The sequence below is a fragment of the Acinetobacter sp. RW6 genome (assembly GCF_041956835.1).
In the GTDB taxonomy this organism is placed as follows: Bacteria; Pseudomonadota; Gammaproteobacteria; order Pseudomonadales; family Moraxellaceae; genus Acinetobacter; species Acinetobacter calcoaceticus.
Window position 1 is genome coordinate 2,591,464 of the sequence record NZ_CP167121.1, and the last position, 115,343, is coordinate 2,706,806.

Consider the following 115,343-nt stretch of genomic DNA (forward strand, 5'->3'; position numbering starts at 1 on the left):
CACCATTTCAAATTAATCCTGAGCAGAGTTTTATTCCAAAAACCACATTAGAAATTATAAAAAAAATTATTGAATTAAATATTCCCGTTATTGCTGTAACAGGTCGTGATATAGATACAGCAGGCAAGCTGCTACACCCTATTGAAGTTCCTATCGCGGGCTTACATGGTTTAAATATTTATTTTGGTTCAGATAATTATATTCGACCAGATTTAAGCAGTATTAATTTCAAAAAATTAAAACAAGACATTATAAAATCTTGTGAAAAATATCCTGAACTATTAATTGAAGATAAAGGATATTCTATTGCTTTACATTATCGCAAAAATCCCAACTTAGAAAATCATGCATTTAATATAATGCAGAAAATTAAATCCTTTTACCCCCAATTAAAAATAAATAAGGGAAAATTTGTTGTTGAATTAATTCCTCACCAAGCTGATAAAGGTACAGCAATTCAAACTATATTAAATCATCTTAATTTAACCTCGGTATTACCTATTTTTATAGGAGATGATTTAACAGATGAATCTGGTTTTATTTGTATTAATCAGCAATCTAGCCTCACCATTAAAGTAGGTTCCGGTGAAACACATGCCAAATATAGATTAAAAGATATCAATGACGTCGCTAATTTTCTTTTTTTATTTCAAAACAGAATAAAAAACTTATATGTCAAAAATAGCCGGAATCAGAATGGAGAAAAAATATGTCTAAATTAATCGTATTATCGAACCGAATAAGTATGCCATCTGGTAAGGCTTCAGCAGGTGGCCTTGCTGTAGCTGTACAAGATGCATTGAATGATAGCAATGGTATTTGGTTGGGCTGGAATGGTCAGCAAATTACCGATAGCGAAGCGCCAGAATTTGAACAAGCCTATTCTCAGGGAATTGACTACATTACCTGCCCTCTCACTCATCAACAATACGCGCAATATTACTGTGGTTTTGCAAATAAAGTTCTGTGGCCAGCGATGCATGACCGAGAGGATCTTATTGAATATGATTCGCAAGAATATAATACCTATCAAAAGGTCAATCGATTATTCGCTGAAAAGTTAAAACAGCTGGCTCAGCCTGAAGATATCATCTGGATACATGATTATCATTTTTTTAGTGTAGCCCGTTACTGCCGTGAATTAGGCATGCAAAATAAAATTGGTTTCTTTCTGCATATTCCTTTTGCTAGCCTGAACATATGGCTCAAAATCCCCGTGGCCCGAGAATTAATTCAAGACTTGAGCCAATATGATGTGATTGGTTTACAAACCCAGATTGATCAAAATGCATGCATGCAAACATGTTTAAGTTTACTTGAAGCTCAGAAAATTCACCGTGACAGTATCAGCTACAAAAAACGTCAAATATTAATTAAATCGTACCCAATTGGCGTTCAGCCGGAGCTTATTCAAAAACATGCGCAACAAGATTTGCCAAGCCCTTGTGTGTTTAATTTTGAAGAAATACCTCGTCAAAAAACAATCATTGGGGTTGACCGAATTGATTATTCAAAAGGTTTACTTGAGCGTTTTAATGCATTTGCAACCTTCTTGGAAACTAATCCTGAATATCATGGCTTAGTCCGACATCTGCAAGTTGCAACACCGTCACGTACTGATATTGCAGTTTATCAACGTTTATACGAACGTTTTAAAACCAAGTTGGAATTGATTAATGAAGAGTTTGCGCATGAAGACTGGAGACCTGTAGATTGTTGCTATGATCCAGTTCAACACCATAATCTCATGCATATTTATCGTCACTCTGATATTTGCTGGATTAGTTCACTACGCGATGGTATGAACCTAGTCGCTAAAGAATATATTGCAGCTCAAGATCCGGAGAATCCTGGCGTACTAATTTTATCTAAATATGCGGGTGCTGCGGAGCAGATGTCTCAAGCCTTGATTGTTGATCCGCAAGATAGAGCGGCAATGATAGATACTTTAAAAATGGCTTTAGAGATGTCTAAAGCTGAGCGTATCAATCGTTATCAACAATTGATAGAGGGTTTATCAGCATCTGATCTTACTCATTGGAGAAACGATTTCTTAGATGATTTGGAAAAAACACCAACTTTACTAATGAAACCTCAGCGCTTATTACAAGACAATTATCAATCTATCTATCATGTTTTATAAATCTAAATAAAAGAACATCGAGAAATTAAATTTCTCGATGTTCTTTAGATTGTTTCTATTATTTATAAATTAATTCGCCTTTGCGAGTGTAAAGCGATTAAGTAAAGCAATAATAAATAGTAATACTGCTACACCTGTTAAAACTGTACTTAAACCAGTCCATTCACCAATTAAACCAATTAAAGCTGGTCCACTTAAGGAACCTGTATAAGCAATCGTTGATACTAAAGAAAGTGCCGCTGCTTTAGGCATATCGTTTTGTCGCCCTACGCGAGAAAACATCACTGGCACAATATTGGAACAGCCTAATCCTAAAAGTGCATAGCCTAATACAACCACTTGCCATACAGGTGCGGTCACAATAACAGCCATACCAATTGCTGCACCAATGGCACTATAAGTTACAACATTTTTTTCACCCCATTGCTTTAGCAAGATATGGCCCGTAAAACGCCCAGTCGTCATGCTCAGAGCAAAAAAGGTATAAGCAAGACCAGCAAAGGCTGGGTTAAGTTCATACTTACTTGTTAAATAAATACCACCCCAATCCATTGCAGCACCTTCTGATAAAAAGGCAATAAAACACATCATGCCAATAAGCAGAATAATGCCGTTAGGTCGATAGAGTTTTTTAGGTTTATCGGCTTCTTGATGTGGCTTTTCATCCTGTTCAAAAGACGTTAAACAAGGAGGAATAGCAACTGCACCAATGACGAGCAAAATCATTACAACAGACAAAGTACTCATTAATGGAGAAAGACCTACTGCCAATAATGCAGTTACCAGCATAGCCCCAGTTAAGCCGCCAAGGCTGCACATGCCATGGAAGCTAGACATGAGCGCTCGCAGGCTATGTTTTTCAACAACCACTGCCTGTAAATTGATAGCTACCCCAAGACAGCCTGCTGCCGACCCAAACACAAATAATGCTACAGCCATCATCACAATGCTGTTCCACATCGTTAGGCTAGGTAATAACACCATTAACAGCATCAAGGCCAATGCAATTAATGGCCGACATCCCCAACGCTTGACTAAAGCGCCAGTCGCAGGCATTGCAATCATTGAGCCAATACCCATACACAAGAGCAGCAAACCAAAATCGGCATGATTGAGGTTTAAACGCTGCTGGGCAAAAGGAATCAGTGGTGCCCAAGCTGCGGTCGCAAAACCTAAGCTAAAAAAGCTTAGTCGTGTTGCAAGACGCTGCGTGCTTAAGAGAGTAGCTGTATCTAAAACAGCAGGTTTGGTAAATAACATATTTCGCGAACTCACCATAAAATCATTGGCGATCCATACCAACCGATTTTCCATAGAAAAACCCTTGCCTCATGAAGTTTCTAGGCAAGGGTTTTGTTGGCGAAATTATATCCAATTTCATAAAAAAAACAGGAGGTGTGATACAATTTTTCTGACTTTTTTGTAACTACCAAAGCCTTATATACTAAGGCTTTGAATATATTAAATTTGAGAAAAATACTTTTTTATTTCTATTTTATTAAAGCTAAAAATCAGGCGATAAAAAACCCAGCATCAGCTGGGTTTTTTATTAAATTTGAGATTGAATATAGTTTTGTAAGCCAATCAACTCAATTAAACGTAATTGCTTTTCTAACCAGTAGGTATGGTCTTCTTCAGTATCAGATAATTGTTGACGTAACATATCACGGCTAATGTAATCGCCTTTCTCTTCACAGAGTTTGATACCTGTCGCTAATTTTTCACGAACATGATATTCAAGTGCTAAATCTGCTTTTAAACAAGATACAACGTCTGTACCGACATTAATGTCTTCACGGTGCATGTTTGGTTTAGCACCTAAAAACAATACACGGCGAATGATCGCATCAGCATGAGAAGCTTCTTCTTGCATCTCATGATCAATACGTTCATAAATTTTATTTAAACCCCAATCTTCGTACATACGAGAATGGATTAGATATTGATCACGGGCAGCCAATTCTCCGCCAATGAGCATATTTAAATAGTCTATGACTTCTGGATTGCCACGCATAATAAATCTCCTATCGTATGAGAACTATTATGGGCAATCTTAAAAATGATTGCAAAGCAAAAAATAGTTAAGTTTATGATTTTTATAAAATTAAAATGAGAAACATACGCATTTGCAGTTTAAGTTAATTAAATTTTCTCTGTAAAAAGAAACGCTTGTCCGATTTGTAAGCTCAGACAAGCGTTAAAATATGACATAAACCATCAATTTATAAATTTGTAACTAAAATCAATGGTTCTTATTTCGGTAGGTTTATTCGCTTAAGGTCTGCCCATAGCTCGCCATAAGTGATAAGAAATCAGTCTCATTCATAACGACAATACCAAGTTTTGCTGCTTTTTCTAATTTAGAACCTGCTTTTTCACCAGCAACAACACATTTGGTTTTACTTGACACACTACCGCTCACGCGCGCGCCTAATGCTTGTAGCATTTGAGTCGCCTGATCACGGGTCATTTGCTCTAATGTGCCTGTTAAAACCCAACTCTCGCCATTTAATGGCTGACGTGTTGGTGCAGTCGGCGCATCCCAATGAATTCCTGCTGCAATTAAACGATCTAGCACTTCAATGTTATGAGGCGCCAAGAAAAAGTCAGCAATCCATTCTGCGGTAATATCACCTACATCCGGTGTTTTCTTTAAAGCTTCAACATCGGCAGCTTTTAGGGCTTCTAAAGTTTGGAATGTATTCGCTAACATTCTGGCAGTAGTTTCACCTACCCCACGAACTCCTAAAGCATAAATAAAACGCGCAAGGGTTGTCTTTTTACTGGCTTCGATGGCATCAATCAGATTTTGTACCGACTTCTCGCCCATTTTCTCAATGCCAAGTAAAGTTTCTCGGTGCTCATGTAAATGATAGATATCGGCAACATCTTTAAGCAAATCGAGATGTAATAAAGACTCTACCCAACGATCGCCCAAACCTTCAATATCAAGAGCCTTACGTGACACGAAATGACGAATAGCTTCAATTCGCTGAGCAGCACAGTAAAGACCACCAGAACAACGTGCTAAGGCTTCCCCCTCTGGCATTACAACGGGTGAGGCACAAACAGGACAGCTTTCAGGTAAATGTACAATTTCAGCGTCAGGTGAACGGAACTCTGGCCAAACTTTTTCTACTTTAGGAATAACATCGCCAGTACGGTAAACACTAACCGTATCACCAACACGTACATCAAGACGATGGATTTCACCAATGTTGTGTAGAGTCACATTGGAAACCGTAACACCCCCCACAAATACAGGGTTTAAACGCGCTACAGGAGTTAATGTTCCAGTACGTCCCACTTGCCAATCAATCTGATCAACTGTAGTTAATGCAGCTTGTGCAGGGAATTTATAGGCAGTTGCCCAACGTGGCTCACGACTTAAGAAACCAAGTTGCTGTTGCTGTTTTAAGTCATCGACCTTTACGACCATCCCATCAATTTCAACTTGTAGATCTGGACGTTCTTGCTGAATTTGCTCATAGCGCTGCTGTACTTCTTGAATTGAATTACATAGATATTGACGTTCAGCAATTTCAAATCCAATTTTCGTTAGCCACTGTAGGCTATCATGCATCGTGGTTAAGCCATGATTTGGTTCGCACTGTGCAATGCCATATGCATAAAACGCTAAAGGTCTACCAGCAGCAATATTCGGATCGAGCTGTCTTAAACTACCAGCTGCTGCATTACGCGGGTTCGCAAACGTTTTATCGCCTTTTGCTTCCTGATCGGCATTGAGTTTTTCAAAGCCAGACTTTGGCATGAGCACTTCACCGCGTACTTCAAGCAGTCGTGGAATTTCAAAATGATCCGAATGCAACACTTTAGGCAAGTTACGAATAGTTTTAACGTTCTGTGTAATGTCTTCCCCGGTTTCTCCGTCACCACGTGTAACCCCACGGAGTAACACACCGTTTTCATACCAAAGCGAAATCGCAAGACCATCGAGTTTTAGTTCTACTTCATATTGTACTTTTTGATTGGGCAAACGCTCTTCGACACGGCGTGCAAATGCAAACAAGTCTTCCTGATTAAAAACATTCCCCAAAGAAAGCATAGGAACCACATGGGTCACACTTTGAAATTTAGAGAGTGCTTGTCCACCTACTTTTGTAGTTGGAGAATCTGATTGAATCTGTTCTGGATATTGCTCTTCTAAAGCTTTTAACTGGTGAAATAAATGATCATATTCACTGTCCGAGATTGTCGGCTGATCCATCACATAATATGCATGGTTATGCTTTGCAATCAGTTGAATAAGCTGACGCATCTGTTCGATCACGGAAGTTGTTGCCATTATGTTATTCACCATAAAAAAAGGGTGGAAATTTCTCCACCCTGAACTGCGACTAGATATGTTGCAATTATCGCAACGAATGTAAAAAATTAAAACTAGGCGGTCGCCTGTGCCGGACGATAATCAATCACATGATGACGCCAGTGCTCTTTTAACTGTGGTGTAAATTCAAGATTATTCTCATCATAAACTTTGCCATCAATTTCACGAGCAATTAAACCTGCAATACTCGCCATCATGTCAAAACCAGTTACAGCTTTACTGTTTGGAAGCGCAAGGAAAAATGCCAATCCTTGGACTTGTTCAGTAGATAAGGTTTCAAGATCAAACCCAGCTGGTCCATTGTCCGTCATACGCAATACTGAAAACATAAGTACGCTCGGCTCATCAGTATTTTCATAGCGATGGAAACACGACATTTCGCCATAACGTAAACCGTATTTCAGCAGCACTTTAAGTGCTTTATCGCCAGACAACGCGCGACGCGGGTTCGGATAGACATTTAAAGCAATAATCTGTTCAGCCATCGCTAATGCACTTTCATCATCATAGCGCTGCTGTTCATGTAAATGCACATCCAAAATATTACTCTCGCCTTCAAATTCAGCAATTTCGGCAGTTTCAATATTTGGATTCAAACTCAACTCAGGCTCAGCCTTTTCGCTTTCAGGTTCCAAGCTTTCTTCCGATTTGACAGAAACCGTATCAACCAACTCAACTGAACTATCTGTGTTAATAGTAGAGCTTTTTACAGTTTCTTCAGATTTAATTTCATCTGGAGACGTTTCAACAACTGGTTGAATTTGTTCGGCCGAAATTGATTTATTAGGTTCTACAGCCAAAGTTTCTGTTTGTTTTGTTTCACTGACTTGTGACGCCGCATTTAAAGTCGGTTCTACTCGCTCTGCGCTAGTCGCTGATACACCCTCAGCTTCAGCTTGCTCAAGCTGATCTCTCACATGCCTAGGTATAACTGGCTGATTACTATCAGGATTAATATGCAAATCACTGTCTAATGAGGGTTCAGCATGGTTTGACTTTTTTAAAATCATTTTTAAGCCAATTAGCATAATAATAATGGCGACAACGATGCCAATAATCGTATTGATTTCCATTCTATGACTCCGAAACTAACCCGTATTCTTTTGCCTGTTCTAAATCGACAGTGACTAATTTTGATGTACCCGGTTCAGGCATGGTCACACCCAACAAATCAGTTGCCATGGTCATCGCCAGCTTATTATGTGTAATGTAAATGAATTGTACATGTTCAGAAAGCTCTTTTACCAAATTACAATATCTCTGAACATTCGCATCATCAAGTGGTGCGTCCACTTCATCTAACACACAAAACGGTGCCGGATTCAATCTAAAAATCGCAAATACTAATGCTAAAGCTGTTAAAGCCTTTTCTCCACCGGAAAGTAATGCTAGAGAACTATTTTTCTTACCCGGTGGTCTTGCCATCAGTTTAACACCAGATTGCCAGTCATCTTCAAGACTTAAACTTGCTTCACCACCATTAAAGACCTTTGGAAACAGATTTTGCAACTCTTGATTAATCTGATCAAATGTTGTCATAAACAACTTACGGGTTTCCTGATCAATACTTTTCATCGCATCTTTTAGTTGAGTTACCGTATTTTCCAGATCTTGAATCTGGTGACTCAACTCATCAAACCGCTGGGAAACTTCTTCAAACTCTTGTGAAGCAGCAAGATTAACCGCACCGATTTTTTCAAACTGTTTTTGTACTTTTTCCAGTTTTTGCTGGTGCTCGGTTAAATCGATTTGTAAGCCCTTTTGGAGCTCGGCATTTAGCTCTTTAAGCTGTTCTTGGTAATGTTCACGATCTGACTTAGCTGCTTGCCATGCCAAACGTTTTGCTTCAAGTTGTTCTCTGAGCTGCTCATCTTTTTGTTGATATTGATGACGCTGATCTGTCAGGGTTTGTTGTTTTTCCTGCACACTATTTAATTCAAGCTGCCATTCATTCCAGTTCTTTTGCAACTTTTCAGTTTGAGCAAATTGTTGCTGAAATTCTGACTCAAGATTTGGCAACTCTAACTGAATAGGATCAACAAATTTTTTCGCCTGTTCCATTTGAGCATTAATTTGCTGATATTGGCTCTGCAAGAACGAAATATCTTTTTCAAGCAACTCGATCTGTTGAGTTGTTTGCGTGCTGTTACGACGTAAAATTTCACGTTCTTGTTGTTGCTGGTGCAGGGCTTGTTGTTGCTCTTCTAGCTGCTCGGTTAACTCCTCTACCCTAAATTGCAATGTTTTATAGTCAGGTAAAATGGTTTCAAGCTTGATTGCTAGCGCATGTAAATCAATCTCCAGATCATCTTTTTGCATTGCATCTTCTTCAAGCTGCATGTCTAACTGAGCTAACTGATCTTTTAATTGCTGTTTTTGCAGTAAAAATGCCTGTGCCGCAGTTTGCTGTTTAGCAATTTGCACATCAAGCTGTTGTAAGTCTTTTTGTTTTTGTTTAACAATTTGCTGTTTCTGTTGAACATCAGACTGCAACTGCGCTAGCCCATCTTTTTGCTGAACTAAAACTTGATCTAATGCTTGTAATTCGGGTTGCTGCTTTTCAAGAACTTGCTCAATTTCATCTAAACGAATGCGATGACTGAGGATCCCTTGTGCACTTTGACTCTCGTCATCATACATAAGAGCAATGACCCAATCCTGCCCAACATGATAACCATCTAAAGTCAAAATAGACTGACCATGTTGCAGTTGCTTTTGCTCATTTAAAGCATGGGCCAAATCTTGTGCAATCGCTACATTCGAAAAAATTGATAGCTTTGGAGATTCAATCCAGTCATTTAAACAAGCTAAGTTTTGCTTAAACTGATTTATTTGCTCTGAAGGTTTTAACTGACGGGAAACTCCTTCTTGAAAAGCTTGTTCAGCTTCCAGAATATGAGCTTGCAACCATTTTGCTAAAAACTTTTCAATAATCTGCGCATGCAGTTTTCCCTGCTCTGTTAATTGCAAAGCCTGCATTAAACGTAGAGTATCTTGATGTTGCTTTGGGCTTTGCTTAGCAACAAGCTGGCTTAAATTCTTCTGTTCAGATAACAAAACCTGTATTTCTGTTTTCAGGCTTTGCTGCTGATTTCTGCTTACCTGATGTTGCTGTTGAGATTGCTCTAAACGCTGTGAAAGCTGCTCAATTTCAGTCTCAAGTTTCGCAATTTCCCGACAAAGCTGCTGTTGCAATTGCTCAAGCTCACCCTGCTCATCTTCATGAACATGCGATTGAATCTGACTTGCTTGATGCTGCAACGTTTCTTTTTGTTGCTCAATTCTTAGAACATTTTTGCCTAACTGCTCAATTTGGGCAGACATTTGCATTTTTTGCTGTTGTTGTTTTTCAACCTGAGCTTTTACTTGTTCAAACTGTTGGTGTGCTTGTTTTTGCTGGGATTGTAAATCAGCAAAGTTTTGTTCAGCTTCCGTTGCAGTATGTTCAATTGCAGTTAAGGCTTCAGTTTGTTCATCTAACTGATTATTCAACGTTTCAAGTTGCAATTCAGAAAGTTGTAAACGTTCTTTAGTTTGGAATCTTTGCTGTTCTAACTGAACGAGAGTTGTACTGTTTTGCTGGTATAAACTCTGTTTTTGTTCCAGAGTCATTTTCAGTTCAGATAGTTTTTTTTCAGCTTGCTGCCATTCGTGTTGTAGTGGTGAAGATTGCTGAATGAGTCGCTGAAATAAAGCACTGGTTGCTTCCAAATCATGTTCAATTGTACTTAACTCAGAGCGAACCAATTTAAAAGTTTCGCCCAGTTCATTCATTTGAACTGTATATTCTTCTTGTAAGCGTACGCTTTTATCTGCCTGAAAAGATAAAATTTCAATCTTAAGCGTACGAATCTGACCTTCTAAAGTTTTATATTGAATTGCCGCTTCAGATTGACGTTTAAGCGTCTTAAGCTGCGATTTTAACTCTAGAGCAATATCTTCTAAACGTGAAAGGTTTTGCTCAGTATGCTCAAGATGTTGCAAAGTTTCTCGTCGACGAGCTTGATAGCGTGAAACACCTGCTGCCTCTTCAATAAAGATACGCATTTCTTCAGGCTTGGCATCAACCAGACGGTTAATCATGCCCTGTTCAATCACCGCATAAGAACGTGGCCCTAATCCTGTTCCCAAGAAAATATCGGTAATATCACGACGACGACAACGTGTGCCATTTAAGAAATATTCGGACTTGCCTTCACGGGTGACCTGACGACGAACAGCTAACTCATTATAAGCATTATAGGATCCACCTAACTTGCCATACGTATTATCAAAACGTAGCTCAACACTCGCCACACCAACTGGCTTACGTTTGGAGGTTCCTGTGAAAATAACATCTTGCATGCTACCACCACGCAGTTGACGAGCATTTGATTCACCCATCACCCAACGAATGGCATCAATTACATTTGATTTGCCACAACCATTTGGACCAACCACTGCTGTGCGGTTAGCCTTAAAATTTAAAGTTGTACTATCTGCAAAAGATTTAAAGCCGGAAAGTTTTAAACTGCTTAAACGCATAATGCCCTAACTAGCGGCGTGAGCGTCTTGCCCAGGCCAATTCAATCTGTTTCATTCGTGTCAGCGATTCCAACACAAGGTTACGTAAGTGTCGACAAAAATCTTCCATAAATAAAGCGGCTTGTTGTGATTTTCGGATCAAAATTGCATCAATCACGAGTTTAAATAATGCAAATGCTTCTTGTAGCTCCCGCTTAGATGTATTTAAGGTCAAAAAATAACTACGACGTAATGAAGGCAATAACTCTTTATAGAATTTCATTAGATAAGGATTTCCGACCATATCTTGCTGTTCAGCCAGATATTGGAAAACACCATCATAAAATTTCTCGATATCTCCTGCTTTTACATGCTCAAGAAGTTGTTCTAACAATAACTGTAATTGATCTGCTTCATGTGCCCGCCATGTTTCACTTATTCGCTGAACAATATGCCCCAATAACATCATGTTTGTGTCAAACAGTGCTTTAACCTGCTGTGCAGACATTTCTGAAACAATTGCCCCACGGCGTGGAAATATCTCAATTAAATGAGTACGCTCTAATAATAACAATGCTTCACGAACTGACCCTCGGCTCACGTCAAGCTCTTTAGCAATACGTAGTTCTTGAATACGTTCACCTTCAACCAGCTCGCCACTAATGATCTGTTCGCTAATATATTTGACAATTTGCTCAGAAAGACTTTCTGTCTCTTCGAGATTCATAAATCACCCGCTACTTTTTATATGCATTAATCCATGCTTTTCTTTCGCATCCTTGTTTTTAACTGATCCCATCGATTAAAAACTATGTCATTGTCTGACAATTTCATTGCATTTTAAGCCAACCCATTTTAAAACAACACCAAAATCGGATGAACAAAAGCCCCGAATGTTCTTATATTCTTGAATAAAAAAAGCTCGAATTTCTAAAAATTCAAGCTCTTACATCGTAGTTTTCTTAAGGTTAATATTTTATTCTCTAGTGCATAATGCCTTTATAAATAAAATAACTACCTACCACAACTAACAAACAGGCAAAGCATTTTTTTAACATTTGCGGTGACAATGCATGAGCGACTTTTGCTCCAAACTTGGCTGTAATAAAACTCATAACACTAATGCCGATAAAAGCATAGATGTGCACATAACCAATCGTGTTAGGTACAGAGATGTGTTCTTTAGCACCAAACCACATGAAGCCAATTGCACCCGCAATTGCAATAGGTAAACCACAAGCAGCAGAAGTTGCGACTGCTTTTTGCATAACGATGCCATGACGGTTTAAATACGGTACGGTTAGGCTTCCTCCCCCAATTCCAAAAATTGCAGAGGCAACACCAATTCCGCCACCTGCTATCACTTGCATAGATGCTGAAGGAAGCTGACGTGTTGGATCAACTACAACATGGGCACCTTTAAACATACGATAAGCCATGAAAACAGCAAAAATCCCTATAAGAAGTTGCAAATGTTGACCAGACATCAGATCAGCAATACCAGCACCCAAAAATGAACCAATAATGAGCCCGGGTGCTAAATTACGAAAAACTGGCCAAAGTACAGCTCCTTTTTTATGGTGAGCCGACACCGAACTAAAGGACGTTACAATAATGGTCGCAAGTGATGTTCCTACTGCAATATGCATGATTACCGCAGGGTCATAGTGTAACTGGGTAAAAACGACATAGAGGATTGGTACAATAATTAATCCACCACCAACCCCAAACAATCCGGCAGTAAAACCAGCAATTGCGCCAATGAGTAAATATATGATTAACTCCATAAATGTTTTACCACTCTGCTCATATTCAACATGGATTTAGAGACTCGCCAACTACAACAACTTTTAAGCGCAAAAAACCAGCTTCCAGAAGTGGTTTTATTAAAAGCAACCACAACTTCGACCAATGATGATATTCGTGAAATTGCCCAAAAAGGCATTACAACAGGCTTGGTTTGCAGTGCTCAACAAACTCAAGGGCGAGGTCAACATCAACGGCAATGGATTTCACCTGAAGGAAACATTTATTTAAGCACATTGGTGCAAACTCGAACACCCTTAGATGGTCGCTTAGCACTTGAAGTTGCTCTAAATATTTTGCAAATCCCGCAATTACAGCTTCTAAGCTTACAAGTAAAATGGCCAAATGATTTATATAGTGCGCAAGGTAAATGGGGTGGAATTTTAGTTGAACCCCTTTCGCAACATCAGGCTATAGTAGGTGTGGGCATTAATTTAAAAACGCCACCCGTAACCGACAGTGATCAGCCGATTACCTCTTTAGAAGATCTAGGTCTAGAGCAAAACAGCCGTCTTGAGTTAGTTTCAGAGCTGTATATCGCTATTCAAAATGCAGCTCGCTGGTTCGATCATGGCTGCTACAACTTAGCTGGCCGTTTTAATCATCATGCCGCATGGATTAATCAATTCGTGCAGTTTGAGCATAGCCAAGGACTAGTAGAAGGCCGTTTTGTTGGAATTTCCAATGATGGAGCCGTCATACTTGAAACTCCGGAACCTAAGCAGTTTTATCAAGGTCGCTTAAGACCACAGATCAATCAATAAACAGGTGTTTCTCCATGAAAAGTTTATGGCTCGATATCGGGAACACTCGTTTAAAATACTGGATTACTGAAAATCACAAAACTATTGAACATGCTGCAGAACTGCATTTGCAATCCCCTGCCGATCTACTACTTGGGTTAATTCAACACTTTAAACATCAAGGCCTACATCGAATTGGAGTGTCATCCGTCTTAGATGCCGAGAATAATCAACGTATTCAACAAATTCTAAAATGGCTTGAAATTCCAGTTGTTTTTGCAAAGGTTCATGCTGAATATGCTGAGTTAAAGTGTGGCTATGAGGTACCAAGCCAGCTCGGGATTGACCGTTGGTTACAAGTACTTGCTGTGGCTCAGGCTAATGAAAACTATTGTATTATTGGATGTGGAACAGCTTTAACGATTGATTTAACGCAAGGCAAACAACATTTAGGCGGTTACATTTTACCCAACCTGTATCTGCAACGCGATGCACTTATTCAAAATACAAAAGGCATTAAAATTCCTGACTCAGCTTTTGATAATCTAAACCCAGGCAACAACACCGTCGATGCTGTACATCATGGTATTTTATTAGGCCTTATTAGTACTATCGAAAATATTATGCAGCAATCTCCGAAAAAACTGCTCCTTACCGGTGGAGATGCACAACTATTTGCCAAGTTCTTGAAAAAATATGATCCAGTCGTAGAAACTGACCTTTTGCTCAAAGGATTACAACAATATATTGCTCATTATCCTAAAGACTAAAATGTAGGGCAAAATAAAAGGCGCTTGTTGCGCCTTTTATATTTTATGAGCTTATTTCTTTTGGTCGTTGTTGCCAAAGAGTGGTCCCATTCCGCCGCCACCGCCGCCGCCAAATTGTTTTTGCATATTGCCTAATGAACGCATCATTTTGCTCATACCAGATGGATTCGCAAACTTCTTCATCATTTTAGCCATTTGTGCTTGTTGCTTAATAAGTTTATTCACTTCAGCAACATCCATACCACAACCAGCTGCAATACGTTTTTTACGGCTTGGGTTCATCAAGTCTGGATTACGGCGCTCTTTAACAGTCATTGACTGGATAATAGCTTCCATTTTCTTGACCTGTTTTTCAGGATTTGCTTGCTCAATCGCTTGCTGAATTCCTGCACCGCTCATGCCAGGCAACTTATCTAAGAAGCCCATCATACCGCCCATATTTTTCATTTGCTCAAATTGCATCAGCATATCTTCAAAGTTGAAGCTGCCTCCTTTTTGCAATTTTTTAGCCATTTTTTCGGCTTTTTCTTTGTCGATTTTACGTTCAACTTCCTCGACTAAAGAAAGTACGTCACCCATGCCTAAAATACGTTGAGCAACACGATCTGGATGGAATGGTTCTAAAGCATCAAGCTTCTCACCCATACCCAAGAACTTGATTGGCTTACCCGTAATTGCACGCACAGAAAGCGCTGCACCACCACGTGCATCACCATCAGTTTTAGTGAGAATCACACCTGTAAGTGCCAATGCATCATTAAAGGCTTTAGCTGTGTTCGCAGCATCCTGACCTGTCATGGCATCAACCACAAACAAAGTTTCAGTTGGCTTAACAGCAGCATGTAATTCTTTAATTTCGTCCATCATGTCTGCATCGACATGTAAACGACCTGCGGTATCGACAATCAATACATCAGCAAATTGGATTTTTGCCTGTTCAATTGCACGATTAACGATATCAATTGGCTTTTCAGAAGCATCTGAAGGAATAAAACCAGCACCAACTTCGTTAGAGACAGTTTCTAACTGCTTAATCGCTGCTGGACGGTAAACGTCCGCAGAAACCGTCATTACTTTTTTCTTTTGACGCTCTTTTAAGAAACGTGCCAACTTAGCGGCAGTTGTCGTTTTACCAGCACCTTGTAAACCAGCAAGTAATACAACAACGGGAGGCTTAGCACTTAAATCAAGTGTTTCATTCGCCTCACCCATCATCTTGGTGAGTTCGTCATAGACAATTTTTACAAATGCCTGGCCTGGCGATAACTGAGTCATCACTTCCTGGCCCAATGCCTCTTCCTTAACTTTCGCGATAAATTCACGAGTTACAGGTAACGCGACATCGGCTTCAAGAAGTGCCATACGTACTTCACGTAAGGTATCTTTAATATTGTCTTCGGTCAGCTGCCCTGAGCCAGTAACATTTCTTAAACTCTGTGTGAGTCGTTCTGTTAAGGTATCAAACATTGCAAAATCCGCTTAAAATGGCTAGTTGCAAAAAAATCTTTCTCGAAATAGAAAATTTATGCATAGAATGCTATAGGATACTTTAGTTCGCAGCGAATTTATATCTTATATAGATGAATTAATCCTGAAAAAGGTTTGACATGATTAGCCTCCCCTTGGTTTACACAATTTTGGCACTCATTGCATATACCACTTCTTTCTGGTATCTGTTTATTCGTTTAATGTCAAAACGTGAACCAAACCCATGGTTATTTGCTGTTGTTGCAACTTTGGCACTCCTGTTGCACGGCACAGTTTTATGCCACGCCATGCTGACACCAACCGGAATTAACTACGATGTTTTTAATTTAGTATCTTTTACATCGTGGCTTATGCTGTTGTTAAGTTTAATTTTTAGTATTTTTCGCCCCATTGTACCGTTAAACTTGTTAGGCATTCCTGTAGCAGCTATTGGCCTAATTTTAGGTTTTGCATTCAGCCGACCAGATCAATTTATTGAGCAACACTCTTTAGGCCTTGATGTCCATATCATTCTGTCTTTATCTGCCTATGCAGTTTTACTGATGGCAACCATTCACGCTATTTTGCTGTGGTTCCAAAATCGTGAACTCAAAAAGAAACAAAAAAAACGCTTTTGGGTCAATTTACTCCCATCAATTCAGGCGATGGAGTCTTTGTTATTTGACCTCATCATTACTGGTTTTATTCTATTAACAATTGCACTCGCTTTTGGTTTTTTGACTATCGATAGCTTCTTTGCACAGCATCTCGCTCATAAAACCGTATTTAGTATTATTTCCTGGTTTATCTATGGATCATTATTGATTGGCCATTACAAACTCGGATGGCGAGGACAAAAGGCCATTCGTTTTACGTTAATCGGCTTTGTGCTTTTAGCTATTGGTTTTATTGGTAGTAAATTTGTGCTTGAAATGATTCTGGGTCTCTAAATTAATTAAAATTTCATCGATACTAGACAGCGTTATACATATCCCGTATAACGCTGTTTTCTTTTTGCTCAGGTGACACAGACTGTGAAACTCATACTCGCTCCAATGGAAGGTTTAACTGACCCGATCATGCGGGATACACTCACATCTGTTGGTCATTTCGACTGGTGTGTGACCGAGTTTATTCGAGTTACAGACAGCATTTTGCCAGACCATATTTACTATAGTTTTTGTCCAGAATTAAAAAATGACGGTAAAACGGCGGCTGGGACACCTGTCCATGTCCAGTTCTTAGGGAATAATCCAGATATGCTGGCAGCAAATGCAGCGAAAGTTGTTGAGCTTGGTGCGCCAGCAATCGACCTTAATTTCGGTTGTCCCGCAAAAACTGTAAACCGACACCGAGGCGGTTCAGTTCTTCTTGATGAACCTGATGTTGTACATATGCTGATTAAAGCGGTAAGAGATGCGGTACCTCCTCATATTCCTGTTTCAGCAAAAATGCGTTTAGGTTATCTAGATGAAAATCACACCATGGAAAATGCCCATGCTGTTGAAGATGCTGGTGCAAGTTGGTTGACAGTTCACGCTCGTACTAAAGCAGATGGTTATACGCCGCCTGCTTATTGGGAAAAAATTCTTCCCATTAAAGAAGCATTAAAAATTAATGTAATTGCCAACGGTGAAATCTGGACCAATGCTGATGCTAGAGCCTGTCAGCAACAATCTGGCTGTGAAGATTTAATGATTGGGCGTGGTGCTGTGACTACCCCAGACTTAACACAATGCATTCGTGAAAATATGAATGAGGCATTATTCAGTTGGGAACAACTGGTTGACCTACAAATTCGCTTTTTAAATGGTCAAGCAAAAACAGAAATTGGCATGGTTGGTCGTTATAAACAATGGTTAGGCATGATGACTAAAGCCTACCCACAAGCTAAAAACTTATGGGATCAAGTTAAGCGTATTAAAGCTTTGGATGAAATTGTTCAACAATTAGAACACACCAGATCAGAAAACATTTAACTCAATATAGTTATAAAAAGAGGGCGATTGTTTTTACAACCGCCCTCTTTCATATTTCAGGTTAAGTTATTATTTTTTCTAAAAGCCACTTACTTTCATTTTTAAGTCAGTCACTGACGCCCCAGTAATACCAAAACTCCCCATAGAACCGTTAGGCAAATTATTAAATGTCGTTGTACTTTGGGTTCCCATATTTCCTAAAGTGACATTGTTAAGTGAAGCATCGAACTTACTCGACACGCCGTTATTACCAAAAGTTAATCCAGTTGGATCAACACCTGCATAGAAACCATCAAGCACAAAACCTGTTGAGGTATTTGTGCCTGCAAATTTAAATCCAAATGTAGCACCCGTATTATCGGACACTAAAGTAATTGGACAACCCGCAGCAGCAGAACAAATAGATTGAATTGCCCCTCCAAATTTAACCATAACTGATTGAGCCGCATGACCAAGCTGGATATTTAAACGAGGTTTATTGGTTTGTACAAAGTTAATATCTAGATTCCCAGTAGAACGAATGATTTCTTTTACACCCGTATTTACTGTCGTTCCCGAACTAAAAATTGATTTTGGCGCATAACTCGTTAATGCATAATCGGATGGACTAGATAAAGATGCACTTGGGGCTAAATAAACTGAAAAAGGTAAAAGTCGAATACCGTTTACATCATTGCCCATAGACACAGCTAAATTTAAAAAAGGGTTTCCACCACCCGCATCAGTATCCATTACGATATTAAAAGAAGGATTACTAGATACCGCAGCTTTAATAAACTCTATGCCAGGAACTGGATTCGTAGAATTCCCTGCAATAACAAAGCCAGCCTTACTATTATACGAAGTTGAGGCTATACCGTTTGTATCAATCAGGGCGACTTGATTAAATTGAACTTTATCGGCTTGAATACCTAGTGTTAAGCCATTTTGGCCTGTCGTCGCTGCAAGACTTTGATCATCCAAAGGCTGCATTGCAAAAACACTTGAACTACTGGCAAGTAACAACCAGCACCCTATATTTTTATTCTTCATGTCGCTCTAATCCTTAAGAGACAAACGCTTATTATTTGTTCAGACTATCAGAATAATATTCAAGCATAAAGCAATTATCCCTATAACCCGACGAATGCAAATCCAATCACATTCAAAATAAATTTTTTATAAAAAGTGGCAATGACCGCCACTTTTTTGGTTAGTTAAAAGCACCATTTCTAGGCACAATACTAAAGCTACTATTTAAACGTCCACCAGTAATCGCAAGCTCACCTAAACGTGCACCTGCACCAGTTGATGGAGGATAGAAGTTAATATCTTTAACACGTAATGCACCGTCAATACTCTTATCTGGATTAAAATAAACCGCCGTATTTACGCCAACTTTACCTAAACCACTTGCACTGTCTTTACCAACAACTAAAGCAGTATTAAACGCAAGCTTTCCAGTAATATTATCAAAACCAATTGCAGAACCATCGATCGGATCACTAATTTGAACCGTATTTCCAGTTGCTGTGGCAGGCATGGTGAAATCGCCCAGTACAGTTAGAGCACTACCATCTGCAATTGAACTATTTGGCACGATCGATAAGTTAAGATCTCCGCCTAAACGCAGTTTTAGACCAAATAAGACATCATTATTTCTGGCAAAGTTATCAATTGGTGAGGTACATGAACCAGTAGCTGGACAAGTTTTATATTTTGCCCCAGGTAAATACCCTGCTGCAATTTCAGTTGATAAAGCAAGGAGCATCTCTTTTAAACTAACATTAAGACTGCCATTTTCTAAGCCAATGCTTCCATTGCCTTTGAGGAACATATCGATATTACGTAACCCCATGTAATAATCGGTAGGACTACCTGCATTATTGGCATTTGGAGAACCATCAATTAATAAAATTGAGGTTGTTTTGGTTCCAGTCGCATCACGTCCAGTAGTTCCAGCAGCAATACCAAAACCTAAACGAGATGTCGTTCCAGATGCAGCAACAACATTCTGAACAGGTTTACCATTGGCATCTTTTGTATAGTAATAGGCACTATTTGCAGGGGCATCTAAACCATATACAGCAGCATTAGCATTTAAGTTATAGAAAGGTAATGCCAAGCCCCACTGGTTGTTTGAACCATTGTCTGCAAACTGATTTGCAGGAGCGACATTCGCACTTGTTGTAAAGCGACCGCGTCTTGAAAATGCTTGAAACTCTGCTCCACGCATCGCAAGAATTAAGCTAAACGGATTAGTAACCGTATCACGGTGAATATTATGTTGATAATCAGCAGCTGTCGTTAAAGTACCACTACCTAAACGGATTCCATTTAAGGTTGCGTTGTTTGGCATTAATAAGGTTTTTGTATCTGCAAGATTTAGATAAATATTTCCGCTGTCGAAATAACCGCGTGTCGCTGAGTTAAGACCTGTTAGATTACCAAACTCAAAACCGTAAGCATTAAGACCCGCTCCACCAATTTCTAAAGTGGTTGCTTTGCCATCTGCACCTAGCATTGAATCATTATCTTTGGTGAACTCACCTTTCATACGAAAGGCAACGCCAGATTTACCTAAAATACTATTACTTGAACCTGTACCCGAAGCTGTATTTGCAGTCCCTAACGTGGTTGTATCCGCCGTACCATCTAACCCACGAAGTTGTAGATAACCGTTGACCATTCGGCCACTTGCACCTAAACGAATCAAGCCTTTCGCATTTTGTGGGCTATTATTTGCATCTAAAACATAAGGGTTAGATTTATCTACATTGGAACTAAGCATGACCTCAATATTTAGACCGGAATTGGTTACTTTTCCACTGCTGTCTACATATGTACCTGCGGTTAAACTGGAAGCCGAATCCGCTACGCGGTTAAAATCAACATAGCCATAGGTACTATTGGGAGTTTGCCCTACACTAGCAACGTTAGTTCCAGTATTTGTCTGTAAAACTACACCACGAGTCGGGTCTACAAACATGACCCCTTTACCAACAAAATTAAAGTTAAAGTTTCTTAAAATTAGCTGGTTTAACTGATTCCGAGCATCCAATTGCCCTAGATAAATATTGGCATTATTAATACCAAGCGTCATGCTAGATTGGCTATTTGGACTAAATAAACCATCTTGAGTAGTAATTGCCAAATTTAAAGGAGAAGTTGTTTGAATTGCTAATTGTCCTAAAGTTGGCGAACATGTAGCTGAACTATTACAAACTTTAACGCTATTTACCGTAATAAGAGAAGGGCTACTCTGCATAGAAAAATCTATGCCTGCTTTACCAGTGGTTGTATTACTCCCCACATCTAAACGGTAATTAGTACTTAAAGGCTGGCTAGATGCATTACTTTTTTGGACTTTTACACCACTTGCTTGAGCTCTTAATACCTGATCAGCACTTGTTGGTGTGCCTGCATGGTCATCCCAGTAAGCATTATCAATATTAATTTCATTAAACGTAGTTTGAATCGAGATCCCATCTTGTCCATTGACAGCACTCAAATCAGCATCTGTTAAAGCTTCTAAAGCATAAATTTGTCCACTCACTAACAACATGCTGGTTGTTAATGTATTTAAAATAAACTTTGAGCTGTGATTTTCTTTATTTTTTTTCATCACTTCAGTTCCTTTGAAATCTACATTAACCCTTAACAACGAGGATGGCTACCATCACAGCTAAAGACCATGACTTTTCCTTGAATAGCCAAGTTTCCGTTCATCATTAAGCCCATAAAACCAGTTTCACGCCCATAGTCATAGGCCGATGGAGTTGCTGTAGCAACTTGCTGTGCTGCACTATTAGCAGTCGCAGCATATGTCGGTTTTTTGAAATATGCATAATCATACATATTTGCACTCGACCCTTGGGCTGTAGTTGAACTCGTAAAGTTATCTTGTTCAATTGATAAAGCATTGAAACCAAAGTTACGAATTAAAATGGGCTGTGCTGCACTAAAACTAAGCTGAATGGCGGGCTTAATAATTTCAGTATTGTTTTTATCCAGATACTTTAAATCAGCACCATCTAAACCCATTTTTTGAATATTTAAAGTACCTTGTACGCCTTTAAATACTAGCCAAAGTTTATTACCACTATCACTATTTTCAGCCCAACCACTTGGCTTACTCGCATCTGCTTGTACAAAACGTTTGTTAATCGCCAAACCAATATGACAAAACTCTACGTTCTCACAGACACCGCCACTACCATTGTCAAATACACCGTTACTGGTCTGGTTTAAATTAAGCATTAAAGATAAATCAGCACCAGCTTGGCCATTAATTGCCTGCAAGGCATCATTATCTAAAGTTTGCAGCTCCGCATGAGTAACCGTTGCAAAAAGAGCGAGGATTAAGGTACTTAATTTTTTCATATCATTATCCTCCTCTTATAAGCCTTTAGTTGTCAGTTTCAGATGCTGGATTAATACACCATCAATGACAGCTGAACCCATGTTATTAGTAATGGCTGAGCTAATTTGTGCCCCAGATAATTTATAGGTGTTCAAATCTGCATTTGGCGTAGTCGTGTACCAACGTCCCCCCTCATAACGAGCATCGGGTAAAGGCGTACTAGTAGGCACAGTGTACTGAGCCCCATTCCCCGCATCGGCTAAGGTATAACCAGTATTATTTACTGTTGGATTATAATAAGAGGTACTGTCAATACTCGCCCAGTTAGCGCCTTGAGAATCAAATTTTAAACCTGAGCCCGCATTTCCAGTCCAACCCGTTGCTGTACGGTACTGCCATGTATCATAACAAGTACTTAAGTTCAAAAATCCGCAACTATAACTGCCTGCACGGCGCTCCTGATTTTGCAATTGGTAGAAGTTTTTAGTTTGCGTTATCGCCGCCACAGTGCCTGTAGGTAATTTACCAAAAGAAATACCAACCGCATCTTGTGTGCTGTTACCTTTAAATGCCTCTAAAGTATTATTCGTTGCATTATAAACTGTTGAACCAATTGAGATACTGCTGTGTGTTGCACTAGAACCTTGGTAAGTTTTACCACCTAATGTTACATTCGTACCACATTGGTAAATATTACAAGTTGAACCTAAATAACTCGTATCGGCACCACTATAATCTGTATAAATTTTCTTATAAATTTCTGGTTTATTCGGAATACGAGCAAGTTCTAAACTAAAGTTTTTACCATCTGAGCTTAAAACGAGTGGTTGATATAAAGACCCTAACACAAGGTTAATGTTTGGGTTATAGAGATATAAACCTTCATTCGCATCAAAAGTTGGAGCAAGCCCACCATTAATTGCAGGTGTTACCAAATTACCTTGGGTAGTTCCAGATTCACGCGTACTTAAACGTAAAACATTATTCATAGCGCTATCCGTTGGCGCGGTCCATGAACCCGTTGAAGTAACAGTCGTAGTCTGACTACGAACCCGATATAACCAATCCGCGCTTGGAGAGTTATTACTTGGTGCACCAGTATATTGGGTACTATAGCGATTTACCCACGGCCCTACCGAAGACGTTGGAGTATTTGAAGTAATTGTTGCTCTTAAATTAGAGGCATCACCACTGTTTAAACGAAAAACTCCTGCTAAACCCAAAGTATCGTTATAAAAAGGACTCATTCCACCAGCAGATGTTGCCCCCCCTAATGTTTGGAAAAGCTGTAAACGACTGCCATTTAAGCTAAAGTTATTCCAAACTCCTTGTAAACGAAGACGGTTTGCACGGCTTGTATCGGTACTGGTGCCAATCAAACCATTTGAGTCCCCATAATTAAATTGATCTGCTGCACCATTTATTTTATTTGGGTTACGCACAAAGATATCTGTCCATAAACCTAGTTTCAGCTTATAAGCGTCTATACCTGCAGAATCCTTTGTTCCGACCTCATATAAAGGAGCTTCTAAAGCTAAATAGGTTACTTGGCAAGTTGGATCAGTCGCACCACTACAATTTGTCGCACTAAAGTTCGGTACTGAGTTTTCTGTCGCAACTTTAAAGATCCACGGGTTGACAGCAGTACCCCAACTTGAGATTGCAGCAGCCGCTTCAGTAGAAGCAATACGGGTATTCGTATCATTATCAGATTTGGAAAGCGCTAAACCATAAAGAAAAATATCAGCTTTACCAACCGCACGATCACCCGAATCAATCGAGCCATTTTTATTGGTATCTGCAGCTGTCATACTTAAAGGACCGACAGGCACATAATTGATATAACCTGTATCTTTAGTACGATCGGTTAATATCTGACTTGAGGTTTCATTAGCACCTGCGCCACGAAATACCATATAAGCATTCTGTGGCAAGATCGCAATACCTTCACCAGTAGTTTCACTTAAACCCGCATCAGAAAGTTCTTCGAGTGCCAAACTAGATTGGCTTATACAAAGCCCTATTAAACTTGCCAAAACGGTTTTTTGAAACCTTACCGTATAATTAAGTGTAGTCATCTTGACCTTCCTGTTTTATACGATGCCGTGCACCATATTTATTTTTCTTTAACAATCCTTGATGCCAGGTGAATCTATCCTTTTCACCTTAGACAAAGAGGCACATCTAAAAGATATTGCCAACCTTTCCACATTTCTATTATGCGGAATATTTGCACAAATGCAAAAAAAAGCATGTAAAAAATTACTTTTCCGATGAATGCATACCATCAACTACAACGTTTTTTTAAGATTAACAGAACTTTAAGTTCCCATAGCAGTTAGGAGCAAAACTCTGGTTTTTTAAAACTAAATTCGTCAGATTCATAGGAACATACTGACCAGTTAAATCAATATTTCCTGTATTGATACTCCCCGCCAAACAAGAAATTGCTAAAAAGCCACAGTTGACTGCATTTTCATCTTTTCCTAAATACGCGCTCACTTTACCTAGAGCGGCTTTAACAACATCATCGGTAATCACTACCTGTGACTGCGGAGTTACATCACCAATATCAATCGGGTTCGAAAGTTCTAACCACCACCCCGCTTGAGAAACTGATTTCGCTCCTGTCCATTGTAAATTTTGCCCTTGCAAGGAAAGAGAGGCCGCCGTACCATTTAAATTGACTTTATGGAAATAGCCCAAATCTTCATTTACAGCAACATTTACACCTAAATTGTTAATCACACCTGTTAAATTCCCTGATAAAGGAATCGTTAAACCAAGATCGAGTTTCGCATCTGCTGAAATAGTTCCAGATAAATTAATACCACTTACATTAGCAGTACCTGTCAAATTTGCAGTAGTTATACGTTTGCCTGAGATGACTTGTGAAGGTAAAGTTAGACTACCAGATGCACTACTTAAACCTAGATCATAAGCTGTAGATTTAAAATTAGCCCAAACTAAACCATCAGAACTTCGTGCTCGGCCAGTAATTACTGTCCCCAAATTAGTTTGAGTTAAGCCAGAACCAGGAGAGCGAGCAAAAGTATTTACAGTTCCTCCAGTCGCTTGAGTTACCATATAACCACTAAAAGAGTTAATACCATTTTTTGTAGCAGTATTCTCTGACCCAAAAGTAAGTAAGCCTTGAATAGATTCAGCACTTAGTCTTACTCCAGCTACTTCGCGAGTCGATGCACTATTGGGGTTTTTAATCGCAAACTCAATAAACGGGTTGGTTAGTTTTGCGGAAGAGCTAGCACGACCATCGTTAGTATCTGAAAGACCACTTAGACTTAAGTTATCAATATCAATATCACATGCACCCGCACCATTAGCTCCGCCGCACCCAAGCTGCAATCTTTTAATGTTTGCGTTCAGCTCTAAATCAGCATCTAAGCCCAATTTATAAAAACCTACGTTACTGTTATTGTCACGTAGTTTTTCCAAATTTGCAGAATCCGTAGGCGCAATATAAGACATACTCATTAAAGCTTGGCCACGAGTTGCGGATAGTTCCGAATCTGACATAGGGACTAATGTAGAGGCAGCATACGCTGAAGAAAAGCATAAGCTTCCAAGCGCTATCGCTACATGAAGAGACGTAAACTGTCGCATGGCCGACCTCCGTATCCTTGGGGGCATAATCCTGTTTAATTTCTTTTTATTTGGCCTATCTGAATTTAGTAGATATCTAAGTAATTACTACTAAAAAGACAACCTATATCCAATACATTTACTTTTAAATTCTGTGATGCAGAACAAAAAAACAAATCAATTATTGATCATATTATATTATTTTTTACAAAAGGAAACTGTCATTTATCACTATTCCGATAAACGCACCTCATGTAAATTTTATTCATAAAATTGGGCCACCTAAGCGACCCATTATTTTAAAACTCTTCTTTATCTAAGAAAAATTATGTTTTAGGAAGTGTAACGCCTGTTTGACCTTGGTATTTACCACCACGGTCTTTATAAGATGTTTCACAGACTTCATCACTTTCAAAGAATAGCATTTGTGCTACACCTTCCCCTGCATAAATACGTGCAGGTAAATTAGTGGTGTTTGAAAATTCTAAAGTTACGTGACCTTCCCATTCAGGTTCTAACGGAGTCACATTCACAATGATACCGCAACGAGCATAAGTCGACTTGCCTAAGCATACTGTCAACACATTACGAGGAATACGGAAATATTCAATCGTACGCGCTAGAGCAAATGAGTTTGGCGGAATAATACAAACATCAGACTCAATATCGATAAAACTTTTGTCATCAAAATTCTTTGGGTCGACAATTGCAGAATGTACGTTAGTAAAAACCTTGAATTCACGAGCACAGCGTACATCATAACCATAGCTAGAGACCCCGTATGAGATCAACTTTTCACCATTTTCATCAAAACGGACTTGATTCTCTGCATAAGGTTCAATCATGCCGTGTTTTTCGCTCATCTCGCGAATCCAACGATCAGACTTAATAGCCATGTATTTTCTATCCAAAAGGTAATTTCATTGATTTCGACGTACTTTAACTTAAAAAAGCAATTATGAAAACAACGCAAAGCTACTCAAACAAATAAGAATAGCTCAGCGGTACCTTTAAAGGCTCAGTAAAGCAGAATAGCTAATAGGAATTGAAAAACTGACTAAAACGAGTGAAGCTGTTTTTTGTAAATTCGTCTGATTTAGCCATGCAACTTTCTTGGAAGCTAAAAGTGATCCCAAGAAAATCCAGAATAAGGCAATTGGCGTAATAAGCGCTAAGTAAGCCATCATATGAATCAAATAAATGTGAAAATCACTCCACGCAGCTACTGGAAAAATTGCTGAAGCAAAGAGCAAGGCTTTAGGATTCAATAAGGTTGCACAAAATAATTCACGAGTACGGATCGTAGGCTGATTTAATTCAATCTCCTGATTTGCCGTATGCCATAACTTAATGGCTAAGAAAATAATATAGCAAGCACTCAACAGCTTAAGAATAGGCGGTAGCAATGGCAATGTGGTTGACACTTTCCCAATCAGCATTCCCCATGCAGAAATAGAGATCACATAACCCAAAACTTCTGCTGGAATAAGTTTTACTGACTTCCGTAGTCCTACTTGCACGCCTGAAGAAGCGAGTAAAGTGTTAGTCGGACCAGGTGTAAGTAAAATTGTGGCTACTAAGCCAATAAAAAGCCATGAAATCATTGAATGACCTCATAATATAGTCATCTCAGATTAATAGATATCCTGTCACATGGCAAAAGCTAATTGTAAGACAAAATTTTTTAGATCACTTTTAATTTTTAAATAAAAATATTAAAAACATATACTTATAAAATTACCACAAAAAGTGATAAAGAAAACTTTACGGTCAGTTGTTATGCTTTTCAAATAATTTCGTACTTAAATAACATAAGTATTTTTATTTTAAGTCTATTTTTCCATCAAAAGCCTTTATAATAAAAAATATATAGTGATGGTAAGTTTAAATTTTAAGCTTTTAGTAAGTTTCAATTCATATATTGTTTCTGATTTTTTTATTTAGAGCACCGCGCTCTACTACCTTAATGATTATGGCAAAGCACTTTTTTCAATCTTGGCTTCCCTCACCCGAGAAAGTTTCAAATATGAAATTTCTAAGGATTTTTGGTAAAAAGACCCTGAATCCTGTGCTTTGGTATGTCAATCGAAAATCAATTACCCGAGCTGTTTTTGTCGGAACCTTTTTTGGTTTACTGCCTATCCCTTTTCACAGTGTATTTATTGTGATGGCAGTCTTACTATTTGAAGTAAATCTACCAATTAGCTTAATGCTGGCTTGGCTAAGTAATCCTCTTACTTTAGTTCCTATTCTATATATTGGGTTTTGGTTTGGTGCGCATATTTTTCATGTGCATATGATCAACAAAGAAATGCTGCTGGGTGTATTGCACCAAATTTCCCGCTGGATTACTCATTTCGGCCACGGACACATTGATTTTAGTCTTGCGAAAATTTTGATGACAGGTCTTGTTGTAGAAGCTTTCGTATTTGCTGTCATTTTATATCTATCTACAGAAATTTTCTGGCGTTGGATGGTTATTAAAAACTGGAAAAATAGACATCGCCATAAAAAGCAAGAAGAAGAAGTTTTATAAAGACTCCGATCTTCTTGCTTAGTTTTAAATGATTATTTTGGTAGTTTTGATTTCATATACTCTTCAGCCACATTGAGTACATACTCTTGGCAAGCCTCTCCTGTACCAGGGTCGTAAGCTCCATTATTCGTAATATTATTAGATAAGATTCGAATTCCTAGAAAAGGAACATTAAACTGGCTGGCAATTTGTGCAACAGATGCTGCTTCCATTTCCTCGACTGAAGTCCCATAGCGTTGATGGAAGAATTGAATACGATCAAGCTCATTATTCCAAACGTCTGCTGAGCCAATCGTTCCTTCGACCACTTCACCTTTGTCATAACGGACTTTATGTGCCGCCATTAATAACTCTTGGTCACCTTCAAATTTACGAATTGCGATAGGTTCTGGGTCAGACTCGTCTGTTGGCAAAACATCAAAAGCCTCAACCCATGTGAGTGAATTTGAACCACCACCAACTGGCTGCTTTGGTGTTCTAAATGCACCAATATTGGTTGCGTATTTTCCTAAGACAATATCGTAAACGTGTAGATCTGGGTCGTGCCCGCCTGATGTTCCCTGATTAATAATTGCAATCGGTTTATAACGTTCAATGGCTAAAGCAGTTGCCGCAGCCGAGTTACTCATACCCATACGGGTTTTAGAAATAATCATTGGATAACCATTATAGGTACCCTTCCAGAATGTCCACCCACCAATTTCTTCGACAACCTTATTCTCTAATTTTGAAGCCATTCTTTCCGACTCTACAGGCAAAGCACCCTGAATAATAATCGGCTGTAATTTCTGTTTTTGCTCCTGAACTGTAGGTGTTTGTGAAACAGAAGAGTCGTCATTATTGCATCCGACTAAAAATAAAGCGCTACATAAACTGATTACGCCAAAAGCACATTTAAATTGCATTTTTTTACCCTTTCTTTTTAAAAAGTGTAAAGTAGCAATCTATATGCCAATTTCAAGTTTAGCTTTGTTATTAAGATTCAGTAGTTTAATTTTTTATTTTAACCAGATAATAAAAAACCCGACTTGCAGTCGGGTTTAAATAAATCAGAAGATACGTTTGTCATCACGTGTACGTTGAGGAATTTTTTCAATCTGTTCCCACATCGCTTTAGCAATATCAATGTAACTATCAGCCGCATCATCCATTGCTACAACACTAGGTTTACCCTGATCAGCATGCTCACGGATTTGAGCATTTAGAGGCAAGCGGCCTAACAGTGGAATATGGTACTGTTCAGAGAGCTTATCACCACCGCCAATACCAAAAATTTGCTCCTCATGACCACAGTTAGAGCAAATATGGGTCGACATATTTTCAACGACGCCTAATACAGGAATTCCAACTTTATTAAATAATTCGATACCTTTAGTAGCATCTAATAAGGCAACATTTTGTGGCGTAGTCACAATGATTGAACCAGTAACTGGGATACGCTGTGCAAGCGTGAGTTGAATATCTCCAGTACCAGGTGGCATATCAATCATCAATACATCTAAATCAGGCCAAAGAGTTTGATTAAATAATTGCATTAAAGCACCCGTTGCCTTTGGCCCACGCCATGCAACAGGTGTGTTGTTATCACCAGTTAAATGTCCAATCGATAACACCGCCATGCCATAAGCATCTAAAGGCACAAAATTTTCACTTTCAATAAGAGGAGTTTTGCCAGCATTTCCCAGCATAGTCGGAATACTTGGGCCATAGATATCGGCATCCAACACTCCAACTTTAAGCCCCATTTTTTGCAAGGCAAGTGCTAAATTGACAGTAGTTGTCGATTTACCAACACCACCCTTACCTGACGAAACTAAAATAACATGCTTAATGCGAGGATGAAGTGGAACATCTCTTTGTTGCGGAGCTGCTTTTTGGATAGGTGGATTATTCGGATCTGGTTCTGCTTTAGGTGAAGCATCAAGCACAGGAGGTAAGTTCGAACTTTCTTGTGCAGGGCGCTTTTGCTGAACCACATGCAGGTTTAGTTCTTCAATACCACACTTTTCCAAAGCTCCAGCCAAATCATCATGAATTTGCTGCAAGTGCTCTTTTTCATCAGGAAATGTATTAATGGTGAGTTGTAATACTCGACCTTGAACTTGAAGCTGACTAATGCGCTCTTTTAAAGCATCTTTTGAATGCGGTAGTAAATAATTTTGGAGTACCGTTTGGATTTCATCTTCTTTCACTTCTTGTGCGGGTGAAAAAACAGACTTTAATGAAGAAAGCCAAGACATATTGTTTACTCCAAAAACAGATCATTACAGCTTAATGGAGATAGTGTAACAGTATTGATCCGCACTCGCTCACCTAAGGATGAAGAATTGCTAATTTTCAAGCTTCCATCTTTTAGGTAAGGAGTGCAGATTTTAGTTTAAATAAACTTATTCATCAGAATCATGGTGCTTCAATTTATTTAACTTATCTGTTGCTGTTTTCTTCAACTCATCAAATTTCGCCGTTGCTTGCGTTTTTAACTCATCAAATTTTGTTGCAGCCTCATCTTTTAACTCTACTGCTTTGGCTTTGGCATCATCAAGTTTATGACCTGCTTCCGTACGTAAATGATCGAACTTATCTTGCAAGGTATGCTGAGCATCCTCAAGTTTGCCTTTCAAATCATTTGCTTTATCTTCAACTGCCTCTTTACCAGCAGCTTGTTTATCTTTTACATTTTCCTTTAAATCATCCAAAGCTTTTTCACCTTGAACTTTTGCATCTGCCACTTTGGCCTTTAATTCATCTACTTTATCTTCAACAGCTTCTTTACCAGCCGCTTCTTTAGCTTTTACGTTTTCCTTTAAATCTTCCAAAGCTTTTTCACCTTGTACTTTTGCATCTGCCGCTTTTGCTTTTAACTCATCTAATTTATTTTCAGTAGTCATCGTTGTTATCCTCGTAGTTAATTAAAAAATTACCTGAATAAGTTATTAGTTATACATCGTTATGGCTTATTTTCTGACCGTAACTGCAATTTGAAACAAAGACAATACAGGAAGATTCAAATATTTTTTGATTTGTTTATCTGTTCTAAAGAGAAACGCTCTCTGACCGAAACCCATTTTTATAGAAACCTCTTGCACCAAGCCAAAGATTATTAATCTTTGCTTATCTCCCTGCATCAGTTAAAATCTTCCACCTTATAAATACGAATGAGAGAATGAAATCCGTGCGTAAAATTTTAGTCACTAATGCCCTCCCTTATGCTAATGGTCCAATTCATATGGGTCATTTACTCGGTTACATCCAGGCAGATATCTGGGTTCGTGCCATGCGAGCAATGGGTCATGATGTGACTTATGTATGTGCGGATGATGCTCACGGTACAGCAATTATGCTACGTGCCGAAGCAAATGGTATTAGCCCAGAAGAGCAAATTGCGAATGTTCAAAAAGAACACATCCGTGATTTTGACGGTTTTGGCGTACATTTCGATCATTACGATTCAACTCATAGCGATGCGAACAAAGCCCGCTCAACAGATATCTATATTAAAAACCGTGAAGCTGGAAATATTGCAGTTCGCCCTGTAACTCAATTATTTGACCCAGAAAAAGGCATGTTCTTGTCTGACCGTTTCATTAAAGGTACATGCCCAAAATGTAAGTCAGAAGACCAATACGGCGACTCATGTGAAGTTTGTGGTACGACCTATAATGCAACTGAACTACTTAACCCACGTTCAACTTTAAGTGGTGCAACGCCAGTTGAAAAATCTTCAGATCACTATTTCTTTAAACTACCGAACTTTGCTGAGTATTTACAGAAATGGACCCGTGATGAAGGTCGATTACCTGTTTCGATTGCAAACAAGCTAGATGAATGGTTTGAGTCGGGTTTAACCGATTGGGATATTTCGCGTGATGCACCTTATTTCGGTTTTGAAATTCCTGATGCACCAAATAAATACTTCTATGTTTGGGTAGATGCGCCAATTGGTTATATGTCGAGTTTTGAAAATTACATCAAAACTAAGCGCCCAGATTTAAGTTTTGATGATTTCTGGAAAAAAGACAGTCAAAATGATGTTTACCATTTCATTGGTAAAGATATTGTTTATTTCCATGCATTGTTCTGGCCTGCAATGTTGGATGGTGCAAACTATCGCACTCCAACAGGCTTATTTGTGAACGGTTTCTTGACTGTGAACGGACAAAAAATGTCTAAGTCTCGTGGTACTTTTATTAAAGCAGAGACTTATTTACAGCATTTAAATCCAGAATATTTACGTTACTACTTTGCATCTAAACTTTCAGATAAAGTTGAAGACTCTGATTTAAACCTTGATGATTTTATTCAAAAAGTAAATTCTGACTTAGTCGGTAAAGTCGTCAATATTGCTAGCCGTTGTGCTAAATTTATCAACAGTAACTTTAACAATACTTTATCTGCTGAATGTGCAGAATCTGAATTGGTACAAAGTTTTATTGATGCAGGTGATTCAATCGCTAGCGCATATGAAGCACGTGAATTCTCAATGGCTATTCGTGAAATTATGGCGCTTGCTGATCGTGCAAACCAATATATTGACGAGAAAAAGCCATGGGCACTTGCTAAACAAGAAGGTCAAGAACAACAAGTTCTTGATGTGTGCTCGGTTGGTATCAACTTGTTCCGTCAATTAGCTGTGTACTTAGCTCCAGTTCTTCCAACTTTGGCTGAGCAAGTTCAAGGTTTCTTAAAACTTGAGAGCTTCAATTTCGAGTCACGTAAACAAATTCTTGTAAGTCATGAGATTGCACAGTTCCAACCGCTTATGCAACGTGTTGATCCAAAAGCTGTTGCCGCAATGGTGGATGCATCTAAAGAGTCTTTAGGTACTCCTGCTCCAGAAGCAACTAAAGCAGCGGCGAAAAAGGACAAAGCAGCCGAGAAAAAAGCAGCTCCTGCTCCAGCAGTTGGTGAAGCTGAAATCATTGGGATTGAAGACTTCTTAAAGGTTGACTTACGCGTTGCTCAGGTCGTTGAAGCAGGTACTGTTGAAGGTTCAGATAAATTACTTCAACTTACTTTAGACGTTGGTGAAGCTGAAACACGTAACGTATTCAGTGGTATTCGTAGCCAATATGCACCAGAAGATTTAAAAGGTAAACTGGTCGTTATGGTTGCTAACCTTGCACCACGTAAAATGCGTTTTGGTATTTCAAACGGAATGGTACTTGCTGCTGGAAATGGTGAAGGTATTTTCATTATTTCACCAGATAGCGGTGCAAAACCAGGCGATAAAGTTTCTTAATCTGCCTTCATAAAAAAGCTTCCTAAATTGGAAGCTTTTTTTATTTTTAAAATTCGAGTTCTGAAAAAACATAAATAAGTGAATTTAAATTACGACCACGGCCACCCTTCACAAGGGTTATTAAATAAAACATGGATGTTTCCTAACTCCTCATTTGTTAAATAGCCATTCTTATTTTCATCTAAATAATGAAATAACTCTGTATGCTTGTTTTCGCCTTGAAAACGTTTGTCGGTGGGCCAGTTATAAGGATAAAAATCCTCAACACGTTGAAATTCTTTTAGGCTGTACATTCCATCATGATTTAAATCATATTTTCCCTGAAAAAGCTCCCAATCTAAAGATGCAGGTTCACATGCATTGACCATACTCAAAATACAGTAAGTCGCACATCCTGCAAGTAACTTAATAGTTGGATTGCTCATGATTATTCGCTTGGGTATCGGAAATTTTATAATCCTTTTCATGAACTGGAGTGCCAACAATACTCATGGTCCGCTCATTTGCTGGTGGTTGCTTACTCATCGTTCTCATCTCACATCCTGTAGTTAAGATGAGAAAAACTACAGAAATGCTCACCATTAGTTTTTTCATAACGTGATCCTCATTTCTTTTTGTTTTATTTATTAAGTTACCACTTTTTAAATGTTTAAGTGCTAAAAAAGATATTTCAATTTGTATATATTTTACGCAAAAAATAAAGCCAGACTATAAACAGCTGGCTTTGGATTTTTTAGATATTTTAATTAAAGACTTATCATTTGAAGAAAATTAGCTTTAAACCTAATACACTCACAATACTTCCAGCTACTCGGTCAACGCCAGTTTTTGCTTTTAAGTACATTGTTCTAGGCTTCTCTGAAGATAACAGCATTGCCACACATGAATACCATCCCGCATCGATCATAAAACAAATCACTGGTAATGCGACGTAGTAATAATTTGGGATTTCTTTTGGCAACAAAGCAGTAAATACACTCGCTAGCACGACTGCAATTTTTGGATTACTTAACTGAGTAATCAAACCATATCGATATGCCTGTTTATAGGTCATTTTTGATTTACCATCATTTTCCATGGCAATTGGTTCTTTGGCATGTTTAATAATTTTAAAAGCTAGCCAAAGTAAATAAAGCCCACCACCAATTTTTAAAATTAAATATGCAGAAGGTACAGCTAATAAAACCGCTTGTAATCCCATAACAGCTAATAAGCCAAACAGAGCCGCGCCTGTACCCGTTCCTAAAGCCGTAAACAAACCATGTTTACGTGATTTAGAAATTGAATTTTGTGCCACGTAAATAAAGCTTGGCCCAGGGCTTATTGCTCCAAGCATCAATGCCATCGCAATTGAAAAAAGAGGAATAAGGGACTCAAACATTATATTGACCTAGCATCACGCAATTGCGCGGTATTCTACCAGCTTTTTATGACGCATATAAAAATGCAGAAAATATAAATGATGAAAAGTGAATTTTCATGTTTTTACAATTTATCTCTTCACAACGGACAAAAATGTCCGTTAAATATATAACCTTTAAGACTCCCCAATCTATGACATGAGTAAACGTCAAAAAATTGCTGCCCATAATCGGGATGAATTACTCAATGCAGCCGAAGAATGTTTTCGTATTCATGGCATTAATGTCCCCTTACAAGTTGTGATTGACCACGCTGGTGTAGGACGAGCAACGTTCTATCGTAATTTTTGCGATCGCAAAGCTTTAATTAGCGCACTTTTAGAACGTGCGATTACACAGCTAGAGCAAAAAGCAGCTCACTTTCAACAATTCGAAGATGGTTTATTTCGTTTAATTGAAGGACATATTGGGCAACTTCCCAAGCTCGCAATTTTGCAAGATTTTTGGAGAGTAATTGATCGACAAGACCCAATTATGTTAAAAATCTATGAACGGCGAAATAATGCACTTAATCCACTGATTGAAAAAGCAATAGAACAAAAACTGTGCCGAGCTGATCTAACTGCCGATGACTATGCAATGGTTACTGCAATGTTAGGTTCTTCATTTCAAGGACATGAGCCAGAAGAACAGACTCGCTTAGCAAAACGAGCAATTGAATTACTATTTCATGGTATTCAAATACAAAAAATTCGAGGGATAGAATGAGTAAAACGCCTCGTTATTTAGAAACACCACCCGACTGGACACCAGAAGAGCAACCGACTCTACCTGGTTCACCAGCAGCTATTGCACACTCTGTACCTAAGCGGTTTATTTACTTTTTTATCGGTTTATTTATCGCTCTTTCGGCAAGCTTAAGCAATGGTTTTATTACGGCAAATTTACCTTTAATTCAAGGTGAATACGGTCTTACACCTTCCGAAGCTGCTTGGCTGCCTGCGGCCTATGTCATGGCAAATGTAAGCTCAAACCTGATTTTGTTTAAAGCCAGACAACAATATGGCCTGAGAGTATTTTCAGAAATAGGGCTCGTTATTTTTATTGCAGTTCTTGTTTTGCATATTTTTGTGCACACCTATGAAATGGCACTATTCGCTCGGGTTGTGGCTGGTTTAGCGGGTGCACCACTAAGCTCATTAGGTATGTATTACACCATGCAAGCCTTTAAAAAAGCAGACATGGCAAAAGGAATATATATCGCCTTCGGCTTTCAGCAACTTGGCGTACCCTTGGCTTGGATTATTTCTCCATTTCTTGTGAGTACAGACAGTTGGTCTGTTCTTTACACCTTTGAGCTCGGTTTAGCGCTTTGTTGTTTAGCCATGGTCGTTTCATTGAAATTACCACGTAGCTTAAGAATTTATGTTTTTGAGAAGCAAGATTTCTTCACCTTTGCTTTACTGGCCCCAGGTTTTGCATGTTTATGTATTGTGCTAACGCAAGGTCCAATTTTATGGTGGTTTAATAGCGAATGGCTTGCTTACGTATTAATGGCAGGTTTTAGCTTAGTTGTGCTCGGTTTACTCTACGAACACTATCGTGCCAATCCATTAATTATGACGCGTTGGCTAGGTGCCTCTTCAACTCTACGTTTCATTTTTGGTGCTTTTGCAATTCGACTTTTAATGTCTGAGCAAAGCTATGCTGCTGTTAACTTCCTAAAAACAATGGGAATGGGTCCTGACCAATTTGTTCCACTCTATGTTGTCATATTGGTGGGGATTTTAAGCGGAACACTTTTTAGTGCACTCACTTTTTCACGCGAACGAATTATCTTCCATTTACTTTTTGCAGAGTTTTTGATTCTGGTTGCATGTGGACTAGATTATCACTTAACTAGTGATGTTCGACCGGTGAACTTCTTTGCGAGTCAATTCTTAGTGGGTTTTGCTGGTGGTTTATTTATTGGGCCATTACTTCTCATTGGCTTTGCGCAAACACTGGCTAAAGGTCCCTCTTATGTAGTGACTTTCATCGTACTATTTTCTGCCACCCAAACTTTCGGTGGTCTTGTAGGGTCTTCTTTCTTCTCGACCTATCAACAGCACCGTACACAAAATTATCAGGCAGAGATCATTAAAGATTTAGAACAAGCAGACCCTCTAGTCGCTCAAAGGCTATCTACCTATCAACGCAGTGCATCAATCACCACTACTGACCCAGCATTACAAACAGCTCAATCCATGCGCTCACTTAATCAAGTGGTCACTCGTGAAGCCCAAGTGCGTGCCTACAATGATGTTATTGCTTTAAACGGTATTTTTGCCATCGCCCTACTCTTATGGGGTGGATTTAATATTGCACGTAGTAAATATCTACAACGCAGAGGAATTAGCCGTCCTTAACGGCTTTCGTATTTGATGAAATAGAAATTGAGATTGATATATGTCAGATGATCAAAACAAACCAGAACAAACACCTGCTCAGGCACCTGCCAACGAGCCAACACCTGCACCTGCACCTGCACCTGCACCTGCACCTGCGAGTAAACTCATTCCGACAAAACGCTCAACTTTATTATGGATGCTGGTTGTTCTTATTGTCGGTATTTTAGTGATTTTATGGGCATGGAGAATTGGACCTTTTGCAACGAGTGTTCAGCAAACTGACAATAGTTATGTCAAAGGTAAAACCACAATTTTATCTTCACAAATTAATGGCTACGTTAAAGATGTAGTAGTTAAAGACTTTGACCATGTTAAAAAGGGTCAAGTGCTCATGCATATTGATGCCACAACTTATGATCAAAAAGTAACGCAAGCAGCTTCTGGGGTTGAACAAGCTAAAAATACTTTAGCCAATCAAACTCAATCAATCGCTCAGAAACAAGCTGATATTGTGGCGGCACAAGCTAAAGTAGATCAGGCAAGAGCTCAATACGAACTCTCTTTAGCACAGCTTAGACGCTATCAACAGTTAGGAAATAGTGGTGCAGCCTCTAAGTCTGAGCAAGATAAAGCCGCGGCAGATGCAGAAAATAACCTTGCAGCCCTTAAACAGGCAGAAGCCAATGTATTAGTTGCAAATGAAGCGCTTAAAACAGCACAAGTCGCAGAAGCCGGCTTAGAAGCACAAGTTTCAAGTGCTAAAGCACAGTTAGACCAAGCACAAACCACTAAAGACTATAGTGTTATTGTTGCTCCGATGGATGGCCAACTTGGTGAAGTTAACCCTCGTGTTGGGCAATATGTCGCAGCAGGGTCGCAGTTACTCTACCTCATTCCACAACAAACTTGGGTAATTGCCAACTTTAAAGAAACCCAAATTGCCAATATGAGGATTGGTCAAAAGGCATGGTTTACAGTCGATGCGATGAAACACAAAAAATTTACAGGACATGTTGAGCAAATCTCACCTGCAGCGGGTTCAGAGTTCAGTGTATTAAAGCCAGACAATGCGACAGGAAACTTTACTAAAGTTGTTCAACGGATTGCTGTACGCATTACTATAGACCCAAATCAAGAAGGAATGGAACATTTACGTCCAGGTATGTCAGTAGTTACTTCTGTCGATACAAACTCGTAAACAGCTTTTTAAAGTTCTATTTAAAAAGTTACAATGTGATCAATCATTATTTTCTCAATTTCTAATGTTTGATCACATTGCTCAATCAGTTCCTTATCAACATATTCAACTTCCCTATCCGCTGCATCTCGACATTAAGCGGTTAGATCTAATTCACCCTCAAATCTCGGGGAATAAATTTTTCAAACTAAAATACAATCTACTTGCAGCAAAGCAACAAGAATTATCACGCGTTTTGACTTTTGGTGGAGCTTATTCAAATCACATTGCTGCAACTGCGTATGCAGCTCATCTTTTTGGCTTTAAAAGTATTGGAATTATTCGTGGTGAAGAGTTAGCTGGCAAACCTCTTAACCCTACTTTAGCAAAAGCTCAAAGTTTAGGAATGCATTTACATTTTGTCTCGCGCACTGAATATCGTTTGAAAGATGATGCAAACTATCTTCAACAATTACACAACCAATTTCCTGAAACTTGCATTATTCCTGAAGGCGGTTCTAATGAGCTAGCCGTACAAGGTTGTCAGGAAATTCTCAGCCAAAGTGATTTGCAAAATTATGATGTGATTTGCTGTGCAGTCGGAACTGGTGGGACTATTTCAGGGCTGATTGAACGAAGTGCACTACATCAAAAGGTTCTAGGATTTTCAGCATTAAAAGGTGACTTTCTACAACAAGATATTATGCAGTGGACTAAAAAACAGAATTGGTCACTGACAGATGCCTATTGTTGTGGTGGTTATGCTAAAACCTCACCTGAACTATTAGCATTTATCCAAAATTTTGAAGAGCAATACGCTGTACCCCTTGAACCGATCTATACGGGAAAAATGATGTTTGGTCTCTTTGACCTTCTCAAGAATAATTATTTCCCTGAAGGAACTCGCATTCTGGCAATTCATTCTGGTGGTTTACAGGCTGATATAAGAAACAAGCTAAGCTACTGATTCATTAATTTTTAGGAGATCTTGCTCCTCATACCGATAAATGTCTTTAGCACGAGCAAGTGTCGGCATGATAGTATATGCCCCTTTTTAATTTTCAAGATTAATCGAGAATCTCTTATGTCTAACAGTCATGTCGATGTCATTGTCTTAGGTGCAGGTGCTTCTGGACTCATGTTGGCTGCTCATGCTGCTAAACGCGGGCGCTCGGTTTTAATTTTAGAAAAAGCCAATAAAATTGGTAAAAAGATTTTAATGTCAGGTGGTGGTAAGTGTAACTTTACTAACCTATATGTAGAGCCTGATAACTATATTTCTCATAATCCGCACTTTGTTATTTCTGCCCTGTCACGTTATAGCAACTGGGACTTTATCGGTTTGGTCTGTGATTATAAAATTGCCTATGAAGAACGTAAACACGGGCAATTATTTACGCTAAACGGTGCTAAAGAAATTTTAGAAATGCTGGTGAGTGAGTGTAATAAAACTAAAAATGTGGATATCCAAACCCATTGCGAAGTTGGACAAATTATACCCTTGGAAAAAGGTGGATTTTCACTAAACACTAATCAAGGGCATTACACTTGTGATTCTTTAGTGATTGCTACTGGGGGCTTATCGATTCCAACATTAGGCGGTTCTGGTTTTGGCTATGAACTGGCACAAAAATTTGGACATCAGGTTTTCCCAACTCGTGCAGGTTTAGTTCCATTTACTTTTTCAGATCATATTAAAGACGTCACCACACGCTTAAGTGGTAACGCTTTGGATGTGACGTTAAGCAACTCAAAAAATAGCTTTACTGAAGCCTTATTATTTACCCACCGTGGCTTGAGTGGACCAAGTTCTTTACAGCTTTCGAACTATTGGAATTCAGGAGAAAGTTTTAAAATTGACTTTTTCCCAAGCCAAGATTTAGCGACTTATTTAAAAGATAAAAAGAAAACTCAGCCTAAAGTTTTATTACGTACTCTTCTTAATGAATTTACTGCCAAAAGTATCATCCAAGAGTTACAACAACTCATATGGTCAGAGCAGAGCGAAACAGCGATTGGTAATATCAGTGATGCACAGCTAGATCATATTGCCGAGCAGTTACATGGCTTCGCAGTTAAACCGTCTGGAACAGAAGGTTATCGTACCGCTGAAGTTACTTTAGGCGGAATAGATACAACAGAAGTATCTTCCAAGACTATGGAAAGTAAAAAGCAGAAAGGATTGTTTTTTGTTGGCGAAGTACTCGATGTCACTGGCCATTTAGGAGGTTATAACTTCCAGTGGGCGTGGTCTTCTGCCTATGCTGCTGCCCAATACGTATAAGCTAATTTGAGTTTTTCGAACTATTTGATGCGTTCTGTGAATCTTGCGGCTGAGAAGTAGTCTGTTTCGAGTTTTCTGGCTTACTAAATACAAACTTATAAGCACTCGCTAAAAAACCTACCGTAATTCCGGCAATGACAATTGGTGCTAAAAAACGACCTGGTTTCTTCATCGTATTTTCCTCACTTATTTGTTTTTATAACGGCCAAAAAAGAACGACCACTCAATATAGAGTGGTCGAACTTATCACAAAAATCAAAGATTTTTTGTACTGTTTATCTGAAATTCAGTTTAATTCCCTTAAATTTCATCATTTTCACCTGTAGAGCCAAACGGTTTATTCACTGGGGGTTGTGCTGGATTCACCTGTACAGAATCTGCTGGTTTTGCATCAGATGAAACTGTAGATGGTGTCGTTGGCGCAGATGTAGTTGTGGCTGGAGCCGCACTACTTGTGCTAGAAGGTGGCTGATAAAGAGGATTTGGTTGATTCGCTTCTTTTTTAGCTTTATCTAACAAATCAGTTAAAAGTCGTTCTGCTGGTTGGCGACCACCTAAGCCAAATGCAAGAGCGAAAGCAACTGCAACTGCACCTAGAGTCAAACCGAATGCAAGATTAACAATTGAATCTGCAATACCCATCGCTCTTAAACCAAGCGCAAGTACTAGACCAATAATTAAGACACGAACTAAGCTAGCTAACCAACGCGAGCTATTATATTCACCACGTTGCACCACGTTCGCCACAACATTTGCGAGCCAGAAGCCAATAACCAAAATAACAGCACCTAACAAAATGTTTGCACCGAAATGGATAAACATTGCGATTAGACCACTGATTTGGTCGAAACCAAGACGATCCGCAGCTTCAGAAACCGCAAATAGCATGGTAAAGAATACAATTAACCAGCCAACTGCATTAGAAACTTTGGTTTCACCTAAAAAGCGTTGTACATCTAATTTGGCAGGAATTTCATCAACACCAGTACCTGCAATTAACTCTGCAACCAAACGCCCAACAAAACGAGAAACAATATAAGCAACCAGTAGAATTAAACCAGCAGCAATAATATTTGGAATCGCCTGCAAGATTTCATTCAGCATTGCTGTTGCAGGTTGAGAAATTGTCTCAATACCTAAAGCTTCGAACGCTACAATCAATGTCGTAATAATAATGATGGCAAAAACAAACGAACCTAAAAATTTGCCTACATTAGAGCTTTTGAAAAGACCAATTTTTTCAGCTTGAGCCTGAACACCTAAGCTATTTACTAAACCTTCAACAATACCGCGTACAATTTTTGCCAAGATATAACCAACAAAAACGATAACGCCAGCGATAAAGATATTTGGTAAAAACGCTACGGCGTCATTTACCATATTTTGAACTGGAATCAGTAAGCCTGTTAATCCTAATATTGAAAGAACAATCGGAAGGAAAAGTAACAATACAAGCCAGTAAAGAATCTCACCAATATTTTGGCTAATACCGCCTACGCCCACTTCCGTACTGAGCTTATCGTCAAGCTGAGTTCTAGATAAAACATTGGTCACTCCTGCTCGCACCAGTCGAGCAACAATCCAACCAATAAAACCCACCACCACAGCAGCCACAATATTTGGAATGTAGACAAGTACCTGATTCACCATATTGCTGAATGGGCCACTCACTCCACTAATGTTAAGTACATTTAGAGCCGCAACAACAGCTAAGATTAAGATAAACCAGAATACGACCTTGGAAATTAAGCCTTCAATATTGGGGGCTCGACCAGTGGCTGAGGATAGTTTTGCATTGGTATTTACTTTTTGTAGTAGCTTTTTCACACCTGCTGCTACCAATAAAGCAATTATCCAACCAACTAATAAGATCACTATTGCAGCCAGAATAGGATGAAACTGATCCCAGTAATACATTGCATCAAATTGAGCGCCGCGAGGCCCATCAAAAAAATCATTCATATTGTTATGTCCTCAATTGTTCTGTTCTTTTCAGTGTTATCTCTAGGAAACACCATTCGTTGTAAAAAATGACGATGAATGTGGTCTATCTCACATTATGTTTTGAATATTTTCTAATCAACACACTTCTGCATAAATACAACAAATTGATGCAAAAGGTTGCAAAAAAGCCTTCAGGTTTACACCTAAAGGCTTGATATCAAGATAAACTGATTCGCTTATTACCCTATATAGGTCTTTAAATTCAAATCTGAACTACCCTTAATTACATGTGGTGTGGTCTCATTTTGAAAAGCTCCCTCTTGTTTAGGAGTCTGGTTGTGGTCAGCAACCATATAAACAATAAGCGCAAGAAGAAAAAGCCCAACAATAATTAAAATATAAACTGGCAATCTTCTTTTTTTCGCAGTTTCTTCAGGACTCGTCACATGAGGTGGTTTTGAAAAATCATGCATCTTCTTTCCCCTCTTCTATTATCATTAACTTTATATTCATCATAGCAATTTGCTTTGTTGCATTGTGTGAAAAAGCATTATGCGAAGGTGTCTGTGATTGCAAAACTCTACTTTTAAAATAATAAAAATAGTATAAAATTTGCACACATTAATTTAAGCAATTAAAAATAATTTCCAACTATTCACGAACTTCGTCTATGTCCCATTTGTAATACAATATGTTTTAGCGCTTACTTTTTAGAAAATAGGCTATAATAAGCCCCCATGTTTTAAAGCTACTCTATTTTATGATGTATCGTCAGCAAAACGTAACTCTTGATCTCGACACTGACGTCACACATCAATGTTATATCCACCAGACAAGAGACGAACATCTCATTGGTATTATTGAATTTAATAAACCAAGTTATGAACTCAAATGGGGTGATCTGGAATATTTTCGTCGTCGTACTGAAGAATTTTCAGTTATGCCATTTCCTGACTGCATTAACGCCATGATTGTTGATATTCGTAATATCAATATTTTTCTGGACAATGAAGTTCCGATTTTACCTTGGCGTTTACTTGAAGAAGACTGTCCTGTTCGCTTAGTTGTTCCGCAAGATCGTTTAGAACATTATGCAGGCCTTTTTGAACCTACTTGGCTTTCAAGCGATGTAGACAGTGCAATTTCCGAAATTCGTGAATTTATGGATATGTTTGTCCATTAATAAACATATCCATAAAAATAATTTTAAAGTTCTTTTAATTGTCGTTTGTTACCAGTAATTTTCTACTGCAATATTTCCCTCACCTCGACGATTCATCGTCAAACCACGGCGCTTTAAAGCCTCTTTCGTGTCATCTACCATTTCTGGGTTTCCACAAAGCATGACATGGCTTGTTGCAGGGCTCAGTTCTATACCAGCAACTTTTTCTAATTCACCGTTCTCAATCAAAACTGGTAAACGATCATGTAACTGTGCTGATGGATCACGAGTGATAATTGAAATAAATTTAAAACCGACGTGCCCTTCCCCAAAAGTTTCAGCAATCTCTTGAATACGATCGACATAAGCTAATTCAGCTGCGGTACGGACACTGTAGACCAAATTAATCTTTTGATATTTCGACCATGTATCGAAGTCTTGTAGCATCGATAAAAATGGAGCTAAGCCAGTACCTGTTGCCAATAACCATAAATCATGCGGTAAAGGCTGTTGATAGCGAGCTAAAGTAAGATAACCATATGGTATTTTTTCTAAATAAAGCTCATCTCCTACCTTCAAATGTTGAAGATTGGATGTAAATGCGCCATCAGGTACCACAATCGAGAAAAATTCTAGCGTTTCATCAAATGGAGAAGACACCACCGAATAGGCACGAACAACAAGTTCTTCTCCAACTTTCAGTCCAATACGTGCAAATTGCCCAGCAGTAAATTTAAAATGTGCAGGGCGGGTCATGGTGAAACTGAAAAGAGTTGGGGTCCAGCGGTGTACAGATAAAACTTTTTCTACGCTAAATTTTTCAATTGACATGATTTCAACGTGGCATGAAATAGTGCGCTCATGTTAGCATGACAGCCGAAATAATGAATACTTTTAAACGTTAAGGCTTTTAAACATGCGCATGACATTACGCCAGTTGGCTGTTTTTGTAGCAGTCGCTCAAGAAGGAACTGTCACCAAAGCCAGTGATGCGGTCAGACTGACGCAAAGTGCAGCAAGTATGGCTTTAGCCGATTTAGAGGATGGTCTTGGTGCCCCTCTATTTGATCGTTTAGGTAAACGACTACAACTCAATGATCTTGGTCGCTTTCTATTGCCACAAGCGCTAGAAATATTAGGTCGCTGTGAGGCTTTTGAGCAAGCTGCAAAAGGTGAGTTGCAAAGTATTGATTTACGTATTGGGGCAACTCTAACGATCAGTGATTACCTCATGCCAGATTTAATGGCGAACTTTCTACAGTCTCATCCTAAGGCGCACTTACAATTACAGGTGGGCAATACACGCCAAATGATTGAAGCGGTTAATCAGTTTCAACTTGATTTGGCATTAATTGAAGGCTCGTGTCACCTACCTCAACTTCAATGCATTCACTGGCGAGATGACGAGCTTGCTGTATGCTGCTCCCCTAATCACCCTCTAGCACGTTTAAATCGACCTTTAACAGCACATGATTTTTATCAAGTTGAATGGATTTTACGTGAAGAAGGTTCGGGAACTCGTGAAGTGTTTGATAATGCTATTTTGCAAGACCTACCAGACGCTAATATTCGTCTCACCCTAGGTCACAATGAAGCAATCTTGAAAATCGTTGCAGGTGGTTTAGGAATGTCTTGTATCTCTAAACTCGCTATTGAGCCTTTAATTGAAAAAGAACAATTAGTTATTTTAGAAACGCCATTCTGGCAACTTACTCGCCCACTTTACATGTTGGTACACCGTCAAAAATACCAAGGCCCTGGCCTAAAAGCATTCTTACAATTTTGTGAAGAGCAGGTCTAAGACCTGATCTTCTAGTGCCATCTTGAGTTGTTCTCAGATAACTCACCATTCTTTTCATTTTATTATTTATTACTTAAAACAATTAAGGGAAGTTAACACCTCCCTTAATTTTATATTACTTACTCGTTCCACAAACGATCAAAAATCTTCTTTCCTGGTCCTTAGCTAAACTCTGCACCAAGATAGCCTTCAAAATTGAGAACCCTACTAGCGTCGAAAATGTGATAACAACTCAGTCGTAATCGCTTTATTATGATCGGTGATTTGAGTTTTTTTGGTTTTAGACGGATTAGGATCGATACGTTCAATCTTTATAGCCTTAAATTTCCCCTGATTATCTACAGCGAGAAATTTCACTTTTTCATTTCTTTTCGGTTCCCCTTCTGATGCAGGAAAATCCGAAATATGAAAGAAAATATCTCCTTCAGCCGTTCCAATAAAACCAAATCCTTTGTCAGGATCATATTGTTTAACTTTTCCGGTATAAAACTCTTGCTTCATGATCTTTACCCTACTTTTTCAATACTGTCATTACAGCAGAAAATTAAAAAGAGACTTTCAATCCGCCCTCAAAACTTTACGGTTTGATTAAGTCTCTTTTTATCGTTATTTCAAAAATTAGTCTTTTTGGACACTACCAAAAATTTTATCGCCCGCATCACCTAAACCAGGAACAATATAGCCCTGTTCATTTAAGCCATTATCAATAGATGCTGTATAAATCTGTACATCTGGATGAGCGGCTTCAACTTTAGCAACACCTTCTGGGGCAGCAACTAATACCATAACACGTATATCTTTACAGCCACTTGCCTTTAACACATCAATAGCAGCAACTAATGAATTACCTGTTGCCAACATTGGATCGATAATCATTGCAAGACGATTAGCGACATCTGGAACTAGTTTTTTATAATAAGTACGAACTTCCAATGTTTCTTCATTACGTTCAAGACCTAAAACACTAACCTTTGCACTTGGAATCAGATTAAGTACACCATCTAGCATACCAATTCCTGCACGTAAAATCGGTACAATCGTTATTTTTTTACCAGCAATACGCTGAGTAGTAACAGTTCCGGCCCATCCATTAATTTCACAATCCACAACTGGTAAATCTTTTGTTGCTTCATACGTCAATAACATAGTCACTTCCTGAGCAAGCTCACGGAAATTCTTAGTACTGATGTCAGAACGACGTAACAAACCTAATTTATGACGAATAAGTGGGTGACGAATTTCTTGAATGGCCACAGATGTTACCTAAAAATATAAAAACGTATTTATTATAATCTTTTTTTAATGCCCAATAAAAAAAAGCCTCCAGATTTGGAGGCTTTTTTGTACACTAGGATTATTGTTGTTGTGAAAGCATGAAATGTAATGGAGATAAAATTTCTGCTTTTAATGCCAAATTAATCATTGGATCTGGGTAAACCCCCAAAATAATAACTAATGCAGCAGCAGCCAATACCATTAAACCACCTACTTTTTGACCCCAATGAGCATCTGCATCAATACGAGGAGTTTCTGGTGGTGTCATGTACATTACAACCATCACACGTAAGTAATAGTACAAACCAATACCACTACCCACAATAATCATTGCAGCCAAGAACCAGTGTTGAGTTGTTACAGCAGCCATTACCACTAAGAACTTACCAATGAAGCCCGCTGTTAATGGAATACCAGCCAAAGATAGCATCATGACTGTTAACGTTGCTGTAAGTACTGGACGACGCCAGAACAAACCACGGTAGTCTGCAAGGCTTTGTGCTTCATCTACGTTGTTATATGGGCTAGACATTAACGCTACCGCACCAAAAGCACCGATAGTTGTTAATACATAAGACACCACATATACAGTTACGCTACCCAAGCTCGCATAAGTCATGCTAATTAAAGCAATTAACAAATAACCAAAATGAGCAATAGATGAATAACCAAGAATACGTTTTAAGTTAACTTGACGAACAGCGAGTAAGTTACCAACTAAAATCGACAATACTGCAATGATTGTCAAAATAGTGACTAACGAGTCCACCATAATTGCGCCTGAAGCAAGCATATAGCGCACGAACAAACCAATTGTTGCAACTTTAGCAGCGGTCGCCAAGAAAGTTGCCATTGGCGCTGGTGCACCTGCATATACATCTGGTGTCCATTTATGGAATGGCGCAAGCGATAATTTAAATGCAACAGCAAAGATAATGAGTGCTAAACCTAATAACACCATTGGCTGTTTGATTGCACCAAATAACGCCTGTACAGAATCATAGAATGAAAGCGAACCAGTATATGCATAGATGTATGCCATACCCATCAACAGCATTGCAGAAGCTGTCGCTGAAAGTACAAGATATTTAATACCAGCTTCAAGTGAACTACTACGTTGATAGGTATAAGCAAGTAAGCCATATACAGGAATCGACATTAACTCAAGGCTAATGAAGAACGATGCATAGTGAGAACTTGCAACCATCAACATTGCACCTGCTACTGAAGCAAGTAACAAAAGATATAGTTCTTCGCGGTTATCTTTATAAGTTTCGATGTAAGCATGAGACAAAGTACAACAAGCCAATGCCGCAATCAAAATCATAAATTGATAGAACATGGTAAATGGATCAACCATAAACATGCCCATCACATTTGCCGGTACAAACTTACCGCCAAATACTGCAAATAAAATATAAAGTGCAGCGAGGTTTAGACCAACAACAGAAGTTGTTGCGATTAAATTATGATTACGCTTAATAGAAATTAACAGCATGACGACGATTGTTGTCAAAGCAACAATCATCACCGGAGCTAAAGGCATAAGCGTAGAGAGTGATACTGTGAAGTTCATGATTATTGGATCTCCACATGGTCAAGTTGAGTAGCTGTTTGCTGAACAGTTTCAACGACTTCTTGAACTGGCATATAACTATTGACCAACCACTGCATGCTTGAATGAGACATATCCAAGAATGTTTGTGGGTAGATACCAAGCCAAACGAGACCAATCGCACAAATCATCAAAATACCAACTTCACGAGCAGATAAGTCTTTTAGTGGACTAGTGTAGTGTTGCTTTTGTTCAGGGTTTGGTTCACCAAATAAAGCACGGTGAATCAAGATCAAGCCATATAAGCCTGCAAATACAAGGCTGATAGAAGCAAGAATCGTGAAGACAGGGTATTTATTAAATGAACCCATTAAGATCAGGAATTCACCAATAAAGTTACCCAAACCTGGCACGCCTACAAGAGCAGCTACGAAGAACATCAAGAAAAATGGCAAGTACTGAAGCTGGCCACGAAGACCACCCATTAAACGTAAATCACGTGTATGTAAACGTTCGTAGATCTGACCAGACATAATGAACAATGCAGCTGATGACAAACCATGTGCCAACATCATGATCATTAGACCTTGGAAGGTCAAAATGTTACCTGCGTAGATTGCAAGTAAAATAAAGCCCATGTGTGAAATCGACGTATACGCAAGTAAACGTTTCATGTCAGTTTGCTGGTAAGCACACCATGCGCCGTAGAAAATACCAATCAAACCGAAAATAATCGCAATATCTGCAAACTGAGCAGAAGCTGTCGGAAAGAATGGAATAACAAAACGAAGCAAGCCATAGGCAGCTGTTTTAATCAAGATACCCGCTAAGTCTACAGAACCTGCTGTAGGAGCTTGAGCATGCGCATCCGGCAACCAACCATGTAATGGGAATACTGGTAACTTCACGGCAAAACCAATGAAGAAACAGATCATGAAACCATAAGCTAGGTTCGCAGGTAAGTGGTTGGCTACAGCTAATAAATAGTTGTAATCGAAACCGATCATGCCTGTCATCATGTAGCCATAAACTACAAGACCAAGGATACCGATTAACATCACTAAACCAGCGATCTGCGTGTAAAGGAAGAACTTAGTAGCTGCGTAAACACGTGAACGACCGTTTGAACCTTTATGACCCCATAACGCAATCAGGAAGTAGATTGGTACAAGCATCATCTCCCAGAAGAAGAAGAACAAGAACAGGTCAATCGCTAAGAATACACCGATAACGCCACCTAGACTCCATAAGAGGTTTAAGTGGAAGAAACCAACGTTCTTTTGAATTTCGCCCCATGAACAACCAACAGCAAGTACACCAAGTAACGCTGTTAATAACACCATGAGTAAAGATAAGCCATCCACAGCAAGGTGAATGCCGATACCGAGTGATTGAATCCACGGTAAATAGAACTCAGCAGACCAAGTTGGGATTTTTGAACCCAACTCATAGCTATAAGTTCCACTTTGCCAAAGTGCAAGACCTAAGCCCAAAGTAATGAGCATACCAATTAAGGCAATCCAGCGTGGCAAAGTTTTGTCGAGCTTATCGACTAACCAACAAATAAAACCAGCAATGAACGGAACAAGAATCAGCGCGGGTAAAATTAAATTGTTTTCCATTTTATTTCCCCACTACCTGAATAACGATCAAGATCATCAATAACACCACTACACCGAGTGACATACTTGATGCGTATTCACGCAATGAACCGGTTTGACGTGAGCTTGTAAAACTATTTCCGCCTTTTACAAGTGCAGGAAGAACTAGCCACAAACTGTCAATCGGATCACGGCCAAAGATTTTGGCGAAGAATAAATAAGGTTTAACAAAAACGATGTCATACAATGCATCAAAACCAAAAGCAGTACGGCAAATATGTGCCAGACCTGCACCCAAACTTGTTTGAGCGAATGATTTCACTGCACCATAAGCAAATGTAAATAATGCTATACCAACAACTAGACCAACTAGCGCAATTCCTACTGCTAAATGCTCTGCCCCATGCATGCCTTCTACAAATTGTTCAGCCACATGGAATTCAGGAATTTTTGCAGTATTAAGAATACCAGCTACAGGTGCTTTTAATACGGCACCAACAAAAGTAGACAGTACAGCTAAAATACCCAATGGAGCCCAGTAAGTTGCACCTTTAATTTCATGGTAAGGCGTGTTTTCTTGACCAAAGAATACAACCCAGATTAAACGGAATGTATAAATTGAAGTCAGGAATGCACCTGCTACACCCACCCAATATAAGGTGTGGTATAAAGCAACTGATTGGCCTTGTACCCAAACTTCACCAAGAATCGCATCTTTAGAGAAGAAGCCAATGGTCAAGAATGGAATAGCTGCTAATGCACCGCCACCAATCGCGAAACAAGCAAATAGGAATTTGTTACGTTTGAACAAACCACCCATTTTGAAGATATTTTGCTCGTGGTGGTAAGCAAGAATCACCGCACCAGAAGACAAGAATAATAAAGCTTTGAAGAATGCGTGAGCCAACATGTGGAACAAGCCAGCTTGATAAGCTTCAGCACCTACAGCCATAAACATATAACCGAGCTGACTCATTGTTGAGTAAGCCAAGATACGTTTGATGTCTGTTTGAACCAGTGCAGCAAAACCTGCAACTAACAAAGTCACGGCACCTGTTACCGAAATGAATTGCATCACTTCAGGTGCAAGTTCAAATACGCTGAATAGACGGCAGCATAAATACACACCCGCCGTTACCATTGTTGCAGCGTGGATTAATGCAGAAACAGGTGTTGGACCTGCCATTGCATCTGCCAACCATGTTTGCAATGGAATTTGCGCAGATTTACCAGCAGCACCCAAGAACAACATTAATGCAGTCCAGATGGTAAGTGACGAACTCTTCGTCATTACTTCTGCTGCGTGTTCAACGATGTACTGAGTATTCAATGTACCAAATTGTTGGTAAAGCAAGAATAAAGCAATAAGCAAGAATACGTCACCTACACGGGTAACTGTAAATGCTTTGATCGCAGCCCAACCATTTGCAGGGTTTGCATAATAGAAACCGATAAGCAAATAAGAGCAAAGACCTACGCCTTCCCAACCTAAGAATAACAACGCTAAGTTGTCGCCCAATACAAGCACAAGCATGCTGGCAACAAATAGGTTGAAATAAGAGAAGAAGCGCGCATATCCCTCTTCACCACGCATGTACCATGATGCAAAGATGTGGATTAAGAAACCAACACCTGTAACCATGCCCATCATAAGTAAAGATAAGCCATCTAAATGTAAGCTAATGCCCGGTGCAAAACCGCCAACATTGAACCATGTCCACAGATTTTGAACAAAAACTTGCTGACCACTTGTGGTAAATGCCATTCCAGCAATCAATGCAAATAATGCAGATAAACCTACAGAACCCACACCAATAATTGCTGCAACATTTTCAGAGAGTTTGTCTCGTCCTGCCGCCAATAAAATAAAACCGATTAGCGGAAATAATACTGTTAGATATAAATAACTCATCCGCGCATCTCACTAGCAGCATCCACATCCAAATGATGGAAGCGATGATAGAACTGAAGGACAATCGCAAGACCGATACATGCCTCTGCTGCTGCAAGGGTCAAAATCAGAATGAACATAACTTGTCCATCTGGTTGTGCCCATACGCTACCCGCAAGAACAAATGCCAATGCAGCAGCATTCATCATGACCTCAAGGCTCATTAACATAAATAATAGGTTGCGTCGCACCATTACACCGTAAAAACCGAGTGCAAAAAGGATGGTTGCAACAATCAAACCATGTTCTAAAGGAATCTGGCCCATTATTCTTTTTCCTCTTCTGCACCTGGTTCACGTTTACCTAAGTGGTATGCTGCAACAAGGGCTGCTAGCAATAACATCGCGGCAACTTCAACCAATAGTAAATAGTGAGTAAAGAGTGCTTGACCAACTAATTTTGGTCCAATCACTTGTGCCCCAAGTGGTGCTGAAATCGTGGTGTATTCACCACCAAGCATCCAAACCAAAAGCAAGCCGAGTAAGAAACTCATGAGTGCTGGATATGCCCAAGCATCTGAAGAAAGCCATTTACGTTCTTGTTCTACAGTGTGTTGACCCAAATTTAGCATCATCACCACGAAGACAAACAGAACCATAATTGCTCCGGCATAAACAATGATTTCAAGAGCACCTGCAAAAGGCGCCCCCACGATCATGAAAATACCAGCAACAGCAAGCAATGAAACAATTAGACTAAGTAAAGCGTGTACAGGGTTCGTGTTAGTCACTACACGAACCGTAGAAACGATGGCCACGAGTGCCATCAAATAAAACGGCCACATCATGGTAATAGACTCCGTACATCGATTGGTGCACTTTCTTTTTGCGCCTGACCTTTCTCTTTACCGTTAATTGCCATACCAGCTACACGGTAGAAGTTGTAGTCTGGGTATTTACCCGGACCTGAAATGAGTAAGTTTTCTTTCTCATAAACCAAGTCTTGACGTACATATTCACCAAGTTCGAAATCTGGTGTCATCTGAATCGCAGTTGTTGGACAAGCTTCTTCACACATACCGCAGAAAATACAGCGTGAAAAGTTGATACGGAAAAATTCCGGATACCAACGTCCATCTTCTGTTTCTGCTTTTTGTAATGAGATACAGCCAACCGGACACGCAACCGCACATAGGTTACATGCCACACAACGCTCTTCCCCATCTGGGTCACGCGTCAACACAATACGACCACGAAAGCGTGGCGGCACAATCTGTTCAGCCGGTACTTCTGGATATAAAATCGTGTCACGTTTACGCGTTACATGGCTAAATACCATAAATAACGAACGTACAATCGATCCGAATCCAGCTAGAAATTTATACATTTTGTACTCCCTGCTGTCCTAGGCCTGATTCATCAGAATCACAGCACCAGTCACTAACAAGTTGACCAACGCCAATGGCAAACAAATTTTCCAACCAAAGTTCATGACTTGGTCATAACGTGGGCGCATTAAAGAACCACGAGCCAAAACAAACATCATTACAAAGAATGCTGTTTTAATCACAAACCAGAATACTGGCGGAACAAATGGAATTTCTAAATTGAATGGCGCTAACCAGCCACCGAAGAATAAAGTTACGATCAATGCAGAAATAAGTACCACGTTGACATATTCAGCAACGAAGAACATACCCCATTTCATACCACCATATTCAACATGGTAACCTTCAGCCAATTCTTGTTCTGCTTCGGGTTGGTCAAATGGATGACGGTGAGTTACCGCAACACCAGCAACCACAAAAATCAAGAAACCTAAGAATTGTGGAATGACGAACCAAACATCGCGTTGTGCTTCAACAATTTCACGAAGGTTAAATGAGCCTGCAATTGCAACCACACCCATCAATGAGATACCCAAGAACACTTCATAAGAAATGGTTTGAGCAGCTGAACGTAAACCACCAAGCAATGAGTATTTGTTATTTGAAGCCCAGCCACCAAACAATACTGCATAGACTGCAATACCAGCCATTGCCATAAAGAACAACAAACCGATACTCATGTCGGCAACACCCAGTGAAGGACTCACCGGGATAACCATGAATGAAAGAACCGCTGTTGCCATTGCAACAGCTGGTGCTAAACGGAATGTAAGCTTGTCAGCAAATTTTGGTGTCCAGTCTTCTTTGAACATGATCTTGAGCATGTCGGCAACGATCTGGAACATACCACCAGGACCAACACGGTTTGGACCATAACGGTCTTGCCACAAAGCAAGCAAACGACGTTCAATAAAAGACATCAACGCTGCAACTAAAACAACCACAAGCAAAATCACAACTGCTTGAACTACAGCATAGGCAATTGGCCAGTTCTCAGCCCAAAGTGGCGTTTGACGTATAATTTCTTGATTCATGAATTACACTCCTAAAGCCACTGAAACAGGCTCAGCTAGTGACACCATTGGTGCTAAACCAACTGGGTAACCAATATAACCTGTAGGTAAATATTCAATTACTTGTACAGGCAAGCTCACACTGGTTTCGCCTGCTTTTACTGTAATACGTTGACCTTCTTGAAGGTTCAAACGAGTTGCATCTTGTTCGCCCACTGCAAACATAGCTTCTGGAATACGAGTTTCCATTGCAGGTGTTTTGGTTGTGAATTCACCAGAACCAAAAATATGATGCATTGGCACTAAGCGGAAACTTTCAGGGTTTGCAACTACCGCTACAGGAGCTACATAGCTACGTGCAGGACGTTTTGCCAAGCGATCGAATAAACGAATACCTGAATCACCACCTTTTAAGTGACCACCCACTTCATCTTGGTATTTGTTCCAAGATTGTGGAGAATTCCAGCCCGGAGCCCATGCAAATGGTACTAATGATGATGCTTTTTGAGGACCAACATAACCTTCCATTGAGAATGTTAATGCTGAATCTAGATCCGTAGGCTGTTTAGGTTCATGAACCGATAACGGCGCACGCATTGCTGTACGACCTGAATAACGACGTGGTTCACGTGCAATTTTCAAACCATGTACACGGTAACCTGCATCAGGCGCCACATCTTGAATAGCTTCAAGTACTGGTACATTTTTTACGATGCTTTCAATCACATCATCAAGCAATGTCCAGTCTACGGCTTTACCTTTAATGCCAGTTTCAATGGCATGTAACCAACGCCATGATTCTTTAATTGCGTACTCAGGTTTGTAGTAACTTGGATCGTAAACTTGATAGAAACGCTGTGCACGACCTTCTTGGCTTACAACAGTACCGTCACCTTCGGCAAAACTTGCTGCTGAAAGTACAATATCAGCCTGTTTCACAGTTTCAGTTTCACTATGATCAAGCACAATTACTGTTTCAGCTTTATCAAGTGCAGCCTGCACTTGTACAGCAGGTAAGCGACGGAACAAGTCATTTTCAACAATAACAAGTGTGTCGTAGTCTTGAGCAAATGCTTGTTCAAGGCTTAAGCCACCAAACAATGCCAAGCCCATCGAGTTCACTTCAGGAACCACAAGACTTAAACCAGCTTTAGAACCTAAGTTCTGAGTCAACTCAGCCGCAGCTTCCATAATAGAAGCATCTTGCAAACTTGTACCCGCAATGATTAATGGCTTGTTTGCTGCTTTTAACGTATCAGCAATGGTTTGAGCAAATGCTTTTGCATCGTTATCTAAACCATTCACTGTTTCGCCTTTCACTGCCGCAGCTACTGCAAAACCTAAACGAGCAATGTCATTTGGAGAAGCAACAACTTCACCAGTTGCAACATCGGCAAGACGAGTTTGAGTTGCAGCCAAGATATAGATCGGAGATTTTGCTTCTTGACCAATACGTTGTACAGGCTCAGCTAACCAGTCTGGCGTACGTGTTTTTGCAGCCATTTCACGAGCTTTGTTTTTCGCAGCTTGACGCACTGACAAGGCCATACGTGGTGCAGTTTGAGTCAGGTCTTCACCTAAAATCAGAACAGCATCATAGCTTTCAATCTCACGCATGTTCGGGTTGTAAATACCCTCTGTTTGCATGATAGATGCAGCAAGTTCAACAAGGTTTTGCTCTTTTTGTGCAACACCAGTTGAGTAATTTGCCTGACCTACAAGCTCACGTAATGCATAGTTCGATTCCAAGCTTGCGCGCGGAGAACCGATACCCAAAACTTTTTTGCCTTGAAGCTTCGCAATCGTTTGATCTAAAGCTTGATCGACAGAAACAGTTGCAACAGTTTCACCGTTACGGAACTGAGGCTGACGTGGACGGTCTGCACGGTTTACATAACCTGTGCCAAAACGACCTTTGTCACAAAGGAAGTATTGGTTAACCGAACCATTGAAACGGTTTTCTACGCGACGGATTTCACCATAACGTTCACCCGGAGAAATGTTACAGCCAGAAGAACAGCCTTGACACACGCTTGGTGCATACTGCATGTCCCATTTACGGTTATAACGCTCTGAATGTGTTTTATCAGTGAATACACCTGTTGGACATACTTCAGTCAAGTTACCTGAGAATTCAGACTCTAAAGTACCTGATTCAGGACGACCGAAATACACACGAGATGCATTGGCATATACACCAAAGTCTGTACCGCCCGCATAGTCGTTGTAGTAACGAACACAACGGTAACAAGCAATACAGCGGTTCATTTCATGTGCAATGAATGAGCCGAGTTCTTGGTTGTAATGCGTACGCTTTGTAAAACGGTAGCGACGACGGTCATGACCAGTCATCACAGTCATATCTTGTAAATGACAGTGACCACCCTCTTCACAGACTGGACAGTCGTGCGGGTGATTCGTCATCAAAAATTCAACAATAGATGCACGGAAATCTGTTGCTTCTTTGTCTTCAATCGAGATATAGGTATTGTCAGATGCTGGTGTCATGCACGACATGACCAAACGACCACGCGTATCTTCTGGATTCGCATATTGCGTAACAGCACATTGACGGCAAGAACCAACCGAACCTAAGGATGGATGCCAACAAAAATATGGGATGTCGATGCCCAGACTCAAACATGCTTGTAGCAAGTTTTCCGAGCCGTTGACTTCATACGATTTTCCATCGACATGAATTGTAGCCATAAGTCGAATTCCTTAAGCTTGTTCTACGTTGCTGGTTTGCACGACAGGACGAGTCGTCACTTTCGCTTCAAACTCACCACGGAAATGTTTGAGTGCGCCCATAAGCGGCTCCATCGCACCTGGTGCGTGGGCACAGAAAGTTTTACCAATCCATAATTTACGAGTTAATTCTTGTAAATGATCGATATCTTCTTTCTTACCTTCGCCTACTTCAAGTGCTTTAAGCGCTTTAACAGCCCATGGCAAACCATCACGACATGGTGTACAGAAACCACATGATTCGCGCGCAAAGAACTCTTCTAAGTTACGAGTGAGCGATACCATACATTGAGTTTCGTCAACCACCATTAATAAACATGTTCCCAAACGAGAACCTGCTTTCATAATCGTGTCTGCATCCATTGGTAAATCAATGGTGTCAGCCGGTAAAAAGTCAGTTGAAGCACCGCCCGGTAACCATGCTTTAAGCTTTAAGCCCTCACGCATACCACCCGCATGATCTTCAATCACTTCACGTGCAGTTGTACCAAATGGCAACTCCCAAAGACCTGGGAATTTTACTTTACCTGATGCACCATAAATTTTAGTGCCAGGGTCTTTTGATTTACCTGCTGATAAACCGATATACCACTCTGGACCACGAAGCATAATTGCTGGCAAGTTGTTATAAGTTTCAACGTTGTTCACAATTGTTGGACGGCCCCATGCCCCTGCAACTTGCGGGAATGGCGGCTTGGTACGTGGGTTTGCACGACGGCCTTCGAGCGAGTTAATCAATGCAGTTTCTTCACCACAGATATAACGCCCTGCACCCGTATGTACATGCAGATCAAAATTCCAGCCAGAACCTAAAATGTTTTCGCCTAAATAACCTTTAGCACGAATTTGTTCTAATGCTTCATTTAAGTATTGAGCTGCCTCAATATATTCACCACGGATAAAGATATAACCTTGAGTTGCCTCTAAGGTATAACCCGCGATCAACATACCTTCGATCAATTGATGTGGAAGTTTTTCCATCAACAAACGGTCTTTAAAAGTACCCGGCTCCATTTCGTCGGCATTACAGATCAAATAACGTGGACCACCATCATTTGGTGCCATTAATGACCATTTAATACCCGCTGGGAAACCCGCACCACCACGACCTTTTACAGTTGCAGCTTTAATGACATCTAACACTTCAGCAGGTTTCATGCTTAATGCTTTTTTAAAGCCAGCATAACCTTCAAGTGCTTCGTAATCATCAGCACCACGAACTTCTTCACGTTTACTTAAACGCCAAGTGAGCGGATGAGTTTCTGGATTACCGTCGCCATAAATTGGTTTTGGTTCAGTATTCATACATACTTCTCCAATAACTGTTTAATTGATGTCACTTCGACTAAACCGTGAGTATCTTCATCAATCATTAAAGTTGGGCCTTTGTCGCAGTTGCCTAAACAGCAAATTGGAAGCAGTGTAAAACGACCATCTGGTGTCGTTTGACCATACTGAATTCCTAATTCGCGCTGGAATGCTTCAGCAAGTGTTTCTGCACCCATTAAGAAGCAAGCAATTGAGTCACAAAGCAAAATCACGTGACGACCTACCGGGTGGCGATAGATACGGTTGTAAAATGTTGCAACACCTTCCAAATCAGCAACACTCATCGACAATAACTGTGCGATGGCATTCATTTGAGCGTCATCTACCCAACCATTACGGCGTTGTACACACTTCAATGCATCCAAAGAGGCTGCACGAGGGTATGGATAGTGACCAATGTGATGTTCGATGTCGTGAATTTCTTCCGCAGTCAAAATCCCTTCAACATTCACACGTGGCTTTTTATCAGTCAAAATCATCATTATGTGTTACCTCTTAGCGATCCACGTCAGCCATAACCACGTCAATGGTCGCCAGATAAATGATTAAGTCAGATACCAAACTGCCGTTAATCACTGCAGGCATTTGCTGTAAGTGAGTAAACGTCGGTGTACGAATACGAGTACGATAACTCATCGTCGATTTATCTGAAGTCAAGTAATACGTACTTGCACCTTTAACCACTTCAGTCATAAATGATGACTCGCCCGCTGGCATGACAGGACCCCATGAAACGCTCAAGAAGTGCGTAATTAAGGTTTCAATATCTTGTAATGTCTTATCTTTCGGTGGTGGAACAGCCAATGGATGATCCGCTTTATATGGACCAGAAGGCATGTTATCCAAACACTGTTGAATAATTTTTAACGACTCAGTAATTTCACGGAAGTGAACGAGTACACGTGCATATGCATCGCCTTCATACTCAACTGGCACATCAAAATCGAAGTTTTCATAGCCACTGTATGGACGATATTTACGAACGTCAAAATCGATACCTGTCGCACGTAAACCAGTACCAGTTACACCCCATGCGAGTGCAGACTTGGCATCGTATTGTGCAACGTTACGCGTACGACCAATAAACACAGAGTTTTTCAATGCTGCTGTGTAATACTCGTTTAAGCGTTTAGGCATCCACTCTAGCAATTCTTTAACAAGTTTTTGCCAGTTATTTGGAAGATCGTGCGCTGTACCACCAATACGGAACCATGCTGGATGCATACGGTAACCCGTGATTGCTTCCACAATGTCGTAAACTTTTTGACGGTCTGCGAACATATAGAATACTGGTGTCATACCACCGGCATCCTGAATTGCCGTACCACAGAACAACAAGTGGTTATTAATACGGAACAATTCGTTCAACATGACACGAATGACTTGAGCACGTTCAGGAACTTTGATTCCTGCCATTTGCTCTACAGCCATCACATACGGCATGTTCTGAGCACAACCACCTAAGTAGTCGACACGGTCTGTATAAGGAATGAAAGAATGCCATGTTTGACGTTCAGCCATCTTTTCCACACCACGATGGTGATAACCGATATCAGGAACACAGTCCTTCACTTCTTCGCCATCTAACTGCAATACAACACGGAACGCACCATGTGCAGATGGATGGTTAGGACCCAAGTTCAAGAACATGAAGTCTTCGTCAGCGTTACCACGCTTAAGACCCCAATCTTCTGGCACAAAGCGTAAGTGCTCTTGTTCAAAGTCTTGTTTCGCTTTGTCTTGCATGTACGGCGTATATTCTGTCGCACGTGCTGAATATTCTTTACGTAACGGATGACCTTCCCAATACGTTGGCAACAAGATACGACGGAGCATTGGATGCCCTTCGAAATTGATACCGAACATATCGTAAGCTTCACGTTCATACCAGTTGGCATTTGGCCAGATATTGGTCGCTGTCGGAAGGTTAAGATCATTTTCGTTCAAGGCAACCTTGATACGAATGTCACTATTACGCTCAAGCGATAATAAATGATAGAACACAGTGAAGTCAGATGCTGGTAAACCATCACGATGAACACGTAAACGTTCATCCATCGCCGATAAGTCAAACAACATTACATACGGACGTTCCACTTTACGTAGGAACATAAGGACTTCTTGCACGCGTGCGCGCTCAACCCAGACTGTTGGAAACTCTTCAAAAGTCGCCTGCACGTAAAAGTTCTCACCAAATTTGGTTTTGAGTTCTTCTACGATTGCAAATGCTGGGCGTGAATCAACTGGTGTTGACTCTGGCATAGCAATGTCAGTTTCAGCCATTGGCTTGGCTTCCTATTTAATACAAATTCTGTCAATTTTCTCGATGAACATATCGGTTAGATATGTCAAAGCACCGTCAAAAAATTATTTAATCTCATCCATAGAGCGTAAGTTTTTAACGGCAATACGCTGCGCATTCTTACGGTCACGTTCTGGCATCATCTTTGGCTTATACACTGGCTGAAGATCATCACCGATCACGGCAGAAAGCGGGCGTCGCTCTAATTGAATCTGGTCTTGTAAAAGCATTAAAGCTTGAATTAATGCTTCAGGACGAGGTGGACAACCTGGGACGTACACGTCAACAGGAATAATTTTGTCTACACCCTGTACTACTGAATAGATGTCGTACATACCTCCAGAGTTTGCACAAGCACCCATCGAGATGACCCATTTAGGCTCTAACATCTGTTCATATAGACGCTGAATAACTGGTGCCATTTTTACAAAACAGGTCCCTGCAACAATCATCAAGTCAGCCTGACGAGGTGAAGCACGGATAACCTCTGCGCCGAAACGTGACAAGTCATGCACACCTGTTAAGGTTGTTGCATATTCTACGTAACAACATGAGGTACCAAAGTTAAATGGCCATAAGGAGTTTTTACGCCCCCAGTTTACTGCTGTATGCAAGACATCCTCTAAACGAGTCATGAATACGTTTTTATTCACTTCCTCTTCGAGTGGATCTGTCACGATTTGACGTTCTTGCAATGGGTATTGATCAGCATCCGGATTCGCGCGGGTCAGAGTATATTTCATCCCGACTTACTCCTTTTCAGATGACAATGCAGGTGTAGTTTTTGACTTAACACGACCTGATGATTGAGCTGGAATCTGGCCTGTAGGGTCAGTTACGAGCTCTTCAATAGAGTTAAAGCGTGTAATTTCAGCAATGTTCATTGTTGGTGAACCGATTTTAATCGCCTCACCTGCTGATTTACGGCGATCTGCTGGTGACCAACTTAAAGCACCTACAGAGAAGGCATAAACAAGCGCAATCAATAAATCAACGACAAAGATCACGACAGTGGTATATCCCAACCACCCTACTTCACGCACAGAAGTAGACCATGCATAGAGGTAAAGTGCCTCTAAGTCGAAGACAACAAAGAAAATTGCAACTAAATAGAACTTTGCAGACAGGCGAATGCGAGCGCCACCAGCACTCACGACACCCGATTCAAACTGCTCTTGCTTAGCACGCCCCCACGATTTCCCCCCGAGGAGTAAGGGAACTGTGAGCATAAAGACGCAAAGAAATGTAACGCCGATCACGAAGGCGATAATCGCCCAGTCGTATGGAGTAATGGCACTCATGCGGGGATAACTCCTGGCAGGCCTATTATTTAACAAAGAATGTATGTATTGGCCTTCAAATACACCAAACACAAAATTAATCCCGCCAATTGTACCTGATTTCTAATTTCGCATGCTAGTTGAAGCGTCTTAGTCTTTCGGATGATTTTCTAAACAAAACTATTCTTCTATGGGTTGTAAGGGGGGTTTCACCACGCATAATCGGTTTATTTAATAGTTTTTTTGTTTATGATGATTTTTTTCATTTTTTAATTTTAGAATAATTACACAGTTCATCGACCATTAAGTTTTTATAACTTACTTTTTTATAATATTAGGTTGTTTTTTATTGTATTCAACTTCTCCTCTGAATTATGATGATTGTTTAGTCATGCATAATATTTTATTACTCTTGGATAAGAGTGTTTATCATTAAGGGCAGCTGATGCCAGACTCACTTCGTGAATTTTCATTTCCTTCTTCTTTAAAATTTTTTCTCCTGTTTGGCTTCATTATTACAGTATGTTGTTTTATTGGCATCGCTTCTCGACCTCTGAGTTTTCTGGCGTTCTTTTGGCCGGCCAATTCTGTTTTGCTCGGTTTACTCATTCGCTTTCCAAACACACGTCGGCCAAGCACGTTTGTAGGTGCCTACATAGGTTATGTTATTGCTGACCTATTTCAGGGCACTCCTTTTGCTCTCACACTCGTTTTAACAACATCAAATTTTATTTATGTTGTTACCACCCTCGCACTTTATATTTTTTTTAATCAACATATTAAAGCAGCCTACCGAGGCTATTCCTACCTCTTTTTATTTGGTCTATGTGGGATAGGTAGCATAGCAGGCGCATTGTTTGCAGCAACTTTTGTACCTATGTTTAATACTAAATTTATGCTTGGTAATTTGTGGGATGAATTCGGTTACTGGTTCACTTCAGAACTGCAAAACGCTTTACTTCTTTTGCCGATCATATTAAACCTACCTCAATATAGTCAGGTAAAGCATTATTTTTCGAGAAATCGTGGTTTAGAAGCAATTGACCTTTTACCTTTCTTGGCTGTCATTATTTCTATTGGCGCTAGCTATTATGACTCTGGTCCTGGTTCATTACTTTACCCGATTGCCGCACTCATCTGGTGCGCTATTCGCTACAAACCCATTATTGTTGCACTCATTACGACCTTTACCAGTGCCTATATTATCTATCATGTCTCTGGACATTATCTTTTACTCTATCCGAACGAATATTTAAGCAATACCATTTCCATTCGTATTGGATTAATCATGATGACGATTGCACCTCTTACCGTCTCTAGCATTAGTGTTTTACATTCAGAGTTAATTCAAAAGCTTCAACATGCCATTGCGCATGACGAGCTAACCTCTAGCCTCACCCGACGCCAGTTTTTGCAGTCGGTCAGACTACTTCAAGAAAAGGTATACAAGGAAAATAAAACCTCAGCATTTTTCATGCTTGATGTAGACCATTTCAAACACGTTAATGACAACTACGGCCATCAAATAGGCGACCGCGCCCTACAGACTTGTGTCACCACTATTCAAAATATTTTGCATCCTCATGACTTATTGGGCCGCTTTGGCGGTGAAGAATTTGCAATTTTTATTGCAGATACCACCAAGGAGAGCGCCTTTGATCTTGCAGAGCAAATACGCATTAAAATTAGTCAGCAACCGATTTATATTTATGGGAAATTACCAATTTTCATTCAAGTGAGTATTGGCATAAGTTTATATTCCCCATCTTCTCATCGAGCGATTGAAAATTTATTTAAAGAAGCAGATGACGCTTTATATCAAGCAAAACGCCAAGGGCGTAATCGGGTCTTTATATCTTTATAGGTTTTCATTTAATCATCTAGTGTAATGAATTTTATACAATATCCTATATTTTGCCATGTATGCTAATAACAGATAATAAGGAGAAAAATGCATGACTCTAGAATATACGCATAAACCAAACTACTACTTGTTTGCGCAGTTACTTGTGCGACATATAGAAAGCTATATTCACAAACATCCAGATGCTAACAATGCAATTTTTGACTTGCGAGATGTCTATGAAATATTTAGGCAGGATTTTGCGTCAACCACAACAAACCTAGAAGGTATTTTGCATATTGCGGATGAATATAAAATAGAAACGCTTAATGGAGATCAACCTCTTATTCAAAAATACCAGATCGATGCAAAAAATAATTCATTACTGATCGACTTTAATTCTGATGCGTTGACCAGCTTAAGAAGCGGAAAACCTATTTTGGAACCGGATGCAACTCGATTATAAGCAATGCAATAAAAAAGCACCTTTATGAAGGTGCTTTTTTATTGGCTTTCAAAGGAGGTTGTTTAAAGCGTTTTGCAGGCCATGTCATGATAAAGCGAGCTCCACCTAAGGTAGGACTTTCATCTACTTTAATTTCACCACCGAACCAGTAAGCAATACGGCTGACAATTGACAACCCTAAACCATAGCCACCCGACGCACGAGTACGGCTGTCATCTAAACGAGCAAAGGCTTCAAATACTCTTTGACGATCTTGTTCCGGAATTCCTGCCCCATCATCTTCAACACAAACAAAGGCCATTCCATCGCTATGAACACCACCTGTAATTCGAACTTTGTTATCACAATAACGGACAGCGTTACCTACCAAGTTTTGAACAACCCGATGCAAATAACGACGCTCTGCATCTACTTTCAAATAAACAGGGGGAGCAACAAGTTCAATTTCTTTCTGCGTTTTTAAAGCTTCGGTTTCTACCGCAACCTGATCTAATACATCAAATAGAGCAATTTCAGCAAAATCTAATGAAGGTGTACCCTGCTCTAGTTTTGCATAAGTCATGATTTCATCAATTAAGGTATTGAGCGCTTCAATATCTTTATCAATCATGTCGACCTGATGCATACGATGGTTGTAATCGTCTTCTTCTGCCAACATTTCTGTACCAAAGCGTATACGGGCAACCGGCGTTCTAAGCTCATGAGATACCGCTCTCATCAACTCGCGCTGAGCCTCGATTAAACGCTGAATATGATCAGACATGTTGTTATAACTTGATGCCAAGTTTGCCATTTCATCACTTCCTTCAATAGGAACACGCAATGACAAATCACCAGACTTCATACGGTTTAACGCATAACGTACTTGGCGAATTTTACGTTCTAACGGCAAGATGAGACCGTAAACACCTAAACTCAGTAAGAATAGGCTAAATAAGGTAATTCCCGCTGAAAGCTGTAAAGGCATCCAGTTAAACATCGGAACTGGCCCAAGAACTAGAACTTGTGCAGGATGATTCGGTATTGGAGATACGATCGAAATGGTCGTGCCGCGCATTGTTGCACTATCTTTGTACAACATGACACTTTGGTCTTGGCGTAACCGACCAATTTGCTCGGAATCCAGATTAACATCTTGAATATTGTAGATATTAATCGGATATGAGAAATGTTTTTGAATCTTAGCAAGATATTCTTGTTCTTGCCCCGGATAAAACATTAGATAATCAAGTACAAAAATAGGGAGAGCCTTCATTTGGCGCTCACTAATTTTGTCTACTTTTATCGATAAATAGTGCTGAGGATCATCACGCAAACCAATAATAATATACGCAATACTATTACTGGCATCGTAACGGACAACAGACTTTTGAGCTTCGATCCGTTTTTTCTCGGTACGAGATAACTCAACCTTACTCGCATCAGTGTAATAAATTGGAAGTTCCAATAAATCTGATGCATCTGAAACCCAGTCTATTTTCTGTTGCTTCCCAGGTTGTCGAGCGACTCCCTCACTAATGACATAAGAAATACCATCAGTTAAAGATTCTCGGTATTCTTGTGCCCGTTGATAATTGATGATTTGTACAAGCAAATAACCAAAAACGGCAACCAAAACAACAAGAATTACCAGTCCCGCATATATTCGCAGGAATATGCTGTGTTTAAACACTCGACCAACCTTATAGGAAGTTTATGCAGATCTTATAACCCATTGGTTTCTTTAACGAACAAGTAACCTTTACTACGTACTGTTTTAATACGCTTTGGATTTTCAGGATCATCGCCAATTTTTGGACGAATACGTGAGATACGGACATCGATTGAACGGTCCTGACCATCGTATTCAATACCGCGTAAACGTTCGAAGATATCTTCACGCGATAAGATACGGCCAGCATTTGATGCAAGCAACCATAATAGGTCATATTCTGCGCTAGTGAAATCAACAAGCTCACCATGCAACGTTACTGAACGGCCGCCATTATCAATCACAAGGTCATCAAACTCGATACGTTGTGCAACCTCGTCTTCTACAGTTTTATCTGTACGACGTAATAACGCACGGATACGGGCTAAAAGTACGCGTGGCTGAACTGGTTTAGCGACATAGTCATCCGCTCCCATTTCAAGGCCAAGTACCTGATCCATATCTTCTGTACGTGCAGTCAACATAAGAATCGGTTGATGATAATGTGGACGAACTTCACGGCAAACGGTTAAGCCATCGGCACCCGGCAACATGACATCCAACACCACTAGGTCTGGTTGTTCACTAATAATACGACGAATTGCACGGTTACCATCAGTTTCTACACCAACTTCCAAGCCGTTGCGGATTAAATACTCTTGAGTTAATCGTGCTAAACGCTCGTCGTCTTCAACGATCAGAATCTTTGGTAACTTTTCTTCTTGGCTCATATCATTGCCCCTATAAATCTCATTACATGCATCTTAAAAATCTTGCAGATACATTCGTTTATCATTTGCAATATACACACGTTTACATTGTAAACAAGTAGGCGTTCACCAAACTGATACATGACAACCATGTTTTGTTGCATTTTATTAACCTTTGAATTTTCTCGTGTTTTTAACATTTAGTTATTGTTATTAAATTTCATATTCTATTCATATTTCCAATGTATGAATATTAAACAAATTATTTCTTTAACTACTTTAATTGTATTTAAGTGCTTGTTTTTTGAGTTATCCACAAAGTTATCTATAAGTGTTTTTTAATAGCTTTGCTATGCTATCTCCCATCAAATCATACAGATAAAAAATTACTAAAAAGTCAAGATTGATCTGCTATGAAAAATCCCGTATCTTGTGTTCAAAATAAACTTTAACTACTAAGTCTTGTGTTTATCCCTCAAACATCGTGGCATACTTTTTGCTCGGTTCAAACGGTCTATAAACATAACAAAAGTGACAATGGAGCTATGCTGGCATGAGCGTAATTACTTCGACTCCCGGTCAAATTCAGGTGATCAAACGCACTGGAGATGTTGCTGCATTTGATGCAGAGAAAATTTCTGTTGCGATTGGTAAAGCTTTTCTTGCTGTGGAAGGTCAACAGAGTTCGGATTCAAGCCGTATTCACGACCGTATTACCCAACTAACGGAAATGGTATTAAATACTTTCACTCGCCGTTTACCATCGGGCGGTACGATCCATATTGAAGAAATTCAAGATCAGGTTGAACTTGCTTTAATGCGTACCGGAGAACAGAAAGTTGCCCGCGCTTACGTAATTTACCGCGAACAACGTACGACTGCTCGTCAGCAAACGAACTCAAACCACCATCCTACGTTACAAGTGACCGATGCAAATGGTCAGCTTCAGCCACTTGATTTAAGTGCATTACAAGCAACTGTAGCTAAAGCAGCCGAAGGTTTGGAAGGTATTGACGTTCAGGCTATTGTCGATGAAACCGTTAAAAACTTATATAACGGCGTAAAAGAGACTGATATTGCCACTACGATGATGATGGCAACACGTACTCGTATTGAACAAGAACCAAACTATACTTACGTGACTGCACGTTTGCTTTCTAGTGAATTAGTGAGCACAGGTTTAGCATTCTTAGGCTTACCTACAGATACTCCTGAAAACACTGCACTCGAAGCCTTTTTGAAAAAAGGTGTAGAGCTTGATTTGCTTTCACCAGACTTGCTTGATTTCGATTTAGAGAAACTTGCAGCAGCAATTCAACCAGAACGCTCTAATCAGTTTACCTATTTAGGTTTACAGACTTTATTTGACCGTTACTTCATTCACTCAAACGGCGTTCGCTTCGAATTACCGCAATTATTCTTTATGCGTGTGTCGATGGGTCTTACGTTAAATGAGCAAAATAAAGAAGAACGTGCAATCGAGTTCTATAACTTATTGTCTAGCTTCGACTACATGGCGTCTACGCCTACCTTGTTTAACTCAGGTACATTACGTCCACAGCTTTCTAGTTGTTACTTAACAACGATTGGCGATGACCTTTATGACATTTATGGCGCAATGCGCGACAACGCAATGCTTTCTAAATGGGCTGGCGGTTTAGGTAATGACTGGACACCTGTACGCGCATTGAACTCTTACATTAAGGGTACAAACGGTAAGTCTCAGGGTGTTGTTCCATTCTTGAAAGTTGCGAACGATACAGCTGTTGCGGTAAACCAAGGTGGTAAGCGTAAAGGTGCAGTATGTGCATACTTAGAAACTTGGCACTTAGACATCGAAGAGTTTTTAGAACTTCGTAAAAACACTGGTGATGACCGTCGCCGTACACATGACATGAACACTGCGAACTGGGTTCCAGACTTGTTTATGCAACGTGTATTTGAAGATGGTGAATGGACATTATTTACGCCTTCTGAAACTCCAGACTTGCACGACTTAACTGGTGCTGAATTTGCTGAGCGTTATGCTTACTATGAGTCTGTAGCGAAAGAAACAAACATGCTACACAAGAAAATACGTGCTAAAGACTTATGGCGCAAAATGCTTTCTATGTTGTTCGAAACTGGTCACCCGTGGATTACATTCAAAGATGTATGTAACTTACGTTCGCCACAACAACATGTTGGTGTAGTTCACTCATCTAACTTATGTACTGAAATTACCTTGAATACAAATCAAGACGAAATTGCAGTATGTAACTTGGGCTCGATCAACCTTGTACAACACGTTCAAGGTGGTGTGTTAGACCGTGAGAAGCTAGCTCGCACAATTAAAACAGCAGTACGCATGCTCGATAACGTTATCGACATTAACTACTACGCTGTACCACAAGCGAAAAACTCGAACATGAAACACCGCCCTGTGGGTATGGGTATCATGGGCTTCCAAGATGCTCTATATGAAATGAACATCGCTTACGGTTCAGATGCTGCTATTGATTTTGCTGATGAATCAATGGAAGTGATTAGCTACTACGCAATTGAAACTTCAAGTAACTTGGCTGTTGAACGTGGTGCTTACTCAACATTCAAAGGTTCATTGTGGGATCAAGGTATCCTTCCAATCGACTCTTTAGAAATTGTTGCGAAATCTCGTCCAGAGCGTATGTTCGAAGTTGACCGTACTCAACGTTTAGACTGGGACACTTTACGTACCAAAGTTCAAAAAGACGGTATGCGTAACTCAAATGTGATGGCGATTGCTCCTACCGCAACCATCTCTAACATTTGTGGTGTTTCTCAATCAATTGAGCCAACATTCCAGAACTTATATGTGAAATCTAACTTGTCTGGTGAATTCACTGTCATTAACCCATACCTCGTTCGCGCATTAAAAGAACGTGGTCTTTGGGACACAGTGATGGTTAATGACTTGAAACACTTCGAAGGTTCAGTACAAAAAATTGCTCGTATTCCTGAAGAATTAAAAGCAATCTTTGCTACTGCGTTTGAAGTAGATACACGCTGGATCGTTGATGCTGCATCACGCCGTCAAAAATGGATCGATCAAGCTCAGTCGCTTAACCTTTACATTGCTGGTGCAAACGGTAAGAAACTTGACATCACTTATAAGATGGCATGGTTACGTGGTCTTAAGACGACTTATTACCTCCGAGCTTTAGGTGCAACTTCTGCTGAAAAATCTACAATCAACACAGGTGCTTTAAACGCAGTTAAACCTGCGACTGTTGAAGCGGCTCCGGTTGCTGCCCCTGTTGTAGAAGCGAAAAAGCCTGAAGCAGTTGAAGAAGATGGTTTTACCCAAGCAGCTCCAGTTCCAATGGCTTGTTCAATCGACAATCCTGATTGTGAAGCTTGCCAATAACATTCAATAAAATTGCTCTTTTTCACTAAAGAGCAATTTTACAAGAGGTAAAGATTATGCTTTCTCATCTCAGTCATAACTATATGCTTGGTGTTGGAGTTTTAATCTTTGCCTTTCTTTTCTTTTATATGCCACTGGTTTACGCATTTTTCACAATACGTAAGCAACAGCGTAAGCAAAATAAGTAGTAGAGACCAAAGGCCCAAAATTTGGTCATACCTCAATAAAACTTAATTTTGTTTACACATTAAAAGCGTATAGTAGGGACATCTTCGTTTAAGAGATGTCAAATATAGATATACACAACGAAGAGAGAACAAAAATGTCTATCCTTAGTTGGGACGATTTTGAAGATGATTCGCAAAAACCGGCTGCACCTGAACTCAAGTCTGCGCCCGTCAAATCGGAAAAAACGACTAATTCGCAGAATGTATCTTCTGCGGAGTCATCATCGCAGAGCTTGGCAACTTCACAATCCGCTGGAACCCATTCCGTGCGACCAACAGTTGCCTCCGATACGGTGGCTAGAGCCTCTGCAGCCTTAGAACATTTAGATGTTGCTCCTGGCCTTGAAGAGCTAGAAATGGGCGCGCAACGTGTTCAAGTTGATGACAAAGCCATGATTAACTGTCGTGCGGACTTGAACCAGCTTGTTCCATTTAAATATGAATGGGCTTGGCAGAAGTATCTTGACGGGTGTGCAAACCACTGGATGCCGCAAGAAGTAAACATGAACCTAGACATCGCGCTTTGGAAGTCTGAAAATGGCTTAACTGAAGATGAGCGTACGATTGTTATGCGTTCTTTAGGTTTCTTCTCGACTGCTGACTCTTTGGTTGCAAACAACTTGGTATTGGCAATTTACCGCCACATTACCAACCCTGAATGCCGTCAGTACATTTTGCGTCAAGCATTTGAAGAAGCAATTCACACTCATGCTTACCAATACTGTATCGAATCTTTAGGTATGGACGAAGGCGAAGTCTTCAACATGTACCGTGAAGTTCCATCTGTTGCGCGTAAAGCAGCGTGGGGATTGAAATATACTCAATCTTTAACAGATCCTAATTTCCACACAGGCACACCTGAAAATGACCAACGTTTACTTCGTAACTTGATCGCGTTCTACTGTGTTCTTGAAGGGATCTTCTTCTACTGTGGCTTTACTCAAATTTTGAGTATGGGTCGTCGTAACAAGATGAACGGTGTTGCTGAGCAATTCCAATACATCTTACGTGATGAATCTATGCACTTGAACTTTGGTATCGACATGATTAACCAAATCAAGATTGAGAACCCTCACCTTTGGAGTGCTGAGTTCCAACAAGAAGTGGTTCAAATGATTGTTGAAGGCACAATGCTTGAAATCGAATATGCGCGTGACACGATGCCACGTGGTGTATTGGGTATGAATGCAAGCATGATGGAAGAATATTTGAAATTCATCTGTAACCGCCGTTTATCTCAGTTAGGTTTACCAGAGCAATTTGCTGGTGTAACCAACCCATTTGCATGGATGTCTGAGATGATGGACTTACGTAAAGAGAAGAACTTCTTTGAAACGCGCGTAACTGACTACCAAACTGGTGGTGCGTTAAGCTGGTAAGTTTAAGCATCTGCCAAACAATAAAAACCGCTATTGATAGCGGTTTTTTTTATTTAAAGTATAATTCACTAGCTCAAACAGATCCGACATACAATACAGCTAAAATAAACTTTAAAAATCAATAATATAAATTACAACAATAAAAACCCAGAGTAGTTTTAACTAAACAAAAAATAAGCGTTTTTTTAATATTCAAAAACTAACAACCACAAATCCAAAACATATTATAGACAATAAGAGCTGGAGCATTTACAGGATAAATATCACTATCGAGAGATTTATATAGCCTATCCTTATACTTAATAGTTAGTAACTTTTCTTTTCGATCAACGACCAAACCAACTCTATAAATAAAGTAGAAGGAATCATTATTATTTATTCGTCTAAATACAAATTGTACTGCATCTTCTTTTTGAATTTTTGAATGATCAACCGCTATAAAACCATTACATACAGGACACTTCCATTTATCTAAATCAATACTCATATCTATACTTCAAGTTAACGCATCGTATAAATTAATCGCATAGTCAAGTAATATAACTTTCAATGAATTAAAGTTGGGCTACAAAATACACATAACAATATCAATAGAAAAATAAAAACATCAATATGAATTTAATTTTAAAATAAAAATATTATTTAATAACTATTAAATTAAAAATTAAAACACAATTTAATACATAAAAAATCACTAAAATAATCAAAAAATATTTTAATCAATTATTAATCACAATATAAAAACCCCATATTAACCTTTATAGTTATTTACTGGATTTTTCAAGTATTCTTTGTATTACAGTCCTTGATACAGCAAGATCTTTAGCTAAAGAATATACGCTAAATCCTTTTTTAAATTTATTAATAACTTCCTGTTTTTGTTCGTTTGTTAGTTTTTCGGGTCTACCTACTTTTTTAGATAATCTATGATTCTTTTGTGTAGATTGATCGAGCAAGAAAAGTTTTTCAAAACTAATGCAAATTTCTATAAAATGAATAAAATCATTTCTAATACTTTCTTTCAACTCACAATTAAAATATTCCAAAATAATCAATTTGATTTGTTTTTTTTCAATCAATATAATTGTAGATAATATTTCTTTAAAACTATTCCCTAAACAGTCAATTCCTTTAACAATTAAAAAATCATCCTCTTCTAAAGAATAATTAATCAAATTAAAAAATATAGTCCGTAAAGTTATAGACTTATCAACTGAAGCCAATTCCAGTACTACTCTACTATATGGAACTTTATGATTAAAAGTATTTAACAATGAAATAAAAGATTCTTTTTCTTTGTCTAATTCATCAATATTAGAATTAACCCGCATATAAGCATAAATACGCATGCTCCCCCCCTATCCCTTAGAGTCATGTGAAGTGTATTTCCAAAGTATGTTCAAATCGAAGAGTTTCTTTTAGATACTTTTAGAGCTTCACTTATTGTTTGTTATATAATTAATGTCTTAAATTTATAATTTTATACTAGTATAAATTTTCTTATATTACCACCATCCAAAACAATTAAAATATAATATAAAAAAATATTATATAAACACAAAAAACATTTGCCCGTTAAATCAATCATCAATTTCGGTCTTAAATATCAGTATTATAATCATCAACAAGAACTTAAATATCACTAGACATTAAATCAAATATCCACTTTAAATAAAACATTCAAAATATCATAAACACAGTGACAAAATATTTATAATAATAAACTCATTAATTTCTATAATATATTACCTAAAATTGTTTTAAAACTATGTTTTAAATTTACAATAAATTTAAACACACAATCAAAAATAAAATAAAATAAACATACAAATCATTAAAAATCAAATACCTACATCAAACATCTATAATCTTACAACTAACAACTTATTACTTTGTTATATTTTGTGCATTCAAATTAGTTCAAATAAAAAATAAAACTAGATTTTAATATCAAATTTATATTAAATTCAGGAGTAGCTTAAGTAATTAGTTAATTTAATATACAATATACTAAACCCAAAAAGCCAATAAAATTATTAGGTAACATGATTATGGAAGTTAATAAAAATTTGAAAAAAGTAATTATTTAACTATGTACTTAATTATTATGTTTTAAACACTGTATAGTACACTTTTGTGATTTAGTTCATGTTTTTTTTAAAAAAATAAGATGCTAATATTTGTTTTGTTTTTGTTTAATTTTGGTGTTTTAATATGCGTACATATGCCTATGTTAGAATAGAGCCTAATTTGCAATTTGAATTTTCTAGGTATATCTCTTTTTTTAGTGAGTATGGCTATAAAATCCAAAAGAATAGATTAGTAGTAGAAGAAGTATCTGTTGATAAATCTATTGCTTATAGAGATAAATTTCTTAATTTAATAAGTTACTCTTTAGAAGAAGGTGATATTTTAGTGATAAAAAGCATGGATTGCTTAGGAAATAGCTTTGAAGAAATTTTAGGAATAGTTGATAAAATTGATCAAAAAAAAATCCGGCTGATATGCCTAGATTACTCTAAAAATGAAATTAATGGTGACTTAAAAATTTTCTTTCTTCATTTTTTAAAGTTATCAGCTGAATTTGAGAAATTATTTAAGGCTGACAATAAAAAATTCAAGGATCACAAACCAACAAGAAAAGTTGGTCGTCCAGAAATATTAAATAATGAACAAAAAAATAGAGTAATTGAATTGTTTAAGAAAGGCTACAGCGTATATTCACTCGCTAAAGAATTTGCAGTTACAAGAACAGTAATTCAGAGAATTTTAAACAATGCATCGAAAAGTAATGCATTGTAATTATTAAATATTTTGGATTAAATGATCTATGACATACATATGGAATAATATAAAAAGGAAGAGTTATGAATCATATAGTATTAGTCCTCTAAATGAGCTTAATTAAATTTCAAGCAAAAAAATTAGATAAGCTATTGAAATATAATTTTATTTATTTATTTTTATGCTTGAAATTTAGATACTATTATCAAGAATGGATATAATTAATTCTATTTTAAGTTAGTTTTTCTTATAATTCTTTAAAATTAGTTTTATGTCTTTCATCATGATTACTCTACCTATAAAAACATAATTAGTTAACTCTCAAATAATTCAATAAAAATAATATTTATTATCAATAATTTAAAACACAACACTTTATGTAAAAATATAATTTATATAGATTTACTATTGATTATATTATATTTACATCGTAGAGTTGTTTTCCATGAAATAAAACGACTTAACTTTTAAGAAAAAGTTAATAGTGTAAATTTATTTCAAATATTTTCTTAATAAACTAACCATTTGAAATTTATAAATTTCAGCTTTTAACAAAAGCAACTTTATGCTTTTAAAGCATCTATTATGAAAATTTATTTATTTTAAAATATGATAATATTTAATATGAATGATATTTTTTGGAAGTCCTCAATAGGCTCAGCAACAGGTGATATTTATATTCCGAAAGGAATTGGACCCTTCCCAACTATTATTATTTTTGATACAGGGTTAATAAAAAGTACCAGAACTTATGCCACCTTCTATGCAGAGAAAATGAAAGAAATAGGTTTTTTTACTTTTCTAGTGACATTAAACTTAAACAAAATAAACAAGTATGAAAAAAATGAAATTGGCTTAGCTATAGAATATATTTCAAAACGAAAAGAAGTAAATGGTAATAAGATCTACTTAATAAAAATTGAAAAAAACAAAATAATAGATTCCAATATAAAATTATACAAAAATTATTTTCAGGCTATCGCTTCAATTAATTATTTTAATTTAAACAGCTAAATCTTTAAATAAAAATTATTTGAATGAATTATAATGAGACCAAGCGAGTAAGGCTTAGTCTCACTTTATCTGTTTAATTATCAAAAACCATGACTAACAGATGATTTAGAAACATAAATTGATTTTTTGGGGTTTGCATCTTCTACCCAGCATGACTTAGAAACATTAATCTCTTCACCACTTACTAAAATAATTTTTGTCTGTTTCAGATCACTAATAACATTACTGGCAGCATAATAATGATGTTTATCACAAATTACTGTCTTCTTATGATTACTTGCATATTGAGAGGCTTTATCTTCTGTAACCTCTCCTGTACCAAAGCTAGGGTGGTTTGATTTTTCTGATATTAAATACAATTTATGACTAGCAATAGTATTAATAGAAGCTGGTGAATAAACCGATTGATGACCATATGGCTGATTTACACAACCCGTCAAGATTAGTGTTAATGAAAATACGATTTGAAATAGAAGTAAATTCTTCATTAATTTTAATCCTCATGTTAAATATATAATCATCCATTTATATAAAATCCATCTTAAATTAAAATTTATAGAATTAGGATTATTAATAATAGATATATTATTACAGTAGGTTTAAGTTAAATTCAACTATGCGTTCTTAAATTACAATAAAAGAAACCAATATAATTTTAAATTCTTTATTAATTAAGAAGAGTCCACATCCTGTAAGGCTGTGGACTTAGTGAATATCACTTAAACCTGAAATATGAAGAAAGTTGTATAACAACATCCTCAAGATTATATTCACATGAGAATTATGCTTTATCAATTACAAATTAATTAAGTTCAAAATAAATTTCTACAGGATAAAAATTATCCTTATTTTACATACAATAAGCTCACTCATAACTTAAAAAATGTTTTAAAATTATGTTTTAAATACACTATTTTTTAAGTCACTTTTTTATCAAAAAGTACTATTTTTTTAAAATTTTGAATAACTATACTTCTATAAAAAATAAAAATTACAAGAATAAAACCTATTTCACAATATTATATCTAAAATTAATTAAATATAGGTGATTTATTATTTAAAGGTTTAATAAAATAAATTATAGGCACCAATAATTACAAAGTTAAAAAATCCTTCTCATCAGAATTTAGTTTTATCCCTGATTCTATGATTGTTTTTTTAAGACATTTAATGATTATTGCAGAGTTATAAAAATTATTATATCTATTTAATGGAAGTAATACATTTCGGTCACTTGCTACTAATGATAAATTTGATAAAAAATTTCTCATAAATATGTAGCCAGAGAAAGACTTATCTTTAAAAACTAAGCTACCATCAACATACGTACGCTTTATTATGCTATCTGGTAAATTCAATTGACTGTTATTCTTTTTAGACAAAAAAGCTAATCTATACCACAACTTATTGTAAGGTACTTGGTAAATATCATTTTGTAAACTGCTACTACTTGTTGGTAAAAGAACTCTCCCCTTTGTATCAATGTCATCTTTTCTTAATAATCTTTCTGACCAGTTTGCCATACCTTCAAGATACCAACTTGGTTTTAATGCACTATACCCATATTGATAAAGATGAAATATCTCATGGGCAACAACTGTCCAATAATTACCGGGAAAGTTTTTTAATCTACTATTTAATTTAATCAACAAAGCCTTGTTTCTTTTAGGCCCATCAAAACTGTATACATAGGGTTTATCATAGGCAATACCATTATAATTTAGACTAACTACATGAATATCAATATAATTTACTTCAGAATTATACCTAGGGCTATTGAGAGGATTAACAAAACCTAGATAGTCAAGTGCATCTATAGTTGCATTAGCTTGAATTGCAATGTTTTCTACATAATCTGGAATACTATTTTTATTAGCATCTGTCTGCTCTATCTCATTCAGAGTATAGACCACCCTAATTTTTCCAGATTTATAATATTTTTTCTCTTCTTTTATAGTCATATTTTCTTTGACTCCAGCTAGACATGCTAAGCTAAATGATGAGATCAAAAATAAGAAAATAATCTTTAAAGCATTATTTAAAAATAAGATTTTTCCATAGTTTAAAATTATTTTCATCATTGAATCTCCATACAGATTTAGCACAGTTTTTATGGAATAAACTTATTTTTTCTCTATTACTTAATAATTCTACCGTAGTATTAATAAATTTTTCCGTATCGTTATCCTCAATCAAATAACCATTATAGTCATTAATAATCATTTCACTCGGACCATAATCAATATCAAAAGAAATTACTGGGCAATTATTCTTCAAAGAATCTAATATAGCCATACAAAATCCTTCGGATCCGCTAGTAAACAACATGAGATCTGCATTTTTAAGTATTGAACTTACATCAGAAACGAATTCACGCAGCCGAACAATACCCTCTAGATTATTATTTTTTATAATTTTGTTTAAATTTTCTTTCTCAGGCCCGAAGCCATAAATATCTAAATTTGCTTTAGGAATTTTCTTATGAATTTCACTAAATAATTCAATAAGTAGATCTAAACGTTTTACTTTATCAAACCTTGCCAAACATACACATTGATATTTCTGTGGTGAAGTTAAACTATTTTCAAATGTTGTATTTTTATAAAAATGAGGGATAACTGTATAGTTAGAATAAGAACCAAATCTCTCGCTAAAATCTATTTTTTGTTTCTCCGTTAGAAAAATGAGATGATCTATTTTCTCTAAGTTTTCGATATAACTATTGTAGTGAGCATTAGGTTTTGAATCTTTTTCTCTAGCTTTTGAGTAATGTGCAGCATGAATAACCCCAATCACAGTAGAATTTTCTTTTTTATTCAATAGTATATTTTTTGCAAAAACTATAGCTCTATCAATAATATAAACCTTATGCTCATTCACATTTATTTTAGATAATGTATATTCAAACAATTCAATTTCTGAACTAAACTTTCGTGAAATTATACCCTCCTCTCCATACAGATATAGACTAACTATCTTTCCTTCCTTATTATAATTTCTTGATAGAACAAGATGATTGTTAATATCATAGAAGTCTTCTGTGATAACTAATCTATTACTATCTAAGACTTGTGATGAGCTCAAAACTCCCTTTTCATTAAATTTCAATCTTTTAACTATTTGGCCAGATTCAAAAATATTTATATGGCTTAAAAGTCCTTGCTTATTTTTAACATAATATTTACAGAGTTTATTTTTATCATCAAAGACCTTAATATTTCCTAAACTATCACTTTCAATATTTTTTTCTTCGATGCTAAATTTATAACTCTCTTCAGGTTCAAAATTAATTGAAAATTCATTTTTTTGATAAAAAGAGTATAAATTTAAAAAATTAATATTTTCATTTACTTCTAAATCTAACAAACCACTTAAATATAAATCCTTATAAAGTAGATTAACCATAGGGTTATAAGAAAGAGTACATATATTTACTTTAACTCCATTTCTACTAAATAAATCTGCTCTTTTAATTAGTGCAATTAATAGACCATTCTTTTCCTGCTTAATTGCAGGATAAAGCATATATATACCCTTTTCCTTTAACATTATAATTCTCTTATCTTAAATTGATAGGTAAAAAGTTATTCTTGAAGGGTGGTTTGGCATTTTCTTGTAACCATTCATAATAATCAACCTGAGCTTTTGCTACAGGGTAAGCCATAAATCCAATTCCAGGACCTGCATTGACCTCAAATATAGCAATGTTTCCTTCCTGATCAATGCCTAAATCTAAACCTAGCGAATCTAAGCGCCATGCATATTGCTTTTGGAAAGCGAGAGGAAATTTTTCGAAAATTTTCTTTATACTTTTATTAATTTTCTCAAATGAATTTGGATAATATTGTTCTAAAAACATTTTTTCACGCGTAGTGATTAATGCTCCTTGCATACCATTTGTAATATCAATATTTTTATTGATATTTACATAGGGAAAGAATTTTATTAATTTCCACTTACCCCCAGCCCCTCTACTAATTTGCATGCGAAAAACTGTATTAAGTGAATTGTTTGTAGAACTATTAAAATACTTACTGAGGGAATAACCTTTATTCTTAATATCTTTATCAAAAAAATGTCTAAGTTCATTTTTATTGAACTCATTTCTTTTATCCAACTGCTTTACAATATATTTTTTATCTAAGAATTCTACAGAAAAAATTCCTTTCCCCTGATTACTTGATAAGGGCTTTAATATCACTTTTTTATATTTTTGAACTGCATTCAAAAGATCATCAAATTCTTTACAGTCCTCAACACTTATCAAGAATTCATTGATATCTTCAATTTTTTTTAATTTTAGATCAACATTCTTTTTTGTTCCAATTCTATTTGATGTAAAAGGAATTTTTTCTGCTAGTTTTAGATATATTTCCTTATCCTCAGCCTTAACAGCTAGCCTATTTTGAATTACATGAGGAAAGTTAAATTCTTTTTCTAAAACTTTTCCATTTAGTATAGTCTTGCCTACTACCTTTTCAGTTTCAAAACATACATCTTTTGCTGTAAAAACATAAGCTTCATGACCTCGGCTTTGGGCAACAATAATGAAGATTTCTTCTACATCAGTTAAGTTCTTTGCTGGTTTTAAAATTCCAAATATAGACATTATATTACTCCAATTAAATCATTAATCATTTCTTGATCAATCAATCTACTGTGATCATCTTTTGAATACCCTAGACAAGCAATAAGATATTTATTGCGTATTTTTACTATCTGTACACTATTAAATACATTTGGAAAAAGAGTTCCTGTTTTAATAAATTTTTTCTCATTTGAATCAAAATCAATATTTATATAATTTTTATTCCGCTGAACAACGATACTTTGATGATTATAAAATAAGAAAGATTCTATTTTTTTATTCTTCAATATATTAAGAACTAATTTCAATAAATCATCAACAGTTGTATATTGTTTGTTTTTATATAAGCCATGTGAATTTACGATGTTTGTAAGTTTCATCCCAATTCTACTTATTACTTTTCTTGCATGTTCCTCATAAGAAACATTTGTTTTTTCTTCAATTAATTCCTTTAAGACTTCAGCACTCGTATTACTTGACTTAAATATCATATTCTTAAGCAAGTCATTAATTGTTATAAGATCATTTTCTAACAAGTTATAACCACTTCCAACTATTAAATTATTTTTTTTAATTCTTATAATTTCTCTTAAAGAAATATTTAAATCAAATACTAAAAATAATGTTAATAGCTTTACAACTGAGCCAGGTACAATTTTTATATTTGTATTCTTAGAATAAACTTCAATGCTATGCTCTTCATCAACAATAAAGATTGACAATGATTTAGCCGAAATTCTCTCAAGTTTTTTCATAATTGAATTAAATTCGATTAATCCTATTACTTTAGTATCTATGTTTGTAATAGTGTTCATACTTTACTCCACTATTAACTTTTCCAATTTCATTTTTTCTAAATTACTTTTTTTCAAATCAAATTCAATCAAAAACTGTTGAATATTCTCTATTTCTAGATTTTGAATATCTGAAAATCCATATTCCCACCATTTTGATTTTAATAACCGGTTAATAGTATCTTCATCAAATCTGTATTTTATAATTTTTGCAGGATTGCCACCGACAATTGCATAAGGAGGTACATCTTTTGTAACGACTGAATTTGCTGCAATTACAGCTCCATTTCCAATAGTTATAGTTGGTTTTAACAACGCTCTTGCCCCTATCCAAACATCATGTCCAATATCCAGTACTTTTAATTCAGGATTATTTGGTAACCTTCGTGCATTTTGATCCACCTTATTTATTTCTAAATATTTTTGATAAATTATAAAATTTCGATCATATGTTGTTGCTGATGTTGTAAGCCATTCATGAGGATGCCTTAAACCAAGTACTCTCACTCCTTCTGCTATTGAGCAATACCGACCCACTTTAGTCGTAATTGGCAATAGAGACCAACTATAAGAAAATGCACCCATACTCCAAATATTGTTACCGACTAAAAATGCAGAAAAAGGTTCAATTTCTACTTTTTCTAAAAAATTAATAAAATCTTCATCAAGAAATCTTGAGTTACCATTACGAGTAAAAAATATATTATTTTCACCCATAGTTTCTTTTAGCTCTATATATTGTCTTTTCATATGTCACTCAAAATAATTATAAAAAGCCACTAAACCAGACAAATTATGCTCTTGATCATCTATTCGTACTCTAAAACGATCATGTCTAACAAAGAATGCATTCTTAACTTTATCTGGCCTAGCCATATACATCGCTAATTCTGGATAAAAGAAACCGGTAGAACACTGAAATTCAACTCTATATTTAATTAATTCTTTTAACTCATCAAATTTAGCTTCATTAAACAAATCTAGATAATTATTATCTCGCATATATAAAACCATTTTATATGCTGACATCATCATTTCTAAAAATGTTGCATAAGCAGTTTTTCTATTTTTAATAAACTCCATGTGATTCAGATAGTTATTCATTCCAAATCTAAAATATTTTTCTTCAGGGCATATTTTTGTTAATTCATTTGTACAATAACTTAACCAATGATCATGATATTTATCATATTTTTTAACAATAAAATTATCAAACATTAATTTAACAGTATCTAGTAAATCTTTATTTTTATTAATCTGATATAAACGTAATAGACCTAAGGCAGCTTCACCATCATAATATACAATTCTAAATTTTTCTTTTACACTTAATGAAGGATAATTTAAAATATGACTAGTTTGTCCATGTTCATCAATCATATATTGTATCCCTTTTGCTAGCATTTCAGCATTTTTAAGATACTTATCATTACCAGTTATTTCTTGATATTTAGCAAGCATAAAAATTGCAGTTGCATTTGAACCTAATTTTATTTCTAAATCTTGCTCTCCATCAATCATAAATCCTTTTTCTTCTACAATTTTATAAAATTTCTGGAATGCATACTCCATAGATTTTTCAATTTTATCTAAATATTTTTTATTAAAATCTACTTCCAATGTTTCTAACAATGCATATAAAGATGTACAATGCCTGACTGTATTATAGCTTTTAATCTCCCTATCATAAGCAGGAAAATAACCATAAATAAAGCGACCATCATCCATAATTTGATTATACAAAAATTCGGCATTATTAATAATAAGCTCTTTAATCTCAGCTTTATTAATTTTCGAATTACATCTTATTCCATTTGCTACACCTACAGTCTGCAAATCAATAAACACCCCATTTTCATAAAAAGCAGCTATAGTGTCAAAAACCCACACTTTTTTTATATCATCTAATTCAAAATACTTAGTAATATTTTTATATTTTGCTTTTATCGCATCATTAAGATTCTTTTCATCAAAAAAATTAGGTTTATCAAATGAAATACCTTTTATAATAGCTTTACCATATATTTCTTGTTCTAAAAAACATATATGAAATTTTTCGTCAAAGCTAACACCCTTTCTATAATGATTATTATGCTCCTGATTTAAAACAGAAAAATCAACATCCTCCCAGCTCTCTTCACTGATATTATATGCAAAATCTATTTTAAAAAACTCAGGTACCCCCCTATTTTTAGAGTACAATTTATCTAAAAAAGAATATATTCTTTTTAATACGACATTAATATTTTCATCAAAAGTATTCCATACTTCACAGCGTTTTTTCTCATTTCCAACAGATAAGAAAATACATATATCTCTCTGACTTTCAGAATGGTTTTTTAATTGAATTAATAACCAATCTTTTAATTTTTTTTTGAATTCCTCAAATTTACTATAGGTATTAATTTCCATATTATCACTTTAAAAAATCTTTTAAGTTATTATAACATATCATATTTAATTTAAAAAATTATTTAGAAAAATAAAAAGAGGATCCGTAGATCCTCTTTTTTTAATTAATCAAATTAAAATAATATTTGACTATTTTGCAGTAGTTCATCAATCGTAGTATTAGTATTTTTAAGAGTTAAGATTTCTGTAGAATTATAAGATGTTCCACTTCCATCTCTATCTATACTAATTACTGTATCCGTACCTACTTGAGTAGCAGTTACATATTGACCAATATTTGTATTATTAACAGACTGACCTGATAATAAAGTACTTATATCGATTTTATCTCCTTCTGCTTTATTAAAATCACTCCAGGTATCTGAACCATTTCCACCTGTAGGATCTGTAGCATTAAGAAGCTTAAATATAACTGTATCTGCACCAGTACCAGTTGTATAAACATCATTTCCTGATGTACCAGAAATTAAATCATTTCCAGTACCCGTTTCATAATGTCTACCCAAATTAATTGTTAATGTAGCTACATTACTTTCATCACCATTCGCAGCTATAAGTTTATAATTGAAACTTGTAGTTTGACTTCCGTCTGCTGTGGCATTTGGAGTAAATGTATATGTACCGTTTGCAGCAATATTTAATGTTCCATTACTGTAAACTAAAGTTTGACCAGTAGCTTCAACAAATACACCCGCTGCATTTTCCACGAACAATTTAGTACCCACACCTCCTGTTACATCAGTACCATTACCACTATCACCAGTAATTATGTTACCTGTAGCTGGAGTAAATTCTCCAGAAGCAGTAAATGCATCATAATGCGTCACTGTTGGTTGAACTGAAGTTTGAACTGAAGTTGTATTAGTGCCATTAACAAGGAATGACTCATTACTTTCGGTACTTGTATAAACTACACGCCATTGTGTCGCCACACTACCCGCTGGTATCGAATAACTATTATCAATGATCGTAGCATTTGAACCACCAAGGAATGGATGGCTATAAGTTGTAGTTGGTGAAACATATACAGTTTGCCAGCTACCCCCTACCAATTTTTGTACGCTATAACCGAAGGTATCATTATTGGCGCCAGATGAATCAGTTGTAGTAACTTTGATAGATAAAACAGCTGAGGCATTTTTATCTACAGTAACAACATCTGAAGTATCTGTTCCAGGATTACGTGTATATGTATAACCACCAAATAAGCTACCAGTACGAGTAACCGAAGCCGTCATTGAACCAAGATCTGCCGATTTTGTTTCAACAAAGTTTTTGTAATCTACTTGAGCGCCATTGATATCATTAGTAGCAACTAAATCAACTGTACCATCCAAAGTAGGGTCAGCTGGCCAGTTAATGTCTACTTGAGAACTATCAATTCTGATATTGAGATTAGCTGTTGCTGTATTTCCATCAACATCTTGAATTGTATAAGTAAACGTATCAACTTTACCTACTGAGTTAGGAATTTCCGGATTTCTGATGTATTCATAATTCCCATCCTTATCAATATAGAGATCGCCATAGGCCCCTTCTATTTTTTGGAAACCATTATCAGATTGATTCACTGTTAATGTATTACCAGTCTCAGAAATTACTTGTGTAACGACTAATGGCTGACCTTCAGGATCGACATCCGCTACATCCCCCGGACCTTCAGGAACAATGACGTTACCACTTACAACAACCTCACCATAATCAGTTGCGACGCCACCTGATGGAATGGTTAAAGTTGGGAAGCCTAAACCTGTAAAGTTAAGCCCTTGGTCATTTGTCATGACAATGGCATATTTACCTTCAGGTAAGTCATTAATTGTGGTTCCACCTGTATAGAACCCTACAAGTGCTGCAAAAGCAGTTCCGGCATTTGGAATATGCTCATAAAGCTCATATTCTCCCGTATTCTCATTTAGGCGAAGAACATCCAGACCTAAACTCACAATACCCACACCAGCATATAAACCACTGATATTTACATTAAAGTCCTGCAATGTTCCTTGAGGAACTTCTACTTGCAACGCGTTGTTCGAAGCCCATGTCCAATCCAAAATCAAACCATCATAAGAAGGTAAAACTACAGACGTTTTAGACTGTGTAGGTACGGAACTTGTCGTCGGATCAATATTGGCATCGAGCGTTGCCAAATCATCATTCGCAACCAAGTCCGAGTCACTATCAGAGTCAGAGTCGCTGTCACTGTCAGAATCCGAGTCGCTGTCCGAATCCGAGTCGCTGTCAGAGTCAGAATCGCTGTCGCTATCAGAGTCCGAGTCACTGTCCGAATCAGAATCGCTGTCAGAGTCTGAATCGCTGTCGCTATCAGAGTCCGAGTCGCTGTCAGAGTCCGAATCGCTGTCGCTATCAGAGTCCGAGTCACTGTCAGAATCAGAGTCGCTGTCAGAGTCCGAATCGCTGTCGCTGTCAGAATCAGAGTCCGAGTCACTGTCAGAGTCCGAGTCCGAGTCACTGTCAGAATCCGAGTCACTGTCAGAGTCCGAATCGCTGTCAGAGTCCGAATCGCTGTCGCTGTCGCTGTCAGAGTCCGAATCGCTGTCAGAGTCCGAGTCACTGTCAGAATCCGAGTCGCTGTCGCTATCAGAGTCCGAGTCGCTGTCAGAGTCCGAGTCACTGTCAGAATCCGAGTCGCTGTCAGAGTCAGAGTCGCTGTCAGAGTCAGAATCACTGTCAGAATCCGAGTCACTGTCAGAATCCGAGTCGCTATCCGAATCAGAGTCACTGTCTGAATCCGAGTCGCTGTCGCTATCCGAATCGCTGTCAGAGTCCGAGTCACTATCAGAGTCCGAGTCAGAATCGCTGTCAGAGTCCGAGTCGCTGTCCGAATCAGAGTCGCTATCCGAATCAGAGTCACTGTCTGAATCCGAGTCGCTGTCGCTATCCGAATCAGAGTCGCTGTCAGAGTCCGAGTCGCTGTCCGAATCAGAGTCGCTGTCGCTATCCGAATCCGAGTCGCTGTCAGAGTCCGAGTCGCTGTCAGAGTCCGAGTCGCTGTCGCTATCAGAGTCAGAGTCGCTGTCAGAGTCACTATCCGAATCAGAATCGCTGTCGCTGTCAGAGTCCGAGTCACTGTCTGAATCAGAGTCGCTGTCAGAATCCGAGTCACTGTCAGAGTCCGAATCGCTGTCAGAATCAGAGTCGCTGTCGCTGTCAGAGTCCGAGTCGCTGTCAGAGTCCGAGTCGCTGTCAGAGTCCGAGTCGCTGTCGCTATCAGAGTCCGAGTCGCTGTCAGAGTCACTGTCAGAGTCTGAGTCACTGTCAGAATCAGAGTCGCTGTCAGAATCCGAATCAGAGTCTGAATCGCTGTCGCTGTCAGAGTCCGAATCGCTGTCCGAATCCGAGTCACTGTCAGAATCAGAGTCGCTGTCAGAATCCGAATCAGAGTCTGAATCGCTGTCGCTGTCAGAGTCCGAATCGCTGTCAGAGTCCGAATCGCTGTCAGAATCAGAGTCACTGTCAGAGTCCGAGTCACTGTCAGAGTCTGAATCGCTGTCAGAATCAGAGTCGCTGTCAGAGTCCGAATCGCTGTCAGAGTCTGAATCGCTGTCAGAATCAGAGTCGCTGTCAGAGTCCGAATCGCTGTCAGAATCAGAGTCACTGTCAGAGTCCGAGTCGCTGTCAGAGTCCGAGTCACTGTCAGAGTCCGAATCGCTGTCCGAATCAGAGTCACTGTCAGAGTCCGAGTCACTGTCAGAGTCCGAGTCACTGTCGCTATCAGAGTCTGAATCGCTGTCAGAGTCTGAATCGCTGTCAGAATCTGAATCGCTGTCAGAATCAGAGTCGCTGTCAGAGTCCGAATCGCTGTCAGAATCAGAGTCACTGTCAGAATCAGAGTCACTGTCAGAGTCAGAATCGCTGTCAGAGTCCGAGTCGCTGTCAGAGTCCGAATCGCTGTCAGAATCAGAGTCACTGTCAGAATCCGAGTCACTGTCAGAATCCGAGTCACTGTCAGAATCCGAGTCGCTGTCAGAGTCAGAATCGCTGTCGCTATCCGAGTCAGAATCGCTATCAGAGTCCGAGTCGCTGTCAGAGTCCGAATCGCTGTCGCTATCCGAGTCAGAATCGCTGTCAGAGTCAGAGTCGCTGTCGCTATCAGAGTCAGAGTCGCTGTCAGAGTCACTGTCAGAGTCTGAGTCACTGTCAGAATCAGAGTCGCTGTCAGAATCCGAATCAGAGTCTGAATCGCTGTCGCTGTCAGAGTCCGAATCGCTGTCGCTATCCGAATCGCTGTCGCTATCAGAGTCACTGTCAGAATCAGAGTCGCTGTCAGAATCCGAATCAGAGTCTGAATCGCTGTCGCTGTCAGAGTCCGAATCGCTGTCGCTATCCGAATCGCTGTCGCTATCAGAGTCACTGTCAGAATCAGAGTCGCTGTCAGAATCCGAATCAGAGTCTGAATCGCTGTCGCTGTCAGAGTCCGAATCGCTGTCAGAATCAGAGTCACTGTCAGAGTCCGAGTCGCTGTCAGAGTCCGAGTCGCTGTCAGAGTCCGAATCGCTGTCAGAGTCCGAATCGCTGTCAGAATCAGAGTCACTGTCAGAATCAGAGTCGCTGTCAGAGTCCGAATCGCTGTCAGAGTCTGAATCGCTATCAGAGTCAGAGTCGCTATCAGAGTCAGAGTCGCTGTCAGAGTCAGAGTCGCTGTCAGAGTCCGAATCGCTGTCCGAATCCGAGTCACTGTCAGAATCCGAGTCGCTGTCAGAGTCCGAATCGCTGTCAGAATCAGAGTCACTGTCAGAATCGCTGTCAGAGTCCGAATCGCTGTCAGAGTCCGAGTCGCTGTCAGAGTCAGAATCGCTGTCAGAGTCCGAATCACTGTCGCTGTCAGAGTCCGAGTCGCTATCAGAGTCAGAGTCGCTGTCAGAGTCAGAGTCGCTGTCAGAGTCAGAGTCGCTGTCAGAGTCTGAATCGCTGTCCGAATCCGAGTCACTGTCAGAATCAGAATCGCTGTCCGAATCAGAGTCACTGTCAGAGTCTGAATCGCTGTCCGAATCAGAATCAGAGTCGCTGTCAGAGTCCGAGTCACTGTCAGAGTCAGAGTCGCTGTCAGAGTCCGAGTCGCTGTCAGAGTCCGAATCGCTGTCGCTATCAGAGTCCGAATCGCTGTCAGAGTCCGAGTCGCTGTCAGAGTCCGAGTCGCTGTCGCTATCAGAGTCCGAATCGCTGTCAGAGTCCGAGTCGCTGTCAGAGTCCGAGTCGCTGTCAGAGTCCGAATCGCTGTCAGAGTCCGAGTCGCTGTCAGAGTCAGAGTCTGAGTCTGAGTCACTGTCAGAATCAGAGTCGCTGTCAGAGTCAGAATCGCTGTCGCTATCAGAGTCCGAGTCGCTGTCAGAATCAGAGTCGCTGTCAGAATCAGAGTCGCTGTCGCTATCCGAGTCACTGTCAGAATCAGAATCGCTGTCCGAATCAGAGTCACTGTCTGAATCGCTGTCACTGTCAGAGTCCGAGTCGCTATCAGAATCCGAGTCGCTATCAGAATCCGAATCGCTGTCAGAGTCCGAATCGCTGTCAGAGTCGCTGTCAGAATCAGAGTCGCTATCCGAGTCAGAATCGCTGTCCGAATCAGAGTCGCTGTCAGAGTCCGAATCGCTGTCAGAATCAGAGTCACTGTCAGAGTCCGAATCCGAGTCGCTGTCAGAATCAGAGTCACTGTCAGAGTCCGAATCCGAGTCGCTGTCAGAATCAGAGTCACTGTCAGAGTCCGAATCCGAGTCACTGTCAGAATCCGAGTCACTGTCAGAGTCCGAGTCGCTATCAGAATCAGAGTCACTGTCAGAATCCGAGTCACTGTCAGAGTCCGAGTCGCTATCAGAATCAGAGTCACTGTCAGAGTCCGAGTCGCTGTCAGAGTCCGAATCGCTGTCAGAGTCCGAATCGCTGTCAGAGTCGCTGTCAGAATCAGAGTCGCTATCCGAGTCAGAATCGCTGTCGCTATCCGAGTCACTGTCAGAGTCCGAATCGCTGTCAGAATCAGAGTCGCTGTCAGAGTCCGAATCAGAATCGCTGTCAGAGTCCGAGTCGCTCTCTAAGTTATTATTTTTATCACTGTCATGAGCCCACCACAAAATTCCTGCTGCGGTTAGCGGTACAGATAACCATGCCCATGGAGATGCAGCTCCATCATGATAAAGCAATGGTTCGATACTATCGATATAACTATAGGTGATATGATCTAATAATACCCCATTACTGTCAGTAAACTGTACCCACAGTAATTTATGATTATTATCTTCAAAAACTAAACTATTATCGGTTGAATAATTACTACCGTTAAAGAAATCAATTATTACTATTTGTTCACCATTTTTTAAAGTAATAATTGCATTTCTACCGTCTTGTCTAATTTCAGAAACATCATCTTTATTTACTTTTATTAAAATAACTGATGCTTCGGAAAGAGAGACTGTATCCTTTGCTGTAATTTCTAAGGTTTCATGACTCTCCTTAGAAATTACCCTTATCTCAGACATATTTCTTCCCCTTCGTAGGATTATTTAATTAAACCAATCCAATTTAGAGCTCTTAAATTTTATTAAATAAGAAGAGCCCAAATTAAGGAATAAATTAGATAAAGCAAAGGCCAACCTCAACGCATAAAGTAATTGTAAACATGAATTACATCACAAAAAAAGCAGCAGCAATCAGTTTATTTATTAACCAAATAAAACTTTAAAATAATAAATATTGTTTTTCAAAAACTTACTAACAAATAATAGTCAAAATATGCTTTTAATATTTTTATGTTTTAAAACATAAACAATAAAAACCACACATTTAAAACAAGATCTTATCTTTCTTAATATCTATATAGCTTTTAAATATTTAAAAACTATATAGATATAGATTTATTTCACCTTTCTCTTAAAGCTTCTTTGGCTTTATTGAATGGTTTAAGCAAGTAATCCAGTACTGTTTTTTCACCCGTACGAATATCTACAGTTGCCACCATACCCGGTGTAATTCCGAAAGCTTTACCTTCTTTATTATAAAGCTTGTCTGAATCGGTTCGAATATAAACACGATAATAGAACTGGTCTTGTTTAACTTCATCGCGAATCGTATCTGGTGAAATAACCGTGACCTTACCTTTTAAACCACCATAAATTGAGTAGTCATAGGCAGTAATCTTAACCAGTGCTTCTTGTCCCGGCCGAATAAACGCAATGTCACGCGGTAAAATACGCGCTTCAATGAGCAGCTGTTCATCAATCGGTACAATGGTCATCAACTTGCCATTTTGCGGAATAACGCCGCCATGGGTGGTGACTGCAATTTCTTTCACAACACCACGTACTGGTGCTTTAAACACTGCGCGATCTAAGCTGTCACTACGACCCAGTACGACTTGTTGCTGCGTTTCAATATCAGTATTGGCTTTAGATAACTCTTCACGAGCCTGCACAAAATACTGATTCTGCACATCATTCATTTTATTTTGCAGATCATTTGCTTCACGACGTAAACGTAAAACTTCAACCTCACTTGCCGCGCCTTTAGCAACTAACGGTTCGGTCATTGCCAGTTCTTGTTGGACCAGTTGCAAAGCCTGTCTAAAACCTGCAAGTGTTTGTTCGAGATTAGCTCTGCGGGACGCATATAATGCCGTTTCTTCATGTACAAGTTTTGGTTCTTTCAGCACAATTTCAGGAAAAGCTAATGGTGTGCCGTTCACCTCTGCACGTAAGCGTGCTGAAGTTGCCTGAGCGGAGATGAGTAAAGATCTTGATTCACCGACATTCGATGCCAAACGGGTGGGATCTAATTGCGCAAGAATTTCGCCTTTTTGAACAATATCGCCTTCTTGTACATTCAGCTTGGTTAAAATACCGCCCTCTAAAGACTGGATAACCTGCTCCTTAGACGACGGAACTACTTTACCTGTGCCTGTAGACACTTCTTCAAGTTTAAATACCCATGCCCAGATAAAGAAAATAACTAAACCAACCCCCACAATCCAGATTACTAAGCTGGCACGTGGTAACGGTGGTTCACTATAAGAGACATTCATTGAACGGGTGAGTTCTTGTTCTTGTTGTGGTTCGCTCATGAATTATCCCCTTGCACTTGTTTTTGTTGGGCTGTTGATTGATTAAGGACCTGATCTCTTGGACCATCCATCACGATTTTGCCGTCGTTAACGACAATAATACGGTCCACCAGTTCTAAAACAGCGCGGCGGTGAGTCGCAACCACCAAGGTCCGATGGGCCAGCCATCCTTTTAAATGATCAATCAATTGTTTCTCTGCCACATCATCAATCGCTGCTGTCGGTTCATCGAGTAATAAAATATTAGGTTGGCGAATCAATAGACGGGCCAATAACAAGGCTTGTTTCTGACCACCAGAGAAACCAACCCCACCTTCTAAAATCAGGTGATCGAGTCCTTCTTTTTTCTCTTGAACAAAAGGTAATGCACCCGTCACCACTAAAACCCGAAAAATATCTTCATCTGTTGCAAGCGGTGCACCCAAAGTGAGGTTCTCACGAATCGTACCGTAGAAAAGATGCGCATTCTGGTTGAGTAACCCCATATCACGACGTACATCAGATGGGTCAATTAAAGAAAGATCTAAGCCATCTAAATGCACTGAACCTTGAGTTGGAACTTGCATCCCTGATAAAAGCTGAAGCAATGTCGATTTACCAGCACCATTACGCCCCAGAATTGCAATTTTTTCACCAGCACGAATTTTTAAGTGACGAATTGCAAGGCTCGGACGTGGTTCATCTTCACTATATTGGAACAAGACATTTTTTAATTCATAGTCGCCATTTAAAGCAGCTTTGTGTACCAGATGCGACCGCTCCGGCTGATCGATCGGACGTTGCATAAGCTCATCTAAGCTTTGTTTTGCAACTTTCGCCTGCTGTAAACGCCCCAATACACCAGTAATATGACTAATCGGTGCCAACATTCGTGACGATAAAATTGAACAGGCTACTAACGCACCTGTAGTCATTTCACCATCCATCACCGCAAAACATCCCACCAAAACTACAAATGCGTAGGTCAAGCCTTGAATCTTTTGGGTCCATGCCATTAAAGTACCGACAATTTTACGTTGTTTCATACCGATATCGGCTGAAACTTCATTCATGTGGTTCCACTGGTTCTGAAAACGCGATTCGGCACGCAACAACTTGATATCTTCAATACCCTGCACCGCTTCAACCAGAATGGCATTACGGATTGAAGATTCTCTCATGCCTTCCTGTGCGAGTTGCGCTAGCTTCTTCTGCACCAGAATACCCGGCAAAATCATAAGCGGTACAACCAGCAACATCACCCAAAACAGCTTCCCACCAATAATGGCAAAAATAGTCAAGAACAGGAAAAAGAATGGAAAATCTGCCATCGCAGTAATGGTGGTAGAAGTCACCAGTTCACGAACACCTTCGAGCTCACGAATCTGCGAAATAAAACTACCGGTAGACTTTGAACGATCTTTATTTTTGATTCTTAAGGCATGACCAAATACACGGTCAGAGACAAGTAAATCTGCTCGTTTACCAATAATGTCAGATAGATAAACTCGAGACACACGTAAGATAAACTCAAAAATAGCAGCAATAAGCACACCACCTGCCAGCACCCATAAGGTTGGAACAGACTGTGAAGGCACAACGCGGTCATAGACTTGCATTGAGAAAACAATGGTTGCCAGTGCCAAAATATTGGCAATGAGTGAGGCAAACATGATATCAACGTAGCGCTTCCAGTCTCTTAGAACAATTGACCAGAACCAGCTTGCTTCATAGGGTTTGATATATTCATCAATACGCGCGTCGGGAATAGAGCTTTCAGGACGCAGGATATAGACATTCTTAATGGTATTTTTTAAGACATCTAGGCTTAAATTCTGAGAAAGTCCCTGATCCCCACTAAACTGGATACTGACATTACCTTGGGTATCGGCTTTATCAACAACACCGACCTGTCCGTCATGAAACTCGACCAGAACAGGTAGCCGCCACGGATTAAGTAAATCTAGTGAAAAAGGTACCTTACGTAGGTTTAGCCCAACCTGACGTGTCATTAACTGTAAAACATCATCAAGGTTTTGATTCTGGTTCCAGTCAAGTTGTAAACGGATTCTTTCTTCTGAAGGCTCAATTCGATAATGTTTAGCAATCGTTAAGACCGCCTGTAACCAGGGCTGGTAATTTATTTTTGTCATCATGGTTGTACTTCGAACCCCTGAATTGAAATATTATTTAAGCCATAGGCTTGGCGCGAACGTCCTGTTGCCGAAATGTACTGAACAATACTGTTGTAGATGTCATAACGTGCAGATTCGAGTTCTGAATTGGCACTATGAATGGCCTGCTCTGCATTCAATAAATCGACCAATGAGCGTGTACCAAGTTTGTACTGCTCTTGATAAAGTTCACGTGTACGAACCGTAGTGGCTTGACGATTGGTCAGCACCTGCATTTGGCGTTGTTTATTTTCAATTTGCTCACGGCTAGTTCTGATCTGATCGAGAACATCCATATAGACTGAATTGACCTGAGATTTAGCTGCTTCTTCTGCATAGCTTGCCATTTTGACCTGAGAAGAAACTGCCCCACCTTGATAAAACTGACTGGTGGCTTCAAGCATGACCGAGCTATATAAGCCGTCATCTTTATCATTGTTTGGATTTCTGCCGTTAATGGCCTGACTTAAGGAACCTTTGACGGACAAGGTTGGATAACGTGTTAAACGAGTCTGTTCTTTTTGTGCTTTAGCCACTTCAACCCCAGCTTGAGCCGCGATCATTTTTGGAATGGTATTAAACTCAGGCTCATTATAGAGACCAGACTGCTTTACCAAATCATCAGGAATGACCCATGCCTTATTAAAAACATCTACTCCGATCAGAGTTCTTAAATGTTGCTGGTACTGGCGTAATAAAGATTGTTGAGCAATGAGTGTCGACTGTGCAGATTCTAAATATGTTTGTGCCTGAACTGGGTCAGCCTGACTGCTAATACCGGCATTTGCACGTAAATTGGCAATTTCCTGAATACGCTGAATCCCAGCAATTTGCTGCTCGGCAATTTTATTTAATTGAAGGTAGCGCTGAATATTGACAATCGACTGAGCCACATCGAGTGCAATATCATCAATGCTGACCAGTACATTGGCCTGCTCGACTTGTACTTTGGCTTGCTGAACCGATACACCTGATTTGACTTTGCCAAAATCAAAAAGCATTTGAGTCGCAGATAATGTGAGTAACTGTCTTCCCCGCTCACCACTACTCAAATCGCCTGTGGTAATACCACCTGAAAGCTGTGGATAATAGCCGGCCTTGGCATAATCAATACCCGCATTTTGACCAGCTAAAGTGGAAATGGCTTGAGAAATATTAGGATTTCGTTGAACTGCATATTGAATCGCATCAATTAAACTGACTTGATTATTCCACATGGCAGTAGAGGTCGGTAAATAGCTTCCATCATTTCCTAGCCGTTGAAATTGGCTCTGATCAAACCCTAAATTGCTTAATTTTTGGAAATCGACAGATCGGTAGCTTTCATCGGGCGTGGGTTTAAAGAGTTGAGAAACTTTTTTTGTTAAGCTTTTTCCCGAGTTAACAGACGCGGTCTCTGCCTTTGTAATTGATATTGATACACTAGAAGCAATACAAAAATATAAAAAAAACTTCGTACCTGATTTGATTATAAGTTGGAAATCATTGTGGGAAAAAGGCAATTTACTCATTAGAAGATCTAATCTCTTGAAATATTGTAAAACAATCCAAAACTCAGTAAAAAATTATCAAAAATATTAAATTCCATACTTTAAATAAATAATTTTCAGAATAATTTTCTTTGCAAAAAAATAAAGTAAAAAATGATTAGTTTTCAGCACTAGCAATTAAATATTTAATTTTCTTATAATTTAAATTATAAAATTAAGTTTTAAACATACATATTTAAAACCAATTAAATACCTACAAAAAAACTATAAAACTCAAAAATTAGAATAAATAATTCTCATAAAAAAAACCTACCTCTTGGGGAAGCGGCAGGCTATAAACTTTTAAATATGTACATTCAAAAATATATTATTTATTTAAATTCATCAATAATGATTAATTTAAAATAAAATTAAAACATATGATTAAAAACATATAAAATTAATAAAATATTTTCTATTTATTTTAGGGCACAACACATGTGCTTTAAAAAAATTGCCAATAGAAGCCCTTTTTACATTTACAACTTTATAAAAATATATGATCTTTATGTGAGATCCCAATAACCCAATACAGCTTTTTCAACTCGCTGCTGTAAAGAAAAGAACTTCTTTTAAACTAGCAAGATGTCATAACTTCTTAAATATAATCAATCTTTTCCCGAGTACAAAACTGAGCCAACTAAAACCGCTTGTCCTGCAATGCTGACATGTAATATTGAATCTGTTTTCTCAACTGTCACTAAAACCCGCCCCGGTTTTTGTATTGCGAGGCCTTGATACCCCCAATAGCTAACTTTCTGGTCACATTCGATTAAATCGTGATGAACAAGGTATGCTCCCGCTGGACCATTTGCATTACCCGTTACAGGATCTTCATTAATACCGATTGCAGGTGCGAACATTCGACCATATGTAATAGGTTCTTGCTTACTACCTTCCAAGACAAATGGGAAAAAACCATTGCAACCTATTTCAGCGCTAATAGCTTTCAATTTTTCATTGTTCGGAATTAATCCATCAAGCTTACTTCTGCTCAGCATTGGCACCATCACCTTGGAATGCCCCGTCGTAACCACTTGTATTGGTAAGTCAGCAAAATCACTTTCAATCACACCCAGTGCGCTTGCAAGTTCACTCCGTTGACTCACACTAAAAGGTGGTAAAAACTCTACGCGACCTTGAGTCATTTTCACCAATAATTCTTCAGGACTTCCAAATATTGAAACGGGTAAATGACCTGCCCCCGTTTTTGCGATTAATGGATAGTCTGATTGGTGGCCTGTAGTTGCACGTAAAAAATGAGTAGCAATCGTCGCATGTCCACAGATCGGGACTTCATTTGTAGGCGTAAAATATCGAACATGTATGTCATGGCTTTGATCTTTAGCTGACAAAACAAAGGCTGTTTCTGAATACCCTGCGAATGCAGCAATATCTTGCATCTCTTGAGTTGTAAGATGGTCCGCATCTAGAACAACCCCCGCTCGATTTCCTGTATTTGGTTGGGTGGTAAATGCATCAACCACATAAATATTAGTCATGGCGCAACTCCTTTGTTATTAACATTGTGATCTCAGAAATAGCTCCCGCCATAACCAGAAAATCTTATTTAATTGCAGCGACACATATCACAGCTCTAAAAGGTTTATAGTCGCCTCATATCATGAGTTTTTGAGTCACTGTAGTGGTTGTTTGAATTGTATAAATCTAAACATCAGGGATACTATAGTTTTTATTGCAAACGCATTTTTTAAATATGGAAAGGTATGAACTGGGACGATACTAAAATTTTGTTAGCTATAGGGCGAACTGGCGGGTTGAGCCGCAGTGCAAAATTGCTTGGTATTAGTGTTTCTACCGTACATCGCAGAGCCGCTGAACTGGAGAAAAGTCTCAATGCGATTCTTTTTTCTCGAGATAGTGATGGCTATACACTCACCCACGTTGGAAAACATTTTTTTTCTTTGGCTGAAAAAGCAGAAGAGCATTTAATAGCGATGGAACGCTACAACGATCAAGGACAGCAATCATTGTTCCGCATTGCTTTACCTGAGTTAATTGGGCAACAGTTGCTTCAGTCAAAGCTAACGGCATTACAACTAAAGCATCCAGATTTACAATTAGAAATCTCAACGAGTGTCGTTCCTGTTGATTTTTCTCGACGGGAAGCTGACATTATTCTTCGACTTGTTCGACCTGAAAGTGGGCGTTACATTATTCGGCGACTTGGCCAACTGGAGTACGGACTTTATGGTAGTAAGGATTATCTCGCCAGTTTCACAGAGCATGCTGAAACGGCTAATGATTTACTGAATCATCGTATAATCGGTTGGGACAGAAGCCTTCAATATACGTTCTTAGCCCAATGGATGCGTGAACTCATCCAAGATGCAGCCCCTGCTTTGTCTTTTGATAACATGCACTCGCAACTACGAGCAGTCATTGAAAGACAAGGAGTTACAGCCCTGCCTTGTTTTGTTGCAAAGGCTTCGGGTTTAGTGCCAATACTACCTGAGCAAACTTTAAAACAAGATGTGTGGTTAATGCGTCATTTAGATACTAAGAATAGTGACTATTCAACATTGATTAGTGAGACGATTGAAAAAGAACTACAAGAATATCTGTTGTAATAAAAATTAGCTTTTATTCTAATCTTTAAGTCAAATCCAAATAACCAAATACAGCCTTTTCAACGCGCTGTTGTAAATGATTTAAATCACTTTCCCCTGCTATGCCTGCCGCGTTGATCATCCCTTTACTTAAAGCAATCACATCTTGTGCGGCTGTCTGTGCATGTGAAATGCCAGAACGAATAAACAGATCAGAAATTATAGTTTCAAGCTCGTGTTGAAGTTCACTTTCCTCAATATCTTTTCCAATGAGTTCAGAAGCAAACTCTAGTGTTCGCGCTAATTGTGGACGGCTCAATTGATGTTGCACAGCAGCTTGTATGATGAGTTTTAGTTTTTCTTTTAAATCTGTGGCGTCAGTTTGCTGTATGGCTTCAACAATACGATTTGAAAAATCAACCCGCTCACGCCGAATTAATTCGACAATTAGGGCATCTTTAGATGGAAAGTATTGATATAGGCTACCAATACTTACACCAGCAAGTTCAGCCACGGCATTTGTGTTAAATCCAGCAAAGCCTAATGACTCTAAAATGCGAGCAGCCGCCTCTAAAATAGCTTCAAATGTAGCAACTGAGCGGGCTTGACGCGGGCGTTTGCGTGGGTCTGGAAGTGTTTCTGACATGGGCCGAAATGCGAGTATGTAATGTGAGCAATCACTCATATACTGACTGAGTCATATTGATATGACAAGTAAATGCAGTCTTTTCAGTTGAACTACAACTCGGCCCAGTTATGGAGTGGTTATGTCTAGAACCTATACTTTTTTTATTCATTTAAGAGCATTGCCTGCTTGGTTGGCTTTAGCCCGTGAAAAGCGAGCTGAGTTTAGTACACAAAAGCTTGAACCTATTTTTGAGAAGTACCCAACTGTAAAAGTTCGTTGGTATGACGTTGAAGCGTTTAGCACTAAAGCGAGTGATATTGCTGTGTTTGAGACGGCATCTTTGCAAGATTATTATTTTGTGATTGATGCGATTCGAGACTCTGAGTTTTGTACAGTTCCCTACTTTGAGTTTGTAGAGATTATTCCTGCAATTGAAGATGGGTATATGGAGTATGGGAGTTCTTTATAAAAATTGCGGAAGACCTTTTAGCTTTGCACAGATGCTAACCTTGTTATGAATTTTAAATTCTCTAACAAATTTCTGAAACACCAATAACTAACTACTAAACTAGTGGTGCGTTATACCTGACAAGCTTAAGCATATATTATTTCAACACATGTACTGTAAAAGAGTTGCCAATTGCAGCTTTTTTCTATTTGTTTTAAGAGTTAATTCTAAGCCGCATTTTATATATAAATTAAATTCTTTTTTAGACTATAAAATAGCTTTAAGAAAGTGTTTATTTTTTGATATATTAAGACTTAATAAATTCATACTTATAAATTTATATAAGAGGTATTACATGGTTAATGATTGTGTGTTTTGTAGGGAACTAAATGGTAGTCGTGACACAAATTTCGCCGAACGATATCCAGAAATTAAAAGTAGAGTTATTTTCGAAACAGAATCACTGGCTGCATTCCCCTGCATTGGGCAACTAGTTTGTGGACATTTCCTTATCGTACCCAAGAGTCATGATTGCACGTTAGCACAAACACAGAAAAGACTAAGCAATTTCAATCAAGAGTTATCTCTTATTCTTAGAGAAGTACATTTAATATTAGGATTTGAATTAAATGATAGCCTGATTTTCGAGCATGGAGCATTAGGGCCTAGTGATGGCAGTTGTGGTATTTACCATGCACATCTCCATGTTTTACCATCAACTAGCAAAATTGCTGCTTGCAAACTCTATAATTTTCAGAATAAAGATCCTATAAAAAATCTTGAATCTTTATTAAAAAATATACCTGTTGATAAACCATATATTTTTGCTGGAAATATGAAAGAGGGTTTCTATCATTCACAGCTAGAAGAAGCATTGGCTAGCCAGACCCTTAGAAAAGCTATTGCTAATCAAATTAATAATAGTCAATGGGATTGGCGAAATGCTAATCGGGAAGAATACATGCTTTCGACTCTTAAGCAGGTAGGCTTAGTATGAATACTTTAGTTAATCCCTCCTCTACGCCTTCTATTAATTTTGAATTTAGATTCGACCGTAATCCTGAATTACATTCTGAAAAAGCTAATATTAGAACCTCTTTAGTACAAAGCTTAATTGATACTCAGTTTAGTAGGTATCAAACACCAGTTGAGAAAATAGATTTATATCCTGTGGCACGTGCAGGAAAAAGTGGAAGTGAGGTTTTTTATTTAGATATCTATTTAGAATCAACTAGCCAACCCAAAAGCTTTATAGCTAAATTTCAGGATATCTACCAAACAAATTTTGAAAAAGATTGTGCTCAAATAGCAGAATTTGGATCTTTATGTCCAACAGTAATGTGCACAGAAAATAGAGATAAAGATTTAGGCCTAATCGTATATGCCTTAGCTAAAATAAAAAACCATCAGGAATTCCGAGGATTCTTTTTGGATGAAGATAATGATTCTGAGTTATGTGCTTTAGCTATTAAATCAGTACTTCAAGAAATTAATTTACATGAGAATACAGCTATAAATCTTCATAACTTTGTAGATGATTTTAGCAACTATATTAATCGTAGACACCAACCAATTGGAAAAATGCAATCCATTATTTCCTCAAGTCCAAGCTATCTTCCACTCGCTCAGATAGCTGAACGTATTTATTTAGCTTATCAAAAAATACAAAGTGATTTTAATTTCGAGTTTATCCCCTGCCTAGTCCATGGTGACTTACATGCTCGTAATCTCATGCTCAATGCTAAAAGGCCAGATCAAACTGAATTAATTGATTTTGGCTGGACCCATTATGGTCATCCTGCTAAAGATTTTGTTCTTCTTGAAATAACATTAAGGTATATGTTGCTCTCCGAATTACTCTTGGCCACTAAGAAGCGTCAAAGAAATGATCCATTTCATATACCTTTAAAAATTGTTGATAAACTTGAATTTTTCTTAAGTAAAAACTGTTTTACTTTACCAAGTTATGACGAATTAATTAAAGATATTGATGAACAGAACCTTCTTCATGAATACCAATTGAATGCCATTAAACGCGTCTATCTATGTTTAATCGAAATTCGCAAAGAGGCTGGAAGAGTTTTAATAGAATTTGTTAGTAAAAATAATTCAAAATATTCAGCGGAACAAAACTATTTTGCTAGTTTATTTTTAGTTACATTAGGGCTAAGTGAGTTTCCAGAAATGGAATATATATGGACACTAATTGGCTTAGATAAGATGGGAGCAGCAATATGGCAATATCATTAACTGTTTCAGACTTGGGTGAAATTCAATTATTGAAAGAAATATTTATTCCTGATGTTACTTCGCATACAGATGAAGTAAATGATGATTGCGCTCATTTTCAAGCTAATGGAAACATGCTTTGGTCAATTGATCCTTGCCCCACACCTATGGCCAATTGGTTTGGTAAGGCAACACCAGAAGTATGGGGTTGCTATACAGCTATTATAAACTTATCAGATATAGCAGCTTCTGGTGGAACACCAGTAGGTATGTTGGTGTCTTTAGAAATTCCTGATAATACTCCTGTTGAATTTCTTAAAAGATATCAAAAAGGATTGATGTCTGCCTTAGAAAAAGCAGATGCAAAATTACTAGGAGGTAATCTCAAAAGTACTGTCAAATTTGGAGCAACAGGTACTATTATCGGTAAAACTACTAAAAGACAAGTTACCCGAAAAATAGATCAAAAAGATTGTACGATCTATTTAGTTGGCAAATCTGGTCGTTTTTGGTCCTCTGTAATTGGAAATCATCTTGGGTGGGATAATCTCTCTATAACATTACAAGATGAGTTAAACGAAGCTCTATGTTTCCCCACTCCACAGACAAAAGCTGGACAAGTAATTGGTTCATTGGATTTTGATGTTGCATGTATGGACTGTTCTGATGGTGCAGCAAATGCTCTGTTCCAGCTTGCTCATTTAAACAATCTAGATATAACCGTTCATAACAATATCGAATGGGATCTTAATCCTCAAGTTAGAGAACTTGTATTAAATAAAAATATTAATTTAGATAATATTTTCTATAGTTTTGGTGATTGGCAGTTGACTTGTGTAGTGCCAAATGAAAATAGTGTGATATTTGAAAGTAAGCTCAATGATTTTGTTCTTACAAAAATAGGTCATACTCAATCAGGTATAGGTAAAGTTAAAACTGAAGATGGACGTGTTCTTAATAATAAGAGTCTTAATCAGAACTTTTCTGGTGGATATAACTCAATTAATACGATAGAGGATATGATTAGTAAATTTATGGATATACCAATATTTATTGATGATCATCTGAACTAGCTCACCGAATTCAAATTAAAGTTTAATATTGGCCTCACCTCTTTAATTTTAAGTGTATTAATAAAGTAGAGTCTAAAGACTCTACTTTATTTCAAATAATCCCATCAAAGCTTTCTAAATATTGATACTCTCTTGAGCCTTTTAAAAATGAAGCTTTTAAATTCTCAAAAGCTACTCCCTTAATCTTATCATTCATTTTTTTGATAACATCTTTTAATAAAAACTCATTTTTATACATAGTTTCATTTAAAAAATCCGCAACCTCTTTATATTTAAGCCATAATTCTTGATGAGCTTTACTTACTAAGCTATCAGCATCTATTTCTATTTTTCGTTGTAATCCACAATATATAAGCCAATTATTTAGAATATCTTGTGGATCTAATGTAGGATTAGACTCTAATAATTTACCTATTAGACTCAACAAAACTTCTACTGATAAGTTAGCTATATCTACAGAGTTAAACATATTTATAAATAGACTTATTTTATCGCTAAAGCTTTCTCTTTCTGCAAGAAGCTTATCAAAAACTATTTCAAATCTCGTATCTTCATAATTGTAAATCTCAGCACCCCCTAAATAATAGTTAATTAATTTACTCAATAAATCAAATTTCATACTAAAACCTAAAATCCCAAGTGAAAAGAAATCAACTATTTTTTCGAAAAATGTTTCTTCATTCAAAATATTTTTATAAAAAAGAAAATTCAAAACATTAAAAACATTAGCACACGAAATATACGAATTATGTTTTTCCATTAAAACACTCAAATATAAATCATCAGTTAAAAACACCCCATCTTCATTTTTCGAAACACAATCATAGTTAAAAAAATTGTTATCACTATCGTCAATCAAATGCAATTTTTCTATATTATTTTGAATTGATCTTAAAATAGCACCGGAAATCTGACTATTAGGAGAAACATAGTTATGAGTAGTTAAATTTATTCTCTTAAAAACTGAATCTAAGATTGAAAATTTTGGTAGGGTCTTTAAAAAAATATCTAACACATTCAAATCATTCAAAATTAATAAAGACGTTTCTTCAATTAAAATAATATTAGAACTTTCAACAAGTCTAAAAAAAACTTTAGCTTCAATTTGAGGAGAATGAGTTATTTGATATTCCGTTTCTTCTTCCTTACAACACTTTGACAACATCCAAGTTGTGTAAACATCTCGAGTATTTTGCAAAAACTTTCCACGCATGAAAAATGGTACAGGCAGTTCCCTACTCCTCAATTTTTGCTTATTACTTTCCCATTTTTCTTCTAGTTCTGGAGTGACTCCAGTTAATTTCTTTAAAGAGGCTAAAAAATCTTCAGCACCACTCTCAACATCTACATGGCCTCGTCTTAAAATTGTTGAATCAGGAAAGTTCTCGAAATATCTATTACTTCTTTCTTGGTAACTCTCAAGTTGTGCATCATTTTCAAAAGGCTGATGTAGCATACATAATTGTAAATAGTCACCCTCTTCCTGAACACTATTTTGATCAACTAAATCTCCATATTTTAAAATAGCTATTTTTAATTTATTGATATAATTTGGATTATTTGCATATACCTCAATCAATCTTCTAATTAGATATTTTTTTTCATGCGGTTCTTGGCTTCTAACTAAATTATTTTCCAATATATCTACGACTTCATCTATAAATCCCAATGAAAAACATAAGTTAGTATAAAAATCCTGATTTAATTCTTCTGTATTATCTTCATGAATAGCTTCACGTATTATATTATAAGCATTCCCAACCTTACCTTGATTTTTTAGTGCAGCAGCCTTTACTAATTTCCACTTAGAAATAGCAACACCTTTAATTATATTTTTCTCTGCTAATGTTTCTGCTTCCTTCCATCGACCTGTTGTAAAAAATGCTTGCGCTAAATCTAGATATCTATTTTTTCTAAGTTCTCGTATATTCAATACTTGCTCAGCTAATTCAATTATTTGATTTGCAGATATGGATTCATGAGGATTTAAATATGGTAATAGTTGTTCTGCTATAACTATAGGTTTTCCTAATTTTAAATAAGTTTTATATAAATCTTGAGCAAACTCATTACGTCGACTTTTATCATTATTTGATGCCGTTACAAATTTTTGAATTGCAAGAAATGCCTCACCTTCTGGTAGTTGTTTAACAATATTTTCATATTTTTCAACTAACTCTTTTTTAAACATCGCCTCAGCAATTTCAATACCATTACAAAAAATTGCAGGTATGTTATCTTTTTTTGAGTTGATTAAGAAATTTTCATATTTATCAATAAAATCTAAAGATTGTTTATATTTCTCCAAATATGCGTAAGAAAGAATTTTAATTCCACACTCATCCACATCCAAACTATCTAATTTATCTAGTAACTCTATAGTCTTTTTATAATTTCGCAAATTAAATAGTATACGGATATAAGGTCTTATTATTTCTTTATTACAAGGCCTTTCAATCAATAAAACATCAAAATAATCTGTTAATTCATCTAATCTATTAAAATATCCATACACTAGAGGACTGATATCCATAAGCATTACTACATCACGTGGATAACCTAATTTTTTTGCAGAACTCCACGCCTTTTTTAATAGTTCATAAGATAATTTCATCCCTTCAATATCATAATTTGCAAGCCCATCAAGTGGTAAAATTTCTCCAAATATTCCTATCTGCTGTGAAGCCTTATGAAAATATCTTCGTGCTGCTAAAGAATAAAAATCATATTTTTTTCTTTCATTATCAAAATCTAAGTTAATATTTTTATCTATAATCTCATCTAGCTCTTGATATAGCTCCCCCATAGTGCATATTCCCATTTGAGCAGTTATCTCATTAGGATATTTCTTTTTTAAAAAACTTAAGGCTTCTAATGGTTTTTTAAGTAAAGCAAGAGACTTGGCTTTAATAACACATTTAGCAAAGTTTCCATCATCTAAAGAATTCACTATTTCTTCAAGTTCCACCTCCGATGGCATAGAATCAAGTTTAAATTTAGATTGTAGATATGCTAATTGATAACGTTCCTTCTGCTCCTTTGCATATGATAGTTTATATAGGCTTTCTGCCTCATCAAAAAAACCGTCATAAGAGGAAATATCAGCTTTTTGATAATAGAACTCGGCAAGCTCATGATTAGTGAAACTATCCTTTTTTTCTTCTAACTTATCTAATATTTTTTTTGCATCTATAACACGATTGTTTGTTAAAAAATCAGAACAATTTTTCAAATCTGTAGATACTTCCCCTTTGGGATTATCTATCCAAGGTGCCTCACCCTGTAACTCAATGGACTTTAAGAAAATAGGTTTTTCATCTATAACTTGTGTAATTCGACTTAAAGTTTCGACTACTGGTTTTTCATGTTCACTAATACCCTTTTTAAGCTCATTAAAAGCTAACTTCTCTTGAAATCTACTTGCATAGAAATCATAGATATCTAAATCTTGATCTAAAATATTTGCTTTAGGGATATTTATTGAAATGCTTTTTTGATTTACTAATTTCTCATGATTTTGAGCAAACCAGTTATCATCAAGCCAAAGATAATAGATCGGACATTCATATAATTTTTTTTCATCACAAATATCAACGACAGCTACCATGACTAAGGGTTCCTGACGATGATAATATTCTAATGTACTAGTTTTAAAATCATATGATATTAACGTATTTGCTGAATTGTAAGCAGGAGCTGTAGTGCCTTTAAGTTGTAAATAGAAACTAAACTCAACATGGCCAGTATTATTTTTTAGTTGTATTAGATAATCTATTCCAAAATCTGAATCACCATCTTGCTCTTTATCTATCCAATTATGGGGCATATGGATAGCTAAAACTTTTTTAGCTAAACGACCAATTCTCTGACTTTCACCTTCTCTAGGTAAATTTGTCATAATTATTGCCCCTATCTTGCTATTTTTACTACTAAATTCACTATAGTGACTTTTAAAAAATTAATATAGTTTGAATAATAAAAAACTGAAGACATTCTAATTATTCCTCTAAAAATATTATCATCTCCTCCCCCAAAACCTCTCCAACACTACATCCCGTTCAACCAAACTGTTAGAGCTTAAAACCTGTAGCATCAAGCCATCAATTAGGTTTAAAACCATGTTGGCATCGGGATTAAATGCATTGGTTTCTAAACTAAAGACCAGATCAAAAAGCTCTCGAAGTAGCCATTTTCGATATTCAATAGCCATGCGGTAAGCCGTTGGATAAAGCTGTTTTATTTCAAAAATGGCTTTAAACAAAAGGTGATAAAGGCTATTTACATCGACATGTAAACGGACAATTTCTTTGAGTTTATCGCTTGGTTTTGAGTAGCGCTGTGAGTAGACAATTGCCAGAACTTCTTCTTTCAGTCGGCTTTTTTGAAAGCTTATACACGTTTCTATGAGCTTTTCTTTGGAGTGAAAGTAGTTATAAAGCGTGGCTTTCGGAATTTTAGTTTCTTTGGCAATCAGGTCTACGCCCGTGTTGTGAAATCCATAGATGTTAAATAGATCCACTGCGCTATGAATAACTTTTAATTTTTTTGAAGCCGTTTCTAAAGTTGGCATAGTTTTACCTTTTTAAATTCTTGTTGTTTCTAAATGAGATAAAAAGCCTGTGCCCTTTTTGGGAGAAAAAAAGGCACAGCAAAGCCGTAAGACGGTGCTTAACACATCTCAAATTTTATTGTTGATATAAGTTTTTAGTCGTGACGCGCTAAAGCTTTAAAACGTATTTTCAATTAAACAGTTTTAAAGATGAGCTAAACGATATTGGAATAAAAGGCTTGGCAATGGTTGCCAATAAAATAGAAATGTTGCGCATGAGCGAACTCCTTAGGTAAAAGAAGTCCTACCGCATTACTGTCAAATAATGGTGGCAGAACGAAAGAGGGTTGACAGACTGAACCTAAGAATCAGCACACCCGAGGGTGTCCCCCTTCCGTCCTACCGCAACAAAAGGGGGACGAACGAGTCTACATTAAAAAAAACGAGTTTTTTCAATGTGCTTAGGTTCCGGCCTGTCATAGCCGGCTGGCAATGTAGGCCAGCAGGCAAAGGATAATCTGAGAGTTTAGATGTGTCAATGTAGCTTTTATGACAAGTATTTAAATTTATTATTATTTTTCATTAGATTAACTTAATTATTACTTTAGATATTATATTTAATTGTATTTTTAAATTGAGTGAAGCGATCCATGCTTATTCATTTCTTATTTAAGCTTTTAATATGACTAAACAAGACGCAAAGTGGGTTTAGACAGTTTCCGTCTGCCCCACTTGGTGATAAGCACGATTAAAATAAACCAAACTTTGGTCATGCTGGCTTTGTTTAATCGCAACAATCGGACAAATCAGAATAGTGTGTGTTCCCACTTGTTGAATTTGTTCAATCTCGCAATCGAAACTCACCAAAGCATCGTCCAACACAGGTGAACCTGTTTCTAACTCAATCCATTCGCCATGTTTAAAGCGTTCTTCTGGTGTGAGCTTAGATGAAAATGCTTTTGAAATATGTTCGTGGTGCGCGCCTAAAACATTCACAGTTAAGATTTTGTTATCTAGGAAATGTGCATGTGAGCTTGCAGATTGGTTCATACATACCAATAACGTCGGAGGTGTGTCAGTCACACTACAAACAGCAGAGGCAGTGAATCCAAAACGGCCAGACATGCCTGCCGTAGTCACAACACTAACCGCACTTGTGAGTAAAGACATTGCATTTCTAAAGTCTGTTGCTTGAACCATGACATTATTCCTAAATTGAATCGTACCTTGTCCTGAGTGTTTGCTATACCGCCCAACTCCATCAGGAAGGTACTTTATCGACATGAGTCCTGATTAGAACTACATGTAGTAAGTAAAATGAGGGTTACTTGTTTGATTATCAACTGCCATCAAAAAAGTAACCCTTTATACCACTTATTGGTAAATATTAAGCAGTAAGATCAAAACCAGTAAGTTCTCTGCGAACGATTTCTGCACCTGCCGTTAAAGCATTTAACTTGCCACGTGCCACTTCACGTGAAAGAGGCGCCATACCGCAGTTTGTGCAAGGGTAAAGCTTGTCAGCATCTACAAACTGAAGCGCTTTACGAAGTGTGTTAGCCACTTCTTCTGGTGTTTCAATTTGGTTAGATGCGACATCAATTGCGCCGACCATGACTTTTTTACCACGAATGAGTTCGAGTAAATCAATAGGCACATGTGAATTGTGACATTCTAACGAGATGATATCGATGTTAGATTTTTGCAGTTTCGGGAAAGCTTCTTCGTACTGGCGCCATTCCGAACCTAATGTCTTTTTCCAGTCAGTGTTAGCTTTAATGCCGTAACCATAGCAAATGTGAACCGCAGTTTCACACTTAAGGCCTTCAATTGCACGCTCTAAAGTTGCAACGCCCCAATCATTTACTTCGTCAAAGAAGACATTAAATGCAGGTTCGTCAAACTGAATGATGTCTACACCAGCAGCTTCTAACTCACGCGCTTCTTGGTTCAAAATTTTTGCAAATTCCCAAGCAAGTTTTTCACGGCTCTTGTAGTGACCATCGTAAAGCGTATCAATCATAGTCATTGGGCCAGGTAATGCCCACTTAATTGGTTGATCCGTTTGCTGACGTAAAAATTTAGCATCTTCAACAAACACAGGCTTTTGACGAGACACCGCACCTACTACAGACGGCACGCTTGCATCGTAACGGTCACGAATTCGGACTGTTTCACGCTTCTCAAAATCTACGCCATTTAAGTGTTCGATAAACGTGGTCACAAAGTGTTGGCGGGTTTGTTCACCATCGCTCACAATGTCGATGCCAGCAAGGCGCTGTTCGTGCAACGCTAAACGTAGCGCGTCTTTTTTACCTTCAAGCAGACCTTCATTTTCAAGTTTCCAAGGTGACCAAAGCTTTTCAGGTTCTGCAAGCCAAGACGGTTTAGGTAAGCTGCCAGCAGTTGAAGTTGGTAATAATTTTTTCATGATCAATGACCTATATGTTGATTAATTAGGAGCGTAATTAGCAGACCACTGCTCAAGAATCGCTTGGTATGGTTTGATAAATTGCTCTTCAACAAACTTCCCCTGCTCAATAGCCAAACGGCTACGTTCTTCTCGGTCATACACAATTCGAGTAAGTGAGTAATCTTCATTCTTCAAACTTGGCTGATAAGATTTTCCAGCAACTGAATTTGCATTGTAAATTTCAGGGCGGTAAATCTTTTGGAACGATTCCATGGTGCTGATGGTGCTGATCAACTCAAGGTTGGTGTAATCACTCAGCAAATCACCAGTAAAATAGAACGCCAAAGGTGCAGCACTGTTTTTCGGCATGAAATAGCGAACTTTTAAGCCCATTTTTTGGAAATATTCATCAGTTAATGAATAGTCTTCTTGCTTGTATTCCACACCCAAAACTGGATGTTCATTTTCAGTGCGGTGGTACACTTTAGTGGTTGAAACACTTAAGCAAATCACTGGCGCTTTTTTAAAGTTGGCTCTGTAAGTCTCAGAGTTAATAAAGCTCTTAAACAAATTACCGTGCAATTCGCCAAATTTCTCTGGAGTGCTAAAAGTAGACTGATTTTTATTGTGATCTAACAAAAGCACACTAAAGTCATAGTCACGTACATAAGACGAGAAGTTGTTGCCTACAATGCCTTCAATGCGTTCATTGGTTTTTTTATCAACAATATTGGTTTTCAAGATTTCAATTAAAGGAAGTGCACTGTTTTGGCTTGCAGCATCAACATTCATTTCAACTGAAATGATTTCAAGCTCAACGCCATAGCGATCGCCTTTAGGGTTGTCCCAATGAGCTAAAGCATTAAAACGATTGTCGATCATCTGTAATGTGTTGCGCAGATTCTCTTGACGGCTCATCCCTCTCGCCAAGTTAGCAAAGTTGGTTGTAATACGCGTATTGTCTGCTGGACGATAGTTTTCATCGAAACAAATACTCTTAATCGTAAATGTAAATTCTTTACTCATTTTGATCAGTACCCTAATTTCTGAGATAAACCTAAAAATATTTCGAGCTCTTTTTAAACTTTCCAGCCTTGTCAGATTTGTGCCTTATGGTCTTATCAAAGTGAATTACTGGAGCGCTTCAGAGCATGAATAGATTTATACCGCAATCGAAACATGAATAAAAATGATTTAGTCTCATTCAAAACTGAGTGAAATTCATGTTTAAGGTTTAATAAATAAGTATGACGTTAAATATTTTTCATCTTGGGGAATTTTAGATAGCAGAAATTCAATATACGGCGCTAGCAAACCGCCTTAATTATTTTAAATATTTATTATTATTTTCAATAATTTAAACAATATGACTCCAGAGGGAATGGCTAGACTTAAACTAATTTATGCTGACTCTCATTCATCTCTGTTTTTAGCCATTCTAAAAATATAATCTTTCGCGGGTCTTCTTCAAAAGCGCTATGAGAAAGTAAATAATAGGCTGAACCGTCTTGTACAACTGGTGAAATTTTTTGCAGTAAGTTCCACTCAAGCTCTTTTTCAATCATATAAATTGAGATCACGGTGGCTCCAAGTCCAGCCAAGCAGCCTTCTAAACATAGATAAAAATGTTCGAGTTCAACTTTCGTGTAGCCTTTTAAACTTTGCTTTAACTCAGCAATGCAGCTAACGCTTTTGAAAAAATTTGGTCTAGAAGTCGAGATAAGTACATCTTCGGTTTCAGATGGCTTGGTTGCTTGAATCATTGCAATGTATTCATCGGCAATTTTCTCGCTAAAGATATGCTCTCCCCAATCAAAATCATTTCTGCGAATTGCGATATCAATATTATCTTTTTCACAATCGACCACGCCACCTGCTGTGAGTAATACCACATCAAAATCATGACCGAGCTTTTTAAATTTTGATAACCGCGGAATGAGCCATTTCATGGAAATAGTCGGTTCACACGACAAGACCAGTTGTTTGTTTTCGGTTTTGGGTTGGCTGAGCTCTATTAAACATTCATCGAGTTGACCAAAAACCTGATGGCAACAATTCAATAAAATTTCGCCCTGCTCAGTCATCACGAGTGTTTTATTTTTACGGTCAAACAAAGTCGTATTTAAAGCTTCTTCTAAATTATAAATCTGTTTACTGACCGCACTTTGCGTCACAAATAATTTCTTTGCGGCTAAAGTAACGCTGCCATACTTCGCCACAAAGTAGAAAAATTTTAATGAATTCAGCGATATTCTTTCTATCATTCCAAAAACTCATAGATGTGTAGTCGTTTTTATCGATTTTTATTTCTAGGTTTCTGTTCAAAATAAAAATCATCTTTATTAAACCCCATTTTAGATGATGAAAAACATATTGAATATCGATATCTATCTTCTTAACCGTAAAACCCCAACCTTTCTCGTGACAAGAATAACAGCTTTAAGTAAAACAGCTCTCCTCTCAAATACATTCCAAAAAGTACAGATTAATCCCCTCGTTTTCAGTGAGGGTGCAAGATAATGGCAGAGTTTATTGCGGTTATTTTGATTACGATTTTGGCTGTTATTAGCCCCGGAGCTGACTTCGCGATTGTCACGAAAAATAGTTACCTATATGGCAGAAAAATAGGCGTTTTGACTTCACTCGGAATATCACTTGGTGTGTTGGTACATGTAACCTATACATTAATTGCCGTTGCCTTTGTAATGACTTATACGCCGCAAATTTTGAATATTGTTAAGTATATTGGTGCGCTTTACCTGATCTATATTGGCTATAAAACTTTTACTCAAAAACCTGTTTTAGTCACCGCTGCCTTAACTTCTATAGGTACTTTTCAAGCCATAAAATACGGCTTCTTTACCAATGCATTAAACCCGAAAACCACGCTATTCGTGATTAGTACCTATACTCAAATTGTAAGTTTAACCACGCCTAAAACCGTTCTTTTGGCCTATGGCTTTTTTATGTCATTTGCCCATTTCGTGTGGTTCTCACTTGTAGCTGTGCTGTTTTCATCAATGCTGTTGAGACAAAAAATGTTAGCCAAGCAAGTGCAAATTAATAAGGTGATTGGTTCAATTTTATGTGCATTAGGTGTGATTCTGCTTTTTACTCAGTTTCAGTAGGGCTGGTTATTTTTTAAGAAATTGTAGAGTGGGACTGAGCCCTAGATACAGAACTCAGTCCATTCAAGCGAGCTAAGAATCTATTTGTTAAGTATTCGATTCAGATAAATTATTTACGTTCCAACGATTTGCTCTTTTAAAAGTACCGACATCGTTGAACCGTACGCCCATATCACGCATGACTTTATGGGCAACAGGCGCAGTCATTTGTCGAATGTAGAATGGTTCTTTCACGACAAAGTGGTGAATGGCATGTGTCGAACCAAAGTTAAAGCAAAAGAGTTGGAACGGCATCATCCACCACGGTGTTAACACTTGCGTTTGTTGAATCACATTGCCCAATTCAACATCACCGTAGTAATGCATATTGCTTGTCACAAAGTGCAGGCAGAAGGTACGCAGCACATTTGGCGCAATCCACACCACAGTCAGAATATTAATCACATGCATAACATTTAGGGTTGTAGCTGACCATGCGATCGGTGCATTTACCAAGCTTGAAACCATATCAACTGCGTGGAACCCTAAGAAGATATACCAAAGTGACCAGTGAATAATTCCAAGTGGAAAATAGGCTAAGAACGCACGTTTAAAAATAACTTTTCTAACCGTCCAATTGTTTGCCGCAATAATCCGTAGCAAAACTGCAAAACCATTGTCACCGATGGCGACGAGTCGGCGAATGCTCCATTGCTCTCCATTGGTTAGCGCTCTTTCTTCTAAATCAACTTCAGTGCCTGAGTTTTTATGATGGTTAAAATGCAGCTCACGGCGTTTCCACGGGTTAATGGTACTTGGGCGAGCTAACCAGACTAAGCCCATCATTAAATGATGTGCCCATGGTTTTTTTCTAAAATACATCCAGTGAATAAGGTCGTGTTCTAACTCATGGGTAAGAGATGCAAAAAACGCAATAATTGGAATTGCGAACCAAGCTGAAAGCTGATGATTGATATAGAGTACGGCTGTAGCAATCATTCCAACAAGGGAAACAAATAGAATCATCGCCCCTATTGCATTTTGATGGTTCAAAATGGGATGGCGCTTGCGTAAAGCCACGCCTTCCGCTGTGACCACTTTTTTAATGTGTTCCGTTTTTTCGCTATCGGTCATTCCAGCAGGATTTTTATATATGTAGGTCATCCGTTATTCCTCAGTTTTCTCATGCCCCTACTTTATTTATATCTATGTTTGTACGCTTAGCTCGAAACGCCAATCTATTGGCTAGGGATGCCAAAATAAAAATATTCAAAACAAACAAAAGTTTTTTTAGTTTTGAATCTTTTATACTGTTCACAGGAATATGAGTCACAAGTTATAGGACATAACATGCCACAGACAGCAACGGCACTGGCTAGCTGGGTTAAAGCGATTCAAAAAGCGCTTGAGAAAGCAGGTGTGGATAGCCAACCTTTATTAAAACAAGCAGGTTTAGATGTTCAGGCCCTAAATGATCCAGATGCACGCTATTCATTAAAAAACACAGCAAATTTATGGAAATTAGCCGTTCAAGCGACTCAAGACTCGTGCTTTGGCCTTAAAGTTGCCAGCCAAGTCAATCAAAATACATTTCATGTGTTGGGCCATTCACTCATTACCAGCACCACCCTAAAAGAAATGTTTTTAAGAATTATTCGTTACTTCCGCATAGTGACCGACATTCCTGAACTTGAATTTTATGGAGATGACAAAAATCATTATTTCGTTATTCATGTTCCCGACGAAGTTCAACCCGAATCTATCGATGCTTTTATCTCTGTTTTTATTCGTTCAAGTCGTGCGTTACAGGGTTCTGTTTTTTCGCCCTTACGCATTGAGCTGAGACGCTCAGAACCAGAAGATCTGGAAACTTTTCAGAGTATTTTAAAAGCTCCGATTGTGTTTAATGCACCCAAAGACATGATTGTGTTTGATACGGCAACCATAGAGCAGCCTTTAGATGGTGGGAATCCACACCTTACCCAAGAATATGATGAGATTATTAATCGTTATCTGGCTCGATTCGATAAAGAAAATATATTGGCTCGTGTGAAAGTAAAACTCATTGAAAAATTATCTACAGGTGACTTTCAACAGCAAGACGTTGCGAAAAGTTTAGGCTTAAGTATACGCAGTCTGCAACGCAAACTTTCAGCAGAAAATACCTCTTATAGCGAGTTGCTCGATAACACTCGGCACGAACTCGCGTTGTCGTATATCAAAAATTCAAGCCACAATATTACCGAAATTGCCTATATTCTTGGCTTTACCGATGTGAGTAGTTTTACCCGCGCTTTTCGACGCTGGACAGATTTATCACCACTACACTATCGGGAAAAACATCTGTCTTGTTCTTAAATTTCTAAAAATTTTAGATAAAAAAAAGATGCCTCTATGTGCATCTTTTTTATGAACATCTTATTTTTTATTTAACAGTTCGAGCATAGACACTGTGGTGACTTTAGCCCCGACAGGCAAGGCTTTTAAATCTACAACATAGTTCGGACTATGCGGAATATAAGGCACAGGTTTGCCTTGCTTTACTGCATTTGCAAACACAACCGGATCTGCCACACCAATGAACATAAAGTTAAACGGAATGTCTTTTTGGTCACCTAACAAATGGTGAACATCTTCCGAGCCCATAACCGCAGGATAATCAGTTAGAACATGTTTATCGCCTAGCAAAGCTTTTAGTGGTCCATTTAAACGCGCAGAGAATTCTTTATTATTGACTACAGGCGTACTTGAACCTTTAAAGGTAAAAGTAGGCAATTGGTCTTTACCCATGCCCTGCATTTCGGCAGCACCTTCGCTCATGGATTTAATATTATTTAACATGGTTTCGCGTACTTTTGGGTCAAACCAACGCAAGTTCATTTTGACCAGTGCAGTAGAAGGAATCACGTTATTCGAATTTCCAGCTTGGATCGAGCCAATCGATAAAACTGCTGCTTGTTGAGGGTCGACTGCGTTACCCATAATAGTTTGATATTGAGTTACTGCATTTGCCGCCATACTAATTGGATTTTTGGTTAGCATTGGTAATGAGCCATGCCCACCCACGCCTTTAAATAAAACATCGAGCTGATCGGTTCCCGCCATACGTGGCCCCGGTGCATTAATGACCACTCCAACAGGCGCTGGTGTAGTATGCACTGCAAAGAAATAATCAGGTTTTGGTAAGTTATATTTTGTCCATAAGCCATCGGTCACCATAGCTTTTGCACCTGTGATCGGCTCTTCGGCAGGTTGTGCAACTAAAATAATGGTTCCGCTCCATTCCTTTTTTAAAGCGACTAAGGTTT

General features: G+C 38.0%; 95 protein-coding genes and 1 pseudogene (2 of these 96 only partly in view). 29 read left to right on the plus strand and 67 right to left on the minus strand.

Annotated elements, in window-relative coordinates; all coding sequences use genetic code 11:
* Together otsB and ACB088_RS12315 are read left to right on the plus strand one after the other, a co-directional pair.
* Positions 1-722, plus strand: the 3' portion of a protein-coding gene (gene otsB / locus ACB088_RS12310) for a trehalose-phosphatase (protein WP_375037103.1). 130 nt of this gene lie to the left of the window's left edge; the window shows 722 of its 852 coding nt (coding positions 131-852); its start codon lies off the left edge, out of view; it ends in the stop codon at positions 720-722.
* The gene (locus ACB088_RS12315; RefSeq protein ID WP_375037104.1) at positions 710-2,143 is read left to right on the plus strand and encodes a trehalose-6-phosphate synthase; all 1,434 of its coding nucleotides are present in this window, start codon (positions 710-712) and stop codon (positions 2,141-2,143) included. The genes otsB and ACB088_RS12315 overlap by 13 nt, the downstream gene beginning before the upstream one ends.
* A gap of 69 nt (positions 2,144-2,212) precedes the next feature.
* Here ACB088_RS12315 and ACB088_RS12320 read toward each other — a convergent pair whose 3' ends face one another.
* The 7 genes from ACB088_RS12320 to ACB088_RS12350 all read right to left on the minus strand — a co-directional run bounded on the left by ACB088_RS12320 (position 2,213) and on the right by ACB088_RS12350 (position 12,781).
* Positions 2,213-3,403: an MFS transporter gene (locus ACB088_RS12320; RefSeq protein ID WP_080547723.1), complete on the minus strand. Its 1,191-nt coding sequence runs from the start codon at positions 3,401-3,403 to the stop codon at positions 2,213-2,215.
* A 289-nt stretch (positions 3,404-3,692) separates the two neighbouring features.
* Complete coding sequence (gene bfr / locus ACB088_RS12325; protein ID WP_001214863.1) at positions 3,693-4,157, minus strand: bacterioferritin; 465 nt, start codon at positions 4,155-4,157, stop codon at positions 3,693-3,695.
* Positions 4,158-4,409: 252 nt separating this feature from the next.
* Positions 4,410-6,449 carry an NAD-dependent DNA ligase LigA gene (gene ligA, locus ACB088_RS12330; protein WP_375037105.1) on the minus strand — a complete coding sequence of 680 codons (2,040 nt, stop codon included), beginning with the start codon at positions 6,447-6,449 and terminating at the stop codon, positions 4,410-4,412.
* Positions 6,450-6,544: 95 nt separating this feature from the next.
* Positions 6,545-7,564, minus strand: a complete 1,020-nt coding sequence (locus ACB088_RS12335; protein ID WP_375037106.1) for a cell division protein ZipA C-terminal FtsZ-binding domain-containing protein — start codon at positions 7,562-7,564, stop codon at positions 6,545-6,547.
* A gap of 1 nt (position 7,565) precedes the next feature.
* Positions 7,566-11,015, minus strand: a complete 3,450-nt coding sequence (smc, locus tag ACB088_RS12340; RefSeq protein ID WP_375037107.1) for a chromosome segregation protein SMC — start codon at positions 11,013-11,015, stop codon at positions 7,566-7,568.
* Positions 11,016-11,025: 10 nt separating this feature from the next.
* Positions 11,026-11,721: a GntR family transcriptional regulator gene (locus ACB088_RS12345; RefSeq protein WP_003653383.1), complete on the minus strand. Its 696-nt coding sequence runs from the start codon at positions 11,719-11,721 to the stop codon at positions 11,026-11,028.
* Positions 11,722-11,977: 256 nt separating this feature from the next.
* Positions 11,978-12,781, minus strand: coding sequence for a sulfite exporter TauE/SafE family protein (locus ACB088_RS12350; RefSeq protein ID WP_092709271.1), 804 nt, complete (start codon positions 12,779-12,781; stop codon positions 11,978-11,980).
* A 30-nt stretch (positions 12,782-12,811) separates the two neighbouring features.
* On the opposite strand from ACB088_RS12350, the gene ACB088_RS12355 reads away from it, so the two are divergent.
* Both ACB088_RS12355 and ACB088_RS12360 read left to right on the plus strand, forming a co-directional pair.
* On the plus strand, positions 12,812-13,564 hold the full coding sequence (locus ACB088_RS12355; RefSeq protein WP_375037108.1) for a biotin--[acetyl-CoA-carboxylase] ligase: 753 nt from the start codon (positions 12,812-12,814) through the stop codon (positions 13,562-13,564).
* Positions 13,565-13,578: 14 nt separating this feature from the next.
* The gene (locus ACB088_RS12360; protein ID WP_375037109.1) at positions 13,579-14,313 is read left to right on the plus strand and encodes a pantothenate kinase; all 735 of its coding nucleotides are present in this window, start codon (positions 13,579-13,581) and stop codon (positions 14,311-14,313) included.
* Between the two features lie 51 nt (positions 14,314-14,364).
* Here ACB088_RS12360 and ffh read toward each other — a convergent pair whose 3' ends face one another.
* Positions 14,365-15,780: a signal recognition particle protein gene (ffh, locus tag ACB088_RS12365; protein WP_307012960.1), complete on the minus strand. Its 1,416-nt coding sequence runs from the start codon at positions 15,778-15,780 to the stop codon at positions 14,365-14,367.
* A gap of 140 nt (positions 15,781-15,920) precedes the next feature.
* Between ffh and ACB088_RS12370 the strand changes: the two genes are divergently transcribed.
* On the plus strand, positions 15,921-16,730 hold the full coding sequence (locus ACB088_RS12370) for an inner membrane protein YpjD (RefSeq protein ID WP_375037110.1): 810 nt from the start codon (positions 15,921-15,923) through the stop codon (positions 16,728-16,730).
* 84 nt (positions 16,731-16,814) lie between these two features.
* Entirely contained in the window at positions 16,815-17,759 is a 945-nt protein-coding gene (locus tag ACB088_RS12375) for a tRNA-dihydrouridine synthase (RefSeq protein ID WP_026056231.1), read from the plus strand.
* A gap of 78 nt (positions 17,760-17,837) precedes the next feature.
* On the opposite strand, the gene ACB088_RS12380 is transcribed toward ACB088_RS12375, so the two are convergent.
* From ACB088_RS12380 to ACB088_RS12410, 7 genes are all read right to left on the minus strand, one after another.
* Positions 17,838-18,791 carry a DUF6160 family protein gene (locus tag ACB088_RS12380; RefSeq protein WP_004641523.1) on the minus strand — a complete coding sequence of 318 codons (954 nt, stop codon included), beginning with the start codon at positions 18,789-18,791 and terminating at the stop codon, positions 17,838-17,840.
* Between the two features lie 160 nt (positions 18,792-18,951).
* Complete coding sequence (locus tag ACB088_RS12385; RefSeq protein ID WP_375037111.1) at positions 18,952-21,363, minus strand: DUF6160 family protein; 2,412 nt, start codon at positions 21,361-21,363, stop codon at positions 18,952-18,954.
* A 32-nt stretch (positions 21,364-21,395) separates the two neighbouring features.
* Positions 21,396-22,121: a DUF6160 family protein gene (locus ACB088_RS12390; protein ID WP_375037112.1), complete on the minus strand. Its 726-nt coding sequence runs from the start codon at positions 22,119-22,121 to the stop codon at positions 21,396-21,398.
* Positions 22,122-22,136: 15 nt separating this feature from the next.
* The gene (locus ACB088_RS12395; RefSeq protein ID WP_375037113.1) at positions 22,137-24,179 is read right to left on the minus strand and encodes a hypothetical protein; all 2,043 of its coding nucleotides are present in this window, start codon (positions 24,177-24,179) and stop codon (positions 22,137-22,139) included.
* Between the two features lie 232 nt (positions 24,180-24,411).
* Positions 24,412-25,725, minus strand: coding sequence for a hypothetical protein (locus ACB088_RS12400; protein ID WP_133747981.1), 1,314 nt, complete (start codon positions 25,723-25,725; stop codon positions 24,412-24,414).
* Between the two features lie 305 nt (positions 25,726-26,030).
* A complete protein-coding gene (gene dcd / locus ACB088_RS12405; protein ID WP_003653416.1) occupies positions 26,031-26,600 on the minus strand; it encodes a dCTP deaminase in 570 nt (189 codons plus the stop codon).
* A gap of 114 nt (positions 26,601-26,714) precedes the next feature.
* A complete protein-coding gene (locus ACB088_RS12410; protein WP_004641512.1) occupies positions 26,715-27,308 on the minus strand; it encodes a LysE family translocator in 594 nt (197 codons plus the stop codon).
* Positions 27,309-27,670: 362 nt separating this feature from the next.
* On the opposite strand from ACB088_RS12410, the gene ACB088_RS12415 reads away from it, so the two are divergent.
* Positions 27,671-28,240 carry a DUF2062 domain-containing protein gene (locus tag ACB088_RS12415; protein ID WP_092709306.1) on the plus strand — a complete coding sequence of 190 codons (570 nt, stop codon included), beginning with the start codon at positions 27,671-27,673 and terminating at the stop codon, positions 28,238-28,240.
* A gap of 32 nt (positions 28,241-28,272) precedes the next feature.
* Here the strand turns inward: ACB088_RS12415 and ACB088_RS12420 are convergent, their stop codons facing one another.
* From ACB088_RS12420 to ACB088_RS12430, 3 genes are all read right to left on the minus strand, one after another.
* Positions 28,273-29,145, minus strand: coding sequence for a 5'-methylthioadenosine/S-adenosylhomocysteine nucleosidase (locus ACB088_RS12420; protein WP_375037114.1), 873 nt, complete (start codon positions 29,143-29,145; stop codon positions 28,273-28,275).
* A 144-nt stretch (positions 29,146-29,289) separates the two neighbouring features.
* Complete coding sequence (gene apbC, locus ACB088_RS12425; RefSeq protein WP_005048722.1) at positions 29,290-30,480, minus strand: iron-sulfur cluster carrier protein ApbC; 1,191 nt, start codon at positions 30,478-30,480, stop codon at positions 29,290-29,292.
* Positions 30,481-30,627: 147 nt separating this feature from the next.
* Positions 30,628-31,128 carry a hypothetical protein gene (locus tag ACB088_RS12430; protein ID WP_004641505.1) on the minus strand — a complete coding sequence of 167 codons (501 nt, stop codon included), beginning with the start codon at positions 31,126-31,128 and terminating at the stop codon, positions 30,628-30,630.
* Positions 31,129-31,412: 284 nt separating this feature from the next.
* Between ACB088_RS12430 and metG the strand changes: the two genes are divergently transcribed.
* Positions 31,413-33,479 (plus strand): methionine--tRNA ligase, encoded by a 2,067-nt coding sequence (gene metG / locus ACB088_RS12435; RefSeq protein WP_375038804.1) that lies wholly within the window; start codon positions 31,413-31,415, stop codon positions 33,477-33,479.
* 89 nt (positions 33,480-33,568) lie between these two features.
* On the opposite strand, the gene ACB088_RS12440 is transcribed toward metG, so the two are convergent.
* The 3 genes from ACB088_RS12440 to ACB088_RS12450 form a co-directional block, all read right to left on the minus strand.
* Positions 33,569-33,904 carry a calcium-binding protein gene (locus ACB088_RS12440; protein WP_375037115.1) on the minus strand — a complete coding sequence of 112 codons (336 nt, stop codon included), beginning with the start codon at positions 33,902-33,904 and terminating at the stop codon, positions 33,569-33,571.
* A complete protein-coding gene (locus tag ACB088_RS12445) occupies positions 33,885-34,073 on the minus strand; it encodes an NF038215 family lipoprotein (protein ID WP_375037116.1) in 189 nt (62 codons plus the stop codon). Before ACB088_RS12445 ends, ACB088_RS12440 begins: the two co-directional genes overlap by 20 nt.
* Before the next feature lie 163 nt (positions 34,074-34,236).
* Positions 34,237-34,860 (minus strand): LysE family translocator, encoded by a 624-nt coding sequence (locus ACB088_RS12450; RefSeq protein ID WP_013198835.1) that lies wholly within the window; start codon positions 34,858-34,860, stop codon positions 34,237-34,239.
* 178 nt (positions 34,861-35,038) lie between these two features.
* Here ACB088_RS12450 and ACB088_RS12455 point away from each other — a divergent pair, with 178 nt between their 5' ends.
* From ACB088_RS12455 to ACB088_RS12475, 5 genes are all read left to right on the plus strand, one after another.
* Entirely contained in the window at positions 35,039-35,608 is a 570-nt protein-coding gene (locus ACB088_RS12455; protein WP_003653437.1) for a TetR/AcrR family transcriptional regulator, read from the plus strand.
* A complete protein-coding gene (locus ACB088_RS12460; protein WP_375037117.1) occupies positions 35,605-37,248 on the plus strand; it encodes an MFS transporter in 1,644 nt (547 codons plus the stop codon). Before ACB088_RS12455 ends, ACB088_RS12460 begins: the two co-directional genes overlap by 4 nt.
* Before the next feature lie 40 nt (positions 37,249-37,288).
* Positions 37,289-38,428 (plus strand): HlyD family secretion protein, encoded by a 1,140-nt coding sequence (locus ACB088_RS12465; RefSeq protein WP_375037118.1) that lies wholly within the window; start codon positions 37,289-37,291, stop codon positions 38,426-38,428.
* Between the two features lie 64 nt (positions 38,429-38,492).
* Entirely contained in the window at positions 38,493-39,374 is an 882-nt protein-coding gene (locus ACB088_RS12470) for a 1-aminocyclopropane-1-carboxylate deaminase/D-cysteine desulfhydrase (RefSeq protein ID WP_375037119.1), read from the plus strand.
* A gap of 117 nt (positions 39,375-39,491) precedes the next feature.
* The gene (locus ACB088_RS12475) at positions 39,492-40,691 is read left to right on the plus strand and encodes an NAD(P)/FAD-dependent oxidoreductase (protein ID WP_375037120.1); all 1,200 of its coding nucleotides are present in this window, start codon (positions 39,492-39,494) and stop codon (positions 40,689-40,691) included.
* Position 40,692: 1 nt separating this feature from the next.
* On the opposite strand, the gene ACB088_RS12480 is transcribed toward ACB088_RS12475, so the two are convergent.
* The 3 genes from ACB088_RS12480 to ACB088_RS12490 form a co-directional block, all read right to left on the minus strand.
* Entirely contained in the window at positions 40,693-40,863 is a 171-nt protein-coding gene (locus ACB088_RS12480; RefSeq protein WP_375037121.1) for a hypothetical protein, read from the minus strand.
* 128 nt (positions 40,864-40,991) lie between these two features.
* The gene (locus ACB088_RS12485) at positions 40,992-42,653 is read right to left on the minus strand and encodes a mechanosensitive ion channel (protein WP_375037122.1); all 1,662 of its coding nucleotides are present in this window, start codon (positions 42,651-42,653) and stop codon (positions 40,992-40,994) included.
* Between the two features lie 221 nt (positions 42,654-42,874).
* On the minus strand, positions 42,875-43,108 hold the full coding sequence (locus ACB088_RS12490) for a hypothetical protein (protein WP_016139123.1): 234 nt from the start codon (positions 43,106-43,108) through the stop codon (positions 42,875-42,877).
* A 290-nt stretch (positions 43,109-43,398) separates the two neighbouring features.
* On the opposite strand from ACB088_RS12490, the gene ACB088_RS12495 reads away from it, so the two are divergent.
* Positions 43,399-43,818, plus strand: coding sequence for a hypothetical protein (locus ACB088_RS12495; RefSeq protein WP_171056780.1), 420 nt, complete (start codon positions 43,399-43,401; stop codon positions 43,816-43,818).
* Positions 43,819-43,866: 48 nt separating this feature from the next.
* On the opposite strand, the gene ACB088_RS12500 is transcribed toward ACB088_RS12495, so the two are convergent.
* Complete coding sequence (locus ACB088_RS12500) at positions 43,867-44,628, minus strand: ferredoxin--NADP reductase (RefSeq protein WP_198077914.1); 762 nt, start codon at positions 44,626-44,628, stop codon at positions 43,867-43,869.
* An 85-nt stretch (positions 44,629-44,713) separates the two neighbouring features.
* On the opposite strand from ACB088_RS12500, the gene gigC reads away from it, so the two are divergent.
* Positions 44,714-45,598 carry a LysR family transcriptional regulator GigC gene (gigC, locus tag ACB088_RS12505; RefSeq protein WP_307012916.1) on the plus strand — a complete coding sequence of 295 codons (885 nt, stop codon included), beginning with the start codon at positions 44,714-44,716 and terminating at the stop codon, positions 45,596-45,598.
* A 207-nt stretch (positions 45,599-45,805) separates the two neighbouring features.
* On the opposite strand, the gene ACB088_RS12510 is transcribed toward gigC, so the two are convergent.
* The 15 genes from ACB088_RS12510 to ndhC form a co-directional block, all read right to left on the minus strand.
* Positions 45,806-46,099 (minus strand): cold shock domain-containing protein, encoded by a 294-nt coding sequence (locus tag ACB088_RS12510; RefSeq protein WP_005042841.1) that lies wholly within the window; start codon positions 46,097-46,099, stop codon positions 45,806-45,808.
* 117 nt (positions 46,100-46,216) lie between these two features.
* The gene (gene upp, locus ACB088_RS12515; RefSeq protein ID WP_003653460.1) at positions 46,217-46,852 is read right to left on the minus strand and encodes a uracil phosphoribosyltransferase; all 636 of its coding nucleotides are present in this window, start codon (positions 46,850-46,852) and stop codon (positions 46,217-46,219) included.
* A gap of 100 nt (positions 46,853-46,952) precedes the next feature.
* Entirely contained in the window at positions 46,953-48,449 is a 1,497-nt protein-coding gene (nuoN, locus tag ACB088_RS12520; protein WP_003653461.1) for an NADH-quinone oxidoreductase subunit NuoN, read from the minus strand.
* A gap of 2 nt (positions 48,450-48,451) precedes the next feature.
* Positions 48,452-50,050, minus strand: a complete 1,599-nt coding sequence (nuoM, locus tag ACB088_RS12525) for an NADH-quinone oxidoreductase subunit M (protein ID WP_151744713.1) — start codon at positions 50,048-50,050, stop codon at positions 48,452-48,454.
* A gap of 1 nt (position 50,051) precedes the next feature.
* Positions 50,052-51,941 carry an NADH-quinone oxidoreductase subunit L gene (nuoL, locus tag ACB088_RS12530; protein WP_003653465.1) on the minus strand — a complete coding sequence of 630 codons (1,890 nt, stop codon included), beginning with the start codon at positions 51,939-51,941 and terminating at the stop codon, positions 50,052-50,054.
* Complete coding sequence (nuoK, locus tag ACB088_RS12535; protein WP_003653467.1) at positions 51,938-52,246, minus strand: NADH-quinone oxidoreductase subunit NuoK; 309 nt, start codon at positions 52,244-52,246, stop codon at positions 51,938-51,940. Before nuoK ends, nuoL begins: the two co-directional genes overlap by 4 nt.
* Complete coding sequence (gene nuoJ / locus ACB088_RS12540; protein ID WP_171068139.1) at positions 52,246-52,764, minus strand: NADH-quinone oxidoreductase subunit J; 519 nt, start codon at positions 52,762-52,764, stop codon at positions 52,246-52,248. Before nuoJ ends, nuoK begins: the two co-directional genes overlap by 1 nt.
* On the minus strand, positions 52,764-53,306 hold the full coding sequence (nuoI, locus tag ACB088_RS12545; RefSeq protein WP_003653469.1) for an NADH-quinone oxidoreductase subunit NuoI: 543 nt from the start codon (positions 53,304-53,306) through the stop codon (positions 52,764-52,766). The genes nuoJ and nuoI overlap by 1 nt, the downstream gene beginning before the upstream one ends.
* Positions 53,307-53,324: 18 nt before the next feature.
* On the minus strand, positions 53,325-54,341 hold the full coding sequence (nuoH, locus tag ACB088_RS12550) for an NADH-quinone oxidoreductase subunit NuoH (protein ID WP_003653472.1): 1,017 nt from the start codon (positions 54,339-54,341) through the stop codon (positions 53,325-53,327).
* 3 nt (positions 54,342-54,344) lie between these two features.
* On the minus strand, positions 54,345-57,029 hold the full coding sequence (nuoG, locus tag ACB088_RS12555) for an NADH-quinone oxidoreductase subunit NuoG (RefSeq protein WP_375037123.1): 2,685 nt from the start codon (positions 57,027-57,029) through the stop codon (positions 54,345-54,347).
* A 12-nt stretch (positions 57,030-57,041) separates the two neighbouring features.
* Entirely contained in the window at positions 57,042-58,373 is a 1,332-nt protein-coding gene (gene nuoF, locus ACB088_RS12560; RefSeq protein ID WP_307012911.1) for an NADH-quinone oxidoreductase subunit NuoF, read from the minus strand.
* Positions 58,370-58,879, minus strand: a complete 510-nt coding sequence (nuoE, locus tag ACB088_RS12565; RefSeq protein ID WP_003653477.1) for an NADH-quinone oxidoreductase subunit NuoE — start codon at positions 58,877-58,879, stop codon at positions 58,370-58,372. The genes nuoF and nuoE overlap by 4 nt, the downstream gene beginning before the upstream one ends.
* Positions 58,880-58,892: 13 nt before the next feature.
* Positions 58,893-60,680, minus strand: coding sequence for an NADH-quinone oxidoreductase subunit C/D (gene nuoC, locus ACB088_RS12570; RefSeq protein WP_016139137.1), 1,788 nt, complete (start codon positions 60,678-60,680; stop codon positions 58,893-58,895).
* 84 nt (positions 60,681-60,764) lie between these two features.
* Entirely contained in the window at positions 60,765-61,442 is a 678-nt protein-coding gene (locus ACB088_RS12575) for an NADH-quinone oxidoreductase subunit B family protein (RefSeq protein ID WP_002050353.1), read from the minus strand.
* 6 nt (positions 61,443-61,448) lie between these two features.
* Positions 61,449-62,000, minus strand: a complete 552-nt coding sequence (ndhC, locus tag ACB088_RS12580) for an NADH-quinone oxidoreductase subunit A (RefSeq protein WP_003653481.1) — start codon at positions 61,998-62,000, stop codon at positions 61,449-61,451.
* Between the two features lie 424 nt (positions 62,001-62,424).
* Here ndhC and ACB088_RS12585 point away from each other — a divergent pair, with 424 nt between their 5' ends.
* Positions 62,425-63,843, plus strand: a complete 1,419-nt coding sequence (locus ACB088_RS12585; protein ID WP_375037124.1) for a GGDEF domain-containing protein — start codon at positions 62,425-62,427, stop codon at positions 63,841-63,843.
* Positions 63,844-63,934: 91 nt separating this feature from the next.
* Complete coding sequence (locus ACB088_RS12590) at positions 63,935-64,288, plus strand: hypothetical protein (RefSeq protein ID WP_009393940.1); 354 nt, start codon at positions 63,935-63,937, stop codon at positions 64,286-64,288.
* 22 nt (positions 64,289-64,310) lie between these two features.
* Here ACB088_RS12590 and bfmS read toward each other — a convergent pair whose 3' ends face one another.
* Genes bfmS through ACB088_RS12605 form a run of 3 tightly spaced genes read right to left on the minus strand, consistent with a single transcriptional unit; the run spans position 64,311 to position 66,888 of the window.
* A complete protein-coding gene (bfmS, locus tag ACB088_RS12595; protein ID WP_017392321.1) occupies positions 64,311-65,960 on the minus strand; it encodes a sensor histidine kinase BfmS in 1,650 nt (549 codons plus the stop codon).
* Positions 65,961-65,992: 32 nt separating this feature from the next.
* Positions 65,993-66,709: a response regulator transcription factor BfmR gene (bfmR, locus tag ACB088_RS12600; protein ID WP_003653488.1), complete on the minus strand. Its 717-nt coding sequence runs from the start codon at positions 66,707-66,709 to the stop codon at positions 65,993-65,995.
* Positions 66,706-66,888 carry a hypothetical protein gene (locus ACB088_RS12605; protein WP_016801725.1) on the minus strand — a complete coding sequence of 61 codons (183 nt, stop codon included), beginning with the start codon at positions 66,886-66,888 and terminating at the stop codon, positions 66,706-66,708. The genes bfmR and ACB088_RS12605 overlap by 4 nt, the downstream gene beginning before the upstream one ends.
* A gap of 353 nt (positions 66,889-67,241) precedes the next feature.
* Here ACB088_RS12605 and ACB088_RS12610 point away from each other — a divergent pair, with 353 nt between their 5' ends.
* The 3 genes from ACB088_RS12610 to ACB088_RS12620 all read left to right on the plus strand — a co-directional run bounded on the left by ACB088_RS12610 (position 67,242) and on the right by ACB088_RS12620 (position 71,679).
* The gene (locus tag ACB088_RS12610) at positions 67,242-70,073 is read left to right on the plus strand and encodes a ribonucleoside-diphosphate reductase subunit alpha (RefSeq protein WP_375037125.1); all 2,832 of its coding nucleotides are present in this window, start codon (positions 67,242-67,244) and stop codon (positions 70,071-70,073) included.
* A 56-nt stretch (positions 70,074-70,129) separates the two neighbouring features.
* Entirely contained in the window at positions 70,130-70,261 is a 132-nt protein-coding gene (locus ACB088_RS12615; protein WP_003653490.1) for a hypothetical protein, read from the plus strand.
* Between the two features lie 134 nt (positions 70,262-70,395).
* Positions 70,396-71,679 carry a ribonucleotide-diphosphate reductase subunit beta gene (locus ACB088_RS12620; RefSeq protein ID WP_005042873.1) on the plus strand — a complete coding sequence of 428 codons (1,284 nt, stop codon included), beginning with the start codon at positions 70,396-70,398 and terminating at the stop codon, positions 71,677-71,679.
* Between the two features lie 199 nt (positions 71,680-71,878).
* Here ACB088_RS12620 and ACB088_RS12625 read toward each other — a convergent pair whose 3' ends face one another.
* Complete coding sequence (locus ACB088_RS12625) at positions 71,879-72,172, minus strand: hypothetical protein (protein ID WP_375038805.1); 294 nt, start codon at positions 72,170-72,172, stop codon at positions 71,879-71,881.
* Between the two features lie 271 nt (positions 72,173-72,443).
* Complete coding sequence (locus tag ACB088_RS12630; RefSeq protein ID WP_133747999.1) at positions 72,444-73,028, minus strand: recombinase family protein; 585 nt, start codon at positions 73,026-73,028, stop codon at positions 72,444-72,446.
* 865 nt (positions 73,029-73,893) lie between these two features.
* Here ACB088_RS12630 and ACB088_RS12635 point away from each other — a divergent pair.
* A complete protein-coding gene (locus ACB088_RS12635) occupies positions 73,894-74,481 on the plus strand; it encodes a recombinase family protein (RefSeq protein WP_092709357.1) in 588 nt (195 codons plus the stop codon).
* A 606-nt stretch (positions 74,482-75,087) separates the two neighbouring features.
* A complete protein-coding gene (locus tag ACB088_RS12640) occupies positions 75,088-75,477 on the plus strand; it encodes a hypothetical protein (RefSeq protein WP_375037126.1) in 390 nt (129 codons plus the stop codon).
* An 80-nt stretch (positions 75,478-75,557) separates the two neighbouring features.
* Here the strand turns inward: ACB088_RS12640 and ACB088_RS12645 are convergent, their stop codons facing one another.
* The 13 genes and pseudogenes from ACB088_RS12645 to ACB088_RS12705 all read right to left on the minus strand — a co-directional run bounded on the left by ACB088_RS12645 (position 75,558) and on the right by ACB088_RS12705 (position 96,520).
* Positions 75,558-75,965: a hypothetical protein gene (locus ACB088_RS12645; RefSeq protein ID WP_375037127.1), complete on the minus strand. Its 408-nt coding sequence runs from the start codon at positions 75,963-75,965 to the stop codon at positions 75,558-75,560.
* Between the two features lie 606 nt (positions 75,966-76,571).
* Positions 76,572-77,558, minus strand: a complete 987-nt coding sequence (locus ACB088_RS12650) for a hypothetical protein (protein WP_375037128.1) — start codon at positions 77,556-77,558, stop codon at positions 76,572-76,574.
* Positions 77,512-79,026: a glycosyltransferase gene (locus tag ACB088_RS12655; protein ID WP_375037129.1), complete on the minus strand. Its 1,515-nt coding sequence runs from the start codon at positions 79,024-79,026 to the stop codon at positions 77,512-77,514. Before ACB088_RS12655 ends, ACB088_RS12650 begins: the two co-directional genes overlap by 47 nt.
* Positions 79,027-79,036: 10 nt before the next feature.
* Entirely contained in the window at positions 79,037-80,086 is a 1,050-nt protein-coding gene (locus tag ACB088_RS12660; protein WP_199991230.1) for a YheC/YheD family protein, read from the minus strand.
* The gene (locus tag ACB088_RS12665) at positions 80,086-80,880 is read right to left on the minus strand and encodes a serine hydrolase (protein WP_199991231.1); all 795 of its coding nucleotides are present in this window, start codon (positions 80,878-80,880) and stop codon (positions 80,086-80,088) included. Before ACB088_RS12665 ends, ACB088_RS12660 begins: the two co-directional genes overlap by 1 nt.
* Before the next feature lie 3 nt (positions 80,881-80,883).
* Positions 80,884-81,609: a CatB-related O-acetyltransferase gene (locus ACB088_RS12670; protein WP_375037130.1), complete on the minus strand. Its 726-nt coding sequence runs from the start codon at positions 81,607-81,609 to the stop codon at positions 80,884-80,886.
* Positions 81,610-81,612: 3 nt separating this feature from the next.
* A complete protein-coding gene (locus tag ACB088_RS12675; RefSeq protein ID WP_375037131.1) occupies positions 81,613-83,271 on the minus strand; it encodes a poly alpha-glucosyltransferase in 1,659 nt (552 codons plus the stop codon).
* 113 nt (positions 83,272-83,384) lie between these two features.
* Positions 83,385-85,436 carry a type I secretion C-terminal target domain-containing protein gene (locus ACB088_RS12680; RefSeq protein ID WP_199991234.1) on the minus strand — a complete coding sequence of 684 codons (2,052 nt, stop codon included), beginning with the start codon at positions 85,434-85,436 and terminating at the stop codon, positions 83,385-83,387.
* A 3,381-nt stretch (positions 85,437-88,817) separates the two neighbouring features.
* A pseudogene (locus ACB088_RS12685) lies at positions 88,818-89,759 on the minus strand (BapA prefix-like domain-containing protein); the annotation flags it as partial.
* A 380-nt stretch (positions 89,760-90,139) separates the two neighbouring features.
* The gene (locus ACB088_RS12690; protein WP_375037132.1) at positions 90,140-91,336 is read right to left on the minus strand and encodes an HlyD family type I secretion periplasmic adaptor subunit; all 1,197 of its coding nucleotides are present in this window, start codon (positions 91,334-91,336) and stop codon (positions 90,140-90,142) included.
* Positions 91,333-93,471 carry a type I secretion system permease/ATPase gene (locus tag ACB088_RS12695; RefSeq protein ID WP_375037133.1) on the minus strand — a complete coding sequence of 713 codons (2,139 nt, stop codon included), beginning with the start codon at positions 93,469-93,471 and terminating at the stop codon, positions 91,333-91,335. Before ACB088_RS12695 ends, ACB088_RS12690 begins: the two co-directional genes overlap by 4 nt.
* Positions 93,468-95,000 (minus strand): TolC family outer membrane protein, encoded by a 1,533-nt coding sequence (locus tag ACB088_RS12700; protein WP_375037134.1) that lies wholly within the window; start codon positions 94,998-95,000, stop codon positions 93,468-93,470. The genes ACB088_RS12695 and ACB088_RS12700 overlap by 4 nt, the downstream gene beginning before the upstream one ends.
* 626 nt (positions 95,001-95,626) lie before the next feature.
* Positions 95,627-96,520: a PhzF family isomerase gene (locus ACB088_RS12705; protein WP_375037135.1), complete on the minus strand. Its 894-nt coding sequence runs from the start codon at positions 96,518-96,520 to the stop codon at positions 95,627-95,629.
* A gap of 225 nt (positions 96,521-96,745) precedes the next feature.
* Between ACB088_RS12705 and ACB088_RS12710 the strand changes: the two genes are divergently transcribed.
* Positions 96,746-97,609: a LysR family transcriptional regulator gene (locus tag ACB088_RS12710; protein ID WP_375037136.1), complete on the plus strand. Its 864-nt coding sequence runs from the start codon at positions 96,746-96,748 to the stop codon at positions 97,607-97,609.
* 25 nt (positions 97,610-97,634) lie between these two features.
* Here ACB088_RS12710 and ACB088_RS12715 read toward each other — a convergent pair whose 3' ends face one another.
* On the minus strand, positions 97,635-98,234 hold the full coding sequence (locus ACB088_RS12715) for a TetR/AcrR family transcriptional regulator (protein ID WP_375037137.1): 600 nt from the start codon (positions 98,232-98,234) through the stop codon (positions 97,635-97,637).
* Between the two features lie 121 nt (positions 98,235-98,355).
* Between ACB088_RS12715 and ACB088_RS12720 the strand changes: the two genes are divergently transcribed.
* The 4 genes from ACB088_RS12720 (at position 98,356) to ACB088_RS12735 (ending at position 101,966) form a co-directional block, all read left to right on the plus strand.
* Positions 98,356-98,685, plus strand: coding sequence for a darcynin family protein (locus ACB088_RS12720; protein WP_375037138.1), 330 nt, complete (start codon positions 98,356-98,358; stop codon positions 98,683-98,685).
* Positions 98,686-99,019: 334 nt separating this feature from the next.
* Positions 99,020-99,661 carry an HIT family protein gene (locus ACB088_RS12725; protein ID WP_375037139.1) on the plus strand — a complete coding sequence of 214 codons (642 nt, stop codon included), beginning with the start codon at positions 99,020-99,022 and terminating at the stop codon, positions 99,659-99,661.
* A complete protein-coding gene (locus ACB088_RS12730) occupies positions 99,658-100,914 on the plus strand; it encodes a phosphotransferase (RefSeq protein WP_375037140.1) in 1,257 nt (418 codons plus the stop codon). Before ACB088_RS12725 ends, ACB088_RS12730 begins: the two co-directional genes overlap by 4 nt.
* Complete coding sequence (locus tag ACB088_RS12735) at positions 100,899-101,966, plus strand: thiamine-monophosphate kinase (RefSeq protein WP_375037141.1); 1,068 nt, start codon at positions 100,899-100,901, stop codon at positions 101,964-101,966. The genes ACB088_RS12730 and ACB088_RS12735 overlap by 16 nt, the downstream gene beginning before the upstream one ends.
* 91 nt (positions 101,967-102,057) lie before the next feature.
* On the opposite strand, the gene ACB088_RS12740 is transcribed toward ACB088_RS12735, so the two are convergent.
* The 6 genes from ACB088_RS12740 to ACB088_RS12765 form a co-directional block, all read right to left on the minus strand.
* Positions 102,058-105,864, minus strand: a complete 3,807-nt coding sequence (locus ACB088_RS12740) for a DUF4365 domain-containing protein (protein ID WP_375037142.1) — start codon at positions 105,862-105,864, stop codon at positions 102,058-102,060.
* Between the two features lie 120 nt (positions 105,865-105,984).
* Positions 105,985-106,536, minus strand: coding sequence for a TetR/AcrR family transcriptional regulator (locus ACB088_RS12745; RefSeq protein WP_375037143.1), 552 nt, complete (start codon positions 106,534-106,536; stop codon positions 105,985-105,987).
* A gap of 687 nt (positions 106,537-107,223) precedes the next feature.
* Positions 107,224-107,715, minus strand: a complete 492-nt coding sequence (locus tag ACB088_RS12750) for a flavin reductase (protein WP_092710192.1) — start codon at positions 107,713-107,715, stop codon at positions 107,224-107,226.
* Positions 107,716-107,902: 187 nt separating this feature from the next.
* The gene (locus ACB088_RS12755; RefSeq protein WP_004703605.1) at positions 107,903-108,946 is read right to left on the minus strand and encodes a methionine synthase; all 1,044 of its coding nucleotides are present in this window, start codon (positions 108,944-108,946) and stop codon (positions 107,903-107,905) included.
* Positions 108,947-108,967: 21 nt separating this feature from the next.
* Positions 108,968-109,954 carry a DUF1852 domain-containing protein gene (locus ACB088_RS12760; protein WP_375037144.1) on the minus strand — a complete coding sequence of 329 codons (987 nt, stop codon included), beginning with the start codon at positions 109,952-109,954 and terminating at the stop codon, positions 108,968-108,970.
* 365 nt (positions 109,955-110,319) lie between these two features.
* Positions 110,320-111,192: a LysR family transcriptional regulator gene (locus tag ACB088_RS12765; RefSeq protein ID WP_375037145.1), complete on the minus strand. Its 873-nt coding sequence runs from the start codon at positions 111,190-111,192 to the stop codon at positions 110,320-110,322.
* 255 nt (positions 111,193-111,447) lie between these two features.
* Between ACB088_RS12765 and ACB088_RS12770 the strand changes: the two genes are divergently transcribed.
* On the plus strand, positions 111,448-112,056 hold the full coding sequence (locus ACB088_RS12770) for a LysE family translocator (RefSeq protein ID WP_375037146.1): 609 nt from the start codon (positions 111,448-111,450) through the stop codon (positions 112,054-112,056).
* Positions 112,057-112,143: 87 nt separating this feature from the next.
* On the opposite strand, the gene ACB088_RS12775 is transcribed toward ACB088_RS12770, so the two are convergent.
* Positions 112,144-113,169: a fatty acid desaturase gene (locus ACB088_RS12775; RefSeq protein WP_133748106.1), complete on the minus strand. Its 1,026-nt coding sequence runs from the start codon at positions 113,167-113,169 to the stop codon at positions 112,144-112,146.
* 216 nt (positions 113,170-113,385) lie between these two features.
* On the opposite strand from ACB088_RS12775, the gene ACB088_RS12780 reads away from it, so the two are divergent.
* On the plus strand, positions 113,386-114,393 hold the full coding sequence (locus ACB088_RS12780; protein WP_375037147.1) for an AraC family transcriptional regulator: 1,008 nt from the start codon (positions 113,386-113,388) through the stop codon (positions 114,391-114,393).
* Positions 114,394-114,453: 60 nt separating this feature from the next.
* Here the strand turns inward: ACB088_RS12780 and ACB088_RS12785 are convergent, their stop codons facing one another.
* Positions 114,454-115,343, minus strand: partial view of an amidohydrolase gene (locus ACB088_RS12785; protein ID WP_375037148.1) — the 3' portion only. It continues 478 nt past the right edge of the window; only the last 890 of its 1,368 coding nucleotides appear in the window; the start codon falls outside the window, past its right edge — the gene reads right to left on this strand; it ends in the stop codon at positions 114,454-114,456.

Excerpts from the sequence above, each read along its gene's own strand:
- ACB088_RS12315 (WP_375037104.1), top strand. The coding sequence starts at position 710 with ATGTCTAAATTAATCGTATTATCGAACCGAATAAGTATGCCATCTGGT.
- ACB088_RS12320 (WP_080547723.1), bottom strand. The coding sequence starts at position 3,403 with ATGTTATTTACCAAACCTGCTGTTTTAGATACAGCTACTCTCTTAAGC.
- bfr (WP_001214863.1), bottom strand. The coding sequence starts at position 4,157 with ATGCGTGGCAATCCAGAAGTCATAGACTATTTAAATATGCTCATTGGC.
- ligA (WP_375037105.1), bottom strand. The coding sequence starts at position 6,449 with ATGGCAACAACTTCCGTGATCGAACAGATGCGTCAGCTTATTCAACTG.
- ACB088_RS12335 (WP_375037106.1), bottom strand. The coding sequence starts at position 7,564 with ATGGAAATCAATACGATTATTGGCATCGTTGTCGCCATTATTATTATG.
- smc (WP_375037107.1), bottom strand. The coding sequence starts at position 11,015 with ATGCGTTTAAGCAGTTTAAAACTTTCCGGCTTTAAATCTTTTGCAGAT.
- ACB088_RS12345 (WP_003653383.1), bottom strand. The coding sequence starts at position 11,721 with ATGAATCTCGAAGAGACAGAAAGTCTTTCTGAGCAAATTGTCAAATAT.
- ACB088_RS12350 (WP_092709271.1), bottom strand. The coding sequence starts at position 12,781 with ATGGAGTTAATCATATATTTACTCATTGGCGCAATTGCTGGTTTTACT.
- ACB088_RS12355 (WP_375037108.1), top strand. The coding sequence starts at position 12,812 with ATGGATTTAGAGACTCGCCAACTACAACAACTTTTAAGCGCAAAAAAC.
- ACB088_RS12360 (WP_375037109.1), top strand. The coding sequence starts at position 13,579 with ATGAAAAGTTTATGGCTCGATATCGGGAACACTCGTTTAAAATACTGG.
- ffh (WP_307012960.1), bottom strand. The coding sequence starts at position 15,780 with ATGTTTGATACCTTAACAGAACGACTCACACAGAGTTTAAGAAATGTT.
- ACB088_RS12370 (WP_375037110.1), top strand. The coding sequence starts at position 15,921 with ATGATTAGCCTCCCCTTGGTTTACACAATTTTGGCACTCATTGCATAT.
- ACB088_RS12380 (WP_004641523.1), bottom strand. The coding sequence starts at position 18,791 with ATGAAGAATAAAAATATAGGGTGCTGGTTGTTACTTGCCAGTAGTTCA.
- ACB088_RS12385 (WP_375037111.1), bottom strand. The coding sequence starts at position 21,363 with ATGAAAAAAAATAAAGAAAATCACAGCTCAAAGTTTATTTTAAATACA.
- ACB088_RS12390 (WP_375037112.1), bottom strand. The coding sequence starts at position 22,121 with ATGAAAAAATTAAGTACCTTAATCCTCGCTCTTTTTGCAACGGTTACT.
- ACB088_RS12395 (WP_375037113.1), bottom strand. The coding sequence starts at position 24,179 with ATGACTACACTTAATTATACGGTAAGGTTTCAAAAAACCGTTTTGGCA.
- ACB088_RS12400 (WP_133747981.1), bottom strand. The coding sequence starts at position 25,725 with ATGCGACAGTTTACGTCTCTTCATGTAGCGATAGCGCTTGGAAGCTTA.
- dcd (WP_003653416.1), bottom strand. The coding sequence starts at position 26,600 with ATGGCTATTAAGTCTGATCGTTGGATTCGCGAGATGAGCGAAAAACAC.
- ACB088_RS12410 (WP_004641512.1), bottom strand. The coding sequence starts at position 27,308 with ATGATTTCATGGCTTTTTATTGGCTTAGTAGCCACAATTTTACTTACA.
- ACB088_RS12415 (WP_092709306.1), top strand. The coding sequence starts at position 27,671 with ATGATTATGGCAAAGCACTTTTTTCAATCTTGGCTTCCCTCACCCGAG.
- ACB088_RS12420 (WP_375037114.1), bottom strand. The coding sequence starts at position 29,145 with ATGCAATTTAAATGTGCTTTTGGCGTAATCAGTTTATGTAGCGCTTTA.
- apbC (WP_005048722.1), bottom strand. The coding sequence starts at position 30,480 with ATGTCTTGGCTTTCTTCATTAAAGTCTGTTTTTTCACCCGCACAAGAA.
- ACB088_RS12430 (WP_004641505.1), bottom strand. The coding sequence starts at position 31,128 with ATGACTACTGAAAATAAATTAGATGAGTTAAAAGCAAAAGCGGCAGAT.
- ACB088_RS12440 (WP_375037115.1), bottom strand. The coding sequence starts at position 33,904 with ATGAGCAATCCAACTATTAAGTTACTTGCAGGATGTGCGACTTACTGT.
- ACB088_RS12445 (WP_375037116.1), bottom strand. The coding sequence starts at position 34,073 with ATGAAAAAACTAATGGTGAGCATTTCTGTAGTTTTTCTCATCTTAACT.
- ACB088_RS12450 (WP_013198835.1), bottom strand. The coding sequence starts at position 34,860 with ATGTTTGAGTCCCTTATTCCTCTTTTTTCAATTGCGATGGCATTGATG.
- ACB088_RS12455 (WP_003653437.1), top strand. The coding sequence starts at position 35,039 with ATGAGTAAACGTCAAAAAATTGCTGCCCATAATCGGGATGAATTACTC.
- ACB088_RS12460 (WP_375037117.1), top strand. The coding sequence starts at position 35,605 with ATGAGTAAAACGCCTCGTTATTTAGAAACACCACCCGACTGGACACCA.
- ACB088_RS12465 (WP_375037118.1), top strand. The coding sequence starts at position 37,289 with ATGTCAGATGATCAAAACAAACCAGAACAAACACCTGCTCAGGCACCT.
- ACB088_RS12470 (WP_375037119.1), top strand. The coding sequence starts at position 38,493 with ATGTTTGATCACATTGCTCAATCAGTTCCTTATCAACATATTCAACTT.
- ACB088_RS12475 (WP_375037120.1), top strand. The coding sequence starts at position 39,492 with ATGTCTAACAGTCATGTCGATGTCATTGTCTTAGGTGCAGGTGCTTCT.
- ACB088_RS12480 (WP_375037121.1), bottom strand. The coding sequence starts at position 40,863 with ATGAAGAAACCAGGTCGTTTTTTAGCACCAATTGTCATTGCCGGAATT.
- ACB088_RS12485 (WP_375037122.1), bottom strand. The coding sequence starts at position 42,653 with ATGAATGATTTTTTTGATGGGCCTCGCGGCGCTCAATTTGATGCAATG.
- ACB088_RS12490 (WP_016139123.1), bottom strand. The coding sequence starts at position 43,108 with ATGCATGATTTTTCAAAACCACCTCATGTGACGAGTCCTGAAGAAACT.
- ACB088_RS12495 (WP_171056780.1), top strand. The coding sequence starts at position 43,399 with ATGTATCGTCAGCAAAACGTAACTCTTGATCTCGACACTGACGTCACA.
- ACB088_RS12500 (WP_198077914.1), bottom strand. The coding sequence starts at position 44,628 with ATGTCAATTGAAAAATTTAGCGTAGAAAAAGTTTTATCTGTACACCGC.
- gigC (WP_307012916.1), top strand. The coding sequence starts at position 44,714 with ATGCGCATGACATTACGCCAGTTGGCTGTTTTTGTAGCAGTCGCTCAA.
- ACB088_RS12510 (WP_005042841.1), bottom strand. The coding sequence starts at position 46,099 with ATGAAGCAAGAGTTTTATACCGGAAAAGTTAAACAATATGATCCTGAC.
- nuoN (WP_003653461.1), bottom strand. The coding sequence starts at position 48,449 with ATGAACTTCACAGTATCACTCTCTACGCTTATGCCTTTAGCTCCGGTG.
- nuoM (WP_151744713.1), bottom strand. The coding sequence starts at position 50,050 with ATGGAAAACAATTTAATTTTACCCGCGCTGATTCTTGTTCCGTTCATT.
- nuoL (WP_003653465.1), bottom strand. The coding sequence starts at position 51,941 with ATGAGTTATTTATATCTAACAGTATTATTTCCGCTAATCGGTTTTATT.
- nuoK (WP_003653467.1), bottom strand. The coding sequence starts at position 52,246 with ATGGGCCAGATTCCTTTAGAACATGGTTTGATTGTTGCAACCATCCTT.
- nuoJ (WP_171068139.1), bottom strand. The coding sequence starts at position 52,764 with ATGTGGCCGTTTTATTTGATGGCACTCGTGGCCATCGTTTCTACGGTT.
- nuoI (WP_003653469.1), bottom strand. The coding sequence starts at position 53,306 with ATGTATAAATTTCTAGCTGGATTCGGATCGATTGTACGTTCGTTATTT.
- nuoH (WP_003653472.1), bottom strand. The coding sequence starts at position 54,341 with ATGAATCAAGAAATTATACGTCAAACGCCACTTTGGGCTGAGAACTGG.
- nuoG (WP_375037123.1), bottom strand. The coding sequence starts at position 57,029 with ATGGCTACAATTCATGTCGATGGAAAATCGTATGAAGTCAACGGCTCG.
- nuoF (WP_307012911.1), bottom strand. The coding sequence starts at position 58,373 with ATGAATACTGAACCAAAACCAATTTATGGCGACGGTAATCCAGAAACT.
- nuoE (WP_003653477.1), bottom strand. The coding sequence starts at position 58,879 with ATGATGATTTTGACTGATAAAAAGCCACGTGTGAATGTTGAAGGGATT.
- nuoC (WP_016139137.1), bottom strand. The coding sequence starts at position 60,680 with ATGGCTGAAACTGACATTGCTATGCCAGAGTCAACACCAGTTGATTCA.
- ACB088_RS12575 (WP_002050353.1), bottom strand. The coding sequence starts at position 61,442 with ATGAAATATACTCTGACCCGCGCGAATCCGGATGCTGATCAATACCCA.
- ndhC (WP_003653481.1), bottom strand. The coding sequence starts at position 62,000 with ATGAGTGCCATTACTCCATACGACTGGGCGATTATCGCCTTCGTGATC.
- ACB088_RS12585 (WP_375037124.1), top strand. The coding sequence starts at position 62,425 with ATGCCAGACTCACTTCGTGAATTTTCATTTCCTTCTTCTTTAAAATTT.
- ACB088_RS12590 (WP_009393940.1), top strand. The coding sequence starts at position 63,935 with ATGACTCTAGAATATACGCATAAACCAAACTACTACTTGTTTGCGCAG.
- bfmR (WP_003653488.1), bottom strand. The coding sequence starts at position 66,709 with ATGAGCCAAGAAGAAAAGTTACCAAAGATTCTGATCGTTGAAGACGAC.
- ACB088_RS12605 (WP_016801725.1), bottom strand. The coding sequence starts at position 66,888 with ATGTTAAAAACACGAGAAAATTCAAAGGTTAATAAAATGCAACAAAAC.
- ACB088_RS12610 (WP_375037125.1), top strand. The coding sequence starts at position 67,242 with ATGAGCGTAATTACTTCGACTCCCGGTCAAATTCAGGTGATCAAACGC.
- ACB088_RS12615 (WP_003653490.1), top strand. The coding sequence starts at position 70,130 with ATGCTTTCTCATCTCAGTCATAACTATATGCTTGGTGTTGGAGTTTTA.
- ACB088_RS12620 (WP_005042873.1), top strand. The coding sequence starts at position 70,396 with ATGTCTATCCTTAGTTGGGACGATTTTGAAGATGATTCGCAAAAACCG.
- ACB088_RS12630 (WP_133747999.1), bottom strand. The coding sequence starts at position 73,028 with ATGCGTATTTATGCTTATATGCGGGTTAATTCTAATATTGATGAATTA.
- ACB088_RS12635 (WP_092709357.1), top strand. The coding sequence starts at position 73,894 with ATGCGTACATATGCCTATGTTAGAATAGAGCCTAATTTGCAATTTGAA.
- ACB088_RS12640 (WP_375037126.1), top strand. The coding sequence starts at position 75,088 with ATGAATGATATTTTTTGGAAGTCCTCAATAGGCTCAGCAACAGGTGAT.
- ACB088_RS12645 (WP_375037127.1), bottom strand. The coding sequence starts at position 75,965 with ATGAAGAATTTACTTCTATTTCAAATCGTATTTTCATTAACACTAATC.
- ACB088_RS12650 (WP_375037128.1), bottom strand. The coding sequence starts at position 77,558 with ATGATGAAAATAATTTTAAACTATGGAAAAATCTTATTTTTAAATAAT.
- ACB088_RS12655 (WP_375037129.1), bottom strand. The coding sequence starts at position 79,026 with ATGTTAAAGGAAAAGGGTATATATATGCTTTATCCTGCAATTAAGCAG.
- ACB088_RS12660 (WP_199991230.1), bottom strand. The coding sequence starts at position 80,086 with ATGTCTATATTTGGAATTTTAAAACCAGCAAAGAACTTAACTGATGTA.
- ACB088_RS12665 (WP_199991231.1), bottom strand. The coding sequence starts at position 80,880 with ATGAACACTATTACAAACATAGATACTAAAGTAATAGGATTAATCGAA.
- ACB088_RS12670 (WP_375037130.1), bottom strand. The coding sequence starts at position 81,609 with ATGAAAAGACAATATATAGAGCTAAAAGAAACTATGGGTGAAAATAAT.
- ACB088_RS12675 (WP_375037131.1), bottom strand. The coding sequence starts at position 83,271 with ATGGAAATTAATACCTATAGTAAATTTGAGGAATTCAAAAAAAAATTA.
- ACB088_RS12690 (WP_375037132.1), bottom strand. The coding sequence starts at position 91,336 with ATGAGCGAACCACAACAAGAACAAGAACTCACCCGTTCAATGAATGTC.
- ACB088_RS12695 (WP_375037133.1), bottom strand. The coding sequence starts at position 93,471 with ATGATGACAAAAATAAATTACCAGCCCTGGTTACAGGCGGTCTTAACG.
- ACB088_RS12700 (WP_375037134.1), bottom strand. The coding sequence starts at position 95,000 with ATGAGTAAATTGCCTTTTTCCCACAATGATTTCCAACTTATAATCAAA.
- ACB088_RS12705 (WP_375037135.1), bottom strand. The coding sequence starts at position 96,520 with ATGACTAATATTTATGTGGTTGATGCATTTACCACCCAACCAAATACA.
- ACB088_RS12710 (WP_375037136.1), top strand. The coding sequence starts at position 96,746 with ATGAACTGGGACGATACTAAAATTTTGTTAGCTATAGGGCGAACTGGC.
- ACB088_RS12715 (WP_375037137.1), bottom strand. The coding sequence starts at position 98,234 with ATGTCAGAAACACTTCCAGACCCACGCAAACGCCCGCGTCAAGCCCGC.
- ACB088_RS12720 (WP_375037138.1), top strand. The coding sequence starts at position 98,356 with ATGTCTAGAACCTATACTTTTTTTATTCATTTAAGAGCATTGCCTGCT.
- ACB088_RS12725 (WP_375037139.1), top strand. The coding sequence starts at position 99,020 with ATGGTTAATGATTGTGTGTTTTGTAGGGAACTAAATGGTAGTCGTGAC.
- ACB088_RS12730 (WP_375037140.1), top strand. The coding sequence starts at position 99,658 with ATGAATACTTTAGTTAATCCCTCCTCTACGCCTTCTATTAATTTTGAA.
- ACB088_RS12735 (WP_375037141.1), top strand. The coding sequence starts at position 100,899 with ATGGCAATATCATTAACTGTTTCAGACTTGGGTGAAATTCAATTATTG.
- ACB088_RS12740 (WP_375037142.1), bottom strand. The coding sequence starts at position 105,864 with ATGACAAATTTACCTAGAGAAGGTGAAAGTCAGAGAATTGGTCGTTTA.
- ACB088_RS12745 (WP_375037143.1), bottom strand. The coding sequence starts at position 106,536 with ATGCCAACTTTAGAAACGGCTTCAAAAAAATTAAAAGTTATTCATAGC.
- ACB088_RS12750 (WP_092710192.1), bottom strand. The coding sequence starts at position 107,715 with ATGGTTCAAGCAACAGACTTTAGAAATGCAATGTCTTTACTCACAAGT.
- ACB088_RS12755 (WP_004703605.1), bottom strand. The coding sequence starts at position 108,946 with ATGAAAAAATTATTACCAACTTCAACTGCTGGCAGCTTACCTAAACCG.
- ACB088_RS12760 (WP_375037144.1), bottom strand. The coding sequence starts at position 109,954 with ATGAGTAAAGAATTTACATTTACGATTAAGAGTATTTGTTTCGATGAA.
- ACB088_RS12765 (WP_375037145.1), bottom strand. The coding sequence starts at position 111,192 with ATGATAGAAAGAATATCGCTGAATTCATTAAAATTTTTCTACTTTGTG.
- ACB088_RS12770 (WP_375037146.1), top strand. The coding sequence starts at position 111,448 with ATGGCAGAGTTTATTGCGGTTATTTTGATTACGATTTTGGCTGTTATT.
- ACB088_RS12775 (WP_133748106.1), bottom strand. The coding sequence starts at position 113,169 with ATGACCGATAGCGAAAAAACGGAACACATTAAAAAAGTGGTCACAGCG.
- ACB088_RS12780 (WP_375037147.1), top strand. The coding sequence starts at position 113,386 with ATGCCACAGACAGCAACGGCACTGGCTAGCTGGGTTAAAGCGATTCAA.